97 protein-coding genes, 1 tRNA gene and 2 pseudogenes (1 of these 100 running past the window's edge) are annotated in these 114,689 nt (G+C 72.3%); 49 read left to right on the top strand and 51 right to left on the bottom strand.

Annotated features, from left to right (window positions below; genetic code table 11):
* The 3 genes and pseudogenes from IH80_RS0113515 to IH80_RS0113525 form a co-directional block, all read right to left on the bottom strand.
* Window positions 1-1,890: pseudogene (locus IH80_RS0113515) on the bottom strand (hypothetical protein); the annotation flags it as partial.
* Between the two features lie 125 nt (window positions 1,891-2,015).
* Complete coding sequence (locus tag IH80_RS0113520; RefSeq protein ID WP_030960406.1) at window positions 2,016-2,753, bottom strand: 3'-5' exonuclease; 738 nt, start codon at window positions 2,751-2,753, stop codon at window positions 2,016-2,018.
* A gap of 90 nt (window positions 2,754-2,843) precedes the next feature.
* On the bottom strand, window positions 2,844-4,121 hold the full coding sequence (locus IH80_RS0113525; protein ID WP_030960408.1) for an SAV2148 family HEPN domain-containing protein: 1,278 nt from the start codon (window positions 4,119-4,121) through the stop codon (window positions 2,844-2,846).
* Between the two features lie 286 nt (window positions 4,122-4,407).
* Here IH80_RS0113525 and glgX point away from each other — a divergent pair, with 286 nt between their 5' ends.
* Window positions 4,408-6,522 carry a glycogen debranching protein GlgX gene (glgX, locus tag IH80_RS0113530; RefSeq protein WP_030960410.1) on the top strand — a complete coding sequence of 705 codons (2,115 nt, stop codon included), beginning with the start codon at window positions 4,408-4,410 and terminating at the stop codon, window positions 6,520-6,522.
* Here the strand turns inward: glgX and IH80_RS0113535 are convergent.
* Window positions 6,507-7,901, bottom strand: a complete 1,395-nt coding sequence (locus IH80_RS0113535) for an MFS transporter (protein WP_078906499.1) — start codon at window positions 7,899-7,901, stop codon at window positions 6,507-6,509. The genes glgX and IH80_RS0113535 overlap by 16 nt on opposite strands.
* Window positions 7,902-7,983: 82 nt before the next feature.
* Here IH80_RS0113535 and treY point away from each other — a divergent pair, with 82 nt between their 5' ends.
* From treY to IH80_RS0113550, 3 genes and pseudogenes are all read left to right on the top strand, one after another.
* Window positions 7,984-10,356: a malto-oligosyltrehalose synthase gene (gene treY / locus IH80_RS0113540; RefSeq protein ID WP_051809254.1), complete on the top strand. Its 2,373-nt coding sequence runs from the start codon at window positions 7,984-7,986 to the stop codon at window positions 10,354-10,356.
* Window positions 10,357-10,494: 138 nt separating this feature from the next.
* Window positions 10,495-10,764 (top strand): annotated as a pseudogene (locus IH80_RS0113545) (dihydrolipoyl dehydrogenase); the annotation flags it as partial.
* A gap of 136 nt (window positions 10,765-10,900) precedes the next feature.
* On the top strand, window positions 10,901-12,394 hold the full coding sequence (locus IH80_RS0113550) for a M14 family zinc carboxypeptidase (protein WP_078906500.1): 1,494 nt from the start codon (window positions 10,901-10,903) through the stop codon (window positions 12,392-12,394).
* Here the strand turns inward: IH80_RS0113550 and IH80_RS0113555 are convergent.
* Both IH80_RS0113555 and IH80_RS0113560 read right to left on the bottom strand, forming a co-directional pair.
* Window positions 12,349-12,834 carry a GNAT family N-acetyltransferase gene (locus tag IH80_RS0113555; protein WP_030960415.1) on the bottom strand — a complete coding sequence of 162 codons (486 nt, stop codon included), beginning with the start codon at window positions 12,832-12,834 and terminating at the stop codon, window positions 12,349-12,351. The genes IH80_RS0113550 and IH80_RS0113555 overlap by 46 nt on opposite strands.
* A gap of 96 nt (window positions 12,835-12,930) precedes the next feature.
* Entirely contained in the window at window positions 12,931-13,494 is a 564-nt protein-coding gene (locus IH80_RS0113560) for a DUF1707 and FHA domain-containing protein (protein WP_030960416.1), read from the bottom strand.
* Between the two features lie 111 nt (window positions 13,495-13,605).
* Between IH80_RS0113560 and treZ the strand changes: the two genes are divergently transcribed.
* On the top strand, window positions 13,606-15,354 hold the full coding sequence (gene treZ / locus IH80_RS0113565; RefSeq protein WP_030960417.1) for a malto-oligosyltrehalose trehalohydrolase: 1,749 nt from the start codon (window positions 13,606-13,608) through the stop codon (window positions 15,352-15,354).
* A 10-nt stretch (window positions 15,355-15,364) separates the two neighbouring features.
* Here the strand turns inward: treZ and IH80_RS0113570 are convergent, their stop codons facing one another.
* Window positions 15,365-16,504, bottom strand: coding sequence for a M24 family metallopeptidase (locus IH80_RS0113570; protein ID WP_030960418.1), 1,140 nt, complete (start codon window positions 16,502-16,504; stop codon window positions 15,365-15,367).
* Window positions 16,390-17,346 carry a LysR family transcriptional regulator gene (locus tag IH80_RS0113575; protein ID WP_078906507.1) on the bottom strand — a complete coding sequence of 319 codons (957 nt, stop codon included), beginning with the start codon at window positions 17,344-17,346 and terminating at the stop codon, window positions 16,390-16,392. The genes IH80_RS0113570 and IH80_RS0113575 overlap by 115 nt, the downstream gene beginning before the upstream one ends.
* Before the next feature lie 77 nt (window positions 17,347-17,423).
* On the opposite strand from IH80_RS0113575, the gene IH80_RS0113580 reads away from it, so the two are divergent.
* A complete protein-coding gene (locus tag IH80_RS0113580; RefSeq protein WP_107056812.1) occupies window positions 17,424-18,263 on the top strand; it encodes a glutamine amidotransferase-related protein in 840 nt (279 codons plus the stop codon).
* 74 nt (window positions 18,264-18,337) lie between these two features.
* Window positions 18,338-18,410 (top strand) — tRNA-His (locus IH80_RS0113585).
* A 59-nt stretch (window positions 18,411-18,469) separates the two neighbouring features.
* On the opposite strand, the gene IH80_RS0113590 is transcribed toward IH80_RS0113585, so the two are convergent.
* Entirely contained in the window at window positions 18,470-19,225 is a 756-nt protein-coding gene (locus tag IH80_RS0113590) for an alpha/beta fold hydrolase (protein WP_030960422.1), read from the bottom strand.
* A gap of 73 nt (window positions 19,226-19,298) precedes the next feature.
* Between IH80_RS0113590 and IH80_RS0113595 the strand changes: the two genes are divergently transcribed.
* Window positions 19,299-20,012: a hypothetical protein gene (locus IH80_RS0113595; protein ID WP_158943429.1), complete on the top strand. Its 714-nt coding sequence runs from the start codon at window positions 19,299-19,301 to the stop codon at window positions 20,010-20,012.
* Here IH80_RS0113595 and IH80_RS0113600 read toward each other — a convergent pair.
* The gene (locus IH80_RS0113600; RefSeq protein WP_030960426.1) at window positions 19,999-22,059 is read right to left on the bottom strand and encodes a phosphocholine-specific phospholipase C; all 2,061 of its coding nucleotides are present in this window, start codon (window positions 22,057-22,059) and stop codon (window positions 19,999-20,001) included. The genes IH80_RS0113595 and IH80_RS0113600 overlap by 14 nt on opposite strands.
* Window positions 22,060-22,383: 324 nt before the next feature.
* On the opposite strand from IH80_RS0113600, the gene IH80_RS0113605 reads away from it, so the two are divergent.
* From IH80_RS0113605 to IH80_RS0113625, 5 genes are all read left to right on the top strand, one after another.
* Window positions 22,384-23,406, top strand: coding sequence for a 3-oxoacyl-ACP synthase III family protein (locus IH80_RS0113605; RefSeq protein WP_030960427.1), 1,023 nt, complete (start codon window positions 22,384-22,386; stop codon window positions 23,404-23,406).
* Window positions 23,407-23,411: 5 nt separating this feature from the next.
* The gene (locus IH80_RS0113610) at window positions 23,412-24,146 is read left to right on the top strand and encodes a glycosyltransferase (protein ID WP_030960428.1); all 735 of its coding nucleotides are present in this window, start codon (window positions 23,412-23,414) and stop codon (window positions 24,144-24,146) included.
* Complete coding sequence (locus IH80_RS0113615) at window positions 24,146-25,621, top strand: AMP-binding protein (protein ID WP_037879846.1); 1,476 nt, start codon at window positions 24,146-24,148, stop codon at window positions 25,619-25,621. The genes IH80_RS0113610 and IH80_RS0113615 overlap by 1 nt, the downstream gene beginning before the upstream one ends.
* A 92-nt stretch (window positions 25,622-25,713) precedes the next feature.
* The gene (locus tag IH80_RS46865) at window positions 25,714-26,865 is read left to right on the top strand and encodes a cytochrome P450 (protein WP_030960432.1); all 1,152 of its coding nucleotides are present in this window, start codon (window positions 25,714-25,716) and stop codon (window positions 26,863-26,865) included.
* Window positions 26,862-27,776 (top strand): NAD-dependent epimerase/dehydratase family protein, encoded by a 915-nt coding sequence (locus IH80_RS0113625; protein ID WP_037879893.1) that lies wholly within the window; start codon window positions 26,862-26,864, stop codon window positions 27,774-27,776. Before IH80_RS46865 ends, IH80_RS0113625 begins: the two co-directional genes overlap by 4 nt.
* Here the strand turns inward: IH80_RS0113625 and IH80_RS0113630 are convergent.
* Genes IH80_RS0113630 through IH80_RS0113645 form a run of 4 tightly spaced genes read right to left on the bottom strand, consistent with a single transcriptional unit; the run spans window position 27,766 to window position 31,568 of the window.
* Window positions 27,766-28,377: a GTP-binding protein gene (locus IH80_RS0113630; RefSeq protein ID WP_030960434.1), complete on the bottom strand. Its 612-nt coding sequence runs from the start codon at window positions 28,375-28,377 to the stop codon at window positions 27,766-27,768. The two genes, IH80_RS0113625 and IH80_RS0113630, sit on opposite strands and share 11 nt — an antisense overlap.
* Window positions 28,364-28,738 carry a DUF742 domain-containing protein gene (locus IH80_RS0113635; protein ID WP_030960436.1) on the bottom strand — a complete coding sequence of 125 codons (375 nt, stop codon included), beginning with the start codon at window positions 28,736-28,738 and terminating at the stop codon, window positions 28,364-28,366. Before IH80_RS0113635 ends, IH80_RS0113630 begins: the two co-directional genes overlap by 14 nt.
* Window positions 28,738-29,157 (bottom strand): roadblock/LC7 domain-containing protein, encoded by a 420-nt coding sequence (locus IH80_RS0113640; RefSeq protein ID WP_030960438.1) that lies wholly within the window; start codon window positions 29,155-29,157, stop codon window positions 28,738-28,740. Before IH80_RS0113640 ends, IH80_RS0113635 begins: the two co-directional genes overlap by 1 nt.
* Window positions 29,154-31,568, bottom strand: a complete 2,415-nt coding sequence (locus tag IH80_RS0113645) for a sensor histidine kinase (protein ID WP_030960439.1) — start codon at window positions 31,566-31,568, stop codon at window positions 29,154-29,156. Before IH80_RS0113645 ends, IH80_RS0113640 begins: the two co-directional genes overlap by 4 nt.
* A 334-nt stretch (window positions 31,569-31,902) precedes the next feature.
* Here IH80_RS0113645 and IH80_RS0113650 point away from each other — a divergent pair, with 334 nt between their 5' ends.
* Complete coding sequence (locus tag IH80_RS0113650; RefSeq protein ID WP_030960440.1) at window positions 31,903-32,226, top strand: hypothetical protein; 324 nt, start codon at window positions 31,903-31,905, stop codon at window positions 32,224-32,226.
* A gap of 124 nt (window positions 32,227-32,350) precedes the next feature.
* Here the strand turns inward: IH80_RS0113650 and msrB are convergent, their stop codons facing one another.
* The 4 genes from msrB to IH80_RS0113670 form a co-directional block, all read right to left on the bottom strand.
* Window positions 32,351-32,764: a peptide-methionine (R)-S-oxide reductase MsrB gene (msrB, locus tag IH80_RS0113655; RefSeq protein WP_030960443.1), complete on the bottom strand. Its 414-nt coding sequence runs from the start codon at window positions 32,762-32,764 to the stop codon at window positions 32,351-32,353.
* A 17-nt stretch (window positions 32,765-32,781) separates the two neighbouring features.
* Window positions 32,782-34,179: a UDP-N-acetylmuramate--L-alanine ligase gene (murC, locus tag IH80_RS0113660; RefSeq protein WP_030960445.1), complete on the bottom strand. Its 1,398-nt coding sequence runs from the start codon at window positions 34,177-34,179 to the stop codon at window positions 32,782-32,784.
* A 76-nt stretch (window positions 34,180-34,255) separates the two neighbouring features.
* Window positions 34,256-34,723, bottom strand: a complete 468-nt coding sequence (locus tag IH80_RS0113665; protein WP_037879852.1) for a hypothetical protein — start codon at window positions 34,721-34,723, stop codon at window positions 34,256-34,258.
* Window positions 34,724-34,859: 136 nt separating this feature from the next.
* Window positions 34,860-35,642, bottom strand: a complete 783-nt coding sequence (locus IH80_RS0113670; protein WP_030960447.1) for a pyrimidine reductase family protein — start codon at window positions 35,640-35,642, stop codon at window positions 34,860-34,862.
* Window positions 35,643-35,726: 84 nt separating this feature from the next.
* On the opposite strand from IH80_RS0113670, the gene zapE reads away from it, so the two are divergent.
* The gene (zapE, locus tag IH80_RS0113675; RefSeq protein WP_386398772.1) at window positions 35,727-36,782 is read left to right on the top strand and encodes a cell division protein ZapE; all 1,056 of its coding nucleotides are present in this window, start codon (window positions 35,727-35,729) and stop codon (window positions 36,780-36,782) included.
* Window positions 36,783-36,847: 65 nt separating this feature from the next.
* Window positions 36,848-37,273: an OsmC family protein gene (locus tag IH80_RS0113680; RefSeq protein ID WP_030960450.1), complete on the top strand. Its 426-nt coding sequence runs from the start codon at window positions 36,848-36,850 to the stop codon at window positions 37,271-37,273.
* Between the two features lie 51 nt (window positions 37,274-37,324).
* Here IH80_RS0113680 and IH80_RS0113685 read toward each other — a convergent pair whose 3' ends face one another.
* The gene (locus IH80_RS0113685; RefSeq protein WP_234432224.1) at window positions 37,325-38,419 is read right to left on the bottom strand and encodes an amidohydrolase family protein; all 1,095 of its coding nucleotides are present in this window, start codon (window positions 38,417-38,419) and stop codon (window positions 37,325-37,327) included.
* A gap of 28 nt (window positions 38,420-38,447) precedes the next feature.
* On the bottom strand, window positions 38,448-39,761 hold the full coding sequence (locus IH80_RS0113690) for a cytochrome P450 family protein (protein ID WP_051809256.1): 1,314 nt from the start codon (window positions 39,759-39,761) through the stop codon (window positions 38,448-38,450).
* A 351-nt stretch (window positions 39,762-40,112) separates the two neighbouring features.
* On the opposite strand from IH80_RS0113690, the gene IH80_RS0113695 reads away from it, so the two are divergent.
* The 3 genes from IH80_RS0113695 to IH80_RS0113705 all read left to right on the top strand — a co-directional run bounded on the left by IH80_RS0113695 (window position 40,113) and on the right by IH80_RS0113705 (window position 43,072).
* On the top strand, window positions 40,113-40,670 hold the full coding sequence (locus IH80_RS0113695) for a hypothetical protein (protein ID WP_030960454.1): 558 nt from the start codon (window positions 40,113-40,115) through the stop codon (window positions 40,668-40,670).
* A 28-nt stretch (window positions 40,671-40,698) separates the two neighbouring features.
* Complete coding sequence (locus IH80_RS0113700) at window positions 40,699-42,057, top strand: alkaline phosphatase PhoX (protein WP_030960456.1); 1,359 nt, start codon at window positions 40,699-40,701, stop codon at window positions 42,055-42,057.
* Between the two features lie 88 nt (window positions 42,058-42,145).
* Window positions 42,146-43,072 (top strand): polysaccharide deacetylase family protein, encoded by a 927-nt coding sequence (locus tag IH80_RS0113705; protein ID WP_030960458.1) that lies wholly within the window; start codon window positions 42,146-42,148, stop codon window positions 43,070-43,072.
* 39 nt (window positions 43,073-43,111) lie between these two features.
* Here the strand turns inward: IH80_RS0113705 and IH80_RS0113710 are convergent, their stop codons facing one another.
* The gene (locus IH80_RS0113710; RefSeq protein ID WP_030960459.1) at window positions 43,112-43,786 is read right to left on the bottom strand and encodes an AIM24 family protein; all 675 of its coding nucleotides are present in this window, start codon (window positions 43,784-43,786) and stop codon (window positions 43,112-43,114) included.
* A 71-nt stretch (window positions 43,787-43,857) separates the two neighbouring features.
* Here IH80_RS0113710 and IH80_RS0113715 point away from each other — a divergent pair, with 71 nt between their 5' ends.
* The 4 genes from IH80_RS0113715 to IH80_RS0113730 all read left to right on the top strand — a co-directional run bounded on the left by IH80_RS0113715 (window position 43,858) and on the right by IH80_RS0113730 (window position 48,973).
* Window positions 43,858-44,610, top strand: coding sequence for an aminoacyl-tRNA hydrolase (locus IH80_RS0113715; protein WP_030960461.1), 753 nt, complete (start codon window positions 43,858-43,860; stop codon window positions 44,608-44,610).
* A gap of 142 nt (window positions 44,611-44,752) precedes the next feature.
* Window positions 44,753-46,150: a DUF692 domain-containing protein gene (locus tag IH80_RS0113720; RefSeq protein WP_030960462.1), complete on the top strand. Its 1,398-nt coding sequence runs from the start codon at window positions 44,753-44,755 to the stop codon at window positions 46,148-46,150.
* Entirely contained in the window at window positions 46,147-47,178 is a 1,032-nt protein-coding gene (locus IH80_RS0113725) for a TIGR04222 domain-containing membrane protein (RefSeq protein WP_037879898.1), read from the top strand. Before IH80_RS0113720 ends, IH80_RS0113725 begins: the two co-directional genes overlap by 4 nt.
* 103 nt (window positions 47,179-47,281) lie before the next feature.
* The gene (locus tag IH80_RS0113730; RefSeq protein WP_030960464.1) at window positions 47,282-48,973 is read left to right on the top strand and encodes an alpha/beta hydrolase; all 1,692 of its coding nucleotides are present in this window, start codon (window positions 47,282-47,284) and stop codon (window positions 48,971-48,973) included.
* A gap of 113 nt (window positions 48,974-49,086) precedes the next feature.
* On the opposite strand, the gene hemQ is transcribed toward IH80_RS0113730, so the two are convergent.
* Together hemQ and hemG are read right to left on the bottom strand one after the other, a co-directional pair.
* Window positions 49,087-49,800, bottom strand: coding sequence for a hydrogen peroxide-dependent heme synthase (hemQ, locus tag IH80_RS0113735; protein WP_030032685.1), 714 nt, complete (start codon window positions 49,798-49,800; stop codon window positions 49,087-49,089).
* A gap of 4 nt (window positions 49,801-49,804) precedes the next feature.
* Window positions 49,805-51,289 carry a protoporphyrinogen oxidase gene (hemG, locus tag IH80_RS0113740; RefSeq protein WP_051809258.1) on the bottom strand — a complete coding sequence of 495 codons (1,485 nt, stop codon included), beginning with the start codon at window positions 51,287-51,289 and terminating at the stop codon, window positions 49,805-49,807.
* Between the two features lie 154 nt (window positions 51,290-51,443).
* On the opposite strand from hemG, the gene IH80_RS0113745 reads away from it, so the two are divergent.
* Together IH80_RS0113745 and IH80_RS0113750 are read left to right on the top strand one after the other, a co-directional pair.
* Window positions 51,444-52,424 carry a DUF4349 domain-containing protein gene (locus IH80_RS0113745; RefSeq protein WP_037879858.1) on the top strand — a complete coding sequence of 327 codons (981 nt, stop codon included), beginning with the start codon at window positions 51,444-51,446 and terminating at the stop codon, window positions 52,422-52,424.
* 59 nt (window positions 52,425-52,483) lie between these two features.
* Complete coding sequence (locus IH80_RS0113750; RefSeq protein WP_030960470.1) at window positions 52,484-53,866, top strand: FAD-dependent oxidoreductase; 1,383 nt, start codon at window positions 52,484-52,486, stop codon at window positions 53,864-53,866.
* A gap of 64 nt (window positions 53,867-53,930) precedes the next feature.
* On the opposite strand, the gene hemE is transcribed toward IH80_RS0113750, so the two are convergent.
* Window positions 53,931-54,995: a uroporphyrinogen decarboxylase gene (hemE, locus tag IH80_RS0113755; protein ID WP_030960471.1), complete on the bottom strand. Its 1,065-nt coding sequence runs from the start codon at window positions 54,993-54,995 to the stop codon at window positions 53,931-53,933.
* A gap of 91 nt (window positions 54,996-55,086) precedes the next feature.
* Between hemE and IH80_RS0113760 the strand changes: the two genes are divergently transcribed.
* The 6 genes from IH80_RS0113760 (at window position 55,087) to IH80_RS0113785 (ending at window position 62,911) form a co-directional block, all read left to right on the top strand.
* Complete coding sequence (locus tag IH80_RS0113760) at window positions 55,087-55,743, top strand: DUF3000 domain-containing protein (protein ID WP_030651584.1); 657 nt, start codon at window positions 55,087-55,089, stop codon at window positions 55,741-55,743.
* 264 nt (window positions 55,744-56,007) lie between these two features.
* Window positions 56,008-56,670, top strand: a complete 663-nt coding sequence (locus IH80_RS0113765) for a helix-turn-helix transcriptional regulator (protein ID WP_007267191.1) — start codon at window positions 56,008-56,010, stop codon at window positions 56,668-56,670.
* Between the two features lie 169 nt (window positions 56,671-56,839).
* On the top strand, window positions 56,840-58,123 hold the full coding sequence (locus IH80_RS0113770) for an HRDC domain-containing protein (RefSeq protein ID WP_030960472.1): 1,284 nt from the start codon (window positions 56,840-56,842) through the stop codon (window positions 58,121-58,123).
* Window positions 58,124-58,427: 304 nt separating this feature from the next.
* Complete coding sequence (locus IH80_RS0113775; protein ID WP_030960473.1) at window positions 58,428-59,654, top strand: thiolase family protein; 1,227 nt, start codon at window positions 58,428-58,430, stop codon at window positions 59,652-59,654.
* Window positions 59,651-61,780, top strand: a complete 2,130-nt coding sequence (locus tag IH80_RS0113780) for a 3-hydroxyacyl-CoA dehydrogenase NAD-binding domain-containing protein (RefSeq protein WP_030960476.1) — start codon at window positions 59,651-59,653, stop codon at window positions 61,778-61,780. The genes IH80_RS0113775 and IH80_RS0113780 overlap by 4 nt, the downstream gene beginning before the upstream one ends.
* Window positions 61,781-61,870: 90 nt before the next feature.
* Window positions 61,871-62,911, top strand: coding sequence for an LCP family protein (locus IH80_RS0113785; protein ID WP_030960477.1), 1,041 nt, complete (start codon window positions 61,871-61,873; stop codon window positions 62,909-62,911).
* A 78-nt stretch (window positions 62,912-62,989) separates the two neighbouring features.
* Here the strand turns inward: IH80_RS0113785 and IH80_RS0113790 are convergent, their stop codons facing one another.
* From IH80_RS0113790 to IH80_RS0113815, 6 genes are all read right to left on the bottom strand, one after another.
* On the bottom strand, window positions 62,990-64,477 hold the full coding sequence (locus IH80_RS0113790; protein WP_030960479.1) for an amino acid permease: 1,488 nt from the start codon (window positions 64,475-64,477) through the stop codon (window positions 62,990-62,992).
* 130 nt (window positions 64,478-64,607) lie between these two features.
* On the bottom strand, window positions 64,608-66,524 hold the full coding sequence (gene dxs, locus IH80_RS0113795) for a 1-deoxy-D-xylulose-5-phosphate synthase (RefSeq protein WP_030960480.1): 1,917 nt from the start codon (window positions 66,522-66,524) through the stop codon (window positions 64,608-64,610).
* Window positions 66,525-66,787: 263 nt separating this feature from the next.
* Window positions 66,788-68,077: a sugar ABC transporter permease gene (locus tag IH80_RS0113800; protein ID WP_030960481.1), complete on the bottom strand. Its 1,290-nt coding sequence runs from the start codon at window positions 68,075-68,077 to the stop codon at window positions 66,788-66,790.
* A gap of 26 nt (window positions 68,078-68,103) precedes the next feature.
* Window positions 68,104-68,892, bottom strand: a complete 789-nt coding sequence (locus IH80_RS0113805) for an ATP-binding cassette domain-containing protein (protein ID WP_030036503.1) — start codon at window positions 68,890-68,892, stop codon at window positions 68,104-68,106.
* Window positions 68,893-69,052: 160 nt separating this feature from the next.
* Window positions 69,053-70,165 carry a sugar ABC transporter substrate-binding protein gene (locus IH80_RS0113810; protein ID WP_030960483.1) on the bottom strand — a complete coding sequence of 371 codons (1,113 nt, stop codon included), beginning with the start codon at window positions 70,163-70,165 and terminating at the stop codon, window positions 69,053-69,055.
* Window positions 70,166-70,282: 117 nt separating this feature from the next.
* On the bottom strand, window positions 70,283-71,497 hold the full coding sequence (locus IH80_RS0113815; protein ID WP_030960486.1) for an ROK family transcriptional regulator: 1,215 nt from the start codon (window positions 71,495-71,497) through the stop codon (window positions 70,283-70,285).
* A 592-nt stretch (window positions 71,498-72,089) separates the two neighbouring features.
* On the opposite strand from IH80_RS0113815, the gene mgtA reads away from it, so the two are divergent.
* Together mgtA and IH80_RS46870 are read left to right on the top strand one after the other, a co-directional pair.
* Window positions 72,090-74,828 (top strand): magnesium-translocating P-type ATPase, encoded by a 2,739-nt coding sequence (gene mgtA, locus IH80_RS0113820; RefSeq protein ID WP_030960487.1) that lies wholly within the window; start codon window positions 72,090-72,092, stop codon window positions 74,826-74,828.
* A 107-nt stretch (window positions 74,829-74,935) separates the two neighbouring features.
* The gene (locus IH80_RS46870) at window positions 74,936-75,820 is read left to right on the top strand and encodes a hypothetical protein (protein ID WP_158943431.1); all 885 of its coding nucleotides are present in this window, start codon (window positions 74,936-74,938) and stop codon (window positions 75,818-75,820) included.
* Window positions 75,821-75,831: 11 nt separating this feature from the next.
* Here IH80_RS46870 and IH80_RS0113830 read toward each other — a convergent pair whose 3' ends face one another.
* The 4 genes from IH80_RS0113830 to acnA all read right to left on the bottom strand — a co-directional run bounded on the left by IH80_RS0113830 (window position 75,832) and on the right by acnA (window position 82,224).
* Window positions 75,832-76,758 (bottom strand): carbohydrate ABC transporter permease, encoded by a 927-nt coding sequence (locus tag IH80_RS0113830; protein WP_030960490.1) that lies wholly within the window; start codon window positions 76,756-76,758, stop codon window positions 75,832-75,834.
* Window positions 76,759-76,771: 13 nt separating this feature from the next.
* Window positions 76,772-77,716 (bottom strand): carbohydrate ABC transporter permease, encoded by a 945-nt coding sequence (locus IH80_RS0113835; protein WP_030960492.1) that lies wholly within the window; start codon window positions 77,714-77,716, stop codon window positions 76,772-76,774.
* A gap of 42 nt (window positions 77,717-77,758) precedes the next feature.
* The gene (gene ngcE / locus IH80_RS0113840) at window positions 77,759-79,183 is read right to left on the bottom strand and encodes an N-acetylglucosamine/diacetylchitobiose ABC transporter substrate-binding protein (protein WP_037879862.1); all 1,425 of its coding nucleotides are present in this window, start codon (window positions 79,181-79,183) and stop codon (window positions 77,759-77,761) included.
* Between the two features lie 323 nt (window positions 79,184-79,506).
* Window positions 79,507-82,224, bottom strand: coding sequence for an aconitate hydratase AcnA (gene acnA / locus IH80_RS0113845; protein WP_030960495.1), 2,718 nt, complete (start codon window positions 82,222-82,224; stop codon window positions 79,507-79,509).
* A 297-nt stretch (window positions 82,225-82,521) separates the two neighbouring features.
* On the opposite strand from acnA, the gene IH80_RS0113850 reads away from it, so the two are divergent.
* The 5 genes from IH80_RS0113850 (at window position 82,522) to IH80_RS0113870 (ending at window position 87,734) form a co-directional block, all read left to right on the top strand.
* A complete protein-coding gene (locus IH80_RS0113850) occupies window positions 82,522-83,274 on the top strand; it encodes a TnsA-like heteromeric transposase endonuclease subunit (protein ID WP_030960496.1) in 753 nt (250 codons plus the stop codon).
* Between the two features lie 313 nt (window positions 83,275-83,587).
* A complete protein-coding gene (locus IH80_RS0113855; protein WP_234432225.1) occupies window positions 83,588-85,159 on the top strand; it encodes a transposase family protein in 1,572 nt (523 codons plus the stop codon).
* Window positions 85,156-86,208, top strand: coding sequence for an ATP-binding protein (locus IH80_RS0113860; protein WP_199819254.1), 1,053 nt, complete (start codon window positions 85,156-85,158; stop codon window positions 86,206-86,208). Before IH80_RS0113855 ends, IH80_RS0113860 begins: the two co-directional genes overlap by 4 nt.
* Window positions 86,209-86,213: 5 nt before the next feature.
* Window positions 86,214-86,867 carry a TniQ family protein gene (locus IH80_RS44705; protein ID WP_158943433.1) on the top strand — a complete coding sequence of 218 codons (654 nt, stop codon included), beginning with the start codon at window positions 86,214-86,216 and terminating at the stop codon, window positions 86,865-86,867.
* 57 nt (window positions 86,868-86,924) lie between these two features.
* Entirely contained in the window at window positions 86,925-87,734 is an 810-nt protein-coding gene (locus IH80_RS0113870) for a hypothetical protein (RefSeq protein ID WP_030960502.1), read from the top strand.
* A 609-nt stretch (window positions 87,735-88,343) separates the two neighbouring features.
* Here IH80_RS0113870 and IH80_RS0113875 read toward each other — a convergent pair.
* Window positions 88,344-88,889 (bottom strand): alpha/beta fold hydrolase, encoded by a 546-nt coding sequence (locus tag IH80_RS0113875; RefSeq protein WP_030960503.1) that lies wholly within the window; start codon window positions 88,887-88,889, stop codon window positions 88,344-88,346.
* Between the two features lie 127 nt (window positions 88,890-89,016).
* Here IH80_RS0113875 and IH80_RS0113880 point away from each other — a divergent pair, with 127 nt between their 5' ends.
* The 10 genes from IH80_RS0113880 to IH80_RS0113925 all read left to right on the top strand — a co-directional run bounded on the left by IH80_RS0113880 (window position 89,017) and on the right by IH80_RS0113925 (window position 97,107).
* The gene (locus IH80_RS0113880; protein ID WP_037879866.1) at window positions 89,017-89,505 is read left to right on the top strand and encodes a MarR family winged helix-turn-helix transcriptional regulator; all 489 of its coding nucleotides are present in this window, start codon (window positions 89,017-89,019) and stop codon (window positions 89,503-89,505) included.
* Window positions 89,506-89,607: 102 nt separating this feature from the next.
* Window positions 89,608-91,137 (top strand): helix-turn-helix domain-containing protein, encoded by a 1,530-nt coding sequence (locus tag IH80_RS0113885; RefSeq protein WP_030960505.1) that lies wholly within the window; start codon window positions 89,608-89,610, stop codon window positions 91,135-91,137.
* 249 nt (window positions 91,138-91,386) lie between these two features.
* On the top strand, window positions 91,387-92,016 hold the full coding sequence (locus tag IH80_RS0113890) for a hypothetical protein (RefSeq protein WP_030960507.1): 630 nt from the start codon (window positions 91,387-91,389) through the stop codon (window positions 92,014-92,016).
* A gap of 59 nt (window positions 92,017-92,075) precedes the next feature.
* Window positions 92,076-92,240 (top strand): hypothetical protein, encoded by a 165-nt coding sequence (locus tag IH80_RS44710; protein WP_158943435.1) that lies wholly within the window; start codon window positions 92,076-92,078, stop codon window positions 92,238-92,240.
* Between the two features lie 519 nt (window positions 92,241-92,759).
* The gene (locus IH80_RS45965) at window positions 92,760-92,948 is read left to right on the top strand and encodes a phosphatase PAP2 family protein (RefSeq protein ID WP_234432226.1); all 189 of its coding nucleotides are present in this window, start codon (window positions 92,760-92,762) and stop codon (window positions 92,946-92,948) included.
* Window positions 92,949-93,039: 91 nt separating this feature from the next.
* On the top strand, window positions 93,040-93,909 hold the full coding sequence (locus IH80_RS0113905; protein WP_030960509.1) for an AraC family transcriptional regulator: 870 nt from the start codon (window positions 93,040-93,042) through the stop codon (window positions 93,907-93,909).
* Window positions 93,910-93,973: 64 nt separating this feature from the next.
* Window positions 93,974-94,495 carry a GNAT family N-acetyltransferase gene (locus IH80_RS0113910; RefSeq protein WP_037879869.1) on the top strand — a complete coding sequence of 174 codons (522 nt, stop codon included), beginning with the start codon at window positions 93,974-93,976 and terminating at the stop codon, window positions 94,493-94,495.
* Between the two features lie 4 nt (window positions 94,496-94,499).
* Window positions 94,500-94,913 carry an Imm7 family immunity protein gene (locus tag IH80_RS0113915; RefSeq protein WP_030960511.1) on the top strand — a complete coding sequence of 138 codons (414 nt, stop codon included), beginning with the start codon at window positions 94,500-94,502 and terminating at the stop codon, window positions 94,911-94,913.
* A 177-nt stretch (window positions 94,914-95,090) separates the two neighbouring features.
* On the top strand, window positions 95,091-96,500 hold the full coding sequence (locus IH80_RS0113920) for a cytochrome P450 (RefSeq protein WP_030960513.1): 1,410 nt from the start codon (window positions 95,091-95,093) through the stop codon (window positions 96,498-96,500).
* 94 nt (window positions 96,501-96,594) lie between these two features.
* Window positions 96,595-97,107 (top strand): FBP domain-containing protein, encoded by a 513-nt coding sequence (locus IH80_RS0113925; protein ID WP_030960515.1) that lies wholly within the window; start codon window positions 96,595-96,597, stop codon window positions 97,105-97,107.
* A gap of 106 nt (window positions 97,108-97,213) precedes the next feature.
* Here IH80_RS0113925 and IH80_RS0113930 read toward each other — a convergent pair whose 3' ends face one another.
* Complete coding sequence (locus IH80_RS0113930) at window positions 97,214-98,773, bottom strand: MFS transporter (protein WP_030960517.1); 1,560 nt, start codon at window positions 98,771-98,773, stop codon at window positions 97,214-97,216.
* 83 nt (window positions 98,774-98,856) lie between these two features.
* On the opposite strand from IH80_RS0113930, the gene IH80_RS0113935 reads away from it, so the two are divergent.
* Window positions 98,857-100,920, top strand: coding sequence for a S9 family peptidase (locus IH80_RS0113935; RefSeq protein ID WP_030960519.1), 2,064 nt, complete (start codon window positions 98,857-98,859; stop codon window positions 100,918-100,920).
* Window positions 100,921-100,968: 48 nt separating this feature from the next.
* Here IH80_RS0113935 and IH80_RS0113940 read toward each other — a convergent pair whose 3' ends face one another.
* From IH80_RS0113940 to IH80_RS0114010, 15 genes are all read right to left on the bottom strand, one after another.
* Window positions 100,969-101,250, bottom strand: coding sequence for a hypothetical protein (locus IH80_RS0113940; protein ID WP_030960520.1), 282 nt, complete (start codon window positions 101,248-101,250; stop codon window positions 100,969-100,971).
* A gap of 31 nt (window positions 101,251-101,281) precedes the next feature.
* A complete protein-coding gene (locus tag IH80_RS0113945) occupies window positions 101,282-102,664 on the bottom strand; it encodes a hypothetical protein (RefSeq protein WP_030960521.1) in 1,383 nt (460 codons plus the stop codon).
* A 7-nt stretch (window positions 102,665-102,671) separates the two neighbouring features.
* Entirely contained in the window at window positions 102,672-103,013 is a 342-nt protein-coding gene (locus tag IH80_RS0113950; protein WP_030960522.1) for a hypothetical protein, read from the bottom strand.
* Between the two features lie 120 nt (window positions 103,014-103,133).
* Window positions 103,134-104,150, bottom strand: coding sequence for an ABC transporter ATP-binding protein (locus IH80_RS0113955; RefSeq protein WP_051809262.1), 1,017 nt, complete (start codon window positions 104,148-104,150; stop codon window positions 103,134-103,136).
* Window positions 104,147-105,154, bottom strand: coding sequence for an ABC transporter ATP-binding protein (locus IH80_RS0113960; RefSeq protein ID WP_037879873.1), 1,008 nt, complete (start codon window positions 105,152-105,154; stop codon window positions 104,147-104,149). The genes IH80_RS0113955 and IH80_RS0113960 overlap by 4 nt, the downstream gene beginning before the upstream one ends.
* A complete protein-coding gene (locus IH80_RS0113965) occupies window positions 105,154-106,140 on the bottom strand; it encodes an ABC transporter permease (protein WP_030960527.1) in 987 nt (328 codons plus the stop codon). Before IH80_RS0113965 ends, IH80_RS0113960 begins: the two co-directional genes overlap by 1 nt.
* Window positions 106,137-107,108, bottom strand: coding sequence for an ABC transporter permease (locus IH80_RS0113970; RefSeq protein WP_030960528.1), 972 nt, complete (start codon window positions 107,106-107,108; stop codon window positions 106,137-106,139). The genes IH80_RS0113965 and IH80_RS0113970 overlap by 4 nt, the downstream gene beginning before the upstream one ends.
* Window positions 107,109-107,130: 22 nt before the next feature.
* Complete coding sequence (locus IH80_RS0113975) at window positions 107,131-108,873, bottom strand: ABC transporter substrate-binding protein (protein ID WP_030960529.1); 1,743 nt, start codon at window positions 108,871-108,873, stop codon at window positions 107,131-107,133.
* Window positions 108,874-109,040: 167 nt separating this feature from the next.
* Complete coding sequence (locus IH80_RS42225) at window positions 109,041-109,475, bottom strand: DUF2752 domain-containing protein (RefSeq protein ID WP_199819255.1); 435 nt, start codon at window positions 109,473-109,475, stop codon at window positions 109,041-109,043.
* The gene (locus tag IH80_RS0113985) at window positions 109,472-109,747 is read right to left on the bottom strand and encodes a CD225/dispanin family protein (RefSeq protein WP_030960533.1); all 276 of its coding nucleotides are present in this window, start codon (window positions 109,745-109,747) and stop codon (window positions 109,472-109,474) included. The genes IH80_RS42225 and IH80_RS0113985 overlap by 4 nt, the downstream gene beginning before the upstream one ends.
* 218 nt (window positions 109,748-109,965) lie before the next feature.
* Entirely contained in the window at window positions 109,966-110,394 is a 429-nt protein-coding gene (locus tag IH80_RS0113990) for a hypothetical protein (RefSeq protein WP_030960534.1), read from the bottom strand.
* Window positions 110,395-110,407: 13 nt separating this feature from the next.
* Complete coding sequence (locus IH80_RS0113995) at window positions 110,408-112,528, bottom strand: CHAT domain-containing protein (protein ID WP_030960536.1); 2,121 nt, start codon at window positions 112,526-112,528, stop codon at window positions 110,408-110,410.
* 81 nt (window positions 112,529-112,609) lie between these two features.
* Window positions 112,610-113,320, bottom strand: coding sequence for a GntR family transcriptional regulator (locus IH80_RS0114000; RefSeq protein WP_037879876.1), 711 nt, complete (start codon window positions 113,318-113,320; stop codon window positions 112,610-112,612).
* A 70-nt stretch (window positions 113,321-113,390) separates the two neighbouring features.
* Complete coding sequence (locus IH80_RS0114005; RefSeq protein WP_030960539.1) at window positions 113,391-114,299, bottom strand: ornithine cyclodeaminase family protein; 909 nt, start codon at window positions 114,297-114,299, stop codon at window positions 113,391-113,393.
* 29 nt (window positions 114,300-114,328) lie between these two features.
* On the bottom strand, window positions 114,329-114,689 hold the 3' portion of the coding sequence (locus tag IH80_RS0114010) for a proline racemase family protein (protein ID WP_030960540.1). 659 nt of this gene lie beyond the right edge of the window; 361 of the gene's 1,020 nt are visible here — the last part of the coding sequence; its start codon lies beyond the right edge, outside the window — the gene reads right to left on this strand; the stop codon is at window positions 114,329-114,331.

Below are 114,689 nucleotides of genomic sequence, written 5' to 3' on the forward strand. Positions count from 1 at the left end.
AGCCGTGACACCCGACGCCGGAATGCCCGCCGTACCCGCGACCTGCAAGGTCACGGTCCCGCCCTGGCCCACCTTCGCCTTCGGCACACCCAGCCCGACGCGCGTGTCCATCAGCCGCGTCGGCGTGACCGGCTTGTACGTGCCCAGGCCCGAGACCGGAGGCGGCGTCACCGTCAGCGTGCCCGCCGCGTACTGGGAGCCCAGCGCGCTCACGCGGATGTTCCAGTGGCCGGCGGGAGCCGTGCGCAGGTCCACGGTCGCCTTCAGGGTGCGGGCGTCGTCGGAGACCGAGACGGTGGTGGCCGTCAGCGGCGCCGGGCCGCCGGTCAGCTGGACGGTGGTGCTCATGCCCAGAGCCGTGCCCTGCACGGTGAGGGTCGCGACCGTACCGCTCTGCACGGTGGTCGGCGTGACCGTCCCGACGGTCACCTCGTCCGAGCCGCACGGCGCGCTGGTGCAGACGAGTTCGGCGCGGTAGGCCGTACGGTCGGTACGGTCCGGCAGCGCGAGGACGAACAGGCTCTGGTCGGAACCCTGGCACTCGTACGAGGACGAGGTGTTCATGCAGAGGTCGGTCCCGGTCTTGCTGTACAGCGAGGGCCGCGGGGTGTGGGTCCCGCCGTCCGTGGCGGCGATGTCGGCCCTGAACCGGTCGCCCGAGACGCTCGGCAGGACGGCGCACACGCCGGTCCGCTCCTCGGAGAGCGTGCCGGTCAGCGGACCGTACCCGTACGCGACCGACCCGACGCGCGGGCAGTCGGCGGCGGGCCCGGCGGCCGTGGCGATCCGCCAGGCGTCGAGGCGGTAGGAAGCGGGCAGGGACCAGTTCTCGGGAGCCTGCGTGACGACCTGGTAGCCGGTGGACCCGGTGGGCGTGCACGCCCAGGTCCGCGGATGGCAGGCGATGCCGCCGGCGTTGTTCATGATCAGCATGTTGGTGCTGTCGTGGGCGTCCCGGACGTCGATGTGCAGCCGGTCCGTGGCGGCAGCCGTGGTGATCCGGTGGCAGCGCAGGGTGCCGCTCTGGCCGGACGACCCGGTCGTGGCCGCGGCTCCGACCGTCGTGGCCGCGGAGGTGGCGCAGCCGCGGGCCGCGGCGGTGACGTCTCGGCGGTCCAGGGTGTGGCCGCGCGGGACGTCCTGGCCTTCGAGGAGCACGGTGTAGGCCTTGCCCGCGGTGAAGGAGCAGCTGGTGAGGCCGTCGGTCCGGAGCTGCTGGCCCGGGGTGGGGTGGCTGTGGCAGGAAGGCCCGTTGCCCTCGGTGTCAATCACGGTGATCGCGTAGTCCGGGAACAGGTCCGCGTCGTCCGGAAGGCTGTAGCGGACACGGAGGAGCTCGGAGGTGGAGTGCGCGTCGGCCGGAATCGTCAGGCAGTGCGAGAAGACGCCGTTGCCGGTCTCCAACCGCACCGTCCCCGAATCGTCGGCGAACGTACCCGCGGGCAGGGTCTGGCAGTCCTTCTGGAGTACGTCCGTACGCACGAGGTGGACGCCGTACGGACCGCTCGCCCCGCTGTCGTCGGCGCGCACCAGCGCGCGGAACGGTGCCGTTCCGGTCAGTGCGCACGCGCCCCGCGCCAGGTCACCGGCGCTGCACTGCGCGGTGCCGTTGCGATCGACCACCTCGGCCTGGACGGTCAGGCCCGCGCCGCCGCGCGAGGTGAGGGCGGCGATCCGGGCGCCCTGCGGGCTCGGCAGCTCCAGGCAGTGCGTCTGCCCGGGCGCGGTGAACGTGCCCGCGTACCGCCCCTCGGTGACGCTGACGCAGTCCTCGGCGACCGGTGCGGCCTGAGCGGTGCCCACCGGCAGGAGCAGCGCCGCGAGGACGCCGAGCAGACAGGTCAATACGGTGGAGATCAGGCGTCTTCCGGACGCCGATGCGGCTGTCATGGGCCCCCCAGGGTGATGTGCGACGAGAGATCGTCGCACATCCGTACGGGGTCGGCGTGGCTGACGTTCGCGCACCGCGTCACCGCGTCACCTGGCCCGCCACTGCCCCGTCGGGCCGGGTCCGGTCAGGCCGGGACCAGGTCGCGCAGGGGCCAGGCGGTGTCGATCACCGCGTCCGGGGTGCCCTGGCGGCGCAGGTAGGACTGGAAGTCCCGGGCCCACCGGGCGTGCCAGGTGCCCTGTTGGGCGTGCAGGTCGGCCGGGGTGAGCGAGGCCACCTGCGGGTGCCGCTCGGCTATCGCGCGGGCCACATGGACCGCGGCCAGCGCGTCCGCGCCCGCGTCGTGCGCCGCCTCCAGCGTGACCCCGTACACCCCGCAGACGGCCTCCAGGGTCCGCTTGCCGCGCCGGAATCGGTCCACGGCCCGGTCGATGGTCAGCGGGTCGACCACCGGGCCGGTCCGCGCCCCGCCCAGCCGGTCGGCCAGCGAGGGCAGCCCGTGCCGGGCCAGTTCGGCGCTCAGCAGTGTGAGGTCGAAGGCCGCGTTGTACGCGACGACCACCGCCCCCGTACGCCAGTGCGCGACCAGCGCCTGCGCGACCTCGTCGGCGACCTCCCGCACCGGGCGGCCCTCCGCGACGGCCCGCTCCGTGCTGATCCCGTGGATGGCCGAGGCCCCCTCCGGAATCGGTATCCCCGGATCCGCGAGCCAGCCGCGCCGCTCGTGCACCACCCCGCCGCGCACGTCGACCACGGCCGCCGTCACGATCCTCGACTCGCCCGGCTCCGTGCCGGTCGTCTCCAGGTCGAACCCGATCAGCACCCGGCCGTGCCAGCCCCCCGTACCGCGCTGGTCCTCCACCCCGTGTCCTTCCCCCGTACACCTTCGGTCAACGGGTTTCAGCCTGCCACGGGCCACTGACAAGCCCGGCGACGCCCCCTTGCGGGAGGCTCACGACACCGGGCGGGAGTCCTCCCACATCGACTCGAACTCCTCACGGTAGGTCTGGAACAGTCCGTGGTCCGCGTCCTTGGGCACCCCGCGCCCGCCGCCCCGCAGCACCAGCACCGGCGACTCCATCCCCCGCGCCCGCCGCAGGTACGACTGGACCACCGCGATCCCCGAGGACTGCCCCTCCACCAGGTAGGCGGTGAAGCGGGGCGTCTCGTCGAAGACGTGGATCTCGAAGCGCGAGGGGTCCCGCAGCCCCGCCCGGACCCGTCGCACGTGCAGGATGTTCATCTCCACCGAGCGGCTCAGCTCGCCCTTGCGCAGCCCCAGCTCCCGCTCGCGCCGTTTGACCGCGCTGCTCGCCGGGTTGAGGAACAGCAGCCGCACCCGGCAGCCCGCCTCCGTCAGCCGGACGAGTCTTCGCCCGGAGAAGTTCTGCACGAGCAGGTTGAGACCTATCCCGATGGCGTCGAGCCGCCGCGCGCCCCCGAAGAGGTCCTCCGCCGGCAGGTTGCGCTGGAGCCGCACCCGGTCCGGGTGGACCGAGACGACGTCCGCGTACCGGTCGCCCACCAGGTCCTCGACGGCGTCGATCGGCAGCCGGTCCGCGGCGGGGCTGCCCGATCCGCCGCCCAGCACCTCCAGCAGCCGCGCCGAGGCCCGCTCCGCCTGCTCCAGCACGGGCCGCGACAGCGCCCGGTTGCGGGAGACGACGTTGCGGGTGACCTCCAGCTCGTCCAGGGCCAGCTCGATCTCGCGCCGGTCGTCGAAGTACGGCTCGAAGCACGGCCAGTGCTGGACCATCAGCTCCCGCAGCTGCGGCAGGGTCAGGAAGCTCAGCACGTTGTCGTCGGCGGAGTCGAGCAGGTAGCCCTTGCGCCGGCTGACCTCGCGCACGGCCACCGCCCGCTGCACCCACTCCTGCCCGGCGGGCCCGGCGGCCGCGACGACCCAGTCGTCCCCGCCGTGCACCGGCTCGTAGATCGGCCGCAGCACCGCGCCGACGACCGACCGCAGCCGCTGTTCGATCAGGTTGAGCCAGATGTACGCCCGGCCGGCCCGCTGCGCCCGCGTACGGACCTCGCTCCAGGCCTCCGCGCCCCAGTCCAGCTCGGCGCCGGCCCCCGCGCTCCCGGCCTCCGCCGGCCCGCCCGCCAGGGAGACCGTCCCTGCCGGGATCCCCGTCGGCGCCCCGCCGGGGACACCTCCTGGGGCGTCCGCCGGGCCACCCTCGTGACTGCTGTCACCAGGGGGCAGCTCCAGACCTCCCGAGCTCACCCGTGCACCGCCTTCTGCGTCTGGACGCCCGTCTCCAGTGATCACGGAAGGGTATCCCGCGCGTGCGGCCCGGTGCAGCCCGATGAGGCTTACCAAGACCGTCCATTGACCCATTATCGGATGCACGGACAGTCCGCTGACCCGCCTATCAGCTCTGCGGGTCACCCGGTAGGACCACTCCCAAGTCCGCGCGTGAGGACCCTCTTTCGGGGAAGATCTGGCAGTGACGCGGTCCATGCCGGATCATCCGGGACGTCTTTCGACACCGAGGGAAGAGTCGTTGTCTATGCAGGTCTGGCCGGGACAGGCGTATCCCCTCGGCGCCACGTACGACGGCGCCGGAACGAACTTCGCGGTCTACTCCGAGGCCGCCCGGCGCATCGAGCTGTGCCTCCTCCACGACGACGGGTCGGAGACCGCCGTCGAACTGCGGGAGACGGACGCCTTCGTCCGCCACGCGTACCTGCCGGGGATCATGCCGGGCCAGCGCTACGGCTTCCGCGTGCACGGCCCGTACGAGCCCGAGCGCGGCCGGCGCTGCAACGCGGCGAAGCTGCTGCTGGACCCGTACGCGCGGGCGATCAGCGGCCGGGTGAACTGGAACGAGGCGGTGTACGGCTACCACTTCGGCCGGCCCGACTCCCGCAACGACCTGGACTCCGCCCCGCACACCATGAGCTCGGTGGTGGTGAACCCGTACTTCGACTGGGCCAACGACCGGCCGCCGCGCCACGAGTACCACCACACCGTGCTGTACGAGGCCCACGTCAAGGGCCTGACCATGCGCCACCCCGACCTGCCCGAGGAACTGCGCGGCACCTACGGGGCGCTCGCGCACCCGGCGGTCATCGGCCACCTCGCCAAGCTCGGGGTCACGGCACTGGAGCTGATGCCGGTGCACCAGTTCGTCAACGACCACCGTCTGGTCAATGACGGACTGAGCAACTACTGGGGCTACAACACGATCGGCTTCTTCGCCCCGCACAACGGCTACGCCTCGGGCGACCGCGGCCAGCAGGTGCTGGAGTTCAAGTCCGCCGTGCGGGCCCTGCACGAGGCCGGGATCGAGGTGATCCTCGACGTGGTCTACAACCACACCGCCGAAGGCAACCACCTGGGCCCGACGCTGTCCTTCCGGGGGCTCGACAACGCCTCGTACTACCGGCTGTCGGACGATCCGCGGCACTACATGGACACCACGGGCACCGGGAACTCGCTGCTGATGCGGTCCCCGCACGTACTCCAGCTGATCATGGACTCGCTGCGCTACTGGGTCACCGAGATGCACGTGGACGGCTTCCGCTTCGATCTCGCGGCGACGCTGGCCCGCCAGTTCCACGAGGTGGACCGGCTGTCGTCGTTCTTCGACCTCGTCCAGCAGGACCCGGTGGTCAGCCAGGTGAAGCTGATCGCCGAGCCGTGGGACCTCGGCGAGGGCGGCTACCAGGTCGGCAACTTCCCGCCGCTGTGGACGGAGTGGAACGGCAAGTACCGCGACACCGTACGGGACCTGTGGCGCGGGCAGCCGCGCACGCTCGCGGAGTTCGCGGGGCGGCTGACCGGGTCCTCGGACCTGTACCAGGACGACGGGCGGCGCCCGCTGGCCTCCATCAACTTCACCACCTGCCACGACGGGTTCACCCTGAACGACCTCGTCTCGTACGACGAGAAGCACAACGAGGCCAACCGCGAGGGCAACCGGGACGGCGAGAGCCACAACCGGTCGTGGAACTGCGGGGTGGAGGGCCCGACGGACGATCCGGAGATCATGGCGCTGCGCGAGCGCCAGATGCGCAACTTCACGGCGACCCTGCTGCTGTCGCAGGGCGTGCCGATGCTCAGCCACGGCGACGAGTTCGGCCGCACCCAGGGCGGCAACAACAACGCCTACTGCCAGGACAACGAACTGTCCTGGGTGGCCTGGCCGGAGCCCGGCAAACCGGCCCCCTCGCTGCTGGAGTTCACCCGCCGGATGGTGTGGCTGCGCCGTGACCACCCGGTGTTCAGGCGGCGCCGGTTCTTCCACGGCCGGCCGGTGGAGGGCACGCACGACGAGCTCTCCGACATCGCCTGGTTCACCCCGCACGGGGAGGAGATGCGGGCACGGGACTGGCAGGCGCAGCACGCCCGGGCGCTGACCGTGTTCCTCAACGGGGAGGCGATCTCCGAGCCGGGCAGCCGCGGGGAGCGGATCACCGACGACTCGTTCCTGCTGATGTTCAACGCCGGTGCGGATCCCCAGGAGTTCACCGTGCCGCCCGGGCACGGCGCGCAGTGGCGGCTGGTGGTGGACACCGCCCGGGCGGACGTACTGCCACCCGGCACCGGGCCGCAGTACGCGGCCGGCGACCGGGTGGCACTGACGGGACGGTGTCTGGTGGTGCTTCAGCGGCCCGCGTAGGCGGGGTCCGGGTCCGGCCGTCCGCCCGGTTCGCCGTCCTGTCCGGGCTGCGGGGCGGGCCCGGCGCCCGGCTCGTCCCCCCGGCCCGCCCCGGCGCCCGCCACGTCACGGCCCGGCTCTGCGCCCGGGTCTGCGCGCGTCTCGGCGGGCGGAGCAGCGGGCGTACGGGCGGCGGACGTACGGGCGGCGGGCACGGGGGTGGCGAGGGCGAGGGCGAGGCAGAGCGCGGCCGCCCCCACGGCCACCGCGAAGGCCGCGCTCGGGCCGTACTTCTCGGCGAGGCGCCCCGCGACCACGAGCGAGGCGGCCTGCCCGGCCACCAGGCTGCTGGCGGCGAAGGCCATGGCGGTGGCGAGCCTGTCCGGTTCCACGGCCCGCTCGGTCAGGGCGAACGCGGTGATCAGGTGCGGTGCGTAGGCGGCCCCGAGGACGGTGACGACCGCGTACAGCGGCCACAGGCCGTCGGTGACGAGCAGCGGCGCGGAGAGCACGAGGGCGGCGCCGGTGGCCACCCGCCAGCGCAGCCGCAGGCCGAAGCGGGCGGGCAGCGCGCCGAGCGCGAGGCCGACGGCGGCGCTGACGACGCCCATCGCGGAGTAGACGACGGCTGCCTGGTCCGGGACGCCGAGGCGGATGGTGAGCGCGGTGATGCCGGCCTGGCAGGCGCCGAACATCACGCCCTGGAGCGCGAGGGAGCCCCGTACGGCGTGGACCACGGCGGGCGGCCGGACCCGGCGTCCGGCGCGCCGTTCGCGCGCCGGTGATCCGGCGGTGGCCGAGGCGGTCGGGTGCAGGGCGAAGGCACCGCCGAAGACGGCGACGAGGCCGGCCGCCCCGGCCAGCGCGAAGGCCGGGTGTGCGATCAGCGCGGCGAGCCCGACCAGGGCGGGCCCGAAGACGAAGGAGACCTCGTCCAGGGTGCCCTCGAGCGCGTGGACGGCGCCCACGACGCCCTCGTCGGCCCCGGCGCGGCGGGCCAGGGCGACGGAGCGGGTCCGGGCGAGCGGTCCGACCAGCGGCACGGAGGCCCCGGTGAGGGCGCCGATCGCGGCGAGCGGGAGGGTCGCGAGGTGGGTGAGGGCACCGGCGACGAGGGCGGCGGTGGCGACGGCGTTGACGGCGGCGGCGACCAGCACGACGGGCCGCTGCCCGTACCGGTCGGCGAGCCGGCCGAGGACGGGTCCGCAGAGGACCTGGCCGAGGGAGAGGGTGCCGCCGACGATGCCCGCTGTGGCCAGGGAGCCGCTGGTCTGCGCGACCAGCAGGAAGCTTCCGAACTGGGACATCGCGACCGGCAGGCGGGCGAGGAAGGAGACGAGCGGGAGGAGGGGCCCGGTCAGGGCGATGACTCTTCGATACGTGGTGACGGTTCCGAGCACTTGATCGACACTAACCCGGCGCAGTCACTCGGATGCATTGGGTCATGGCACGGAATCCGGCAGGTTGGGTACGTACGTTCTCATGAGCCAGCCGCGCCCGACCCCCGCATCGGAATCCGATCTTCCGACACCCGTCACTCCGGCGTCGACCTATCGCCTCCAACTGCGCCCGGAATTCCCCTTCGCGGCGGCCGAGGCGGCCGTGCCGTACCTCGCCTCGCTCGGCGTGTCGCACCTGCACCTCTCCCCCGTCCTGGAGGCGGCGCCCGGATCGGCCCACGGGTACGACGTCACCGACCACTCGCGCGTACGGGCCGAGCTCGGCGGCGAGCCCGGACTGCGGGCCCTGGCCGCGACGGCCCGGGCGCACGGCCTCGGACTGGTCCTCGACATCGTGCCCAACCACATGGCGGTGCCGACGCCGCTGCGGCTCAACCGGCCCCTGTGGGAGGTGCTGCGGGACGGGCCCGGTTCGCCGTACGCGCGCTGGTTCGACATCGACTGGGAGGCCGGCGGCGGACAGGTGGTGCTCCCGCTGCTCCCGGGGCCCGTGGACTCCTGCGATCTGCGGGTCGAGGGCGAGGTGCTGCGCCACGGGGAGCAGGAGTTCCCGCTGCGGGAGGGGACCGAGGACCTGGCCCTGCCGGAGCTGCTGGCCGCCCAGTGGTACCGGCCGGCCTGGTGGCGGGAGACCGCCACCACGCTCAACTACCGGCGCTTCTTCACCATTTCGGAGCTGATCGGGGTCCGGGTGGAGGAGCCGGAGGTGTTCACCGCCACCCACGCGAAGGTGCTGGAGCTGGTCCGCGACGGCGTCGCGCAGGGGCTCCGGATCGACCACGTGGACGGCCTGGCCGACCCGGAGGAGTACCTGGGCCGGCTCCGGGCCGCGACGGGCGACGGCTGCTGGGTGGTCGTGGAGAAGATCCTGGCCCGCCACGAGCGGCTGCCGGCCGGATGGCCGGTGGCGGGGACCACCGGGTACGACGCGCTGCACCGGGTCGACGGGGTGTTCACCGATCCTGCGGGCGCCGCGGAACTGGCGGCCCGGTACGGGGAGTCGACCGGGCTGCCGCAGTGGGCGGAGACGGCCCGGGCCTGTGCGCGGGAGGTGCTGACCGGCGATCTGGCGGCCGAGCTGGGGGCGCTGGAGCGCCGCGCCGGCGGGGAACTTGCTGCGGCGGTCCGCGAGTTGCTCATCGCCTTCCCGGTCTACCGGCCCTATCCCGGCGAGCCGGAGCTGCCGCCGCAGGCGCTGGAACGGGCGGCCGAGCTGGCCGGTCCGGCCGCGGTGGCCGGCGTACGGGAGCTGCTGCTGCGGGATCCGGCGTTCGCCGCCCGGTTCGCCCAGACCTCGGCGGCCCTGCGCGCCAAGTCCCTGGAGGACCGGGCCTTCTACCGGTACGCGCCGCTGCTGTCGGCCACCGAGGTGGGCGGGGAGCCGGGGCGTCCCGCGGTGTCGCCCGAGGAGTTCCACGCGTACTGCGCCGCCCTGGCCCGGGACTGGCCCGGCACCGGCACGGTGCTGTCCACGCACGACACCAAGCGCAGCGCGGACGTCCGGGCCCGCATCTCGGCGCTGTCGCAGGCCCCGGAACTGATGGACTCCCCCGCGGACCCCTCCGCCGGAACCGCCGCCGACGGCTCCCGGGCCCCCGAAGCCTCCGACGGGCCCGACGGCTCCGACTGCTCCGACGGCCCGGGCGGCGGGAAGGCCGCCCGCGACCCCCACCTGGCCTGGGTGGCCCGGCAGACCGCGCTGGGGCTCGGCCGGGCCCCCGAGGCGGTGCCGCGTCTGGCCGCCGCCCTGCTCAAGGGGGCCCGCGAGGCGGCCCTGCACACCAGCTGGACCGACCGGAACGAGGAGTACGAGACGGACGTACCCGGCTACGCCCCCGCCCCGCTCGACCTGCCGGCGGACCTCGCGGAGGCGGCCCGCGCCAACCTGCTCGGCATGGCGCTGCTGCACCTCGCGATGCCGGGGGTCCCGGAGGTCTACCAGGGCGCGGAGACCGAGTACCGGGCCCTGGTGGACCCGGACAACCGGCGCCCGGCGCACTTCCCCCGCGCGGCGCTGGCCCGGCTGGACGGGGGTGCTGTCCCGAACGACCCGGCCGAGGAGAAGCTGGCCCTCACGGCGGCGCTGCTGCGGCTGCGCCGCGACCGGCCGGAGCTCTTCCGCGGCTACGCCCCGCTCGCGGCCCGGGGCCCGGCGGCCGGGCATCTGGTGGCCTTCACCCGGGCCCCGGGCCTGCTGGTGGCGGCCACCCGGTTGTCCCACCGGCTGGCGGCGTCGGGCGGCTGGCGCGGCACCCGGCTGGACCTGCCGCCCGGCACGTGGACCCCGGCCCTCCCCTCCCCCTCCGACCCGACATCCCCTGTGCGGCACAGCAGTTCGGTCGACGTGTCCACGCTGCTGAACGGCCGCCCGGTGGGGGTGTGGCTACGCCGCTGAACCCCTGCACCGGGCCCGCCGGCCGCTCCCGTCCCGTCCGGCCGTGGTCCGCGCCGCCGGGTTCCGGAGCGGAGGAGCTCCGCGAAGGCCGCCGCCGCGCCGGTCAGCGGGACCCCGGGAGAAGGCCGCCAGGCGCCGGACTCGCTGCCGCCGACGGCCGTGGCGAAGGGCCTGGTGCACGGGCGGGGCGGCACGGTGAAAGTGGTCGCCGAGCGGGGCGGGCGTGTGCTGGGGGTGCACCTGGTGGGGCCTCAGGTGTCGGAGATGATCGCGGAGAGCCGGCTGATCGTGGGCTGGGACGCGGAGCCGTCCGACGTGGCCCGTCACGTGCACGCCCACCCGACCCTCTCGGAGGCGGTCGGCGAGGCCTTCCTGGGCCTGGCGGGCAGGGGCCTGCACCAGCGGTAGCGCGGGGCGTGCCGGGGGCGGTGCGGCACAGCCTTGGCCAGGGGTTTCGCCGGATCTCGGGGGAACTGCGGGGCCCGTACAGCAGTAGGCGGCGGGCCCGGCGGGCATGGCATCCCTTGTGACTCTCCTCCGTGACATGTGCTACCCCACACCGCAGGAACTCGGGCTGGCCGCCCGCGCTCTGGCGGACGAACACCCCGGCGAGGTCCGGCTCCGCCAGGCCGGCACCTCGCGGGCCGGGCAGCCGATCTGGGTGCTGTCCGTAGCGGCGACCGCAGCGGCCGGCGCGGACCACCCGGACGGCACGCACGGCCCGGCCCCGGCAGACCACGCCGCCGGCCCGGGCGGCGCGGACCGGGCGGAACGCGCGGACGGCGACGCAGGCAGCCCGGACCCGGCGCACCGCCCGGACGGCGCGGACGGCCCGGACCGGTCGGACCGCCCCGGCGGTGGGGGCGGCCCGGACCGGTCGGACCGCCCCGGCGGTGGGGGCGCCCGCAACGTCCTCGTCGTCGCCGGAGCCCACGCCAACGAGCCCGTCGGCGGGGCCACGGCCCTCTCGCTCGCCCGCCGGCTCCTGCGCGACCCGGCGCCGCGCGCGGGCTGCGGCTGGCACTTCCTGCTCTGCGCCGACCCGGACGGCGCGGACCTGCACCGCACGCCCCGCCCGTACTCGCTGCTGGACTACCACCGGTACTTCTTCCGGCCGCCCGGGCCCGAACAGCCCGAGTGGGCGCCGTCGTTACTGCCCGCGGACCGGCTGCCGCCGGAGACCCTGGCGCTCCTCGCGCTCATCGACGAGTTGCGGCCCGTCCTCCAGGTCTCCCTGCACGCCACCGACCTCGGCGGCTCCTGGGTGCAGCTCACGCGGGACATACCGGGCCTCGCCGAGCCGTTCGCGAAATCGGCCGCCGATCTGCGCATCCCGGTGGAGAACGGGGCCTCGGACGCCGCCGGCTGGCCCTCCCCCGGGCCCGGGATCTTCGTGATCCCGGAGCCGGGGAGCGAGGCGGCCGGAGCGTTCCACCCGGAGGACACCCGGCTGAGCACCTGGTACCACGCCCACCGGTACGACGGCACCACCGCGATCGTCGAAGTCCCCATGTGGGCCTCCGACCTGGTGGACGACCCGGCCCCGCACCCGGACCCGCGCGGCGCCCTGCGGATGCTCGCCGGGCGGCTCACCGCGGACGCCGCGCTCGTCGCCGAGGCCCGTGACCGCGCCCGGAGCCGGGACCGGCCGGGGCCGGACGCGCACGAGGACCCGGCCGCGGCCCCCCTGCTGCGCGCAGTGGACTGGACGCTCGCGCTGATCCCCCGGATCGCCGTCGAGTGGACCGGCCCCGGCGCCCCCGCGGAGGCCACGGCGGCGTACATCGCCAGCATCGACGCCTTCGGGCGCAGGCTGTCGCTGCGCGCGGCGGCGATGCTGCTGCGGGTCCTGCGCGCCGAGGGGCATCCGGCGGCGCCCGGGCTGGACCGGCTGGTCACCGGCTGGTGCGAGGAGTTCGCGGCCCGGTTCGGGGCCCGCTGGATCCCGGTGGCCACCCAGGTGGAGCACCAGTCCCGTACGGTCCTGGCCGCCTACGCGCGGCTCGTGGCGGCCGGCCGCCCCACGGGCAGGGTGTAGCGGAACTTGGGGTTCGAGGCGGCGCCGAGCCGGTCGTAGAAGCGGATCGCCCCCTCGTTCCAGTCGGGGGTCTGCCACTGGACCTGCTCCAGGCCCAGCTCGCGGGCCAGCCGCGTCACGCCGTCCACCAGGACGGCGCCCAGTCCCTGGCCGCGGGCCTCCGCGGTCAGGTAGAGGCAGTCCATGTGCAGGTAGTCGCGCGCGTCCCAGAAGGCGAACTCGGCGGAGCAGGCGGCGTACCCGGCGACGGCCCCGTCGGCGTTCTCGGCGAGCAGCACCCACAGCCGGGCGTCCTCGGCGAAGAGCCGCGGGCCGAGCCGCCCGGCGAGGTCCACGGGGCGGGGGGCCGACTTCTCGTAGGCGACGTGCTCGTGGATGAGCTCGACCAGCCGGGGCAGGTCCCCGACCCGGGCACGGCGGATGACAGGCGTGTGTTCCATACCGCCATCCTGCGCGGTCCCTCCCGCCGACGGAGCGCCGGGGGACCGGCGGGTGGGGCCGGTGAGGCGTGACCGGCGGACGGCCGGACGCCCGGCTCAGCCCGCCGAGAGGCGGAAGGTCATGTTGCCGAAGCTGACCTGGTCGCCGTCGCGGACGACCGCGGAGCCCGTCACGCGGCGGCCGTTGACGCTGGTGCCGTTGGTGGAGCCGAGGTCCTTGAGCACCCACACCCCGTCGCGCAGGCTCAGTTCCGCGTGGATCCGGGAGACGGTCTCGTGGCTGAGGCGCAGCCCGTTGCCCGGATCGCGGCCGATCCGCAGGGCCGCGGCGCTCGGGTGGGGCAGCAGCAGCTTGGGCAGCCGCTCGGCCGTCCAGGCGCGCCGTACCCCGGCGGACACCGCCGACACCCGGCCGACCCAGCCGAACAGCTTCCGGGTCCACGGGCTTTCGGCGGCCTCCCGGGACTGGAGGTCCGCGGTGAGGACCGCGAGGTCCTCGGAACGGCGGGCCACCAGGGCGAGTTCCATGCGGCGCAGGAAGGTGTCGTGGGACAGCTTGCCGAGGGCCGCACCCTCCCTGAGCTGGCCCAGCGCACGGTCTCGCTCGGCGTCCGACAGCCGCGGCGCGGGGAAGGCAGGAAGTTCGAAACTCGACGTCACAGGGTGATTGTCGGCCCGTCGGGGGCGGAGTGTCCAGAACTCCCCCGCCCCGCCCGGAATGATGGGCAGGATGAGCATGCTGGACACCGCCGACAGACGAGGGGGCCGCCCGTGCAGTTCGAGGTGTGGGCACCGCTGACGGGCCGGGTCGCCCTGCGACTCGACGACGAGACGTACGCCATGGCGCGCGATCCGGACCGGGACGGCTGGTGGACCGTGCAGGCCCCGGCCGGGGACGGCAGCCGGTACGGCTTCCTCCTGGACGGGGACACCGTCCCGCGCCCCGACCCGCGCGGCCGGCGGCTCCCGGACGGCCCCGACGGGATGTCCGCCGTCGTGGACCTCGACGCCCTCGCCCCGCGGTCCGCCCCCTCGCCCCGCGTCCCGCTCCAGGACGCGGTCCTGTACGAGCTCCACGTCGGCACCTTCACGCCCGAGGGCACCTTCGACGCGGCGGCGGCCCGCCTCGGCCACCTCGCCGCCCTCGGGGTCACGCACGTGGAGCTGATGCCGGTGTGCTCCTTCGCCGGCCGGCACGGCTGGGGGTACGACGGAGTCGCGCCCTGGGCCGTGCACGAGCCGTACGGCGGCCCGGCCGGCCTGGCCCGCTTCACGGCGGCCGCGCACGCGGCCGGGCTGGGCGTGGTCCTCGACGTCGTGCACAACCACCTCGGCCCCTCCGGCAACCACCTGCCCGCCTTCGGCCCGTACTTCACCGACACCCACCACACCCCGTGGGGCGCCGCGGTGAACCTGGACGCGCCGGGCTCCGACGAGGTGCGCGCGTACCTCGTCGGCAGCGCGCTCGCCTGGCTGCGCGACTACGGCATCGACGGGCTGCGGCTCGACGCCGTCCACGCCCTGGCCGACGGGCGGGCGCTGACCTTCCTGGAGGAACTGTCCGCGGCCGTCGACGCACTCGCCGCCGAGACCGGCCGACCGCTGTTCCTGATCGCCGAGTCCGACCGGTGCGACCCGCGCACCACCACTCCGCGCGCCGCCGGGGGCCTGGGTCTGCAGGCCCAGTGGAACGACGACTTCCACCATGCCCTGCACTGCGCGCTGACCGGCGAATCCCAGGCGTACTACGCCGACTTCGCCGAGGCCCCGCTGGCCGCCCTGGCCAAGACCCTGACCCGGGTCTTCTTCCACGACGGGACCTGGTCGTCCTTCCGGGGCCGCACGCACGGCCGCCCGGTGGACCACCGCCGGACCCCCGCCCACCGGTTCGTCGGCTACTCCCAGACCCACGACCAGATCGGCAACCGGGCGCTCGGCGACCGCCTCTCGGCCTCCCTCTCCCCCGGGCTGCTGGCCTGCGCTGCGGCGGTGGCGCTGACCGGGCCCTTCGTCCCGATGCTGTTCATGGGCGAGGAGTGGGGCGCGCGCACCCCGTGGCAGTACTTCACCGACCATCCCGATCCGGAGCTCGGCGAGGCGGTGCGGTCCGGCCGGCGCCGGGAGTTCGCGGCGCACGGCTGGAAGGCCGAGGAGATCCCCGACCCGCAGGACCCGGCCACCCGGGACCGTTCCTGCCTGGACTGGTCGGAGCCCGAACAGCCGTTGCACGCGCGCCTGCTGGACTGGTACCGCACCCTGGTCGCGCTCCGCCGCACCCACCCGGACCTGCGCGACCCGGACCTGGCGGCGGTCCGGGTCGCCCACGACGAGGAGCGGCGCTGGCTCACCTTCCGGCGGGGCGACGTACGGGTGGCCGTGAACCTCTCCGCCGAGCCGGTGACGATCGCCCTGGGCCGCAACGGGGTGCGGGTGCTGGCGTCCTGGGAGCCGCTCGAACACCCCGGGCCGGACGGGCGGATCCACCTGCCGGGCGAGTCGGCGGTGGTCCTCGGCCCCTGACGGCGCCGGCCTACTCGACGACGGCGAGTTCGCGCGGGGCGTTGTTGAGGCGGCGCCCGCCGTCCTCGGTGACGGTCACGATGTCCTCGATGCGGACGCCGAAGCGGCCCGGGAGGTACACGCCGGGCTCCACGGAGAAGCACATGCCGGGCAGCAGGGGCTGCTCCTCGCCCTCGACCATGTACGGGGGCTCGTGGGTGGTGACGCCGATGCCGTGGCCGGTGCGGTGGATGAAGCGGTCGCCGTAGCCGAACTCGGTGATCACGGCCCGGGCCGCCCGGTCCACCTCCTGGCAGGCGACGCCGGGCCGGACCGCCGCCACGCCCGCCTGCTGTGCCTCGCGGACGATGTCGTGGACCCGCTGCTCCTCGGCGGTGGGCTCGCCGACGTGCACCGTGCGGGAGATGTCGGCGCCGTAGCCGAAGCGCAGGCCGCCGAAGTCGAGGACGACCATGTCGCCGTGGCGGATGACGCGGTCTCCCGCCTCGTGGTGCGGGTTCGCGCCGTTGGGGCCGGAGCCGACGACGGTGAAGTCGACCTGGGAGTGGCCGTGCGCGCGCAGCAGGGCGGCCAGGTCGGCGGCGACGTCGGTCTCGCGGCGGCCGGCGAAGGGGACGTGGACGATCTGCGCGTAGGCGGCGTCCGCGGCGGCTCCCGCCGCGGCGAGGCGCTCCAGCTCCCGGGGGTCCTTCACGGCGCGGAGCATCGGCAGGCAGTCGGTGAGCGCCGCGAAGGAGGTGTTGGGCAACTCCCTCTGGAGGCCCAGGAGATGCAGGGACCAGGTGTTGTCGCTGACCCCGAAACGGCCGCGGATGTCCAGCAGCGGCGCGGTCACCGCGTACGGGTCCTTGCCGTCGGCCCAGTCCCGCAGGGTCAGCGCGCCCGCCCCGGGGGCGGAGGCCGCGTCGGGGGCCTCCAGGGCGGGCACGATCAGCACCGGGTCCTGGCCGGCGGCCAGCACCAGGAGGGTCAGCCGCTCGGTCTCGGCGGTGGGGCGGTATCCGGTGAGGTGGGTGAGGTCGGGGCCGGGGGCGATCAGCAGTCCGGCGAGTCCCGCGTCGGCGGCGCTCCGCGCGGCCGAGGCCATGCGGGCGGCGTAGTCGGCCGCGGTGAAGGGGGCGGGGCCTGCGGCGTCGATGTCATCCGCCATACGGGGGATCCTGCCGTGAGCCGTGCCGCGAGGGCGGCGGCCGCGCCGGTCGGAGTGCCGGGCGAGAGCAGTTCCGTACGGTGCACCAGGCGCGGGCCGGACAGCGGTACGGCGACGCCCGCGCCGGCGGCCTCGGCGACGCGGCGCGGGAGGAGCGCGAGGCCGTGCCCGGCGGCGGCCAGGGCGCAGAGGGCGAGCAGGTCGGTGCCCTCGTAGCGGACGGAGGCACGGGCGGCGGTGAGCGGCAGGCCGACGCCGGGGGCGTCGATCCAGCGGGCGTCGGCGAGGTCGTCCAGTCGGACGGCGGCCCGGCCGGCGAAGGGGTGTCCGCCGGGCAGCAGCACGGCCAGCTCCTCCTCTCCGACTCCCGTCACCGTGAGCGGCGCCACGTCGGGCAGCCGCAGCGGGTCGCTCGGTGCGGCCGGGCCGTCGACCAGCCCGAGGTCGCAGCCGCCGGTGGCCACGGCGGCGGGCACCTCGGCCGGGGGCAGCACGCGCAGGGTGACGCCGCTGGCGGGCAGGGCCGCGAGCAGCCGCGGGCCCACAGCGAGCGGGGACACGGCGAGGGTGACGCGGCCGGGCGGGGCGGCGGCCAGCCGCAGTACGTCGGCCCGCGCGGCGTCGAGCCGCAGCAGGAGCGGTCCGGCGTGCTCCAGGAGCCGCGCCCCGGCCGGGGTCGGTGCGACGGGGCGGCGGGTGAGGAGCTCCGCCCGCAGGTCCCCTTCCAGCGCGGCGATGTGCTGGGAGACGGCGGACTGGGTGTAGCCCAGCTCGCGGGCGGCGCCGGAGAAGGAGGAGAGCCGGGCCACGGTGACGAAGGTGCGGAGCAGGTGCGGATCCATGGTCATCAGGATCACTTATCGAAGGTGCACGAACAATCGTTGGCGCTGAAGCCGACGGCGGCCACAGGATGATCCACATGACCACCGCACACACGGCTCACACGGCTCACAGGGCAGACACGGCGCTCACCACCGACGCCTCGGGGGTGGCGCGGATCGCCCTCGTCGGCGACCGCTCCCCGCACGTGACGTCCCACACCCGGATCCCGCTCCTCCTCGACGCCCTCGCCGCCCGCGACGGGCTCGTCCTCGACGCCTACTGGATCCCCACCGGCGACGCCGCGGCCGAGGCCGCCGCCGGGAACCTGGCCCGCTTCGACGCCGTGTGGGTGCTGCCGGGCAGCCCGTACGCCAGCGAGGCGGGGGCGCTGGCCGCGATCAGGGTGGCCCGTGAGGAGGGCATCCCCTTCCTCGGGACGTGCGGCGGCTTCCAGCACACGCTGCTGGAGTACGCCAGGTCGGTGTGCGGGCTGGCCGACGTCGCGCACGCCGAGAACGACCCCGGGGCGCGGGACCTGCTGATCGCTCCGCTCGCCTGCTCGCTCGTCGGTCACGAGGGCCTCGTGCGGGCCGAGCCCGGGTCGCTCGCCGAGGCCGCGCTCGGCGCGGAGCGGTCGATGGAGCGCTACCACTGCAACTACGGCCCGGCTCCCCGGCACCTGCCGGCCCTCATCGCGCACGGACTGCGCCTGTCGGGGCACGACGAGAACGGGCAGGCGCGCATCGCGGAGCTGCCCGGGCACCCGTTCTTCCTGGCCACGCTCTTCCAGCCGGAGCTCCGGGGGGACACGGCGCGGCCCCATCCGATCATCAGGGCCCTCGCCGCGGCGGCCACCCGGCACGCCGCCGACCGCCGCCGGGGCGGGGTCGGGGCCAGGCTCGCCGCCACCCTGGCCGCGAGCCGGTCGGCCGGATAACGCGTCGCGGGACCACCCCGCAGATCGGCTATGCTGTGCTTGCACATCGAACGGGCGGTCCGCCGCCCTTCGTGGTGGGTGTAGCTCAGTTGGTAGAGCACCTGGTTGTGGTCCAGGTGGCCGCGGGTTCAAGTCCCGTCACTCACCCTGATCCCCTGGGGTACGAGGTCTCCTCGTGCCCCAGGGGTTTTTTCGTTGCCGCGTCGCTAGTCGCGGAGGAAGGCCTCCACCTCCGTGGCGAAGGCCACCGGGGTCTCGTGCGGCGGGTAGTGCCCCGAGCCGGCGATGGTCACGATCCGGCAGTTCGGGTACCAGGCCTGCCACGTGGCCCTCATCACGTCGGCGGTGAGCGCCAGGTCGTACTCACCGACCAGCACGAGCACCGGGACGGTGTTCCCCTTCACCGCGGAGGACAGGTCGAGGGACTGCCAGCTCGCGAGGTAGGCGGCGAAGGCCTCCGGCCGGGAGACCTCCAGGGAGTGGTCGACCATCCGGTCGAGCCAGTGGCGGCTCGCCCGGTTGCCGGTGACGAGGTCGAGGATGAGGCGCCGGTTCCCGGGACTCCCGGCGGCACCGAAGAAGAGCGCGTGGGTGGCGTCGTCCATCTCGTAGGGTGAGGCCGGCACGGGAGCCAGCCCGATCAGCTTCTCGATCCGCTCGGGGGCGCGGACGAGGACCTGCTGGGCGGCCTTGCCGCCCATGGAGTGGCCGAGCAGGGAGAAGGTGTCCCAGCCGAGCTCGTCGGCGAGTTCGAGGACGTCGTCGGCGATCTCCGCGATGGTGTGGCGGCCGGGGACGTCCCGGCGTTCGCCGTAGCCGCGGTAGTCGAGGAAGGCGTAGGAGAACCCTTCGGGGTCCAGGTGGTCCAGCACGGAGCCCCAGTTGGCGGAGGTGCCGAACCAGTCGTGCAGCACGATGACGCGGACGGGTCCGGTGCCGATCCGGCGGTGGGCGATGGCCATGCGTTCTCCCTCGGTGACGGGGGTGGTGACAACCGACGCCGTACGTCATGCCCATCGCGCCTACCATCACACCGTGAGACCTGCATCGCGCACGGACCGGCTGGTCATGGGGGACTTCTCGCGGCCGGACGGGGCCCGGCACCCCCATCACCCGCGAAGCTACGAGATCACCGACCCCGCCGAGGCCGCCGAGGTCCGGGCCGTCAGGGAGCTCGGCCGCAGGCTCGCCGCCGAAGCCGGCGACGGGCCGTTCGGCTGTTCCTGCGGGGACGACGACGGGACCCGGCACCCCACCCCCGAGTCGCGGCGGCTGCTGGACCCCTTGTCCCCCGGGGGGATCCCGGCCCGTCACCGGGCCCGCTGGGCGGCCGCGGCACCCGGCGCGCTGCGGGAGTACGCCGAGGCCCTGGCCGCCGGCGCCGAGGAGCCCGCGCCGCCGGCCGGGGTGCCGCTGAGCGTGGTCTTCGGCTGGCTGGGCGCCGTACGGGAGGAGCCGCGCGACGCGGCGTGGCTGCTCGCCGAACGGGCCCCGGTGCGGCTGCTGGCGGGGGCCGCGACCGCGGAACTGGCCTGGGCGGTGCGGGAGTCGGACCGTGCCGGGCTGGAGGGCGCGGTGCGGTTCTTCGCGGGTGAGGAGTTCACCACCCGCCACCCGAAACGGCGCCGGGTCCCCGACACCGCCCGGGACCTGCTGCTCCGGCACGCCCGCAGCCACCGTCCCGCGGACGTGGCGGCCTTGGAACGGCGGCTGCTGCGCGCTCCGGAGGACCGGATCAGACGGTCCTGATCGCCGGGTCGGAGACGCCCGGGGCGCCGGTCTCCACGTGCCCGGCGAAGCGGCGCAGGAAGGTGGCGTCGAGGTCGGAGACGACCTTGACGTCGTACCAGCGGCCGGTCGCGCCGAGGTCCACGGTGTGGGTGGCCGTGCCGCCCGCCGCGACGCGGAAGGTCTGGGCGGCGCCGCCGTAGGCGTTGGTCACCGTGAGGTTGACCGCTGCCGTGCCGGAGTTGGTCATCGTCAGGGCCAGGTTGCCGGTGGCGGTGACGTGGCGGGCCGTGACCTCGGGGCCCGCCTTCTTCGCCGGGCCCTTCCAGGTGCGCAGGAAGCCGTTGGGGCCCCATACCGTCAGGTCGATCCGGTTGCCGGTGGAGCTGCTGGTGGACCAGGTGTCGGAGAGGGTCTTGCCCGCCTCGACGGTGTAGGGCCAGGGGCCGTCCGTGCGGTTGCCCGACGTGCTGTGGAAGTGCGCGCCCAGGGTCGGTCCGGAGGCGAAGGTGAGGGTGAACCTGCCGGTGGAGACGGTGCGGGCGCCGTCCACGTACGGGACGTAGCCGAGCGCGCGGGTCGGCTTGGACCCGGCCTCCTGCGGGGGCAGGGCTGCCGTGGCGGGCGGCGTCGGGTGGTAGGACGGGTGGCGGTCCTTGTCCGGCGGGACGTACCCGGCCGTGGACGGCAGCGCGGCGGGGGCGGCGTCGGCCCGGGTGAAGTCGAAGGCCGAGGTCAGGTCGCCGCAGACGGTGCGGCGCCACGGGGAGATGTTCGGCTCGTGCACCCCGAAGCGCTTCTCCATGAAGCGGATCACCGAAGTGTGGTCGAAGGTCTCGGAGCAGACGTAGCCGCCCTTGCTCCACGGGGAGACCACGATCATCGGGACGCGCGGGCCGAGCCCGTACGGTCCGGCCGCGTAACCGCCGCCGCCCGCGTACAGGTCACCCTTGACGTCGGCCGTGGACAGGCCCCAGGCGGAGGACGCCGGCGGGTACGGCGGGACCACGTGGTCGAAGAAGCCGTCGTTCTCGTCGTAGGTGATGAACAGGGCGGTCTTCGCCCACACCGCCGGGTTCGCCGTCAGCGCGTCCAGGACCTGCGAGATGTACCAGGCGCCGAAGTTCGTCGGCCAGTTGGAGTGCTCGCTGAACGCCTCGGGGGCGGCGATCCAGGAGACCTGGGGCAGCGTGCCGCCCACCACGTCGGCGCGCAGCCGGTCGAAGTAGCCGTCGCCCGCCTTGACGTCCGTGCCCGTGCGGGCCTTCTCGTACAGGGGGCTGCCGGGCCGGGCATTGCGGTAGGCGTTGAAGTACAGCAGGGAGTTGTCGCCGTAGTTGCCGCGGAAGGCGTCGTTGATCCAGCCCCAGGAGCCGGCGGCGTTCAGGCCGTCGCCGATGTCCTGGTAGACCTTCCAGGAGATCCCGGCCGCCTCCAGGCGCTCGGGATAGGTCTTCCATCCGTAGCCGAGTTCCTGGTTGCCCAGGACCGGGCCGCCGCCCACGCCGTCGTTGCCGGTGTAGCCCGTCCACATGTAGTAGCGGTTCGGGTCCGTGGCGCCGATGAAGGAGCAGTGGTAGGCGTCGCACACCGTGAAGGCGTCGGCGAGGGCGTAGTGGAACGGGATGTCGTTCCGCGTCATGTACGACATGGTGGTGGCCGTCTTGGCCGGGATCCACTTGTCGTACTTGCCGTTGTTGTAGGCCTGGTGGCCGCCGGCCCAGTCGTGGTCGAGCCCCTCCAGGAACTGCATCCCGAGGTCCGCGATCTGCGGGTGGAAGGGCAGGATGTCCTTCGTCCCGTTCGACTGGTGGAAGACCGACTTGCCGTTGTCCTGGAGGACCGGCCGTGGGTCTCCGAAGCCCCGGACCCCCTTCATCGCGCCGAAGTAGTGGTCGAAGGACCGGTTCTCCTGCATGAGGACGACGATGTGCTCGATGTCCTGGATCGTTCCGGTGGCGCCCTGGGCGGAGATGGCCGCGGCCCGCGCGATGCTGTCGTTCAGCATGGCGACGGCGGCCGTGCCACCGGCTATCTGGAGGAACCTGCGACGGTTGAGTTCTGCCATGGGGTGACGACCTCTGGGGGTGAGGGGGAGTCGAGGGGCGCCCCAAGGACAGCGGTCCCGGGGGACCGGACGGGGGTGTCCTCGTGACGCCGCGCCGTACACCTGGAGAACGCAAGGCGTTCCGGTGCGGCCCGCGCGCCCGGCGGCCCGCCGCTGCCGCACCGTCGGGAGGGTACGGCGGACCACCCGCCCCACAACAGAAGACGGGAACGGGCCACTTGGCCGGAACGCGGCGTTCCTACTCATCCGGGCCGCGCACCGGACCCCGCCGAACTGAGCATCCGTACTCAGGCCCGGGCGCGCCCGCCTTGCCATCGTGTGGACATGTTCATCGAGCCGTGTGACCCGCCGCGCAGCGCCGGGCCGACCGCCGTCGGCAGCTTCCTGCCCGACGAGGCACTGTCCTCGGAGGCCCTCCAGGCGGAGGTGGCGCGCCGCAGTGGCCTGACGCTGCCGCCGAGGCTGCTGACGCAGGCCACCGGGATCGTCTCCCGCCGTGTCGCGGGCGACGGGGTGTACGCCTCCACGCTCGCCGTGGGCGCCGCCCGCCGGGCACTGGAATCCGCCTCCCTCTCCCCGCTCGACATCGACCTGCTGCTCTTCGCCTCCGCCTCCCGCGACATGGTCGAGCCCGCGACCGCGCACATCGTGCAGGCGGAGCTGGGCTCGCGTGCCCACGCCCTGGACGTCACCAACGCCTGCAACAGCTTCGTCAACGGCATCGACCTCGCCCGGTCCATGATCCTCGCGGGCCGGGCCCGGCGGGCCCTGGTGGTCACCGGGGAGACCCCGAGCCGGGCGGTGCGCAAGGACCCGTCCGGCCTCGCGGAGCTGCGCGACGGATTCGCCGGCTACACCTTCGGCGACGCGGGCGCGGCCGTCGTGGTGGAAGCCGTGGACCGGGGCGGCATCCTGCACGTGGACACCGAGACCCACTCGGAGCACTGGGAGGTCGGCGGCATACCCGGCGGCGGTTCGCGGCACCCGCGCGGGGACGCGTACACCTACTTCCGCGGCGACGGGCACGAACTGCGGGGCGTCTTCGAGAAGGTGGGCACCGCCGTCATCGACCGGACGCTGCACCGCACGGGGATGGGCTGGGACGGCTTCGCCAAGGTGCTCGTCCACCAGGTCACGGTCCCCTATCTGGAGCGGTTCGCCGAACTGACCGGGGTGCCCGCCGACAAGCTGGTGGTGACCGTGCCCGAGCTCGGCAACATCGCGAGCGCGAGCATCGGCGTACAGCTGGACCGCGTGTTCCCCGGACTGGCGCCGGGCGAACGGGTGCTGTTCGTCGGCCTCGGCGGCGGCATCAGCATCATGACGATGGTCTGGGAGAAGTCGTGAGCCGCATGTGGGTCGTGGTACCCGCGCACGAGGAGGAGGCCCGGCTCGCGGACACCCTGCGGGCGCTCGCCGCGCAGCGCGACCGGGACTTCACCCTGCTCGTCGTCGACAACGCCTCGGCGGACGGCACCGGAGCCGTCGCCCGGGAGTTCGCGGCGTCCGCGCCCTTCCCGGTGGAAGTGATCGAGGAACCCGAGAAGGGGGTCGGCTCCGCCGTGGACACCGGCTTCCGGTACGCGATCGGCCGGGGCGCGGCCCTCCTCGCCCGCACCGACGCCGACTGCCTGCCCCGGCCCGGCTGGACCGGCGCCGCGCGGACCGCTCTCACCCGCCGCCCCGGGCTCGTGTGCGGGCGGATCACGGCCCGCCGCGACGAGCACGGCCCGCTGGGCCGGGCCGGGTTCGGCGTGCTGGTGGCGCTCGCCGCGCTCTTCGGCCGGCTGCGGCCGCGGCACGCCCGCCGCCACGGCTACCGGGCGCCGTACCGCATGCACGCCGGGAACAACATGGCGATCACCGCCGAGCTGTACCTGGCCGTCGGCGGGATGCCGCGGCGCCCCTCGCCGACCGACCGCCTCTTCCTCAACGCCGTACGCCGCCACACCGACCGGATCGTCCACTGCCGGGAGATGGTCGTGGAGAACTCGACACGGCGCCTGCGGGCCTACGGGCTCGCCGGCACCGCCCGCTGGTACCTGGACCAGGGCAGCGGGAAGCACGGAACGGACGACCCCCGCTGATGCTGGACCGACTCGACCACGCACTGCGCAGCCGCCCCGAACGGCCCGCCGTACTCACCGCGACCCGGACCGGGGCGCCCCGGGTGCGCGCCACCCGCGGCGAACTCGCCGAACTGGCCGACGCGTTCGCCGCCGCTCTGCACGCACGCGGGCTGCGCGCCGGGGACACCGTCGGCGTCGCGGTGCGCCCGGGCCCGCGGGCCCTCGCCGTCCTGCTCACGCTGTGGCGGCTCGGGCTGCGCGGGGCCCTCCTGGACCCGGGCGCCGGGCCCGACGTCCTGCGCGCCCGCCTCGCGCTGGCGCGGCCCGCGCTGGTGCTGGCCGACGCGGCCGCGCAGGCGGTGGCGGGCTGGGCCCGGCCGCTGGCCCGCAGGGCCGGGCTCGCACTGCCCGACCTGGCCGGGCTCGGCCCGGTGGCCACGGTCGGGCCCCGGCTGCCGGGATGCGCGCCCGCGCTGGACCTGGGGGCGCCCCGGGCCGGTGTGCCGCGGGCCGCCGTGGACGGCGATGCCGACGCGGTGATCGTCTTCACCTCCGGGACCACCTCCCGGCCGCGGGCCGTGGTGCACACGCGGGCGAGCCTGTCGGCCGGCATGGCCACGGTCTCCTCCCTCTTCGACGCCCCCGGGGACGCGCCGGTGCTCGGCGGCACCTTCTTCGTCCTCGTCCCCGCACTGACGCGGGGCGCCCCCGTGGCCCTGCCCGCCGCCAACACGCGCATCCTGACGCGGCAGTTGGCACGGCTGCGGCCCTGCGACACCTATCTGACCCCGCCGCGGCTGCGGGACGCCCTGGGGGCGGGCGCCCGCTTCCACGGGCGGGTGTGGACGGGCTCGGCGCCGGCCGGCGCCGGACTGCTGGAACGGGTACGGGACGCGGGCGCGGCCGAGGCCTGGGGCGTGTACGCGCTCACCGAGCTGTTCCCCGCCGCAGCGGTCGAGTCCCGCGAGAAGTCCGCCTTCGACGGGCCCGGGGACCTGGTCGGGGCCCCGCTGCCGGGCGTACGGGCCGAGCGGGACGGGGCGGGACAGCTGCTGCTGGCCGGGCCGGCGGCCCGCCACCGCTACCTCGGGGAGGAGCCCGACCCGTGGGTGCGCACGGGCGACCGGGCGCGGCTGGACGACACGGGCCGCATCGTCCTGGAGGGCCGGTGCAAGGACATGGTGCTGCGCCGGGCCGAGAACATCTACCCCGGCCTGTACGAGCCCGCCCTGCACGTGCCGGGGGTGGAGCTGGCCGTGCTCGTCGGGATCCCGGCGGACGACGGCGACGAACGCCTCGTCGCCGTCGTACAGCCGCAGCGCGGCGCGGACGAACCGGCCCTGCGCGCGGCCCTGTCGGAGCCGGTCTCCCGGATGGGCACGGCCCGCCCGGACGAGGTGCTCCTCGCGCGGATCCCGCTGTCGGGGCGTTCACGCAAACCGGACCGCGCGGCGACGGCCGCCCTGGCGGCGCGACGCCTGGGCCCGGCATGACGCCCGGACCCGGAGACGCCCGGGCCCGGCCGAGCACCCGCCCGCAGCGCCACCTCTCCCCCGTCCACCCACCCCACGGAGGTACCGCCCTGATGAGTCCCGTGTCCCACACCCGGGCCCGCCGTCGCGACCGGCGGGTCTACCTGGGCGGACACCCCGTGCTGTTCGCGCTGCTCGCCGCGACGCGCGGACGGCCCGTCCGCCGGATCGGCGGCACCCTGCTGGTCCACGGGGCCGAGGCCTACCGGGAGGCGCTGACCCGGCTGCCGCTCGACCGGACGGCCGAGGGAACGACGGGCGCGGCCGCGCGCTCCGCGCTGGCGGGCGACGGGGGCGTGCTCTTCGACCAGGAGGGCGGCGAGCACCGGTCGGCCCGGCGGGACCTGGCAGCCGGGCTCGGCGCCACCGGCGTGGAAGACCTGCGGGCGCGGTGGCAGCCCCTGCTCGTCCGCCGACTCGCGCCGCTCGCCGGAGGCGGGGAGGTGGACCTCGTCGAGCTGGCCCGGGAGCTCTCCGGGACGGTGGTGTGCGCGCTGCTGGGCTCCGGCGCCGACCCGTGCCAGGTCGCGCGGGCAGCCGCCGAGGCCGCGGCCGCCTCCGTACGCAGCCACCTGCCCGGCCCGCGCCGCCCGGGCGCCGAGGCCGGTGCGGCTCGGGCCGCCGGCCGGCTCGGCGCCCTGCTGGGCGGTGTCCGCGACGCGGCGCCAGCGGTGGGAGGGGGCTCGCGCGGACACGACCCCGGTCCCGCCGAGGGCGCGCTGGCAGCGATGGTGGCGGTGGCCGCGGTGAACACCACCGTGGCCGCGCTGCCGCGGGCCGTGGCCTGGTGCGCCGACGCCGGACTGTGGGACCAGGCGGCCGACGAGGTGCTGGGCCCGGTACTGGCGGCCGAGTTGCTGCGGGTCACGGCGGCCTCGCCGCTGCTGCCGCGGGTGGCGGCAGCGGACGGCACGGTCGGCGGCTGCCCGGTGCGGGCCGGCGACCGGCTGCTGCTGGTCGCCCGGCACGCGGCGGGCGCGCACCGCCGCGACCCGGACGCCCGCCGGCCCGCGGAAGCGGCGCTGTCCCGGCTGGTGTTCGGAGCGGGGGCGCACGCGTGCCCCGGGGCCCGGCTGGCGTCCGTCCAGCTGGCCGACGTACTGGCGGCGCTGGCCCCGTACCGGCCGGTGGTGACCCGGGCCCGGGTGGACCGGGGCGCGGCGCTGCCGGGCTGGCGGACGCTGTGCGTGCGGGCGGCGTCATGATCGCGGTCACGGGCGCGAGCGGCTTCTGCGGCGGGCACGTGGCGCGCGCCGCGGCGGCGGCCGGTGCGCGGGTGGTGGGTCTGGGACGCAGGCCCGGCCCGGTGGGCGAGCACCGGTTCTGGGACGCGGCCGCGGGCGACCCGGACCTCACCGGAGTGGACGTGGTGGTGCACTGCGCGGCGGCGGTCGGCGACCCCTCCCCCGGTTCCGCGGCGGAGGCACTGATGCACGGGGTCAACGTCGTCGGCACCGAGCGGCTGATGCGGGCCGCCGCGGGCCGGCCGGTGGTGTGGGTGAGCAGTGCCAGCGTCTACGACCCGCGGCTCGACCGCTCGCTGGTCGGCGAGGACCATCCGCGCGCCGGGCAGCTGAACGCCTACGGCCGCACGAAGGCGGCGGGCGAGGCCCTGGCGCTGGCCGCCGGGGCGGTGGTGCTGCGCCCGCGGGCCGTGTACGGGCCGGGCGACACCACGCTGCTGCCCCGGCTGCTGTCCCGGGTCCGCGCGGGCACCCTGCTGCTGCCGGGCCCGGACGTCCGGCTGAGCCTGACGGCCGTGGAGAACCTCGCGGAGGCCTGCCTCGCGGCCGCGGCCTGGCCTCCGGGGGCGTACAACATCGCAGACGGCGAGCCGTACGAACGTGACGCCGCGGTCCGCGCGGTGCTGGACGCGCACGCCGTCCGGGCCCGCATCCGGCACCTGCCCCTGCGGCTGGCCCGCACGGCGGCCCGGGTCGCGGAGGCGCTTGCGACCGCCGAGCCGGCGCTCAGCCGCTACGCGGTGGACCAGCTGGCCCACCCCGTGGTCCTGGACCTGACCCGCGCCCGGTCCCGGGGCTGGACCCCCCACCGCACCCTGGCGGACCACCTGGCGGACGTCGTGCCGGGTGGGGTCGGGGTGGTCAGCCGGTGACGGCCGTGGGGGGCTGCTCCGCACGGTCGATGAGTACGTCGAGGAGCGCGAGCAGGGAGGCGCGGACGTCGGTGCGGGAGCGGGCGTCGAGCATGAGGACGGGCGTGTTCGGGTCGCGCAGGTGCAGGGCCGCGGCGATCTCCTCGGCGGTGTAGGGCTGTTCTCCGTGGAAGCAGTTCGCGCCGACGACGAAGGGCAGGCCGCGGCTCTCGAAGAAGTCGACGGCCGGGAAGCTGCGGTCGAGGCGTCGCGTGTCGACCAGCACGATCGCCCCGAGGGCGCCGCCCAGCAGGTCGTCCCACATGAACCAGAAGCGTTCCTGGCCCGGTGTGCCGAACAGGTAGAGGACGACTCCGGCGTCGGTGAGGGTGATCCGGCCGAAGTCCATCGCCACGGTGGTGAGGGTCTTGGACTCGATGCCTTCGAGGTCGTCGACGCCGACGCCCGCGGCCGTCAGCCGCTCCTCCGTCCGCAAGGGCTCGATCTCGGAGATCGTCTCCACCAGGGTGGTCTTGCCCACCCCGAATCCACCGGCGATGAGTATCTTGACCGGGTCCGGGTCCCCGGAGGCGGGCGGGGCGGGCGTGTCATATCCGGGCAAGGTTGTCCCTGATTCTCATGAGCAGGTTGACGTCGGTGGTGTCGGAGGCCGCCAGGGGCGGCCGGTGGGTGATCAGCCCGCGTTCGGCGAGTTCGCCGAGGAGCAGCGTCATCGGGGTGAGGCGGATGTTCATCCGCGCCGCTATCTCCGCGACCGCCCGCCCGCCCGGCGGCGCGCACATGACGAGGATCTCCTGCCACTCGGTGGGCAGTCCCCCGTGCGCGTCGCCGGCGACCGCCGCCGTGACGGTGGTGTCCATGGTCAGGACGGTGTGCGCAGCGGCCGTACGGCCGTCGGTGAGGGCGTACAGCCGCGTACGGCGGCGGCTTGCGGGCTGCGGCTGCGGCTCGTCCTGCGGCATTACTGGTTCGGTACCTGGCCGCGCTCGGGGGTGCCCAGCCATTCGCCGAGCGCCTGCGCGGTACGGACGGCCTCGCCGCCGAGCTCGCCGAGGCGCGCCTTGCGGGAGGTCACCACGATGAGGGTGCTGCCCTCGCCGCAGCCGACGATGCAGAGGTACCTGTCGTCCATTTCGACGAGCTGGCGGATGACGCGGCCGCCGTCGATCTCGCGGGATATCGCCTTCATCGTGGAGGCGATACCGGAGGCGGCGGCCGCCATGCGCTCGGCCTGGGGCTGGTCCAGCAGGTAGGCGCTGAGCCGGATGCCGTCGTTGGACAGCAGCACGGCTCCCTGGATGCCGGCGATTCTGCTCAGGTTGTTGTCGAGGACGCTGTAGATCGCGTCGTTGGATGCGGCGGTGTTCGATGAGGTGGTCATGGCTGATCCCGTCGGAGCTCTTCTTCCACTGTCTGGGTCCCCTGTTCGTAGTCCGCCCAGGCGTCGGCGACCTCTTCGGGTGTCGCGGTGTCCTGGGGAACCCGTGTTTCCGGCACGCGGGGCGCGCGCAGTTGGTCGGCTATGTGGGTCTGCGGGACCCGCTCGGGGAGGGCCGGCCGCGTGGGGGCGGCCGGCGGGGCCGGCCGTGCCGCGGATGCGACGGCGGGTACGGAGGCGGGCGCCGGCCGGGGCGCCTTCGTACGACGGCTGGGCAGTCCGGCGCTGGTGTGCGCGACCGGCTCGGGCCCGGGATCCGGCTCGGGCGCGGAGTCCGGCTCCTGCTCGGGCTCGGGATCTCGCTCGGGCTCCTCGGCGGCGGCCGGCTCGGGGCCCGACGGAGCGGGCACGGCCGCAGCGGCGGTGGGCTCGGCGGCCGGGGCCGGGAGCGCGGGTTCGCGGCGGGCGGGCTGGCTCGGGGCCTCCCCCTCGGTCGGCAGCAGCAGTTCGGCCGGCAGGACCACCACCGCGCAGGTGCCTCCGTACACGGAGCGGCGCAGGGTGACCGTGGCGCCGAGCTGGTCGGCGAGGTGGCCCACGACGAAGAGCCCGAGCCGGTGCGCGTTCTCTGCGAGCACCGAGTACGGCGGGGCCTGGTGCAGGCGCCCGTTCATCTCCTCGTACCGCTCGGGGCTCACCCGCGGCCCGCGGTCCTCGATCTCGACGGTCAGCCCGTCCGCGACCAGTTCGGCGCGGATGACCACCTTGGACTTCGGCGGGGAGAACCGGGTGGCGTTGTCGAGCAGCTCGGCCAGCAGGTGGCTGATCTGGCTGATGACGCTCGGCTCCACGCTGGTCTCGTCGAGGGCCTGCCGCTCGATGCGCCGGAAGTCCTCGACCTCGGCGGCGGCTTCGCGCAGCAGGTCGGCGACGCGCATGGGCTCGGTGTGCGGGTCGGGGACCTCGCCGCCCGCGAGGATGAGGAGGTTCTCGATCTGCCGCCGCATGCCGACCGTCAGCTGGTCGGACCGCATCAACTGGGCGAGCAGCGCCTCGTCGTGGCCGAAGGTGTCCTGGAGGTCCTCGGTGAGGCTCAGCTGGCGGCTGACGAGGTTCCCGGTGCGCGAGGCGATGCCCGAGGCGAACAGGCCGAAGCCGTGGCGCTCGGCGGCCAGCCGCCGGTGTCCGTCGACCGACACGGCGACGGCCCGGGCGAACGCGTCGCTGACGCGCCCGACCTCGTCCCGGTCGCCGGTGACGGACGGCAGCGTCCCGGGGTCCACGGTCTGTCCGCGCTCGAGCCGCGCGACGACGTCGGGGAGGGTCTCCTCGGCCACCGTGACCGTGCGTTCGTGCAGTTCGCGCAGGCGCCGCAGGACGGACCGGGTGGTGAACACGACCACGACCACGACGGCCAGCAGCCCGCCGCCGCTCCCGGCTATCAGCCAGGCGACCTCGGCCTGCAGCTCCGCGGCCTTGGCCTCGCCGCGGGCGAGCACCGAGCGGGCCAGGTCGATGTTGAGGGTGGTCATCTGCACGGAGAAGTTGGCGTGCGCGGACTTCCAGTCGCCGACCTCGGCGGGCACCTTGATGCCGGCGACGGTGTCCTTGTGCCCGGAGAGGACCGCGTTCTCGATGCGCGTCTTCGCCTGCCAGTCCTCGGAGCCGACGACCCGTTCGTAGAACCGCTCGTCCCGCTCCGTCAGGTGCGGGACGATCAGCGCCTCGTGGAGGTAGCGCTGGGCGCCCAGGGAACTGACGAACTGGTCGTAGCCGACGAAGCTCAGTTCCCCGGACGGTCCGGCGAGGGCCAGGACGGTGTCCTCGCGGGCCACCATCTCGGTGGCCTGGAGCATCGACACGACGGGGCGGCTCGCCTGGGCGAGTTCGGCGTCCTCCGCGTGGCTGAACTCCTGCTGGTAGACCTGGATGACCTTGCCGATCACATCGGAGTAGTAGGCGAGGGTGCTGTCGGCGGCGCCGCTGCGGGTGTCCGCGCGCTGGCGGTAGGCGGGCAGTCTGTCGAGCTGCCGGGTCACCTCGGTGAAGGACCTCGACGGATCGTCCGCGAGGCGGCGGAACTCGGCCGCGGCCGTGTCCGTGGCGGCGCGCCGTACGCGCAGTTCGGTCTCGGCCCCGTCGGTGCCCGCCCACTGGGCCGCGGTCGCCGTCCGCTCCTCCTGCATGTCGACCAGGAGCGTGTAGAGCGGTGCGCCGACCCGCTCGGCGGCCTCCACGTCGGCCCGCAGCCGCGCCGACTGCTCCAGCAACCGGTCGGCGGTCAACGTGACTTGGGTGCCCATCGCCACCGTGGGAACCACGGCCAGCCAGATCAGGAGGGTGCGCAGGCGCACGTTGCGCCAGCGACGCGTCGTCGACTGCCCTCTTACGCCTTCGGGTTCTATGGGAGACATCGGTCCTCGGGAGCGGGGGCGGCTGGGGACGTCAGGGGTGGCCGAACGGCCGGACCGGGCACGGAACTGCGGAGGGGACGGCCACAACGGGTGGGGCCGTGACGGGATGTGAGGGGCCGATCATAACCAGACAGACGGAAGAAACGGATAGGTGTCTTCACAGGCCGAACGTGCTATCTCCGTGGGATCGCCCCAGGCCAGAGACCGGATCGGAACCGAACCGCGACGTCCCCGACACCATCGCCGTCCGGTTCCGGCCGGCCGCGCCCCGGGTCGCACCGGGCAGCGGGCGGGGTGACGATGGAAGGACGATCCCTCCCGGTGAGGAAGTCCCATGAACCGGTGCACACGGCTCCTCGTCCTCGGCCCCCTCGTGGCCGCCTCGTTCGTCACCGCCCCCGCCGCGCTCGCGGCCCTCCCGCACACCCCGCCGGCCGTCGTCCCCGCCGCGACGTGCTCGACCTCCGGGGTCCTCGAGAACGGGAAGGTGCACCTGTCCGGCGGCGGCTTCACCCCGGGCCCGGCCTACGTGTACGGGTCGGCCGGCTTCGGCGGGACGGTCGAGATCGCCCAGAACGGCGGTTTCCAGGTCATGAACGTGCCGCCCGGCCAGTACAGCGTCCGGCAGGGCGGCGAACTGACCCAGTGCAGCGGCTGAGCGCGCCGCCCGTCCGGGTCCGGACACGGCCGGGCCCTCCCGGCCCGCGGGGGGCCGGGAGGGCCTGTCGGCGTGCTGGGACGCCCCGGGGCGTCCCGGCGTGTCCTCCGGGGTGTCCTGGGGGTCAGCCCGCTTCCGGGGCCGGGGTCAGGCGCAGCGAGATGCTGTTGATGCAGTACCGCTGGTCCGTGGGCGTCGGGTAGCCCTCGCCCTCGAAGACGTGGCCCAGGTGGGAGCCGCACTTCGCGCAGCGGACCTCGGTGCGGACCATGCCGTGCGAGGTGTCGGCGAGCAGCTCGACGGCGTCGGTGTCCTTCGGGTCGAAGAAGGACGGCCAGCCGCAGTGCGAGTCGAACTTCTCCGAGGAGCGGAACAGCTCGGCCCCGCAGCCGCGACAGGAGTAGACGCCCTCCGTCTTGGTGTCGGTGTACTCACCGCGGAAGGCCGGCTCGGTGCCGGCGAGGCGCAGCACCTGGTATTCGGACGGGGTCAGCTCCGCCTGCCACTGCTCGTCCGTCTTCTCGACCTCGTACGACATGACTCTCCCGCTCCCTCTCAGCTCGACAGGCGGGCGAGGATGGCCGGACCGAGGTCCGTGACATCGCCCGCGCCCATGGTGAGAACGAGATCGCCGGGCTTGGCCATTCCCGCGATGACGTCGGCGACGGCCGCCTTGTCGTGCTCGGCGGTGACGTCCGCGCCCTCGGCCCGGGCGGCCGCGATGATGATCTCGCTGGTGACGCCGGGGACCGGGTCCTCGCGAGCGGGGTAGATGTCCAGGACGACGGAGGCGTCGGCGAGGGCGAGGGCCTGGCCCATCTCCTTGCCCAGCTCCTGGGTGCGGGAGAAGAGGTGCGGCTGGAAGACGACCAGGATGCGGGAGTCGCCGGCGGCTCCGCGGATGGCCTCCAGGTCGGCGTTCATCTCGGTGGGGTGGTGCGCGTAGGAGTCGATGACCTGCACGCCGGCGGCCTCGCCCTTGAGCTGGAGGCGGCGCTTGACGCCGGTGTACTTGCCGAGCGCGGAGGCCAGGTTGTGCGCGGGGATGCCGAGGGCCACGCCCGCGGCGAGCGCGGCGACGGCGTTGTGCGCGTAGTGGCGGCCGGGGACGGAGACGGTGAAGGTGAGCATCCGGCCGTCCAGGACCACGGTGACCTCGCTGGTCAGACCGCGCGGGGTGATCTTGGTGATCCGGATGTCGGCGTCCTCCTCCTCGCCGTACGTGACGACGGTGAGGTCCTCGCGGTCCGCGACGCGGCGGGCGATCTCGGCGGCGCCCTCCTGGCCGTGGGCGACGACCAGGGTGCCGCCGGGCACGATCTTGCCGACGAAGGTCTCGAAGGACTCGTGGATCTCGTCGATCGAGGCGTAGTTCGCGTGGTGGTCGAGTTCCGCGTTGAGGATGATCGCGACCTGCGGGGTGTACTTGTGGAAGGAACGGTCGCTCTCGTCGGCCTCGGCCACGAAGACGTCGCCCTCGCCGTGGTGGGCGTTGGAGCCCGGGGCGTCGAGGTCGCCGCCGATGGCGTAGGAGGGGTCCAGGCCCAGGGCCGAGAGGGAGACCGCCAGCATCGAGGTGGTGGTGGTCTTGCCGTGGGTGCCGGCGACGGCGATCGGACGCAGTCCGTCCATCAGGGCGGCGAGGGCGTCGGAGCGGTGCACGACGGGGATACCGAGCTCGGCGGCGCGGGCCAGCTCGGGGTTGTCTGCGCGGATGGCGCTGGAGACGACCACGCAGGTGGAGTCGGCGGCGAGGTGGTCGGCCGCGTGTCCGCCGTGGACCGTGACGCCGTGGGCGCGCAGCGCCTCGGCGGTCTCGGAGTCGCCGCGGGCGTCGCTGCCGGCGACCTTCCCCCCGCGCTGGGCCAGGATCTTCGCGATGCCGGACATGCCGGCGCCGCCGATGCCGATGAAGTGGGGCCGTTCCATGGCGGTCGGCAGGCCGGGCTTCATTCAGGTCGCTCCAGGATCGAGTGCGGTGCTTGTGTGCGTCGGGCACTGGGGCCCAGTCGTGCGCTGGGGCCCAAGCCTATTCGTTGTGGGCGAAGAGCTTGAGCACGGGAACGCCGACCTTGTGGCGCGCCCGTGAGGCCCAGTCCCGGTGGAAGAACTCCTCCACGAAGTGCGGCGAGGTCAGGACGATCACCTCGTCGGCGCCGGTCTCGTCCACGACGGACTGCAGTTTGTCGAGCGGGTGCTTCTCGACGATCTGCCCGACGGCCTTGGCACCCTTCTCGCGCAGGGCGTTCAGGGAGTGCGCGAGGGCGTGCGCGGCGGGGCCGAGCGCGTCCTCGCCCTCGGGTTCGTCGCCCTCACGGATGGCCTCCGGGAGCTCGCCGAGCGCCACGTCGTCGATGGCGCGCAGCAGCCGGTCCTGGTCGCCCCGGGGCTGCATGAGGACGACGAAGGAGACCGGGTCGTCTCCGTGGAGGCTGGTGACGAAGTCCACGTCCACCGTGGTCAGCGGCTGCTCGATCATCAATACGCTCGTGAACACGGACGCCCTCTCCTTCATGGGCCCGAGGCCGGTCGGCCGGCCCCTGCGGAAACCATCCTGCCCCGCTGTCGCACGGGGCCTGCGCAGGTATATGTGCCCAGCGGAAGCAAAGCGGAACGGGAAATTCCGCCCCTTGTCAGATCCGACGGTAGCTCGTGAACAGGAACCCGGCCTCCTCCAGTACGCAGGCGGGCGCGAGCCGGTGTGGAACCGTGACGGAAGGCCCTCCGGCGATGCGCTGGGCGCCCCCCGCCGTGAGCGTCGGGGAGATCGTCAGGCACAGCTCGTCCAGCACGTCGGCGGCCACGAACTGGCCCAGCAGCCGGGGCCCGCCCTCGGTGAGCTGGCGGCGCAGCCCCCGCCCGGCGAGCTCCCGTACGGCCCGGGCCGCGTCGACGGAGACGCCGTCGCCGGCCACCACCACCTCGGCCCCGGCCGCCTCGGCCTCGGCCACGCGGCCGGAGGGCGCGGCGGCGCCGGTGACCACCAGGGTCGGCACCAGCGGGGAGGTGAACAGGGGCAGCGAGAAGTCCAGGTCCATGCTGGCGGTGATCACGGCGAGGGCGGGGGCCGGGCCCTGTCCGGCGGCCGCCCGGCGGGCCGCGAAGGCCTCCCGGGCGCGGGCCGGACGGTAGCCCTCCTGGCGAACCGTTTCCGCGCCGACGACCACCACGTCGGCCAGCGCCCGCAGGGTACCGAAGATCCGCATGTCGGTCTCGCCCGAGATGGGCTGGGAGCGGCCCTCGTGCTGGGCGGCGCCGTCCAGGGTGGAGACCATGTTGGCCCGCAGCCAGCGGCCGTCCGCCGCCAGGGCGGGGTACGCGTAGGCGTCCGCGAGCTCGTCGAGCGACCACTCCCGGTCCGCCCCGTCCTGGCTCCGGGCTGGTGTCTGATCGGTCACAGGGAACAGGCGTCGCATCGGTGCAGTGTGCCACGCCCCGTAGAGTTAAGGGCTGTGTCGACATCACTCTCCACCTCCGGTTCCCCCTCCGGTCGGCCCCCGATAGCCGACGCCGGGCCGCAGGCCCTGTGCGCCCGGGAGCCGCGGGTTCCCGCCGAACGGCTGGTGGCCGAGATGGTGCCGCCGCCGCGGTTCGACTCCGTCCGCTTCGACACCTACAACCCCGACCCGGCCCAGCCGAGCCAGTCCGAGGCGGTCACCGTGCTGAGCGGCTTCGCCGCCGGCCTGGGCGGGGCGCACGCGAGCGGCGCCGGGAAGAAGCGCTGGTTCTCGAAGAAGCCCGCGGCCCCGGCCGCGCCGCGCGGGGTCTACCTCGACGGCGGCTACGGCGTCGGCAAGACCCACCTGCTCGCCTCCCTGTGGCACGCCACCCCGGCCGAGCCCGCGCTCAAGGCCTTCGGCACCTTCGTGGAGCTCACGAACCTGGTGGGCGCGCTCGGCTTCCAGCAGACCGTGCAGACCCTCGGCGGGCACCGGCTGCTGTGCATCGACGAGTTCGAGCTGGACGACCCGGGCGACACCGTGCTGGTGTCCTCGCTGCTCAGCCGCCTGGTGGAGCAGGGCGTGGCGCTGGCCGCCACCTCCAACACGCTGCCCGGCAAGCTCGGCGAGGGCCGCTTCGCCGCCGCGGACTTCCTGCGGGAGATCCAGGGCCTGTCGGCGCACTTCCGGCCGCTGCGGATCGACGGCCAGGACTACCGCCACCGCGGCCTGCCGGAGGCCCCGGCGCCGTTCTCCGACGAGCAGGTCGCCAAGGCCGCCTACGCCACCGAGGGCGCGAGCCTGGACGACTTCCCCGGGCTGCTGGAACACCTGGCCCGGGTCCACCCGAGCCGCTACGGCGCGCTGACCGACGGGATCACGGCGGTCTGCCTGACCGACGTCGGCCCGGTGCCGGACCAGTCCACCGCGCTGCGGCTGGTCGTCCTGGCCGACCGGCTGTACGACCGCGAGGTCCCGGTCCTGGCCTCCGGTGTCCCCTTCGACAGGCTGTTCAGTGAGGAGATGCTGAACGGCGGTTATCGGAAGAAGTACTTCCGCGCCATATCGCGGCTCACCGCGCTGGCGCGCGACGCGAAACCCCTGGTGTCCCAGTAGGTTTGGGAACGCCGGGCCCCCTCTCGGGAGCCCGGCCGTTTCCCCACCTCTGCGAAGGGATCACCATGGCCACCACGCGTCACGCGCACACCGTCTGGGAAGGCGACCTGCTGAAGGGCAAGGGTGTCGTCAGCCTCGACTCCTCGGGCATCGGCTCGTACGACGTCTCCTGGCCCGCCCGCTCCGAGGCCGCGAACGGCAAGACCAGCCCCGAGGAGCTGATCGCCGCCGCCCACTCCAGCTGCTTCTCGATGGCGCTGTCCCACGGCCTCGCGGGCGCGGGCACCCCGCCCACCCGCCTGGAGACCAAGGCCGACGTCACCTTCCAGCCCGGCGAGGGCATCACCGGCATCCACCTCACCGTCGAGGGTGAGGTCCCCGGCCTGGACGACGACGCCTTCGTCGCCGCCGCCGAGGACGCGAAGAAGAACTGCCCGGTGAGCCAGGCCCTGACGGGCACGACGATCACCCTGAGCGCCAAGCTCGCCTGATCACCGCCGACGGGGGTACGGGCCGCACGGCGCGGCCCGCACCCCCGCGGCTCAGGCGGTCGCGAGCTGCGGGATCAGGCGCAGGGCGTTGCCGTGGTAGATCCCCCGCAGTTGCTCCGGGGTGAAGGCCGGGTCCGCGTCGAGAGCGGGCAGTGCCAGGTCCATGACCGTGTCGGCGGGGGCGGCGGGCCAGTCCGTGCCGAAGAGGACGTGGTCGGCCGGCACGTGCTCCAGCAGGGTCGCGGCGGGCGCCATGGGGCCTGCGGTGTCGTAGTAGAAGCGGCCCAGGTGGTCGCGGACGGCGGCGGGCTCCACGCTCGGCTCGCAGAACCGCCCCAGGGCCTGCAGGCGGGTGGCGATGTACGGCAGGAAGCCGCCGGCGTGCGGCAGGACCACGGAGATGTCCGGGAAGCGGTCCAGGGTCCGCCTGCTGATCATGTTCACGGCGGCCCGGGTGGTGTCCAGCAGGAAGTCGCACATGAAGTTCGGGATGCCGGGGACCGTCGACGCGCCCGGCGCGCAACCCGGGAGGTTGTGCGGGTGGGTGTCGACCACCGCGCAGCGTTCGTTCAGCTCGTGGAAGAGCCGGTCGTAACTGGGGTCCCCGAGGTAGACGCCCCCGTAGTTCGCGGTCACGTTGACGCCGACGGCGCCGAGCTGTCCGAGCCCGCGGCGCACGGCCCAGGACGACGCCTCCTCGTCGTCCAGGAAGAGCGGCACGTAGTAGGAGAACCTGCCCGGGTGCGCGGAGGCCACCTCGATCATCGACCGCAGCGTGATGTTGATCGCCTCGCGCAGCTGCGCCGACGACCGGTAGCGGGCCGGCAGCATCGGCTTGAGGACCGCGGTGGTGATGCCCGCGCCGTCCATGAAGCGGATCGCCGCCTCGGTGTCGAGGCGGGTCCACGGGGGCAGTTGCCCGGGCGTGACGAGCCCGTGGTGCACGGCCCACTCGCGCCACTCCGGGGCGCAGAAGTGATGGTGCATGTCGATCTTCGAGTGGACCGGGCCCGCCGTACCCGCGACCGGCGCGGAGGGGCCCCGGGCGATCCGGATGACCTCGCTGGTGCCCACCGCGGCGATGCGCAATTCGTCCGCCGGGGTCCCCAGGAGGCGCAGCGCGGGGGTGCTCACGGAATCCGTCATGTCAATCCACCGCCCATCGGGTCTGGGGTCACTTTCCGGAGGCCACGGCGGCCAGGGTCGGCTCACCCGGGTCCCCGTCCGGGCCCGAGGGCTCCAGGACCAGCCGGAGGTGCTCCAGCCCCCGGAAGGCCGCCACCGGTCCCTTGAGCCACGCCCCGCGGGTCTCCTCCAGGTCCACCGGCCGCATGTCCGGGAACTCCCGCAGGAGGCAGCCGAGCGCGATCTCGAGTTCGAGCCGCGCCAGGGGCGCGCCCAGGCAGTAGTGGGTGCCGTGGCCGAAGCCCAGGTGCGTGCCCTGGAGGCCCTCGCGCGTCACGTCCAGTTCGTCGGGCGCGTCGAACCGCTCCGGGTCCCGGTTGGCCGCGGAGATCGCGATCTGCACCAGGGAGCCCTTGGGGATCACCGTGTCCCGGATCCGGGCCTCCTGGGCCGCGTACCGGAAGGTCGACGTCTCCACCGAGCCCTCGAAGCGGAGCATCTCCTCGACCGCCCCCGGGATGAGCCGGGGGTCCTCGCGGAGCCTGGCCGCCTGCTCGGGGTGGAGCAGCAGGTTGAGGACGGAGTTCCCGATCTGGTAGGCGGTGGTCTTGTGGCCGGCGAAGAACAGGACCCACAGCGACGCGACCAGTTCGGGGTCGTCCAGCCGTTCCTCCGCCCGGACCAGGTCGCTGAGGAAGGTGTCCGACGGGTGGTCCCGGGTGTCCTGGATGAGCCGCTCCAGCCGGTGCTGGAGCCGTTCCCCGGCCGCCTGCAGCTCCGCCCTGCGGCTGGGGTCGAACCGGGAGCGGGTGACGACCGCGAACTGCTCCAGGATCTCCGGGCGGTCCTCCTGCGGGATGCCCATCAGCTCGCACAGGACCGCGACGGGCAGCGGGAACGCGAACGAGGCCATCAGGTCGACCGTGCCGGCCCTGCGGCACTCGTCGAGGAGCGTCTCCGCGATCTCGGTGATCCTCGGACGCATCTGCTCCACCCGCCGGGGGGTGAAGGCGCTCCGCAGGATGCGGCGCAGCCGCGTGTGCCGCGGCGGGTCCGAGAAGAGCACGTTGTCGTCGAGTGCGTCGAAGAAGCTGCCGTACACCGCGTGGTAGGTGTCGATGGCGCCGCGCATGTCCTTGCTGAACCGGGGGTCCGACAGGGCGTCGCGGGCGTCGTCGTGGCGGGTGATCAGATAGGTGTCGATCCCGTGGGGAGGGGTCAGCCGGCACACCGGGTCCTGCTCGCGCAGGGCCGCGTACAGGGGGTGGGGGCACTGCCGGTACTCCGGCGCGCCCCGGGAGACGGCCGAGACGATGTCCCGCAGTCCTCCGTCGCCGTTCGGTGCCGCATCCCGCTGCGCCATGTTCCGCACCCTCCGTCGCACCGGCCGCCGTGGCCGTGGCCGTGGCCGTCGCAACGGCCGTCTGCGGACTCACCGGTTCCCCGTGCCGGTGCGCCGCGAAACGGCGCCGCTCCCGTTCGGGTGAGCCGCCGTAGGCCGGTGGCCTGGCCGCCGGCCTGCGGACGTCCGGCCGGCGGTCGGCCGGGGACGGCGGCTCGGCCGCCCGCCCGGCCGCCCGGTGAGCGCCCGTCGGCCGTCGGCCGATCGGCGGTCGTCCGTCCGTGCCGTGTACGGGACGGACGCGGGGCGGGTACGGGGGCCGGTGGGAAGGGCTGCTGTGCCACCAGCCAGTCCGTCACGAGGAGTCCGCGCATGGCCCGACGTCTCACCCCCGCCCTCATCGCAGCCGCCTCGCTCGCCCTGGCGGCCGTCGCCGCACCGACGGCCTCCGCCGACCACGGCCCGGCCACCGGTCGGGCCCTGGCCGACCGGGCGACCGCGTACGGCGCGACCGCCAGGTACCAGGTGCACGCCCACGCGGTGGCGGACGGCTACGTGCCGGACAAGTACTGCGTCTTTGACAGGGCGGGCCGGACCGGCGCGCTGGGCTACCCGCACTTCAACCACAAGTACGACAACTCCGTCGACCCGACGAAGCCCGCCGCGCTGTACTACGAGGACGACGGGCGCGGCGGCAAGCGCCTCGTCGGGGTGCAGTGGCTGGTCTACGACCGCGACCAGAAGCTGACCACGGACGACGACCGCCCCACCATGTTCGGCACCGCGTTCAAGGGCCCCAAGCCTGGCAACTTCCCCGGCCAGCCGGTCCACTACGCCCTGCACCTGTGGCTGTGGAAGAAGAACCCCCGCGGCCTGCACGAGACCTTCAACCCGGCGGTGGCCTGCCTCCCCGGCACCACCCGCCCCTGACGTTCCGACGTTCCCACCGGAGCCGCCGATGTCCGTCTCCCGACGCAGCCTGCTCGCCGCGGGCGCGATCGCCTTCAGCGGAGCACTGGGCTCGCTGTTCGCCGGCGGCTCCCCCGCCTCCGCCCGGGCCGCCCGGGCGGGTGGCGGGTACGGGCCTCTGCTCCCGGACCCGCGCGGGCTGCTCGACCTGCCCGCCGGGTTCGGCTACCGGGTGCTCTCGCGCGCCGGCGACCCGCTGCGCTCCGGTGAGGGGGCCGTCCCCGCCAACTGCGACGGGATGGCCGCCTTCGACGCCGGGGGCGGCCGGGTGCGGCTGGTGCGCAACCACGAGAACCGCGCCACCGCCGCCCTGCGCGTCCCCGCCGTACCGGGGCTGACCTACGACCCCGGGGCACTCGGCGGCTGCACGGCCCTGGACCTCGCCGGGGACGGGCGGGTCACCGGCGAGCGCGTCGCCCTCGCCGGCACCGCCGTCAACTGCGCGGGCGGCCGCACCCCCTGGAACACCTGGCTGAGCTGCGAGGAGACCGAGGACCGGGCCGGCACCTCCGGCTACGGCCGCGACCACGGCTACGTCTTCGAGGTGGACCCCGCCCGGCCGCGGCGCACGGGCGCCGTCCCGCTCACCGCGATGGGCCGCTTCGCGCACGAGGCCGTCGCCGTGGACCCGCACCGCGGTGTCGTCTACGAGACCGAGGACGCCTTCGTCCGGCCGTTCGGGCTGTTCTACCGGTTCCTGCCGGACCGGCCGCTCGGCGGCACCGGTTCGCTGCGGGCCGGGGGCACCCTGGAGGCCCTGCGGGTGCCGGGCCTGGCGGACCTGGCGGTGGTGGACGAGCCCGGGGCGGAGTTCCCGGTGCAATGGGTGCCCGTACCGGACCCCTCGGCCGCCGGCACCCCGATCCGGCACCAGGACTTCGGGCGGGGCGGCATCACCCACGCGCAGAAGCTGGAGGGCTGCTACTGGGGCGGCCGGGGCGTCCACTTCGTGTCCAGCTACGCCCGCACGGGCGAGGGCGCGCCCGCCGACCACCACGGACAGGTGTGGTTCTACGATCCGCGCCGCGCCCGGCTCCGGCTCGACGTGCTCTTCGGCCCGGCCGCCGACGTCCGGCTGCCCGGGGACTCCCCCGACAACATCTGCCTGGCCCCGGACGGCGGTCTGATGGTGTGCGAGGACGGCGGCGGGGCGCAGTACGTGTTCGGGGTGACGGCGGGCGGCGAGGTCTACCCGGTGGCCCGCAACGCCCAGGACGTCGGCGCCCCGGGGGCCCCGGAGTGGGGGGAGTTCGCCGGGATCACCTTCTCCCCCGACGGACGGACGATGTACGTCAACGCCTACGCCCCGGGCACGACCTTCGCCGTGACGGGCCCCTGGCGGCGCTGACCGGGGGTCTCGCGGCAGATGTGGAGTGCCGCGGACACCCACTTGTCACATAGTCATATATTTTGCGTGCGTGACCATTTCTGTGCGCATGCGCAAGGTGACGGCCGCGGCCGCACTCAGTGCCGCCCTCACCGCTTCCCTCGCGGGCTGCGGCGGCGGCTCCGGCACCACGGACGCCGGCCGCGAAGCCCGCATGGGCACGCCGCCGGCGTCCGCCCCGGCGGCGTCCGCGCCCGCGGCGTCCGCGCCCGGCTCGGCGGCCGCCTCCCCGGGCGGCCCCGCCCCGGGCGCCCCGCCGGCCGGTGCTCCCGGCAAGGTCCCGACCCTGGCACCCGGCCCCGACGGCCTGACCCCCGTCTTCGAGCGGGCGAAGCAGCACACGGACAAGACCGTGGCACTGACCTTCGACGCCGACATGACCTCCGACCAGGGGCCGCGCGCCGCGGGCGGGGAGCGCTTCGACAACCCGCAGCTGATCTCGACGCTGCGCACCCTCAAGGTGCCCTCGACGATCTTCATGACGGGCCGCTGGGCCGAGGAGTACCCGGACCAGGCCAAGGCCATCGGGACCGACCCGAACTTCGAGGTCGCGAACCACTCGTACAGCCACCACGCCTTCACGTCCCCCTGCTACGGACTGCCCGCGCTGGACGGCGCCGCCGCCCGGGCCGACGTGGACCGGGCCTTCGCCGCCTTCCGGCAGGCCGGGGCCGTCAACACCGTCCCGTACTTCCGCTTCCCCGGCGGCTGCTACGACGACCCGGCGCTGCGGGCCCTGTCCACGGCCAAGGTCACGGCGGTCCAGTGGGACGTGGTCAGCGGGGACGCCTTCGCGAAGGACCCCGACGCGGTGGCGGAACAGGTCCTCGCCGGGGTGAAACCCGGTTCGGTGGTGGTGATGCACTGCACGCGCAGCGCCGCCCCCGTCACCGAGGAGGCCATCCAGAAGATCGTCCCGGAACTGCGCAAGCGCGGCTACCGCTTCGTGAAGGTCTCCGAACTGATCGGGACGTGACGGTCGGTCGTGCCCCCTCACCCCCGCCGGTGGTGAGGTTCAGTGCGCGGCCGCCGTCTCGGTGACCTCGCTCGGGCGGACGATGACGAAGCCCTCGCCGCGCAGCATCAGCTGGACGGCCTCGCCGGAGCCGCCGCGGATCATCGAGCCGACGGACTGGGAGCGGTGCAGACCCGTCTCCAGCTGGGCGCTCCAGCCGACCACCGCGTCCGTGTCGACGTAGACGGGGGCCTGGGCGGTGACCGGGATGATGATCGGGTGTCCGTCGCAGACGACGGCGAGCTTGCCGGTGCCGGTGAAGACGCTGTTGAAGAGGCCGCCGCCGGTCATGCCGGCGCCCTTCACCATCTTGATCTCGTAGGACAGCGTCGGGTCGAAGCACAGCACGTTGCGGCCGTTGACGGTGAGGGCGTCACCGTGCTCGATGTCGATGATGAAGCAGTTGCCCGCCTGGTGGGCGAACCAGGCCTCGCCCCGGCCCCGTACGGACATCAGCGCCAGGCCCTCGCCGGTGACGGCGCGCTTGAGCATGCTGCCTATGCCCTGTCCCTTGCGCTCGAACTGCAGGTCGCCGCGGAAGGCGACCATCGACCCCTGACGGGCCAGCATCTCCCCGTTGACGTTGTACTTCACGGACTTGGCGTTCTGCAGGCTCATGCCGGGGGTCTCGGCGGCCCGCGCCAGGTTCTCGGACGCGAAAAGATCACTCTTCATGGCCCCGATCCTCGCCCGGGCCCGCCACCCGGGACATCCTCCTCAAGGCGGAACCTGGCATCCTTGGCGGGATGAGCAGCCAGCACACGAACGACACCTCCGGCGTACCCGCGGTCGGGGCCGACAGTGCCTTCCGTCGGGAGCACGCACTGCGGGACGAGGCCCCGCAGTTCGTCCTGCCGCTGGTGGTGCGCATCGAGAAGGCGGAACCGCCCGCCCGCACCGATGCCCTGGAGACCGCGGCCCGGGCCGTGCTGGTGCTGCTCACCGACGAGCGGGCACGCGGCGAGGGCGCGTGGGCGCAGGCCGTCCGGGACTGGCAGGACGCGCGGATCCGCAAGGTGGTCCGGCGGGCGCGCGGCGCGGAGTGGCGCAAGGCGGAGGCCCTGGCGGGCATCACCGTGCACGGTGACGCCGCCCAGGTCCGGGTGTTCCCGCCGGTGCCCCTCGACGGCTGGCCCAAGGAGCTGGCCAAGCTCCAGGTATCGGGTACCGACCTCGACGACCCGGAGCCGGTCCCCGCGGCCGACGGCTGCGCCCTGCCGGTGCTGTGGCTCAACCCGGACCTCGGCATGTCCGCCGGCAAGGCGATGGCCCAGGCCGGGCACGCGGCGCAGCTGGCGTGGTGGGAGCTGACGCGTGCGGAGCGGGCCGCCTGGCAGGAGTCGGGCTTCCGCCTGGCCGTACGGACGGCCGCGCGCGAGCGGTGGGCGGAGCTGAGCGGGAGCGGGCTGCCGGTGGTCCGCGACGCCGGGTTCACCGAGATCGCGCCCGGCAGCGCGACCGTCGTCGCCGACCATCCGGCGCTGCGGGCCCGGCTCTGACTTCCTCCCGGCGGCCGGGGCGGGCCCGCGCCGGCCGCCGGGAACCTCAAATGTTGCTCTGAACGTCCCCTCGTGCGGATTGGCGCGACTGCGTCGGGGCCATGACATCCGCACACGGTAGGACGAGAGGGGGCGGGGGGACATGAAGCCCATGGCACACCTGGGGGTGGGCATCGGCTGGCGGCCGGAGATCGCGGACGCGGTCGAGCGGCTGGACGGCCTGGACTGGGTCGAGGTGGTGGCCGAGAACGTCTGCCCGGGCCACCTGCCCGAGGCGCTCGGGCGGCTGCGGGAGCGCGGCACGCGCATCGTGCCGCACGGGGTCTCGCTCGGCCTCGGCGGCGCCGACCGTCCGGATCCGGAGAAGCTGGCGGCGCTCGGGGAGCGGGCGGTGGCGCTGGGGGCACCGCTCGTCACCGAGCACATCGCCTTCGTACGGACGTCCTCGCCGCTGCTGGAGGCCGGGCACCTGCTGCCCGTGCCGCGCACCCGCGACGCGCTGGACGTGCTGTGCGAGAACGTGCGGATCGCGCAGGACGCGCTGCCGGTGCCGTTGGCGCTGGAGAACATCGCCGCGCTGTTCTCGTGGCCCGGCGAGGAGATGACGGAAGGGCAGTTCCTCACGGAACTGGTCGAGCGGACCGGGGTCCGGCTGCTCATCGACGTGGCCAACCTGCACACCAACCGCGTCAACCGGGGCGAGGACCCGGCCGCCGTCCTGGACGCGATCCCCCTGGAGGCGCTGGCGTACGTGCACGTGGCGGGCGGCGTCGAACGCGGCGGCGTCTGGCACGACACCCATGCGCACCCCGTGCCGCCGGTGGTGCTCGACCTGCTGGCCGAACTGCGTTCCCGGGTGGCACCGGCGGGTGTCCTGCTGGAGCGGGACGACGACTTCCCGCCCGAGGCGGAACTCGCGGGCGAACTGACCGCGATCCGCGAGGTGCTGACGGCCACGCCCCGCGCCCTGCCGGCAGCGGCCGGCCGGCCCGCTGTGCGCGCGGCGGCGACGACCGATCCGGTGAGCGAGCCCGAGGCCGGGGCGAAGGCCGTGGACGAGGCCGGGGCGGAAGCCGTGCACGAGGCCGGGGCGAAGGCCATGGACGAGGCCGGGGCGGAAGCCGTTCACCAGGCGGCTCGGACGCGGGTGGGCCTCGGGCAGGCCGCATTGTTGTCCGCGCTGGTGGCCGGGACGCCGGTGCCCGAGGGCTTCGACCGCGCGCGCATCCGGGTGCAGGTGCGGGCCCTGGCCGCCAAGCGGGCCGACGTCGTCGCGAAGGTGGCTCCGGAGCTGCCCGGGATCCTCGGCGGCCGTGCGCCGTACCGGGAGGCCTTCCTCGCCTACGCGAAGGGCCGCCCGATGACCGCCGGATACCGCAGGGACGCGCTGGACTTCGCCGAGCACCTGCTGATCCAGGACCTGCCGGCCGACCCGGCCGCACGACGCCGGCTCACCGCCTGGTGGCGGGAGCGGGCGGGGGCCAGGCCACCGCGACGCATCGTGCGCTGGGCCCGGGCGCTCGCGGGGAGGGCGGCATGAACGTCCTCGCCGTCGCGATCTGGATCGCCGTCGTCGTCTCCTCCGTCCTGCTCGTGCGCGGGCTGCGCCGGGCCCGGCCCGTCCCGGCGGCCCCGGCGGCCGGCCTCCACGACCTGTCCGAGGCCGCGTTCGTGGTGGGCGGGCCCGCCACCGTCGTGGACACCGCGCTCGTCACGATGCTCGGGGACGGCCGCCTGGTCGTCGGCGGTCCCGGCATCGTCCAGGTACGCCCCGGGGCGCGGGCCGGCGACCCCGCCGAACGCGCCGTGCTCCAGGCCCACGCCGGAGCTCCCTCGGGCTGGCTCTACCAGGTCCGGTACGCCGCCATGTGCGACCCGGCCGTCCAGGAGATCGGGGATGCCCTGGCCGCCCGCGGCCTGATCGCCCCGCCCGGCACCGGCCGGACCTGGCGCCGCTGGGGGCTGGTCCAGGCCGTCGTGTGCGGGGTGTGGCTGGTGGCTTCGATCCCGTTGACCGTCGTGGAGTTCGCCCTCGATTCCGACCCCGGCGTGCCGTTCGTCGTGACGGTGGCGCCCGCCCTGTTCGCGGGCCTCGTCCTCGGCCTGTTCTGCAGGGCCCGGGCCGGGAACCGGGTCACCCCGGCGGGGCTCCGCGCCCTGCTCGCCCTGCGGTCGGCGTACGTGAACGACCACGGCCCGCACGTGCAGACCGCGCTGTTCGGGCTGCGCGGCCTGCGCGACCCGTTCCTGCGCCAGCAGTTGGTGCCCGCCGCGCGCGGCACCCGGCTGGCGGCGGCCCAGTCGGGGGCGCGCCCCCACCGCACGCACTCGTCGTCCTCCGGCTCCTCGGCCGAGCTGCTGCCGGTGCTGTGGTGCGCGACGAGCGACGGGGGCGGCGGTTCGGGCTGCGGCTCCGGTTCCGGCTGCGGGTCCTCCGGCAGCAGTTGCGGGGGCGGCAGCGGTTCGAGCTGCGGCAGCTCCTCCGGTTCCGGCTGTTCCGGTTCGAGCGGCTCCAGCTGTTCCAGTTCGAGCAGTTCCAGCTGCTCCAGCAGTTCCAGCAGTTCCTGATACGGCCTATCGGGGTCACGGCCGCCGACACCGGCCGGTGATCCTTTACAAGTGCGGCGCCCCGGCCTCTCATCGGTTCATCGGATGAGAGGCAGGGGCCACCATGCGCACGAGAACCGCACGCCACGGAGCCGCCGTGGCCGCGCTCCTCCTCACGTTGGGCACGCCCGACGTCGCGGCCGCACCCGCCCCGCCGCCCCCGGATGCCAGTACCCCCGGTACCGCCAGTACCCCTGGTACCGCCGACGCCGAGAGCGCAGGTGCCGCGCTCGTCGCCCGCCGTGCCGCCCTCGCGGCCGCCTCCCGGGGCGGCGGCGCCGCCGGCCTCGACTTCCGTGCCTGTCCCGCCGTCGAGGACCTGCCGTCCCATGTCCGATGCGCCACCCTGCGCGTACCGCTCGACTACGCCCGTCCCGACGGCCCGCAGATCTCCCTCACCGTCAGCCGGGCCGCCGCCACCGGAGCCCACGGCGCCGCCCGCCAGGGCGCGCTCGTCCAGAATCCCGGCGGCCCCGGGGCGTCCGGGATGTACTTCCCGCTCGTCGCCGATCTCCCCGGCTGGGAGCGGATCGCCGCCGCCTACGACTTCGTCGGTTACGCCCCGCGCGGTGTCGGGCGCTCGGCCCCGCTGTCCTGCCAGGACCCGGCGGCCCGCGCGAAGGCTCCCGTCCAGGAGCCCGTCCACCCCTCCCCCGCGTACAAGATGCAGCGCCTCGCGCAGGCCCGGGCGTACGCCCGCGGCTGCGCGCGCCGGGCCGGCCCTGCCCTGCCGTACTACACCACCGCGAACAACGCCCGTGACCTGCACGTGCTGCGTGCCGCGCTCGGTGAGGAGAAGCTGACCTTCATGGGCGCCTCGTACGGCACCTACCTCGGTGCCGTCTACGCCACCCTGTACCCGCGCCACGTCCGCCGGATGGTCCTCGACTCGGCGGTCGATCCCGATCCGCGCCGCGTCTGGTACCGCAACAACCTCGACCAGGCACGGGGGTTCGAGGGACGCTGGCGCGACTTCCGCGCCTGGGTGGCCCGCCACCACGCCGTGTACGGGCTCGGCACCACCCCGGAGGCCGTGCAGGCCGGCTACGAGCGGGTCCGGGACGCGGTGGCCGGCACCCCCGCGGGCGGGACCGTCGGGACCGGCGAGTTGCGGGCCGCCTACCTGCAGGCCGCGTACTACGACGACGTCTGGCCGGACCGGGCGGCGGCCCTGGCCGCCTTCCTGCGCGGTGATCCCTCGGTGCTGGCCGCCCAGGCGGCGCCCGACCCGGCGGCGGCGGCCGAGGCCGAGAACGCGACGGCCGTCTACACGGCGGTCCTCTGCAACGACGCCCCCTGGCCCGCGGACTGGGAGACCTGGGACCGCGACCACACCGAACTGGCCCGCACCGCCCCCTTCGAGACCTGGGCCAACGCCTTCCTCAACCTGCCGTGCGCCTCCTGGCCGGTCCGGGCGGGCCGGACGCCGGTGGCGGTCGGGGCCCAGCCGGAGCGGCTGCCGAGGACGCTGGTGGTCGCGGCTGAGCGCGACGGCGCGACCCCGTACGCGGGTGCGCCGGAACTCCAGCGGCGACTCGGCGCCGGGGCTTCGCTGGTGACGGAGACGGGGGCCGGCTCCCACGGCGTGGCCGGTGGACGCAACGGCTGCGTGGACCGGCACGTGGAGCGCTATCTGCTGACGGGCACCACCCCGGGGTGGCGCGTCCGTTGTGCGCCGCATCCGGAGCCCGCACCGGTGTCGCTGGACGACCGGGCGGCGGGTGCCCGCAGGGCACTGCTGCCGCCTGTCGTCTGAACTTCCGGGCGGGATCTCCGGCTGCGTCGTTTCGGGGGCTGTGCCTCCCGATCCACCGGAGGCACTCACCTGACGGTGTGGTCGTCCTCCGGTCCTTCCCCCCAGGGGAGGTATCAGGCGAGCCCGGCCACCAGGTCGGCGACGGACTTGCGGCGCCCGGTGTAGAAGGGCACCTCTTCACGGACGTGCATGCGGGCCTCGGAGGCACGCAGGTGACGCATGAGGTCGACGATGCGGTACAGCTCGTCGGCCTCGAAGGCCAGCAGCCACTCGTAGTCGCCCAGGGAGAAGGAGGCGACGGTGTTGGCGCGCACGTCCGGGTAGCCGCGGGCCATCTTGCCGTGGTCGGCGAGCATGCGGCGACGGTCCTCGTCGGGCAGCAGGTACCAGTCGTAGCTGCGGACGAAGGGGTACACGCTGACGTAGTCGCGGGCGACCTCGTCGGCCAGGAAGGCCGGGATGTGCGACTTGTTGAACTCGGCCGGGCGGTGCAGGGCCATGTTCGACCACACCGGCTCCATCGCGCGGCCCAGCTTGGTACGGCGGAACAGGTTGTACGCGGTCTGCAGCTCGTCCGCGGTCTCCGCGTGCCACCAGATCATGATGTCGGCGTCGGCGCGCAGGCCGGAGACGTCATAGGTGCCGCGGACGGTGATGTCCTTGGCGGCCAGCTGGTCGAACAGCTCCTGGACCTCGTCGGCGAAACCGGCGCGGTCCTCCGGCAGGACGTCCTTCAGCTTGAAGACGGACCACAGGGTGTAGCGGATGACCTCGTTGAGGTCCTTCGCCTTCTTCCCCGCGTTGGGAATCTTCTCTGGTGCAGTCATGTGCCTATTGTCCCGTGCGCTGATCAGTGGTCGGAGCCAGGGGTGCCGTACGCGCACCGAGCGCGGCGATCACCGCGTCCGCGGCGCGGCCGGCGCTCGCGATGCAGGCCGGAATGCCCACTCCGTCGTAGAGCGCACCGCACACGGCGAGGCCGGGGAGGGCCTCGACGGCGCGGCGGATCCGGGCGACCCGGCCGAGGTGGCCGACGGGGTACTGGGGCAGTCCGCCGTCCCAGCGGGTGACGGTGGAGGCGACGGGACGGGCCGTCAGGCCCACGGCCTCGCCGAGGTCGGCGAGGGACACCTCGACGAGGTCGCCGTCCTCGCGCTCCAGGTCGCGCTCGTCGGCGTAGCGGCCCACGGAGGTGCGCAGGAGGAACAGGTCCGGGTCGGTGCCGGCCCAGGCCCACTTGTTGCTGGAGAAGGTGGACGCCTTGATGGTCCGGCCGTCGACGGGCGGGACGAGGAAGCCGCTGGCGTCGCCGCCGGAGACGGCCGCGGGCAGGTCGCCGCGCCGGAAGGCCATGGTGACCAGCGCCATCGAGGCGTACTCGACCTGGTCCAGCTCGGCCGAGGCCGCCGGTGCGAGGGTGTCCAGCAGCCGGGCGGCCGGCCCGGCCGGGACGGCCAGGACGACGCCGTCGGCCTCGACGCTCTCCGCGGCGGCCACGACCCGCCAGCCTTCAGCCGTACGAAGGACCTCGCGCACGGGGGCGCCGGTGACGATCCGCGCGCCGGCCGCGCGGCAGGCCTCGGCCACGGCGAGCGGGAGGCGTCCGATGCCGCCGTCGATGCCGGCGAACACCGGGCCGGCCTGCTGGGGCAGGCTCTGGGCCCTGCGCTGCAGTTCGCGCACGCCGTCGCCCAAGAGGGCGTGGGTGCGGGCGACCTCGAACAGCTGGGGCACCGCGGCCCGCATCGAGATGCGGTAGGCGTCGCCCGCGTAGACCCCGCCGAGCAGCGGTTCCACCAGCCGGTCGACGACCTCGCGGCCGAGGCGGGCGGCCACGTACTCCCCGACGGCGACGTCCTCGCCGATCTCGGCGGGCGGCAGCGTCCGCTCGGCCTCGATGCGGGCCAGGCCCTCGGCGGAGAGGATCCCGGAGGCGGCGAGCGGCCCGAGGTCTCCGGGGACGCCCATGACGTGGCCGCGCGGCATCGGCCGCAGCGCGCCCCGGGTCCACAGGTGGGCGGTGGCGGTGGCGGGCGGCTGCACGGCGTCGGCCAGGCCCACGGCCTCGGCGAGGGCCACGGCCTCGGGGCGGCGGGCGAGCATGGACTCGGCGCCGAGGTCGACGGGGGCTCCGGCGAGTTCGCCGGAGTACAGCTTGCCGCCGAGCCTCGGACCGGCCTCCAGCAGCGTGACGCGGGCGCCCTCGGCGAGCAGCCGGTGGGCCGCCGCGAGGCCCGCGATGCCGCCGCCGATGACGACGACGTGGCCCGGGGAGCCGGCGGGCCGGGTGGGGCTCCCCGGCCGATCCGTACGCATGTCCGCTTCCTGCATGGACACATCGTCTCAGATCGATCACCGAGGCCGGACCGTGACCGCATCGGAACCGGCCCGGAACCGCGCGTGCGAAACCCGCGACGGGACCTTGTACGTCGAAACGGCAACACCAGCCGATCACCGGGGGTTCACAGCCATGCGCAGCATCAGCAGACACCGTTCCGCGGCGGCCCTGGCCGCCCTCTCCCTCACCGGGGTGCTCGCGCTCACCGGCTGCGGGGCGGGCGAGCAGGTTTCCGCGAGCGACAAGGCGGCGGCCGCGCCGCCCGCGGCCGACGGGAAGGCCGGGGAGGGTGCGGCGGGGGCCGCGGCTGCCCCGGCCCCGGCGGGGTCGTCCGGCGCGAAGGACGGGGCGCCGGTCGCGGTCCGGCCGAACGTCATCCGTACGGCGACGCTCGGCATCGAGACGACGGACGTCCAGAAGACCCTGGCGGCGGCGCGCACCGCGGCCGACGGCGCGGGCGGCTACGTCGGCAACGAGTCGACCAAGCGCGGCGAGAACGGCCGGATGACCTCGACGGTGACCCTGCGGGTGCCCGGCGAGCGCTACGACTCCGTGTTGGCCGCCATGGAGGGCAGCGGGAGGCTGTTGCACCGCAAGGTCGACGCGCAGGACGTCACCGAGAAGGTCGCCGACATAGGCAGCCGGGTCTCCTCGCAGCAGGCCAGCGTGGCGCGGGTGCGGGAGATGATGGGCAAGGCCTCGGCGCTGAGCGAGGTGGTGATGCTGGAGGGCGAGCTGAGCCGGCGCCAGTCCGACCTGGAGTCGCTGCTGGCGCAGCAGACGGCGCTGAAGGACCGGACGTCGATGGGCACGATCACGCTGGAGGTCTCCGAGCCGGCCCCGGCGGAGGAGAAGGAGCAGGAGCAGGAGCCCACCTTCCTCGGTGCGCTGAGCGGCGGCTGGGACGTCTTCACGAAGATCCTCCGCTACCTGATGGTGGCTGTGGGCGCGCTGCTGCCGTTCCTGCTGGCGGCCTCGGTGGTGGCGCTGCTGGTCCGTGCGTACCGGCGGTGGCGGCCGGCGCGGCCGAAGACGGACCCGGCACCGAAGCGGGCGGGGGTCCCCGCGCAGCGGGCGGCGGCTCCGGACACCGAGGCCGACGTGCAGGACTGAACGCGCGTTCGCCCGTAGCGTGTTCACCATTCGACGTAGGTGAAGGGGCGGTACGGGCGATGGCGACGGAACGACTGGTGGTGGTCGGGGGCGACGCGGCGGGGATGTCCGCCGCGTCGCAGGCCCGCAGGCTGAGGGGGGCGCGGGAGCTGGAGATCGTCGCCTTCGAGCGCGGCCGTTTCACCTCCTACTCGGCGTGCGGCATCCCGTACTGGGTCGGCGGGCTGGTCGCCGGGCGCGACGAGCTGATCGCCCGCACTCCCGAGGAGCACCGCGCGCGGGACATCGACCTGCGCACCCGCACGGAGGTGGTGGAGCTCGACCTGCCCGGGTCCCGGGTCCGCGCCCGCGATCTGGACGGCGGGTCGGAAGCCTGGACGCACTACGACAAGCTCGTCCTGGCCACGGGCGCCCGGCCGGTGCGTCCGCGCCTGCCCGGCATCGGCGCGCACGGGGTGCACGGCATCCAGACCCTGGACGACGGCCAGCGACTGATGGACGCGCTGGAGCGCACGCGGGGCCGGCGGGCGGTCGTGGTCGGCGCGGGCTACATCGGCGTGGAGATGGCCGAGGCCCTGGTCCTGCGGGGCTACGAGGTGACCGTCCTGCACCGTGGCGAGCAGCCGATGTCCACGCTGGATCCCGACATGGGCGGTCTGGTGCACGGCGCGATGAACCGGATGGGGATCGTCACCGTCTCGCGCGCCGAGGTGACGAAGATCCTCACCGACGAGGAGGGCCGGGCCCGCGCGGTGGCCACGGCGAGCGGCGAGGAGTACCCGGCGGACGTGGTCGTGCTCGGAATCGGCGTGGAACCGCGCACCGCACTGGCCCGCGCCGCCGGCCTTCCGCTCGGCCCCTCGGGCGGGATCCTGACGGACCTGTCGATGCGGGTCCGGGGCCACGACGACGTATGGGCCGGCGGCGACTGCGTGGAGGTCCTCGACCTGGTCGCGGGCCGGACCCGGCACATCCCGCTGGGCACCCACGCCAACAAGCACGGGCAGGTCATCGGCTCGGGCGTGGGCGGCGGCTACGCGACCTTCCCCGGGGTGGTCGGCACGGCCGTCAGCAAGGTCTGCGACCTGGAGATCGCCCGTACGGGGCTGCGCGAGCGCGACGCGCTGGAGGCGGGCCTGCGCTTCGTGACGGCCACCATCACCTCCACCAACACGGCGGGCTACTACCCGGGCGCGGTGGAGATGACGGTGAAGATGCTGGCGGAGCGCCGTACGGGCCGGCTCCTCGGTGTGCAGATCGTCGGCGGTGCCGGTTCCGCGAAGCGGGTGGACATCGCGGCGGTGGCCCTCACGGCGGGCATGACGGTGGACCAGATCGTCTCGCTCGACCTGGGCTACGCCCCGCCGTTCTCCCCGGTCTGGGACCCGGTCCTGGTGGCGGCCCGCAAAGCGGTCTCCGCGGTCCGCGCGGCAGGCGTCTGAGCGCTGCTGCGCGCCGTGCGGTGCACGGCGCGCAGCAGCGCTCGCGGTCGGTGTGCCCCGGGTGTCAGCGGGCCGTCTTGGTGTGGACGTAGTCCACCAGGCGGGTCAGCGCCTCGGGGTCGGTCGTCGGGAGGACGCCGTGGCCCAGGTTGAAGACGTGGCCCTCCAGGCCGGCGGCCGCCGCGAGGACCTCGTCCGTCCTGGCCTCCACCGCCTCCGTGGTGGAGAAGAGCACGGCCGGGTCCAGGTTGCCCTGGAGGGCCTTGCCGGGGCCGACACGGCGGGCCGCCTCGTCGAGCGCGACGCGGTAGTCGACGCCCACGACGTCGGCGCCGGCCTCGCCCATCAGGCCGAGGAGCTCGCCCGTGCCCACGCCGAAGTGGATGCGCGGGACCCCGTAGGAGGCGACGGACTGCAGGACCTTCGCCGAGGCCGGCATGACGGAGCGGCGGTAGTCCGCCGGGGCGAGCGCGCCGACCCAGGAGTCGAAGAGCTGCACCGCGGAGGCGCCGGCCTCGATCTGGACCTTCAGGAAGGCGGAGGTGATCTCCGCGAGGCGGTCGAGCAGGTCGGCCCAGAGCTGCGGGTCCCCGTACATGAGGGCCTTGGTGTGCTCGTGGTTCTTCGACGGGCCGCCCTCGACGAGGTAGCTCGCGAGGGTGAAAGGTGCGCCCGCGAAACCGATCAACGGCGTGGAGCCGAGTTCACCCGTGAGCATGCCGATCGCCTCGGTGACGTACGAGACGTCCTCAGGGGTGAGGTCGCGCAGCTGTGCGAGGTCCTCGCGGCGGCGGATCGGCTGGGCGACGACGGGGCCCACGCCCGGCTTGATGTCCAGGTCGACGCCGATGGCCTTGAGCGGGACCACGATGTCGGAGAAGAAGATCGCCGCGTCGACGTTGTGGCGCCGCACCGGCTGCATGGTGATCTCGGTGACCAGGTCGGGCCGCATGCAGGACTCCAGCATCGCGGTGCCCTCGCGGACCTTGCGGTACTCGGGGAGGGAGCGCCCGGCCTGCCGCATGAACCACACCGGCGTGTGCGGCACCGGCTCCCGCCGGCACGCCTTCAGGAAGGCGGAATCGTACGTCTGGCTCGGCTGGCCCTTGGGGCTGTCGTTGGCGCTCACGACCCAAATCTTCGCACGTATGAAGAAGTGCCCGGCCCGGCGCGGGTGTCCCTGCGCCGTACGGCCGCACATACCGCCTAGTCTTCCCCGCATGGCTGCGGCTCAGGGACGATTTTCAGATGGCGCCGACGGTACGGACAGTGCGAAGGAGAGCTCCGTCCCACTCCCGTTCCGCCGGGCGGTCGAAGGCTTGAAGAAGGCCCGGCTGCGTCCGGGGGTCGAGATCGATCCGACGAAGCCGCCCCAGCGGCTGGCCCCGTACGCCTACGCGCTGGAGGCCGCGGTGGTGGACGGGGAGGACGACCTGGCCGACGGCCGGCTCATCCTGCTCCACGATCCGGCCGGGCACGACGCCTGGCACGGGACCTTCCGGCTGGTGACGCTCGTACGGGCGGAGCTGGAGCCCGAGATGGCCGCCGACCCGCTGCTGCCCGAGGTGTGCTGGTCCTGGCTGACGGGGGCCCTGGAGGCACGCGGGCTGGCCTACGGCGAGGCGAGCGGGACGGTGACCATGGCGAGCTCGCACTACTTCGGCGGGCTCGCGGAGCGGCGACCCGCGACGCAGATCGAGATCAGGGCCTCGTGGACGCCGCGCGAGGGCGTGGGCGGGGTCCCGGACACCCCCGCGCACCTGTCGGCGTGGTGCGAACTGATCTGCCAGATCGCGGGGCTGCCGCCGGTGGGTCCGACCGACACGGCGACGGGCGTGGTCTCCCTGCCACAGCGCCGCGGTCCGCACCACCCGTAGGCACGGGGCCGTACGGCCGCCCCGGGAGGGGGACCTCCCGGCCGCGGCCGGGGGCGGAGTGTCACAACGCGGCCTCCGTTGTGGGCTTCTGATCACCCGATGATCGATCGTGCGTCCGAATTGCCCGAATTGTTACTCACCAAATCGTGATCATTCCCTAAAGCCGGGCGGGTGACGTGCCGAAGGAGTCAGTGACCATCCGCACGGTTCGCACCGGCTTCCTTCCCCGAGCCGGCCGTCCCGCCACTCCCCCAGGAGGCCTAGGTGTCCGTTCTTCTCGAGCAGCCCGCAAGCCTGGTCGCCTACCGCCCGAACAAGCCGACGGCCATGGTCGTCGTGGCCGACCCGCGCGTGCGTTCCACCGTGACCCGCCATCTGTGGGCCCTCGGAGTCCGTGACGTGATCGAGGCGTCGTCCATCGCGGAGGCCCGCCCCCGCGTCGGCAGCCCGCGCGACATCTGCGTGGCCGACGTACACCTGCCCGACGGTTCCGGTCTCACCCTGCTCTCCGAGACCCGTGCCGCAGGCTGGCCGAACGGCCTGGCCCTGTCCGCCGCCGACGACATCGGCGCCGTCCGCAACGCCCTCGCGGGCGGGGTGAAGGGCTACGTCGTCACCGGTACGCGCACCAACATCGGGCTCCCCACCCGGCCCGGCGCCGCCCCCATCGGTGCCGCCGCCGCCCGCATGCACCGCCGCCCCCCGGGTGCCCCGAGCCACCCGGGCGGCTACCGCGAGCTCTCCGGCCGCGAGGTCGAGGTCCTGCGCCTCGTCGCGGAGGGCCAGTCCAACAAGGCCATCGGCGTCTCGATGGGCCTGTCCGCCCTGACCGTCAAGTCCCACCTGGCCCGTATCGCCCGCAAGCTGGGCACCGGTGACCGCGCGGGAATGGTCGCCGTGGCGCTGCGCACCGGGATCATCCACTGAGCGCGGGCCGGAGCGCCCGGATAGGCGTCCGGCATGCCCGGACAGGGGCCGGGACGGAGCCCCGGGCAAACGTCCGGGGCACCCCCGGAAAACACCCCGCGTATTGATCGCGCCCGTCGACGGAACGTTCCGGCGACGGGTGCGTCGTATACACGGATACCCTTGACCGGTGACCGACGCCCAAGAGACCGCAGCAGACCTGCGCACCACCACCGGGGGCGGCCCCCCGGACGACGTCGTTGTTCCGCCCGGTGGGCTGCCGATCCCCCTGCTGGAGCCCCGTGAGGGGATCCCTCCGGTGGTCGCCGACGCGGACGCCCTCGCCGAAGTGGTCGCGGCCTTCGCCGCGGGCACCGGCCCCGTGGCCGTCGACGCCGAACGCGCCTCCGGATACCGCTACGGCCAGCGCGCCTACCTCGTGCAGCTGCGCCGCGAGGGTGCCGGGTCCGCACTGATCGACCCGGTGGGCTGCCCCGACCTGTCCGCACTGGGCGAGGCCCTCTCCGGCACCGAGTGGATCCTGCACGCCGCCACCCAGGACCTGCCGTGCCTGCGCGAAATAGGCATGGTCCCCACCTCGCTGTTCGACACCGAGCTCGCGGGCCGGCTCGCCGGCTTCCCCCGCGTCGGCCTCGGCGCGATGGTCGAGAGCGTTCTCGGCTACGCCCTGGAGAAGGGCCACTCCGCCGTCGACTGGTCCACCCGCCCGCTGCCCGAGCCGTGGCTGCGCTACGCCGCTCTGGACGTGGAGCTGCTGGTGGACCTGCGCGACGCGCTGGAGAAGGAGCTGGACCGGCAGGGCAAGCTGGAGTGGGCCCGGCAGGAGTTCGACGCGATCGCCGCCGCGCCGCCGGCCCCGCCGCGCAAGGACCCGTGGCGCCGTACGTCCGGCATGCACAAGGTGCGCCGCCGCCGGCAGATGGCCGTCGTACGGGAGCTGTGGGAGTCCCGGGACCGGATCGCACAGCGGCGTGACGTGTCGCCGGGCAAGGTGCTGGGCGACGCCGCGATCGTCGAGGCCGCCCTGGCCCTGCCCACGAACGTGCACACCCTCTCGGCCCTGCCCGGCTACGGGCAGCGGATGGGCCGTCGCCAGCTCGACCAGTGGATGGCCGCCGTGGACCGCGCCAAGGCGCTGCCCGAGAGCGAGCTGCCGCAGCCGGGGGCGACCCCGTCCGGCCCGCCCCCGCCGCGTTCCTGGGCCGACAAGGACCCGGCCGCCGCGGCCCGGCTGGCCGCCGCCCGCACCGCCGTCTCGGCACTGGCGGAGCAGCTGAACCTGCCCCAGGAGAACCTGATCGCCCCGGACACCGTCCGCCGCCTGTGCTGGGAGCCCCCGCAGCGGCTGGACGCGGACGCGGTGGCCGGGACCCTGGCGCTCCACGGCGCCCGGCCCTGGCAGATCGAGCAGGTGACCCCGGTCCTGGTCACGGCCCTGTCGGCCACGGTCTGACCGAGGGCTCCGCACGCCGTTGGACGGGGTGCTCACTCCATGGGAGTGAGCACCCCGTCGTCGTCCTGCAGCAGCTGCCGGTGGTCGCGCCCGGCACCTTGCCGAACCGGAACCGGCGCTCGGACATGGTGTGCACGGCGCGGACGACGCACACGGGCGGAGTGTGACCTTCGCCGCTCCTCGGGGAGGGGGTGTGCACATTGGTTACCCGCAAGTAGCATGGTCGGGTGAGCGGGCGCTCAGCAACGTATGCCGAGTGCGCCCCCGCGCAGCAGTGCCATCCCGCACATGGAGGAGAGCCAACGTGCCTCGTACCGTCAGGGACGTCGTCTTCGTCGACGGCGTCCGCACCCCGTTCGGCAAGGCGGGCCCGAAGGGCATCTACCACGAGACCCGCGCCGACGACCTCGTCGTGAAGGCGATCCGGGAGCTGCTGCGCCGCAACCCGGACCTGGACCCCAAGAAGATCGACGAGGTCGCCATCGCCGCGACCACGCAGATCGGCGACCAGGGCCTGACGCTGGGCCGCACGGCCGGCATCCTCGCGGGCCTCCCGCAGTCCGTCCCGGGCTACTCCATCGACCGCATGTGCGCCGGCGCGCTGACCGCCGTGACCGCCGTCGCGGGCGGTGTGGCCTTCGGTGCGTACGACGTCGCCCTCGCCGGCGGTGTCGAGCACATGGGCCGTCACCCCATGGGTGAGGGCGTCGACCCGAACCCGCGCTTCGTCTCCGAGAAGCTGGTCGACGAGTCCGCCCTGTTCATGGGCATGACCGCCGAGAACCTGCACGACCGGTACCCGACGATCACCAAGCTCCGCGCCGACGAGTACGCCGTGCGCTCGCAGGAGAAGGCCGCCAAGGCGTACGCCGACGGCAAGATCCAGCAGGACCTGGTCCCGATCTCGGTGCGCAACACCAACGAGGCCGCGGGCGAGACGGGCTGGGGCCTGGTCACCACCGACGAGCCGATGCGCCCGGGCACCACGCTGGAGAACCTGGCGAACCTGAAGACCCCGTTCCGTACGCACGGCCGGGTCACCGCGGGCAACGCCGCCGGTCTCAACGACGGTGCCACCGCCGCGATCATCGCGTCCGAGGACTTCGCCCGCGAGAACAACCTCCCGGTCAAGATGCGCCTCGTCTCGTACTCCTTCGCGGGTGTCGAGCCGGAGGTCATGGGCTACGGCCCCATCCCGGCCACCGAGAAGGCCCTGGCCCAGGCCGGCCTGACGATCGACGACATCGGTCTCTTCGAGATCAACGAGGCCTTCGCGGTCCAGGTGCTCGCGTTCCTGGAGCACTACGGCATCGCCGACGACGACGCCCGTGTGAACCAGTACGGCGGCGCCATCGCCTTCGGCCACCCGCTGGCCTCCTCCGGCGTGCGTCTGATGACGCAGCTGGCCCGCCAGTTCGAGGAGCAGCCGCACGTCCGCTACGGCCTGACCACCATGTGCGTCGGCTTCGGCATGGGCGCGACGGTCATCTGGGAGAACCCGAACTTCAACGCCGAGGGAGACTCCAAGTGAGCACCACCGCTGAGCTCCTGAAGGGCGCGGCCGAGCTGTTCCCGGACGAGGTCGTCACGTCCGCGCACGTCCGTCACCTGGACCTGCCGTTCGGCGCCGGGCGCTTCGCGCTCATCACGCTGGACAACGGCTTCGACCACACCAAGCCGACCACCTTCGGCCCGCAGTCCCTCGCCAACCTGAACGCGGCGATCGACCAGGTCGAGCAGGAGGCCACCGCCGGCACCATCGTCGGCGCGGGCATCACCGGCAAGCCGTTCATCTTCGCGGTCGGCGCCGACCTCAAGGGTGTCGAGCTGCTGAAGAAGCACGACGAGGCGCTCGCCATCGGCAAGGGCGGCCACGACGTCTTCAAGCGTCTCTCGGCGCTGGCCGTCCCCACCTTCGCGTACTACAACGGCGCGGCGATGGGCGGCGGCGTCGAGGTCGGCCTGCACTGCAGCTACCGCACCGTCTCGAAGGCCATCCCGGCCTTCTCGCTGCCCGAGGTCTTCCTCGGCCTGGTTCCCGGCTGGGGCGGCTGCGCCATCCTGCCGAACCTGATCGGCGCCGAGCGCGCGGTCTCGGTCATCATCGAGAACTCGCTGAACCAGAACCGCCAGCTCAAGGGCAAGCAGGTCTTCGAGCTCGGCATCGCCGACGCGATCTTCGAGGGCGCGGACTTCCTGGAGCAGTCGCTCCTGTGGACCGCGAACGTCCTGAACGGCACCACCGAGGTCGTCCGCGCGGAGATCGACCGCGGCGAGGCCTGGGACGCGGCCGTCGCCAAGGGCCGCTTCATCGCGGACTCCAAGGTGCACGGCGCCGCTCCGGCCGCCTACCGCGCGCTGGACATCATCGCCGCGGCCAAGGACGGCGACCTGCAGGCGGGCTTCGACGCCGAGGACACGGCCCTGGCCGACCTCATCATGGGCGGCGAACTGCGCTCCGGCATCTACGCCTTCAACCTGGTCCAGAAGCGCGCCAAGCGCCCGGCCGGCGCCCCGGACAAGTCCCTGGCCCGTCCGGTCACCAAGGTCGGCGTCGTCGGCGCGGGCCTGATGGCCTCGCAGCTGGCGCTGCTGTTCCTGCGCCGCCTGGAGGTGCCGGTGGTCCTCACCGACATCGACCAGGAGCGCGTGGACAAGGGCGTGGGTTACGTCCACGCCGAGATCCAGAAGCTGCTCGGCAAGGGCCGCATCAACCAGGACAAGGCCAACCGCCTGACCGCCCTGGTGAGCGGTGTCCTGGACAAGGCCGAGGGCTTCGCGGACGCGGACTTCATCATCGAGGCCGTGTTCGAGGAGATGTCCGTCAAGCAGAAGGTGTTCGCGGAGGTCGAGGCGGTCGCCCCGGCGCACGCGATCCTCGCCACCAACACCTCCTCGCTGTCGGTGTCGGAGATGGCCTCCAAGCTCCAGCACCCGGAGCGCGTGGTCGGCTTCCACTTCTTCAACCCGGTCGCGATCCTCCCGCTGCTGGAGATCGTCCGCGGTGAGCAGACCGACGACGCCTCGCTGGCCACGGCCTTCGGCGTCGCCAAGAAGCTGAAGAAGACCGCGGTCCTCACCAAGGACGCCCCGGCGTTCGTCGTGAACCGCATCCTGACCCGCTTCATGGGCGAGATCCAGAACGTCATCGACGAGGGCACCCCGGTCGCCACGGCGGAGAAGGCCATCGAGCCGCTCGGCCTGCCGATGTCCCCGCTGGTGCTGCTGGAGCTCGTGGGCCCGGCGATCGGCCTGCACGTCTCCGAGACCCTGAACCGCTCCTTCCCGGAGCGCTTCACCGTCTCCCCGAACCTCAAGCGCGTGGTCGAGGCGGGCAAGCGCGGCTTCTACGTCTACGACTCCGGTAAGCCGGAGCTGGACCCCGAGGTCGCCGCGCTCCTGGTCCAGGGCGACTCCGTCCTGACCGAGGAGCAGGTCCGCGACCGCGTCCTGGACGCGGTGGCGCAGGAGATCGGTCTGATGCTGGAGGAGGGTGTCGTGGCCGAGGCCCAGGACATCGACCTCTGCCTCATCACCGGTGCCGGCTGGCCCTTCCACCTGGGCGGCATCACGCCGTACCTGGACCGTGAGGGCGTCTCGGAGCGCGTGAACGGCAAGAAGTTCCTCGCCCCCGGCATCGCGAGCGTCCCCGCCTAGTCCGGGTCGCAGCTGCTGTTCGACGGCCGGGCCCGCCTCCCACGTGGGGCGGGCTCCGGCCGTTCGAATACCTGTCTAAGATTCACCCCCATGACGGAAACGCACGCGCGGCCCAGGCGCCGCCGACGCCGCATTCTGCGGATCACCCTGCTGCTGGTCGCCGTGCTGATCCTGGGCGCGGCCGGAGCCGGCTGGTGGGCGTACAGCCACCTCAACGGCAACATCGACAGCGTCGACCTGGACCAGGCGATCGGTGACAACCGGCCCGCCAAGGTGGTCGCGAACGCGCAGAACATCCTGGTGCTCGGCTCCGACTCGCGGGCCGGGGCCAACGGCGACCTCGACCACGGATCGGTCAGCGGCGCCCGCTCGGACACCGCGATGCTGGTGCACATACCCGAGGGCCGGGCGAAGGCCACCGCGGTGAGCATCCCCCGCGACACCCTGATCACCCGGCCCGAGTGCAAGGGCCGCGACGGCAGGACGGTGCCGTCCGCGAAGCGGGTCATGTTCAACTCCGTCTACTCGCTGGCCGGTCCGGCCTGCGTGGTCAACACGGTCGAGCAGATGTCCGGTGTCCGCGTGGACCACTTCGTCGAGGTGGACTTCGCGGGCTTCAAGGGCCTGGTGGACGCGCTGGGCGGGGTCACCGTCACCCTGGACAAGCCGATGAGCGGCGCCAAGGGCGGCCTGAAGCTCGACGCGGGCACGCACCGGCTGAACGGCACCGACTCGCTCAAGTTCGTCCGGACCCGGTACGGCTACGGCGACGGCAGCGACCTCGGGCGCATCGGCCTGCAGCAGCAGTTCATGCTGGCGATGCTGGCGGAGATCAAGAAGCAGGACGCCCTCGGCAACCCGGCCCGGCTCTACAAGCTCGCCGACGCCGGCACCAAGTCGCTGACCACCGACTCCGATCTGGCCTCGCTCACCGCGCTGTCCGACTTCGCGCAGAGCATGAAGGGCGTGAACCCGGAGACGATGGAGACCATCATGCTGCCGGTCGCCTACGACAAGGTGGACCCGAACCGCGTGGTCGTGGCCGAGCCACAGGCCACCCAGCTCTGGGACGCCCTGCGCAAGGACGAGAAGGTCCCCGCCTCCGCGAAGGACTCCCCCGCCACGGGCTGACCGGGCCCCGCGCATACGGAGCCGGCCGTACGGGTCACCCCGTACGGCCGGCTCCGGCGTTCGCGCGGCCAGGACTTCTCAGTACGTGGCGTCCGCGCCGACCTGACCGAGACGGCTGTTGCGGCGTCCGTAGGCGAAGTAGACGATGACGCCGATGGCCATCCAGATGCCGAAGCGCAGCCAGGTCTCGGCCGGCAGGTTGAGCATCAGCCAGAACGAGGCGGCGATCGACAGGATCGGGACGAACGGCACCCATGGGGTGCGGAAGGCCCGGTGCAGGTCGGGGCGCGTCTTGCGCAGCACGATGACACCGAGCGCGACCACCACGAAGGCGAACAGGGTGCCGATGTTGACCAGTTCCGCGAGGCTCTCCAGGCTGGTGAAGCCCGCGACGATCGCGATGATCCCGCCGAGCAGGACGGTCGCCCGGTAGGGGGTGCGGTACTTCGGGTGGGTCACGGAGAAGACCCGGGGCAGGAGTCCGTCGCGGCTCATGGCGAAGAACACGCGGGTCTGGCCGAGCAGCAGGATCATGCAGACGGTGATCAGGCCGACGGACGCGCCGAGACTGATGGCGCCCGAGAAGAACGGCTGGTTCACCGATTTGAAGGCCTCGGCGAGCGGCGCTGTCGCCGACATCTCCGAGTACTTCTGCATGCCCGTGACCACGAGGGTCACCGCGACGTAGAGCACGGTGCAGATGAGCAGCGAGCCCAGGATGCCGCGCGGCATGTCCCGCTGGGGGTTCTTGGTCTCCTCGGCCGCCGTCGCCACGACGTCGAAGCCGATGAAGGCGAAGAAGATGAGCGAGGCCGCCGTGAAGATGCCCATCACACCGAAGTTGGTGGGCTCGTAGCCGAACAGCAGCTGGACCAGGGGCGAGTGCCAGCCGCTGACGCCCTCGGCCTGTGGCTGGGCCGGCGGGATGAACGGCGAGTAGTTGTCGGCCTTGATGAAGAACAGGCCCGCGATGATGACCAGCAGCACGACGGTCACCTTGATGGCGACGACGACCGCGGTGATGCGCGCGGAGAGCTTCGTCCCGACGACCAGGATCCACGTCAGCACCAGGACCAGCAGGAAGGCCAGCAGGTCGAAGTGGCCGCCGGCATCGGGGCCGGACAGGGAGGTCGGCAGGGTCCAGCCGAGGTTGGTGTCCATGAGGTGGCGCACGTAGCCGGACCAGCCGACCGCGACCACCGCGGTGCCGAGCGCGAACTCGAGCACCAGGTCCCAGCCGATGATCCAGGCGGGCAGCTCGCCGATGGAGGCGTAGCTGAAGGTGTACGCCGATCCGGCCACCGGCACGGTGGACGCGAACTCGGCGTAGCAGAGCGCCGCGAGGGCGCAGACGATGCCCGCGGCCACGAAGGCGAGGGCGGTGGCGGGTCCGGCGTTGTTCCGGGCCGCGATGCCCGTGAGGACGAAGATGCCGGTGCCGATGATGACACCCACACCGAACACCGTCAGATCCCAGGCGGAGAGCGACTTCCGGAGCGCGTGTTCCGGCTCCTCCGTGTCGCGGATGGACTGCTCCACCGTCTTGGTGCGGAAGGGGCTGTTCATATCCCTACTCACCGACGCACCTCCGAACAGGTGTCGACGCACGCGAACGGGCCGGGAGGCCCACTCCTCAAGAGTGATCTCCCGGCCCGTGACGTGCAACCGCGCGGCGATCTAGTGCCCGCCGTCCGTGCTAGTCGACGGTGGCCGCCGGCTCGCTGTCGTAGCGGCCGTCCAGCTTGGCGACCAGGCCGGTGACCTGCCGGGCGATGTCCGGCGCGGTCAGGCCGATCTCGGCCATGATCTCCTTGCGGAGGGCGTGGTCGAGGAAGCGCTGCGGGATGCCGAAGTCGCGCAGCGGTACGTCGACCCCCGCGTCCCGCAGGGCCTGCGAGACGGCGGAGCCCACGCCGCCGGCACGGCCGTTGTCCTCGACGGTGACGACCACGCGGTGCCGTTCCGCGAGCGGGGCCAGGGCTTCGTCCACGGGCTTGACCCAGCGCGGGTCGACGACGGTCGTGGAGATGCCCTGCTTGTCGAGCAGGTCGGCGATCTCCAGGCACATGGGGGCGAGCGCACCGACCGAGACGAGCAGTACGTCCGGACGGGTGACCTCGGCGCCCGGGGCGCGCAGGACGTCCATGCCGCCGATCCGGCCGACGGCCGGGACGGCCGGGCCGACGACGCCCTTGGAGAAACGGACCACGGTCGGGGCGTCCTTGACCTCGACGGCCTCGCGCAGCTGCGCGCGCAGCTGCTCGGCGTCGCGCGGCGCGGCGAGGCGCAGGCCCGGGACGACCTGGAGGATGGACATGTCCCACATGCCGTTGTGGGAGGCGCCGTCGTCGCCCGTGACACCGGCGCGGTCCAGGACGAAGGTGACGCCGCACTTGTGCAGGGCCACGTCCATCAGGACCTGGTCGAAGGCGCGGTTGAGGAAGGTCGCGTACACCGCGAAGACGGGGTGGACGCCGCCGGTGGCCAGGCCCGCCGCGGAGGTGGCGCCGTGCTGCTCGGCGATGCCGACGTCGTAGATGCGGTCCGGGAAGGCTTCGGCGAACTTGTTGAGGCCGACCGGGTGGAGCATGGCGGCGGTGATGCCGACGATGTCCTCGCGCTCGTGGCCGATCTTGACCATCTCGTCGGCGAAGACGGAGGTCCAGCTGGCTGCGGCGGTCTTGACCGGCAGGCCGGTGTCGGGGTGGATCACGCCGACCGCGTGGAAGCGGTCCGCCTCGTGCTCCAGGGCCGGGGTGTAGCCGCGGCCCTTCTGGGTGAGGCAGTGCACGATGACCGGGCCGCTGAAGCGCTTGGCGCGCTGCAGGGCGGACTCCAGGGCCTCGATGTCGTGGCCGTCGATGGGCCCGATGTACTTCAGGCCGAGGTCCTCGAACATGCCCTGCGGGGCGATGAAGTCCTTGAGGCCCTTCTTGGCGCCGTGCAGGGTCTCGAAGAGCGGCTTGCCGACGACCGGGGTGCGCTCGAGGAGCTCCTTGCCGCGGGCGAGGAAGCGCTCGTAGCCGTCGGTGGTGCGCAGGGTGGCCAGGTGGTTGGCGAGGCCGCCGATGGTGGGGCCGTAGGAGCGCTCGTTGTCGTTGACGACGATGACGAGCGGGCGGTCCTTGGCGGCGGCGATGTTGTTCAGCGCCTCCCAGGCCATGCCGCCGGTCAGCGCGCCGTCGCCGATGACGGCGGCGACGTGGTGGTCCTCGCGGCCCAGCACCTCGTTGGCCTTGGCCAGGCCGTCGGCCCAGCCCAGCACGGTGGAGGCGTGCGAGTTCTCGATGACGTCGTGGTCGGACTCGGCCCGCGAAGGGTAGCCGGACAGGCCGCCCTTGGAGCGCAGGTTGCCGAAGTCCTGGCGGCCCGTGAGCAGCTTGTGGACGTAGGCCTGGTGGCCGGTGTCGAAGAGGACCTTGTCCTTGGGCGATTCGAAGACCCGGTGCAGGGCGATCGTCAGTTCGACCACGCCGAGGTTGGGGCCGAGGTGCCCGCCGGTCTTGGAGACGGCGTCGACGAGGAAGGACCTGATCTCGGCCGCGAGCTGGTCGAGCTCCTCCTGGCTGAGCCGGTCCAGATCGCGCGGTCCCTTGATGCGGGGCAGCAGCACCCGTGCCTCCTTGCAGTTGCTTGCTGGTCTGTCGAGTCTAATGTTCCGTCTCCGCGCGCGGTCATCGGGCCGTCCCGGAGCAGTCACACCTTTGTCATACATGTACGCCCGACCGGGCGGCCACACTTCGCATACGGGCGTATACCCGCACACGAGTACCCCGCCCGTGCACGCACCGATGCCCGGCGCCACGAGAAGTGGCGCCGGGCACTGTGACCGGTGTTACCGCCGGAGGCAGCTCCGGCGGGCCGTCGGACGCGCGGTCAGGCGCGTCCGGCCGACTTCTGGGTCTTGCGGGTGACCGAGTCGATCACCACGGTGGCCAGCAGCACCGCGCCGGTGATCATGTACTGGATCGGCGTCGCGATGCCTTCCAGGGCCAGACCGTACTGGATCGAGACGATGACCATGACGCCGAGGAGGGCGTTCCAGGTCCGGCCCCGGCCGCCGAAGAGGCTGGTGCCGCCGATGACGGCCGCCGCGATGACGTTCATCAGCAGGTCGCCGGCACCGGCGCTCTGGTTGGCCGCCGCGATCTTGGAGGCCCAGAAGAGGCCGCCGATGGCGGCGAAGGTGCTGGAGATCGCGAAGACCGTGATCCGGATCCGGGTGACGTTGATGCCCGCACGGCGGGAGGCCTCGACACTGCCACCCAGTGCGAAAACGTTTCGCCCGAAGGTCGTGCGGCGCAGCAGGAAGTCCGTGACGACCAGGGCCAGCAGGAAGAGCACCACCGCGAGCGGCAGGCCCTTGTACTGGTTGAACAGCACGGCCGGGCCGAAGGTGCACAGGGCGAGCAGGCCGGTGCGCAGCAGGATCTCGGTGAGCGGCCGGGAGGGCATCCCGGCGGCCTCGCGACGCCGGGCGTCGAGGAAGGCCGCGAGGAAGTAGCCGGCCACCGCGAGCGCGGCCAGCCCGTAGGCGACGGCCACCTGCGAGAAGAAGTACGTGGTCAGCTGGCCGACCACGCCGTCGGAGTCGATGTTGATCGTGCCGTTGCTGCCGAGGATCTGCAGCATCGCGCCGAGCCAGAAGAGCAGGCCCGACAGGGTGACGGCGAAGGCCGGGGCACCGACCCTGGCGAAGAAGAAGCCGTGGATGCACCCGATCAGGGCGCCTCCGGCGACGGCCGCGAGGATGGCCAGCCATTCGTTCATGCCGTGGGTGACGGCGAGGACGGCGACGATCGCGCCCGAGACACCGCTGACCGAGCCGACGGAGAGGTCGATCTCGCCGAGCAGCAGCACGAAGATGATGCCGATGGCGATCATGCCCGTGCCGGTCATCGTGATCGCGATGTTGGTGAGGTTCTCCGGGGAGAGGAAGTTCGAGTTCAGCCCCTGGAAGATGGACCAGATGACGATCAGGCCGATGACGACCGGGAGGGAGCCCAGATCGCCGGCCTTCATCTTGCGCTTGAACTCGCCCACGTAACCGGCGAGGCCCTCCTCCCGGACGAGCAGGCGGGGGTCCACGGCCGGGATCGCGTCGTGTGCGGCCGCCGGGTTGACCGGGTCGATGTGCTCCTGCTGGTCGACGGTGCCCTTGCCCAGGGGACCGGTGGCAGGGTTCGGGGTGCTCACTTGCCGGCCTCCGAGGTGCGGGCCGCCCGGCGGGTCACGGCATTGTCCGTGGCACCGGTGATGGCGGAGATGATCTCTTCCTGCGAGGTGTCGGCGACGTTGAAGACACCGTTGTTGCGGCCCAGCCGCAGGACCGCCACCTTGTCGGCGACGGCCTTCACATCGGCCATGTTGTGGCTGATGAGGATGACGGCGTGGCCGCGCTCGCGCAGCCGCTCCACCAGGTCGAGCACCTGAGCGGTCTGCTCGACGCCGAGGGCGGCGGTGGGCTCGTCGAGGATGACGAGCTGGGGCTCGCCCAGCATGGAACGGGCGATCGCCACGGTCTGGCGCTGACCGCCCGACAGCGAGGCGATGGGGATCCGGACACTGGGGATCCGGATGGACAGCGTGGTCAGGAGCTCGCGGGCGCGCCGCTCCATCTCCACCTCGTCGAGGACGCCGAACTTCTTGAGCTCCCGGCCGAGGAACAGGTTGCCGACGACATCGATGTTGTCGCACAGCGCGAGGTCCTGGTAGACCGTCGCGATGCCCAGGTTCTGGGCGTCGTGGGGCTTGCCGATGGAAACCGGGCGCCCCTCCCACTCGATGACTCCGTCATCGATGGGGTGCACGCCGGCGATCGTCTTGACCAGCGTGGACTTGCCGGCACCGTTGTCGCCCACCAGGGCGACCACTTCACCGGAGTGGATCTCGAGTTCTACGTCGGTCAGGGCCTGAACGGCGCCGAACCGCTTCGAGACCCCTCGCAACGCCAGCACGGGCGCAGCGGACACATGAACCATCTCCTTCGCCGCCTGACCGGCGGGGATGTCGTGCAGAAGAGCAGGAGCGGGGCGAATGGGGGAACGTTTCTGCCCGGCGCCCCGCCGGGTGGCGGGGAGAGGAGGGGCGGGGCGCCGGTCAGGTACGTGGGGCCGCCTCGTGGGGAGGCGGCGGGGGCCGCTACTTCAGGCCGATGGCGGCGCAGGCGGCCGCGTACTTGTCGGTGCAGATCTCGTCGACCGTGTAGACGCCGTCCTTGACGACGGTGTCCTTGATGTTGCCCTTGGTCAGCGAGATGACCGGGATCAGCACGGAGGGGACGCCCTTGGTGGTGGGGCTGTCGACCGTGGAGGTGGTGCCTTCGGGCTTCCCGCCCTTGGCGAGGGCGACGGCCATCTTCGCGGCGGCCTCGGCCTCGGGGGCGTACGGCTTGTAGACGCTCATGAACTGCTCGCCCGCGACGATGCGCTGCACGCCGGCGAGTTCGGCGTCCTGGCCGGTGACCGGGGGCAGCGGGGAGACGCCGGCGGCCTTGAGGGCGGTGATGATGCCGCCCGCCATGCCGTCGTTGGCGGAGTAGACGCCGATGACCTTGTCCTTGCCGAGCGCGGAGAGCGCTGCCGCCATGTTGGTGTTGGCGTTCTCCGGCTTCCACTCGACGGTGTCGTACTCCTTGCCGACGTTCACCTTGCCGTCGAGCTCGGAGTGCGCACCGGACTTGAAGAGCTTGGCGTTCGGGTCGGTGACCGAACCGTTCATCATGACGATCTGGCCGTCCTTGGCCTTGTCGCCCAGCGCCTCGAGCAGGGCCTTGCCCTGGACCTTGCCGACCTCTTCGTTGTCGAAGGAGGTGTAGGCGTCGATCGGGCCCTCGGCCAGGCGGTCGTAGGAGACGACCGGGATGCCGGCGTCCTTGGCCTTCTTGACCGAGCCGGCGATGGCCTTGGAGTCCACAGCGTCGATGATCAGGACGTCCACCTTGTTGGTGATCATCGTGTCGACCTGGGAGTTCTGCGTGGTCGCGTCCTGCTTGGCGTTGGCGTAGACGACCTCGCCCTTGCCGCCGGTGAGCTCGGCGACCTTCTTCTCGATGAGCGGCTTGTCGAACTTCTCGTAACGCGCGGTCTGGTTCTCCGGCAGGAGCAGACCGACCTTGATCGCGTCGCCCTTGGCCGCGCCGGACGACTCCTTCGTCTTGTCGCCGGCCTCCTTGGCGCTGCCACAAGCGGCAAGGGAAACGGCCATGGCGCCGGCGGCAACGGCTACGGCGGCTCTGCGCATACGCGTGTTCATTACTTGAACCTCCCTGACGAGGCCGCTACGCCGCGGCCGAGGTGGATGTGAGTCAACCCCGGCCGCGTTTTGCCGTCAAGGAGTGAATTCTTAACGAGATGACAACGGTGCCATTCGTTATCTACCTGAAGGCAAGACGGCTGGAGCTCGCACTCCACTTCCATGATCTGACAAAAGCGACGAATCGCCCATCTCACTCAGCACGAGCGCCAGTGCGCCCAGCACCTCGGCCCGTCCGCCCAGGGACCCCGTCAGCACCGACAACTGCCGAGCCGCGCTGGGGATCGCGTACCTCCCCACTGATTCACGGATGGGGGCCAGGACGAGTTCACCGGCCTCCGCCAGCGAGCCGCCGAGCACCACACGACTGGGGTTCAGCAGGTTGCACAGGCTGGCCACTCCGCTGCCGATGTGGCGGCCGACGTCGGTGATCACCCGGCGGCAGCCGGGGTCCCCGTCGCGGGCCAGTTCGACCACCCGCTCCATCGTCAACTCAGGCCCGTGCGTGCCCTGGAGCAGCGGCAGGACGTACCGGGCGGCGGCGAAGGTCTCCAGGCAGCCGCGGTTTCCGCAACGGCAGACCGGGCCCGATTCGTCCAGCGTGATGTGCCCGATCTCGCCCGCCGTGCCGCCCGGGCCGCGGTAGATCTGGCCGTTGATCACCAGGCCGGCGCCGACACCACTGGCCACCTTGATGTAGGCCAGGTCCTTCACTCCCCGGCCGCTCCCCCAAACGAGTTCACCGAGGGCGCCGAGGTTCGCGTCGTTGTCCACGTAGACGGGCACGCCGAGGCGCTGGGAGAGCTCCTGGCGCGGATTGATCCCCGCCCAGCCCGGCAGGATCGCGGTCGAGCCCAGGGTCCCGGACTCCACGTCGATCGGGCCGGGGACGCCGAGGCCGACGCCGATGACCTTGTCCAGGCCGACTCCTATGCCCTCGATCAGGCGTCCGACCAGGGCTTCCGCCCGGTCGAAGCCGTCCGCCCAGGAGGCGTCGACGTCCAGCGGTTCGGTCTCCTCGGCGAGGACCTGGTGGGCGAGGTTGCCGACGGCCACCCGCAGGTGGGTGTGGCCGAAGTCGACGCCGATCACGATGCCCGCGTCACCGCTGAGCGACACGCTCCGTGCCCGTCGGCCCCCGGCCGAGGTGTCGGTGACCTCGACGGTCCCGCCGTCCTTCAGCTCCCGGACGATGTTGGAGACCGTGGCCGCCGACAGTCCGGTGGTACGGGCGATCTCCGCCTGGGTCAGCGACCCCGCGAGCCGCACCGCCCGTACGACCCGTTCGAGATTCGCGCGGTGCAGTGACGACTGCGATCCGGGAGTCTGCACGACTCATCCACTCCTGCCCATAAGCGACGGCCAGCCGTCGCCCCCCGGCCGGGACACATCGCGTCTTCGCGCTCCGAGACCCCGGCGTCTCTCCAACTTGTGAACCTTAAGTCGAGCCTTTGCGCATCCGCACGTCAAGAGGCTGACACGACACGAAACGGACCTACCCGCCGAAAGAGGGAAAGAGCGGCCCAGTGGATCGTGTTACGGTCGCTGAGGCGCCGGTCCTCTGCGGCCTTTCCGGCCGGACCGGGCGCCTGCCATGCCAGCGCGACGCGAGGAGGTGTTCGGGATGAGTCCCGATCGAAGTCTTCGCAGCGCTCTCTCCGGCTGATCCGCGACCGGCTGACCGGCTGACCGGCCGGCCTCTCCATGAGTGCGCACGGCAGCGGCGTGCCGCCCGTCCCGTGCGCGGCTGCGTTCCTCTCGCGTTCCTCTTCTTCCGCATGACGGGCGGCTGCGTCCGGCGTGCGTCATCCCTGTCCGTCGACGTCTGCGACGGCCCGCGCGGCCGCCGCACGCCGACTCCTGATCACTCCGCGTGACCGCGTGGCTCCGTGCTGCCCGGAAACCGCGGAGGGAGGTATGTGCCATGACCATGCTCACCCCCCGTACCCCGGCCACGCTCGCGCCGCCGGGCCGCCCGCGCCGCGAGCGCAAGGCCGCCGAGCTGGAGTCCCGTACCCGGCTCGTCGGCGAGCACCTCGCCGGGATCAGCGCCGCCCCGGGCGTCCGGGTGCTGCAGTCCGGGGACGCGTCCCCGGCCGGTCTCACCCGCGCCGAGGCGACCCTGCGCCTGGAGCGCCACGGTCCGAACGTCGTCGCCCAGGAGCGCGCCCCGCGCTGGTACGTCCAGCTCGCGAAGGCCTTCCGGAACCCCTTCATCGCCGTCCTGGTCCTCCTGGCCGCCGTCATGTACTGGCAGGACCCCGCCGACCCCGGCGTGGTCATCCTCTCCGTGATGGTGGGGATCAGCGGGCTGCTGCGCTTCTGGCAGGAGTACCGCTCCGGTCGCGCCGCCGAGGCCCTCAAGCAGCTGGTCACCACCACCTGCGCGGTCCAGCGCCGGGCCGGAAGCGGCTGCGTCCCCACCACCCTCGAAGTGCCCATGGACCAGGTGGTCCCCGGCGACGTGGTCAAGCTGGCGGCCGGCGACCTGATCCCGGCCGACCTACGACTGCTCACCGCGAAGGACCTGATGATCAGCCAGGCCGCGCTCTCCGGCGAGTCGCTGCCGGTGGCCAAGGCCGACACCCGCGTGCGGGACCTCGGCCAGCAGGTCACCACCGACCCGGTCGAGGCCGACAACCTGGCCCTGATGGGCACGTCGGTCACCTCCGGGACCGCGACCGGGGTGGTCGTCGCCACCGGCTCCGACACCTGGTTCGGCTCGATGGCCGGCTCCCTGGTCGGCGAGCGCCCGCAGACCACCTTCGACACCGGCGTGCGCAAGGTCAGCTTCCTGCTGATCCGCTTCATGCTGGTGATGGTCCCCGTCGTCTTCATGATCAACGGCCTGACCAAGGGCGACTGGGAGGAGGCCTTCCTCTTCGGCATCGCCGTGGCCGTGGGCCTGACCCCCGAGATGCTCCCGATGGTGGTCTCCGCCAACCTCGCCCGCGGCGCGGTCGCCATGGCCAAGCGCAAGGTGGTCGTCAAGCGGCTCCACGCGATCCAGAACCTGGGCGCGATGGACGTGCTCTGCACGGACAAGACCGGCACCCTCACCGAGGACCGGATCGTCCTGGACCGGTCCCTGGACGTGCACGGCAACGAGGACGGCGAGGTCCTGGAGTACGGCTACCTCAACGCCCACTTCCAGACCGGCCTGCGGAACCTGATGGACCGGGCGGTCATCGACCGCGCGGGCGAGGCCGAGGAGGTTGTCGTCGACACGCGGTTCTCCCTGGTCGACGAGATCCCCTTCGACTTCGCCCGGCGCCGGATGTCCGTGGTCCTGGCCCGCAACCCGCTCGTGGGCGACGCCGGGCACGCCGAACACGCCGAACACGCCGAACACGTCATGATCACCAAGGGTGCGGTGGAGGAGGTCCTGGCCCTCTGCACGCACATGACCGACCGCGGCGAGAGGGTGGAGCTGACCGAGCAGCTGCGGTGGCACGTCACCCGGATCGCCGAGGACAACAACCGGCGGGGCCTGCGGGTGCTCGCCGTCGCCACCCGCACGATCACCGACCCCCGCGCCACCTACGGCGTCACCGACGAGGACCGGCTGACCCTGGTCGGCTTCCTCGCCTTCCTCGACCCGCCGAAGGCCGACGCCGCCCGCGCCCTGGAGGCGCTCGCCGACAAGGGCATCGCGGTGAAGGTCGTCACCGGCGACAACGAGCTCGTCGCCGCCCGGGTCTGCACGGACGTCGGCATCGACGTGGGCACCGTGGTCCTCGGCCCCGCGACCGACGCCCTCGACGACGCCGAACTGCGCGCGCTGGCCGCCCGTACGACGGTCTTCGCCAAGGTCAACCCGGTCCAGAAGGCCAGGATCGTCCGGGCCCTGCAGGCCGGCGGGCACACCGTCGGGTTCCTCGGCGACGGCATCAACGACGCGGCCGCGCTGCGCGACGCGGACGTCGGCATCTCCGTGGACACCGCCGTCGACATCGCCAGGGAGTCCGCGGACATCATCCTTCTGGAGAAGGACCTCACCGTCCTGGAGCAGGGCGTCCTCCAGGGCCGGACCACCTTCGGCAACACGATCAAGTACATCAAGATGACGGCGTCGTCGAACTTCGGCAACGTCTTCTCGGTGCTGGTCGCGAGCGCGTTCATCCCCTTCCAGCCGATGCTCGCGATCATGCTGCTGGTCCAGAACCTGGTCTACGACATCGCCCAGCTGGCGACCCCGTGGGACCGGATGGACGAGGAGTACCTGCGCCGGCCCCGCAACTGGGACGCCAAGGGCATCGGCCGCTTCATGGTCACCATCGGCCCGATCAGCTCTATCTTCGACATCGCGATGTTCCTGATCATGTGGCACGTCTTCGCCGCGAACAGCGAGGCGAGCCAGTCCCTCTTCCAGTCGGGCTGGTTCATCGAGGGCCTGCTCTCGCAGACCCTCGTCGTCCACATGATCCGCACCCGGAAGATCCCCTTCATCCAGTCCCGCGCCTCCTGGCCGGTGATGGCCATGACCGTCCTCGCGGTGCTGACCGGGCTCTGGCTGCCCTTCTCGCCGCTTGCCTCCTCGCTGGGCTTCGTCGCCCTGCCGGCGGGCTACTTCCCGTGGCTCATCGGCGTGCTGCTCGCGTACTGCACGCTCACCCAGCTCGTGAAGACCTGGTACATCCGCCGCTTCGGTACGTGGCTGTAGCCGGAGGGAGAATGAATTGAACACGTTCAGCCCGGCTGGCACTATGGATCCCTGACATCGCCGGCCGGGCGGCGTGTCGGTCCGCCCGGCCGACAAGGGGGGTGAGCATGCGTCAGCAATGTTCGTACGGCCGTGTGCTGGTGGTTTCGACTCTGGTGGGATGCCTGGAGGTCGCACTGACGGTGGTGGTGGTCCTGGTGTACGTGCGGACGCAGCCACCGCCCGACACGCCCCCCGACTGGGCCGCCATCGGGGGGAGCCTGATCGCCCTCACGCCGCTCGTCGGCTTCGTCTCGTTCCTGCTGTCGCTGGTCTTCGTCCTGCCGGCGGTCGCACTGGCGGACCTCGTCGTCCGCGGGCTCGACGCCCGCGCGGCCTGGTGGGCGGCGGTGGCGGCCCCGCCGGCCGTGGCGGCCCTGCTGGCGGCGCCCGTCCTGATCTTCGCGACGTACAACGACGCGCAGACGGGGGACACGCTGGTCTTCTGGGCCTCGGCCACGGCCTCGCTCTCCCTGGGTGCGGTGATGGCGCTGCCCCGGGGCGAGGGGCTGTTGCGGCGGGTGGCGCTGTGGGGCGCGGCGGTGGTGGCGGGGACGGGCCTGTTCGGCGCGCTCGGCCTCGCCGTCGGTCTGCTGCCCGCGTACGAGCCGCCGAGGTTCGGGCCCGGGACCATGACCGGCACCTGGATCGACCACACGGGGGGAAGCCTGGTCTTCACCCCGGACGGCCGGGTCACCGCCGCCGGCGTCGGCGTGCACCGGCCCGGCGACCACCCGGACGACCCCTCACGGCGGTGCTCGGGCTCCGGCACCTGGTCGTACGAGCCGGGGCGGGACGTGTGGTCGCAGGAGGTCCGCACGGAGATCCCCGAGTGCCCCTGGCGGGCCTGGGGCGTCGACGGCACCGGGCAGGAGCCCCGGATCAGCCAGGGCGTCGGCGACCCGGGCTCCGGTCGGCTGTACAGGCTGCGGAAGGCCTCGGACCGCTCCTGACTCCGGGGCCGCTACTTCAGCGTCGCCGAGGTCAGACCCGCCTGGATCTGGCGCTGGAAGGACAGGTAGACCACCAGCATCGGGATCATCGCGATGGTCACCCCCGCGAAGAGCACGGGCAGGTCGGTCTCGTAGCCCTGCTGTTGCTGCAGCTGGATCAGGCCCTGGGTGAGCAGATAGCGCTCGGGGTCCGATCCGGTCTGGGGCTGCATCAGCACGGAGGGCAGGATGTACTGGTTCCACTGGCCCAGGACGTTGAAGATCCCGACGCTGATCAGGCCGGGCTTGGCCATGGGCACCATCACCTGGAAGAAGATCCGGGTGTCGGAGGCGCCGTCGATCACCGCCGCCTCGTGCACCGCCGTCGGCAGCGTCCGGAAGAACGAGTGCATGAAGAAGACGGTGAACGGCATCGAGTACGCCACGTACACGAGGATCAGGCCCTGGTACGTGTTCAGCATGTCGAACCGCTTGACCATGAAGAACAGCGGGACGAGCGCGAGGAACACGGGGAACATCGCGCCGCTGACGAAGAAGTAGTAGATGAACCGGTTGCCCGGGAAGGGGTAGCGGGCCAGGACGTACGCCGCCATCGAGCCGAACAGCATCGTCAGCGGGACGGAGAACACCATCACGATGAGGGTGTTGGCGAAGTAGTCGCCGATGCCCTTGTCCCACGCCCGCCCGAACGCGTCGAAGTTCCAGTTGGCGGGCCAGCTGAGGGCCGAGCCGCCGATCTGCGCGTCGGTCTTGAAGGAGCCGAGCGCCAGCCAGATCAGCGGCAGCACGATCATCACGGCCCAGACGACCAGGAAGCCGTGGGAGAAGACGTTGAGGACCATGCCCTCGGAGCGTCCGGCGCTCCGCTGCCCGCCGGGTCCGGCTCCGCCGGAGCGCTCCGCCGCGGATTCGCCCGGAGCCTTGATCACTGTGGTCATGACGGTCTCCCGCTCAGAACTCGATGCGCTCGCGGCGGGTGGCGCGCAGCGTGATGACGGAAAGGATCATGGTGAGGACGAGCATGACCACGCCCATGGCGCAGGCGTAACCGCTCTTGCCGAAGTAGAGGAAGTTCCGCATCAGGACCGTGGCCATGACCTCGCTGTGGTGGTCGGGGCCGCCGCCGAACTGGCCGGAGGTCATCGTCGACACCAGGACGAACATGTCCATTGCGGCGATGCCCAGATAGACCGCGGACGTCTGTACGGAGTCCCAGAGCAGGGGCAGGGTGACCCGGAAGAAGGTCTGCGCGCGGCCCGCCCCGTCGAGCAGGGCCGCCTCGTAGATGTCCTTGGGGATGGACTGCATGGCCGCGGAGAAGAGGACGAGGTAGAAGCCCACGCCGTGCCAGACCACCACGAGGAGCAGGCACCACAGGACGAGCCGCGGCTCGTTCAGCCATTCGATCGGATGCAGCGGGTCGACGATGCCGAGGCGGATGAGGAGACCGTTGAGCAGGCCGCCCTCGTCGGTGCGGTACACGGCGCCGAAGAGGACCGCGAGGATGGCGAGGGAGAGGACCTGGGGGAAGAAGTAGACGACCTTGTAGAGGCGTGAGCCCGCCACGCCCTGCACGCCGCCGGCCCCGCCCCGCCCGCCCGCGTTCACCATGAAGGCGAAGAAGAGGGCGAGCAGGATGGTGACCACCGGGACGAACACCAGGAGCAGCAGGTTGTTCCAGAGGGCTCCGCGGAAGACCTCGTCCGTCATCAGGGCGGAGTAGTTGTCCATGCCGACGAAGTCGAACGTGGGCGACTGACCCGACCAGTTGGTGAAGGAGTAGCCGAACGTCTGTACGTACGGCCAGATGACGAAGGTCAGGTACAGCGCGAGGGGTGCGAGGAGGAAGCCGGCGATGAAACCGGCCCGTCCCCGGCCCTGGACTACTTGGCTCATGGTGTCCGTCCCTGGTGTGCCGGTGACCGGTGGGGCGTGCTGTCAGCTGCGACGGTTGTTCTTGGCGTTCGGATCCTGCGCCGCCTTGTTCACCGCCGCCTGGGCCCGCTTGATCCACTCCTTCGGCTGAATCCGCTTGGCCATCAGCTCGTTGGACGCGTCCTGGATCGCCGTGTCCATCTCGCTGTACCAGTCGGGGTAAAGGTAATTGAAGGTGTTCGTTCCCGCCGCCTTGAGGGCGGTCACCGCCGACTGGGTGCCGGGGCGCAGTTTCACGCCCGGGTCCACGCCGTCCTTGACCACGGTGAGCGAGTTGGCCTGCTGGGCGAAGATGGTCGACCATTCGCGGGACAGCATCGAACGGATGAACTCCAGACCGCCGGGCTTGTTGGCGGCCTTCTCGGGGACGATGAAGGGCTCGCCGGCGCCGGCCCGGATGGCCTCGAAGGGCAGCTTGCTGTCGGCGAGCACCGGGACCGGCAGGAACTGCATGTCGAAGTCGTCGGGCGTCTGCTTGAGCTGCTCGTTCTCCAGCCAGGAGCCGGACGGGATGAAGGCCGCCTTGTACTGGTTCCAGGCGGTCTGGGACTCGGTGTGGGTCAGGCCGTTCGTGCCGGGCAGGAGCAGGTCCTTCTCGACCACCTCGTAGACCGCCTCGACGGCGGCGAGGGCGGCCGCGCTGCCCTCGAAGGCGTTCGGCTCCAGGTTGTCGATGGCCTTCATGGCCTCCAGACCGCCCTTCTTGGCGATCAGGTCCATGATGACGACGTTGATGTAGTACGGGTACTTGCCCTGGTGGGCGAGGCCGCCGAGGCCGGCCTCCTTGGCCTTGGCGCAGACCGCGAGGAACTCGTCCCAGGTCCTGGGGGGCGTCCAGCCCTTCTCCTTGAAGAGCTTCCCGGAGTACCAGAAGCCGTAGACGGTGTAGACGTAGTTCAGCGACACGAACTTGCCGCCCTGCGTGCCCTGTTCGATGGTGCCCGCGATGAGCGTGTCACGGACCTTCTTGCTCGGGTCGTCGAGCGAGGGGGCGTCGAGCACGGGGGTGAGGTCGGCGAGCTGGTTGCTCTTGAAGAGCACGTCCAGCTTGATCCTCTGGGCGCCGGAGTTGTCGACGACGTCCGGCGGGTTGCCGCCGTTGAACCGGGTCTGGAGCTTGCCGGTGATCTCCTGGGTGCCGAGGTGGGAGCTGGTCGTGCCCCACTTCTTGTCGAAAGCGGCCTCCCAGGCCTTCGCGTAGTCGTCGCCGAAGCCGCCCTTGAAGACGACGACGTCCATCGTGCCCCCCTTCGCGACGCCGAAGGGGTTCTCCTTGGAGACGGCCGCCTTGTCGGGACCCTTCGTCGTGTCCCCACCGCCGGAGGCGCAGGCGGACAGGAAGCTCATCGTCGGCACGCTGATCGGTCCGAGCGCTGCGGAACGCTTGATCAGATCACGGCGGCCGAGGCCCTCACCAGTGGATCCCATGCTCATGTCCTCGCCTTCGTCAGAAGTGTGAAGGAGGCCGGAAATCGCGGCAGTTACCGTGCATGCGGGCATCACCGCAGGTCCCCCCGGCATCCCCCGGCCCGGGGCCGCTCGTCACACAGTGGCCCGGACGGGCACAGGTATAGTCCACTTCCGCTCGACTGAGCAAGATCGTGCACAAGGATCGTTCCCGGCTTTTCCGAGTTGAGACCTGTCCGTCATCCGGGACCGCCGCCGCGCAAAGCGACAAGGGCCGCACCCCCTCGTCGGGGGTACGGCCCTATGGTGCCGACAGACGGCGGATCGCTCCGCCTGGCGCGCCCTTAGCCGCGGATGAGGTTCCGCAGGACGTACTGCATGATGCCGCCGTTGCGGTAGTAGTCGGCCTCACCCGGCGTGTCGATGCGCACGACCGCGTCGAACTCCACACCGGTGTCCGTGGTGACCTTGACGGTGCGCGGGGTGGTGCCGTTGTTCAGCTCCTCCACACCGGTGAAGGAGAAGCTCTCCTCGCCGGTGAGGCCCAGCGAGGCCGCGGTCGCGCCCTCGGGGAACTGCAGGGGCAGGACGCCCATGCCGATCAGGTTGGAGCGGTGGATGCGCTCGTAGGACTCGGCGATGACGGCCTTGACGCCGAGCAGCGCGGTGCCCTTGGCCGCCCAGTCGCGGGACGAGCCGGAGCCGTACTCCTTGCCGGCCAGGATGACCAGCGGGATGCCGGCGGCCTGGTAGTTCTGCGAGGCGTCGTAGATGAAGGAGACCGGGCCGCCCTCGACGGTGAAGTCGCGGGTGAAGCCGCCCTCGGTGCCCGGCGCGATCTGGTTGCGCAGGCGGATGTTGGCGAAGGTACCGCGGATCATGACCTCGTGGTTGCCGCGGCGGGAACCGTACGAGTTGAAGTCGCGGCGCTCGACGCCGTGCTCGGTGAGGTACTTGCCGGCCGGGGTGTCGGCCTTGATCGCACCGGCCGGGGAGATGTGGTCGGTGGTGACCGAGTCGCCCAGCTTCGCCAGCACGCGGGCGCCGGCGATGTCGGAGACCGGGGTGGTCTCCATCGTCATGCCCTCGAAGTAGGGGGGCTTGCGGACGTAGGTGGACTGCGGGTCCCACTCGAAGGTGTTGCCGGTCGGGATCGACAGCGCCTGCCACTGGGCGTCGCCCGCGAAGACGTCGCTGTAGGACTTGCTGAACATGTCCTCGCCGATGGCGTTCGCCACGACGTCGTTCACCTCGGCCTCGGAGGGCCAGATGTCCTTGAGGTAGACCGGGTTGCCCTCGGTGTCGATGCCGATGGCCTCGGTGGTGATGTCCACCTTCATGGAGCCCGCGATGGCGTACGCGACGACCAGCGGCGGGGAGGCCAGGTAGTTCATCTTGACGTCGGGGTTGATCCGGCCCTCGAAGTTGCGGTTGCCGGAGAGCACCGAGGTGACCGCGAGGTCGTGCTCGTTGATCGCCTTCGAGATCTCCTCGTCCAGCGGACCGGAGTTGCCGATGCAGGTGGTGCAGCCGTACCCGACGAGGTTGAAGCCCATCTTGTCGAGGTACGGGGTCAGGCCGGCCTTGTCGAAGTAGTCGGTGACGACCTTCGAGCCCGGGGCCAGGGTGGTCTTGACCCACGGCTTGCGGGTCAGGCCCTTCTCGACCGCCTTCTTCGCCACGAGCGCCGCGGCGACCATGACGTAGGGGTTCGAGGTGTTGGTGCAGGAGGTGATCGCGGCGACGGTGACGGCGCCGTGGTCGATCTCGAAGGAGGAGCCGTCGGCCAGGGTGACCAGGGTGGGCTTCGAGGGGCTGCCGTTCGGGTGGTTCGCCGGGGCGTCGGAGGCCGGGAAGGACTCCTTGCCCGCCTCGTCCACGTCGTCGACGTAGTTGCGCACGTCCTGGGCGAACTGCTGGGCGGCGTTCGCGAGGACGATGCGGTCCTGCGGGCGCTTCGGGCCGGCGATGGAGGGGACGACCGTGGAGAGGTCGAGCTCCAGCTTCTCGGAGAAGTCCGGCTCGGCGGCCGGGTCCAGCCACAGGCCCTGCTCCTTGGCGTACGCCTCGACGAGCGCGACCTGCTGCTCGGAGCGGCCGGTGAGACGCAGGTACTTCAGGGTCTCGCCGTCGATCGGGAAGATCGCGGCGGTGGAGCCGAACTCCGGCGACATGTTGCCGATGGTGGCGCGGTTGGCCAGCGAGGTGGCGGCGACGCCCTCGCCGTAGAACTCGACGAACTTGCCGACGACGCCGTGCTTGCGCAGCATCTCGGTGATGGTGAGCACCAGGTCGGTGGCGGTGGTGCCGGTGGGCAGCTCGCCGGTCAGCTTGAAGCCGACGACGCGCGGGATCAGCATGGAGACCGGCTGGCCGAGCATCGCGGCCTCGGCCTCGATGCCGCCGACGCCCCAGCCCAGCACGCCGAGGCCGTTGACCATGGTGGTGTGCGAGTCGGTGCCGACGAGGGTGTCGGGGTAGGCCTGGCCGTTTCGGACCATGACCGTGCGGGCCAGGTGCTCGATGTTGACCTGGTGGACGATGCCGGTGCCCGGGGGGACGACCTTGAAGTCGTCGAAGGCGGTCTGGCCCCAGCGCAGGAACTGGTAGCGCTCCTTGTTGCGGCCGTACTCCAGCTCGACGTTCTGCGCGAAGGCGTCCTTCGTGCCGAACTTGTCGGCGATGACCGAGTGGTCGATGACCATCTCGGCGGGCGAGAGCGGGTTGATCTTCGCCGGGTCGCCGCCGAGAGCCTTCACGGCCTCACGCATGGTGGCGAGGTCCACGACGCAGGGGACGCCGGTGAAGTCCTGCATGATCACGCGGGCCGGCGTGAACTGGATCTCCTGGCTGGGCTGGGCCTGGGAGTCCCAGCCGCCGAGCGCCCGGATGTGGTCGGCGGTGATGTTCGCGCCGTCCTCGGTGCGGAGCAGGTTCTCCAGCAGCACCTTCAGGCTGTAGGGCAGGCGGGCGGAGCCCTCGACCTTGTCCAGCCGGAAGATCTCGTACGACTCGTCGCCCACCTGCAGCGTGCTGCGGGCGTCGAAGCTGTTCGCCGACACGACAGTCTCCTTCATGCATGAATTTCGCGCGTTTACCGCATCCTGCCGCCACGCCCCTTGGCCAATCCGCTAAGGTCAGGCTAAGTTAGGTAACCCTTACCAGCGGGGGCGGCTGCGGTACGCCTTCGGCAGATATCTCGATGTCGAGATAACTCTAGTACATGTCCGGCTGCGACGACGAGGCACGCACCCCCTGACCGCTGGTCATCCAATCGAGGCGTTTGACAGCGAACCCAGTCGTTTCGGCTTCCTTGCCATTGAACCTAGTCGTACGAGGTGACGTGCTGGGGGTGCTGGGTGGCCGTACCGGTCGGGGTGAATAGTGCGGATCCGTACGTCGAGCTGTCGTACATGGATGCCGTGCGCGAGCGTCGGCGGCGTCCGCTGCTGGACTGCGCGACGGCCCGGTTCGAGGATGTGGCTGCGGCGCGGCCGTTCCGGTGGTCGCGTGGTGCGCGTCACTTCTCGGGCTGGTACTGGGCTGCGACGACCGGCCAGCACGTCGGGTTCGAGTCATGGCTGGAGCGGGACCGGCTCCTGCTGATGGACTTCGATCCTGAGGTCGTGGGGATCGCTTCGCAGCCGTGCTGGCTGCACTGGCGCGACGGCGAGCGTGAGCGTCGGCACGCTCCGGACTACTTCGTACGCCGCGCGGACGGTTCGGCGGTGGTCGTCGACGTCCGCGCCGATGAGCGGATCGAGCCGAAGGACGCGGAGGCGTTCGAGGTCACCCGCCTGGCCTGCCGCCAGGCGGGATGGGCCTTCGAGCGGGTCGGGGTGCCCGAGGCGGTGCTCCTGGCGAATGTGCGGTGGCTGTCGCGCTACCGGCATCCGCGGTGCCTGCATGGACCGGTCGCGGACCGGCTCCGGGCAACCCTCTCGGGTCCGGTCCCACTGATGGTCGGGGCTGATGCTGCCGGCGACCGGCTTGAGACGCTGCCCACCTTGTTCCATCTCCTCGGGCTCCAGGAAGTGGCCGCCGAGGGACTGTCGGTCGAGTTGCTGGGGCCGTCCACCATCGTGCGCCTGGCGGATGGAGGTGGACGGTGACGGGGAATGGGCGACGGGTGCCTCCGACGGGCAGGATCGCGGAATTCCCGGAGATCGCCGCTGATCAGGCCCGCTGGTGGGAGAGGCACATTCTGGAGGTCCTGGACGGCTTGCCGCCGGATGCGCCTGTGGGGACGGCGCCACGGCCGGAGTTCGATCCGGCTCGGAACTCGCTGGCTCAGCGGGAGCGGGCCAAGGCTGCCGAGCTGACGGTGGCCGGGCACGCGATGACGGCCAACGGCGTCAAGCAGCGGCGCCAGCGCTACCAGCGCGACGGGCTGGTGGGACTGGCCGATGGCCGGTCGGCCAAAAGATGCCATCGTTCGGCCGGGTCGACCCGGCGGTGGTCGAGGCGATGCGAGAGGCGATCGAGGAAACCGCCGAGGCGTCGTCGAAGACGATCGGCTTCGTGGTCTGGCGGGCGACACAGATCCTGAATGCACGCGACGACGCAGAAGGTGTCGAGGTGCCGTCCGAGCGCACGCTCTACCGGCTGTTCGACAGGCTGGCGGCCGGCACCCACGCCACAGGCTCGGCGACCACGCGCCGTTCGGTGAACGCGCGTCCGGCTGGTCCGTTCGGGGAGGTGCCCGCCTGCGCGCCAGGGGAATGGATGCAGATCGACTCCACTCCGCTGGATGTCCTGGTGCGGCTGGACGACGGGATTGCCGAGAAGGTCGAGTTGACAGCCATGATCGACCTGGCGACCAGGTCACTGGCCGCTGTGGTGCTGCGACCGACGACGAAGGCGGCCGACGCTTCTGCTCTCCTGGCCCGGAGCATCACCCCAGAGGCGATGCGTCCTGGCTGGTCGGAGGCCCTTCGGATGTCGAGGTCGGCGATGCCACACCGGCGTCTGCTGGCTTTGGACGAGCGGCTGGAGCACGCGGCTGCGAAGCCGGTGATCGTGCCGGACACGATCGTCTGCGACCACGGGAAGGTCTTCATCTCGAACAACTTCCGTGCCTCTTGTCGCTACCTGGGCATCAGTCTTCAGCCGACTCACAAGGCATCACCCTTCGAGAAGGGCGCGATCGAGAAGACGCTGGGGTCGGTGGCGACGCTGTTCGCGCAGTTCGTCGCGGGATACACCGGCCGGTCGGTGGACCGTCGGGGCCGGGGGCTGGAGAACGGGCCGCTGTGGTCCCTTCCCGAGCTGCAGAGTTTGTTGGAGGAGTGGACCGTCGCCATCTGGCAGAACCGTCCGCACGATGCATTGCGGGACCCGGACTCCCCGAAGCGGGCGTTCTCGCCAAACGAGAAGTACGCGACGCTGCTGGAGTCGTGCGGCTACGTTCCGGCTCCGCTCAGCGGCGAGGACTACATCGAGTTGCTGCCCGAACGGTGGCAGGCGATCAACGCCTACGGCATCCGGATCAACCACCGCACCTATGACGCTCGCGAGTTGACTCCCTTGCGCCGTCAGCACTCCGGGGTGGCGGCGAAAAAGGGGTTATGGGAGATCCACTACGACCCCTACGACGTCTCCCGCATCTGGGTACGCGACCGCCGCAGCGAGCCAGCCCGATGGATCACGGTGTTCTGGAAGCACCTGCACCGCGTCGGCGTCCCGTTCGGCGAGATGGCCTGGGACCACGCCCGCGAACAGGTCCCCGGCGGCACCGAGGAACAGATCGCCGATGTCGCTGATGCTCTTCTACGGCGAGCCCACGGCGGTCCCGCAGAGGAGAGCGCCCGATCGGCGAGGGCTTCCCGGCGAGACCGCCGCGTCGCTGCCAGAACCCGGGCCACCACGACCGACCGCTCGATTCCTGACCCGCCGGTCACCGAGTTGCCGCCGGAGGGCGATGCGGACTCCGGCCTTGCCAAGGTCATCCCACTGGGCTTGTTCGACCCGCTCGCCAATCCTTGGAGGCGCTCGTGACCACCACAGAATCAGCGGCCCGGCACACCGCGTTGCTGGAGGTCGACGCCGAGGCCAACCGGCAGCTCACCACGTTGAACGGATGGCGGAGGTTCATCGACAACTCCCCCGAGCCCCCAGCCCTCTTGCGTCCCAGCCAACTGGAACAGCTCTCTCCCACCGCCCGGGACCTATACGACGACGATCGGCTCGGCCATCACGCACGCATGCTTACGGTCGCCACCTCGTTCGTCGAGAAGACAGTGATCTGCGGCCGCAGGCTGGTCCTGCTCAATCGGCACGCGATCAGCGCTCGCCGCGGCCTGATGGTCTCCGGGCTTCCCGGCACGGGCAAGACCAGCGCCATCACCCAGCTGGGACGATCCCACGAACTCCTCGACCGGGCCCGGCACCCGAACATCGCCGACCGCATCCCGGTTCTCTACATCACCGTCCCACCCGCGGCGACCGCCCGCATGGTCGCCGCTGAGTTCGCCCGCTTCCTCGGCCTTCCCGTCCGAGGCCGCTCGAACATGACGGACATCATCGAGGCAGTGGTCGGCGTCTGCACCGACACTCGCACCGGCCTCGTGCTCGTCGACGAGATCCACAATGTCTCGCAGGCCACACGGGCCGGAGGAGAAGTGTCCGACACCCTGAAGTACTTCTCGGAGCGCATCCCCGCAACGTTCGTTTACGCCGGCATCGGCTTGGAGACCAGCGAACTCCTGGCCGGCACGCGGGGCGCCCAGATCGCGGGCCGGTTCACCCTCGTTCCTACCCGCCCGTTTCCTTACGGAGACGAATGGAAGAGGCTGGTCGCGACCTTGGAAGAGACCTTGCTCCTGCACGAACACCTGCCGGGAAGCCTGGTCAAGCTGGACCGATACCTCCACAACCGGGCCGACGGCATGATCGGAGCGTTGTCTCACGCGATCCGCGGCGCCGCGATCGACGCAATCCTCAACGGCACCGAGCGCGTGACGAAGGAAGCGATCGATGCGATCCCCCTGGACCACGCCGCGGAGACCGCGACAACGTCCCCGGCCAAGAAGACGGCCCGAAGGTGAGCCTCATGCCGACAGACCGACCTGCCCTGCTTCCGATCCGGGTTGCGCCGCGGCTCGGAGAGACAACCGACTCCTACATTCGACGCCTGGCTCGCGCCAACCACCTCAAGCCCAGCTACCTGCACCGTTTCCTCTGCGGCCCACCGTTCTGGTTCGGCAAACCCAGTCTTTCCCGCCTCGCAGCAGTCTCCGGCCGCCCCAGACGCTCGCTCGAACGTGCTCTGGCCGATGTCTCATCGCCACGACGACGCAACAAGCCGAACGTCCGCTACCCCAGCACTGTCCCCTTGGCCGACCGCCCGGACCTGGCCCTCCGCATCCGCGAGACTGCCCAGTCCGGGACCGCGACCATCCGCGACCTGTCCAGGCGCCACCAGCTGCCGTCCCAGACCATCCGCACCATCCTGGAAATGCCGGCGCCGAGCACCTACAGGTCCCGGAAAGGTCCCAAGACGGGGCAGCCGGCCAGACGGCCCGCCCCCGCGATCAATGACTCAACACGAACCCTGATGGACTCCATGCTCGCCCAACTCCTCGATCTCCGAGAGATCTGGAACCGGCTGATGGACGACCACGACGTCTCCGTGTCCTACTCCTCGATCAACGTCTACTTCCGGTCCCGTCCGCGTGTGGAACGTCACGCAATTCCCCATCAATAACGTCAGCTTCCCCGCGCACGCTGAAGCGTCCCTCAGCACCCTCCGTATCTTGGTTCCATGACGGACGAGGAAGAACCAAGGCTCTACGTGAACCGCTGGGGCGACACATCAGATCCAGCCCCGGAGCGGCGGGGGCCCCGCCAGGACGCGTGCTCGTGCTTCGACCAGTCCAGGCCGCAACCGCGAGCCCGCGTCGGGTTCCACACCGAACGACAGGACACCTCCGCCCCGGGCTGGCAGCACCTGCTGGAGCTGGTCGATGAGGCCATCGCCGACGGGCGCGAAGAGTTCCGTCCCCTCACCGAGCTGAGCCCAGAAGAGAGGCGGCAGGTCATCACCCTGCCGCCGAGCATCGCCAGGCTGACGGCGGTCAAACACCTGGTGCTCTACGGCAGCAACTTGGTCCGCATCCCGCCCGAGATCGGATCCATGACCAGCCTGGAGGAGTTCACCCCCTACACCTCCTACCGGCTGCACTGGTTCCCCTACGAGATCACGCGATGCCGGAAGCTGACCCGCAGCACAGTGAGCACGCGCGCGTTGTTCGGCAACGAGAAGCTGCGGCCGCCCTTCCCCAGGCTTCAGCCTGCCCAGGGCTCCGTCGCGGACCTCGATCTGGCGAACCTGGATCCCCGGCGTTGGGGCGTCACCGCCATCCATCGCTGCAGTGTCTGCAACCATCAGATCGCACAGGGCGGACTCCATCAGGTGTGGATTTCGCTACGCGTTGCCACCGACGTGCTTCCTTTGCTGGTCAGCGCCTGCTCGTCGGCGTGTGTCGCCGACCTGCCCGACGGCGCGAAGGGCTACATCCCCACACCACACACAGGCGGCCGAGTCGATCAGCCGGCGTCCGACTGGGACTGACCAGCCGACGTAACCGCCAACGCCGCGACCGATCCCACGTGATCGTTTGCCAACCAACTTAGTCGTGGCAGGTCAGCGCGACCCCGGCGACTAACTTCAGCGTCAAAGGACACCCGCGCCCGGAGGGGCGGCGGGCCAGGAGGGTGCTTTCGCGCGCCCCGAACCCGCTCGCGTGAGGGGTGGCCGGTGCGGCGGGGCGCGCGGCGGCCCGGCATTCAACGCGTTCATGTCTTCTGTCAGGATGCCTCCGGCCCACCGGGGGGAGGGCCGGACGAAAGGACGCCGTCCCGCACGAGCCCACTGCTGGTTGGCGCGGCGCTCGGCGGGGCGTCCGCAAGGTCGTCCGGCGGGGCGGCGCCGGAGGGGAGCACCGCCCCACCCGGATCCCGGACCGGCGGGTCACCGCGCTCGTACGCGAGAACGGGCGCGGCGCGGCCGCCGGGGATCCGGCGGTCCCCGTGACCCGCGGGGGACCCGTGGCCGCCGGAGTTCCGGGTCGGGGCCCCGGCCTCCCCGCGGACGGGCCGGAGCCGGCGCGGCTCGGCGGACGTCGAGGCGGCCCGAGCTGCAGCCGAGGCCCGGCCGGCGCCCGGCCGGCGGCTGCGCGCCTCACCCGGCGAGGGCGTGGCGGGCGGCCCAGGCGTTGACGGCGGCGGCGATCTCCTCGGGCCGGTCCTCCGGGCAGAGGTGGGCCGCGGCCCCGCAGTACTCGCTCTCCAGTGCCGAGATGTTCCGCTCGCACCAGGCGGCCGCCTCCGCACCGACCATCAGGGCCGGCGAGCCGTCGAAGGTGAGCAGGAGTTTGGGCACCCACCCCTTCGGGCGCACGATCGTCTCCATGAAAGCGATGCCGCGCACCCGCCCGGGGTGGCGGGCGGCTCGGTCGAAGGCGAGCGCGCCGCCCCAGTCCTGACCTACCAGCACCACCTCGTCGAGCCCGGCCGCGTCGAACCACGCGTCCAGGTAGCGGGCGTGGTCGGCGAAGGCGTACTCCCCGCCCGGCTTTCCGGATCGGCCCATGCCGATGAGGTCGGGGGCCGGGACCCGGACCGGGCCTTCGATCCGGGGCAGCACGTGCCGCCAGAGAGGGGAGGAGGTGGGATTGCCGTGCAGGAAGACGAAGGCAGTGCCCTCGCCCCGGTCCTCGTAGTACATCGTCGAGCCGAGTACGTCGATCGTGGCCCTGGGAGACCTTTTCCGCAATCATTGGTGCGGCTAACGTTAGTGGCGCCAACGAAGCTAGACCGTTAGTGACACCAACGCAAGCGCGTAACATCACCGCATGACCACGGGAGAGAACGGGGGCGCGACCGTCCCCGCACGACTGCGCGAACTGCCCAGCCGGCTCATGGGGCAGGCGTCCACCCACGCACAGCGCCTGGTGACCGAGGCCCTGGGTCGGGCAGATGCCCATAAATGGCACTATGCGGCCCTGGTCGCCCTCGAAGAGTCCGGGCCGGCGAGCCAGGCCGCACTGAGCGACCGCACCGGCATCCACCGCAGCGACCTGGTCGCCGTCATCAACGAACTCGCCGGGCGCGAACTGGTCGAGCGCGCCCCGGATACCGAGGACCGCCGGCGCAACGTCATCACCCTCACCCCGCTCGGCCGGCGGCGGCTGCGCAGGCTGGAGCAGCTCCTCGACGCGGCCCAGAGCGAACTCCTGGCCCCCCTGTCGGCGGGGGAGCGCGAGCAGCTCACCCGCCTGCTGGGGCGGATCGTCGAGCACCACGGACACGGCGGCCCGGCCATGGGAACTGACGGACAGTAACCCTCGGGGCGGCACCGCCCCGCACGCCCGACACGCCGGTCGACACACCCATCTGCCACACCCGGCGCAGGAGTCATCTCATATCTGAGATACGGTGCCCCCATGGCAGACGACTACCTCGTACGCATCGGCAAGCTCATCCGTGACGCCCGGCAACACCGGGGCTGGACACAGAGTCAGCTCGCGGAAGCCCTCGGCACCAGCCAGAGTGCAGTGAACCGGATCGAGCGCGGCAACCAGAACATCAGTCTTGAGATGATCGCCCGCATCGGTGAAGCCCTCGACAGCGAGATCGTCTCCCTGGGCTACGCCGGCCCGATGCACCTGCGCGTAGTCGGCGGCCGGCGCCTGTCCGGCGCCATCGACGTCAAGACGAGCAAGAACGCGTGCGTCGCCCTGCTCTGCGCCTCGCTGCTCAACAAGGGCCGCACCGTGCTGCGCCGGGTGGCCCGCATCGAGGAGGTCTACCGCCTCCTGGAGGTCCTGAACTCCATCGGCGTCCGCAGCCGCTGGATCAACGACGGCGTGGACCTGGAGCTGATCCCGCCGGCCCGCCTCGACATGGAGGCCATGGACGCGGACGCGGCCCGCCGGACCCGGAGCATCATCATGTTCCTGGGCCCCCTGCTGCACCGGATGGAGACCTTCCGCCTGCCCTACGCCGGTGGCTGCGACCTCGGCACCCGCACCATCGAGCCGCACATGATCGCCCTGCGCCGCTTCGGCCTGGACATCACCGCGACCGAGGGCATCTACCACGCGAAGGTCGCGACCGGGGTCTCCCCCGACCGCCCGATCGTGCTGACCGAGCGCGGGGACACCGTCACCGAGAACGCGCTGCTGGCGGCCGCCCGGCACGACGGCGTGACCGTCATCCGCAACGCCTCCTCCAACTACATGGTCCAGGACCTGTGCTTCTTCCTGGAGGCGCTGGGCGTCAAGGTCGAGGGCGTCGGTACCACCACGCTCACCGTCCACGGCATCCCGAACATCGACGTGGACGTCGACTACTCCCCCTCCGAGGACCCGGTCGAGGCGATGAGCCTGCTCGCCGCCGCGGTCGTCACGGAGTCGGAGCTGACGATCCGCCGGGTGCCGATCGAGTTCATGGAGATCGAGCTCGCGGTCCTGGAGGAGATGGGCCTGGACCACGACCGCTCGGCGGAGTACACGGCGGACAACGGCCGCACCCGGCTCGTGGACCTGACGGTCCGCCCCTCGAAGCTCGAGGCGCCGATCGACAAGATCCACCCGATGCCCTTCCCGGGGCTGAACATCGACAACGTCCCCTTCTTCGCGGCCATCGCCGCCGTCGCCCAGGGCCAGACCCTCATCCACGACTGGGTGTACGACAACCGCGCCATCTACCTGACGGACCTGAACCGCCTGGGCGGTCGCCTCCAGCTGCTGGACCCCCACCGCGTCCTGGTCGAGGGCCCCACCCGCTGGCGCGCGGCGGAGATGATGTGCCCGCCGGCCCTGCGCCCGGCGGTGGTCGTGCTCCTCGCGATGATGGCCGCCGAGGGCACCTCGGTGCTGCGCAACGTCTACGTGATCAACCGCGGCTACGAGGAACTGGCCGAGCGCCTCAACTCGGTGGGCGCCCAGATCGAGATCTTCCGCGACATTTAAGTACGCCGCAGGTCAGGACGCTTTCCCGTCCTCCTGGGCCGTCTGTGGGCCGTCGCCGGTGTCTCCGCCCCGCGGAGACACCGGCGACGGCCCTTCGCGCTCGCACCCGGCGTTTGGGCACGAAGTGCACAGAAACGCCGGATTCCAGCCAACCGACATTGCTCGCCTATGGTTCCGAAGTCGATCATCAGACGGCGCGAGCAGCGAGGGGGCGCGGACGTGCGCGGTGGGAAGGGTGCAGCAGGGGCCGTGGGACTGGCACTGCTGCTGGCGGGGTGCGGCGGTGACGCATCGGGTCCGAAGCCGGGGACGGAGGCGCAGCCGAAGGCAGAGCTGCTCGGCAAGGACACCGGGATCCGGTACGACAAGCCCCGGGTGCCGACGGTCCAGAACATGACGTGTGACCGCAAACGCGGCTCGACGCGGTACGGGCTCAGTGCCCACAAGGACGAGTCCCTGCCCGCGCACAAGGGAGAGCAGGACTCCGAGGACTACGTCTGCCACGGGCCGGACCGGATCAGTCTTGCCGTCGGAGGGCGGACGGTGACGGCGCCGCACATCGCGGCCGAGTACGACCTCTACGGGGCCGTTCCCGACCCGCTCAAGACCGTCAAGACCGTCTACAGCACGTCCTTGGCGGAGGACGACGAACGCACCCTGGTCGGCGAGGCGAAGACGGTCACCACCACGACGGCCGCCATCACCTGCCAGAAGAACGTCTGGCAGACCTTTCCCATGACCACCTGCCTGTGGGCGAACCACGGCGCGGTCGGCGCGGTCGACTTCTTCCCGCCCGCGGGCCGCCACCCCGAGATCGCCGAAGCAGTCACCCGCACCAAGGAACTCATCGCGACCGGCCTGGTCGAATCCCCGCGCTGACCCGGGCCGGACCGTACCGCCCGTCACGAGCCCCGGAGCCGACCGATAGGGTCACCGGCATGGGGGACTTCGCGAGCAGGGGCCGCACGGTGCTGTGCAAATGGTGCAACCAGCCGATTCCGCAGGAACGGCGCTGGTTCCCGCGCCAGTACTGCAACCGCCGCCACAAGTGGCGGCACCGGATCACGGAAACGGTCGGCAGCATCCTCGACAGCGTCTCCTAGCCAGATCCTCAGCACCGGATCGTCCGGGGTCGGGGCGACTGACCGCAGGGTTGAAACCGCTTCTCCCTACTCGACCGGCCGGAGGAACGGCGTGACGACCACGATCGCCCCTTCCGGTGTGTCCCGGGCGGCCCGGACGGTCCGGACGGCCCGACTGGTTACCGACGGGCTCGATCCCAAGAACTGGATCATCGCCGACAGCCTCCTCGTCGGCTGGCACACCGACCGTCTCGCCGGGGTCGGGTGGGGCCTCCTCGGCTGCCTGTTCGGCGCGGGCATTCCGCTGGCCTTCATCAAGTACGGCATCCGCCACGGCCGTTGGGCCGACCGGCACGTCGGCCCGCGGCCGCAGCGGATCCTCGTGATGTCCTTCGCCGGCGCCTCGGTCGCCACCGGCACCCTGCTGCTGTGGGCCCTGGGCGCTCCCCGGACGATGACCGCGCTGGTCGCGGCGATGCTGGTCACCCTGGCGGCCCTGCTCGCCGTGACCCCCGCGTGGAAGATCAGCGTCCACGCGGCGTGTCCGCCGGGAGCGTGGCCATGCTCGCCATGGTCCACGGGCCCTGGGTGCTCCTGGCCTGTCCCGTGGTCGCCGTCGTCGGCTGGTCCCGCGTGGTGCTGCGCGACCACACCCTCGCCCAGGTCCTGGCGGGCACCACGACGGGCGCAGCCGTGGCGGCCGCCACCTTCGCTTCGCTGGCCCGCTGAGGGGTGTCCGGCCGACCTGATCGGATCGGTTCGCGGCGGTCGGGTGCGGCGGGGCCGGCCGCTGCGAGGGTTGCGGTCGAAAGGAGGCCCCGTGATCTCTGCGCTCAACCGGCTGGTCGATCTCGTCGAGGAGCACCTCGCCGAGGAGCCCGACGTCCAGGGACTGGCAGCGTCGCTCGGCACCACCGAGTACCACCTGCGCCGGATGTTCTCGTCCTTGGCCGGCATGCCGCTGTCCGAGTACGTGCGGCGGCGGCGCATGACCGTTGCCGCCGCCGACGTGGTCCGTGGTGGGGCGGATCTGCTGAGCATCGCGGTCCGGCACGGATACGGCTCGAGCGAGGCGTTCGGACGCGCCTTCCGGGCGGTCCACGGCGCCGGGCCCGGTGACGTACGCCGCAGCGGCGGCCCCTTGCGTACACAACCGCAGCTCAGGTTCCGCCTGACCGTCGAAGGGAGCATCCCCATGGACACCCGCCTCGTCAGCCGACCCGCGTTCCGGCTCGTCGGACACGCCGCCCGGGTCCCGCTCGTCCACCAGGGCGTCAACCCGCACATCCAGGAGCACATCACCTCACTGCCGCCGGAGGAACACCCGCGGCTGAAGGCCCTGAGCGACACCGAACCGGGCGGCCTGCTGCAGGTCTCCGACGACCTCGATCCCGACGCCGGGGAGGGCAGCGAACTGACCTACCTGCACGGAGTCGCCCTCGGCGGGGACACGCCGGCCCCGGACGGCCTCGACACCATCGAGGTACCGGCCGGGATGTGGGCGGTCTTCCGTACCAGCGGACCGCATCCGCAGGCCCTGCAGACGACCTGGGCGGCGACCGCGACCGACTGGTTCCCCTCCAACCCGTGGCGCCTGAGGCCCGGCCCCTCGATCGTCGCCACCCTCGACCGCGCGGCGGACTTCAGCACCGCGACCTGCGAGCTGTGGCTGCCCGTCGAACCGGCGTAGCCCACCTCGACCCCCGGGCGGTAACCGGTGGTTCGGCGCGGCGCTCGTGGCTTACCTTGGCGCGATGGTGCGTGTGCGCGTGCGTGAGATGGACGAGGCCGACATCGAGGCCGTCTCGGCGATCCGGGTCCGGGGCTGGCAGGCGGCGTACGCCGGCATCGTTCCCCAGTCCTACCTGGACGCGATGACGGTCGAGGAGGACACCGACCGGCGGAGGCAGTGGTTCAACCGCCCCGGGCGCGAGTCCAGGGACCTCGTGGCGGTCGGCGACCGCGGCCCGGTGGGGTGGGTCTGCTTCGGGCCGCCCCGGGGCGGGATCCCCGGCGCCGGGCGGGTGGGTGAGGTCTACGCCCTGTACGTGGCGCCGGACCGCATCGGCACGGGCATCGGCCGCGGGCTTCTCGACGCGGCCCACGCCGCGATGAAGGGCCAGGGCGTGGAGACGTCGGCCCTGTGGGTCCTCCGGGACAACCTGCGGGCCCGGCGCTTCTACGAGCGGGCCGGCTACGGGGCCGACGGCGGGACGCAGGACGACGTCTACGACGATGTCACCCTCGCCGAACTCCGCTACCGGCGGGTGCTCTGACGACGTGTTCGAGTACCACGGCTGGATCAACGTCCAGGAGAGCGCCGACGCCGACGACGAAGACGGGGGAAGCGGCCTCGGCAACGACCGCCTCCGGCGGATCGCCGGGGCCGTCACCGCCCGGATCGGGGAGATCGCCGGTCCCGGTCTGCTCGACCTGCGGTGGATGAACGGAGAGCTGTTCCTCCACCTCGGCGGCTTCCACAACCACCGCGACCCGGAGGTCCTGGCGTTCTTCCGCGAAGTCGGCCGCCTGGCGCCCGGTTCGTACGGGGTGATGCACGTGCGCGACGACGAGGACCCCGGCCGCGAGAACGAGGTCCGTGTCCTGCACATGGTCCGCGGGCGGGTCACCGAGGACACGGAGAGGGCCCTGTCGCCCTGCATTCCGGTACTGGAGGACCCCTGCCTCGAATAGGAGATCCCCGCCTCGGACGGGACGGTCCGCCGTCGTCAGCACGGCCGCGCCCGCCCTTCGCCGTGCGGAGCGGCTCCGCCCCGGCGGTTCGGTCCGGTGGGGCGGAGGTCTCGCCAGGGGGTGGGGGCGGGCGGCAGAATCGGGCTCCGTGGCAGGAACGAGGGGACGGGCATCGGCATGGCAATCGGCAGGAACGCAGGCGTCGTCGACACGGACGAGGAGGTTCCCCTGTTTCCCGGGGCGCCGCTCCTGGGGTCACTCCAGGACCTGAAGTCGGACTCGCTCGGCACCTATCTGCGGGCGCAGCAGCAGCGCGGTGACGTCGTACGGGTCTCGGCCGGGCCACCCGGGATGCGGGCCGAGCTGTACTGCGTGTTCTCCCCCGAGGGCGCACAGCAGGTGCTCGCCTCCGAGGCGGCCAACTTCCGCAAGGACAACTCCTTCTACCAGGAGGTCCGGGACTCGCTCGGCAACGGCCTGCTGACCAGTCAGGACGAGGACTACCTGCGCCAGCGCCGGCTCGTCCAGCCGCTGTTCACACGGCGCCGGGTGGACGGGTACGCGGGGGCGGTCACCGCCGAGACCGCGTCCGTCATCGCCGCCTGGGAGGAGGCCCTGGACGGCGTCGTCGACGTCTCCGACGAGATGACCCACCTCGCCCTGCGCGCCGTCACCCGGATCCTGTTCGGCACCGACGTGGAGGCCGCCGCCGACGTCGTGACGCGTTGCTTCCCGGTCATCACGGAGTACGTGCTGCGCCGCGGGTACTCCCCCGCCAACATCCCGCGGCACTGGCCCACTCCGGGCAACCGGCGGGCCGCCGCCGCGATGGACGAGCTGTACGGAGTCTGCGACCGGATCATAGGACAGCGCCGGCGGCAGGCCGGTGCGAGCGGCCCCGCTGCCGACGGCACCGGCGATGACCTGCTGACGCTGCTGGCCGCCGCCCGGAGCGCGGACGACGGGGAGTTCGACGCCGACGAGCTCCGCGACCAGGTGCTGATCTTCCTGCTCGCCGGGCACGAGACGACCGCCACCTCCCTCTGTTTCGCCCTGCACCTGCTGGCCCGCCACCCCGAGCAGCAGGACCGCGCCCGTGAGGAGATCACCGCCGTCCTGGGCGACCGCCCGCCGCAGGCCAGCGACCTGGACCGGCTCCCGTACCTCTCGCGGGTGGTCAAGGAGGCCATGCGGCTGTACCCGGCCGCGCCGGTCATCGGCCGCAAGGCCGTCGCCGCCACCCGGATCGGGGGGCGCACGATCCCTGCGGGTGCCGACGTGATCGTGGCCCCCTGGGTGACGCACCGCCACCCCGAGCACTGGCCGGACCCGGACCGCTTCGACCCGGACCGCTTCACCCCGGAGGCGGAGGCCGGGCGGCCGCGCTACGCGTGGTTCCCCTTCGGCGGCGGCCCGCGCGCCTGCATCGGGCAGCACTTCTCGATGCTGGAGTCGGTGATCGCGCTGGCGATGATCCTGCGGACCTACGGGTTCGAGGCGCTGGACGCGGAGATCCCGGTCAGGGCGGGGATCACGCTGCGGACGGAGGGCCCGGCGCGCTGCCGGGTCCGTCGCCTGGACCGGTAGCGACCGCCCGGCAGCCCGCCTCCGGCCGGGGCCCGGCAGCCCGCGCCCGATATTGGGGTGCGGGCCGGCCGGGTGCGCCATAGGGTCGACGCCCGTGGAACCACTCAGTGAGAAACAGATCCGGGCATCCTTCGTGAACTGCACCAAGGGCGAGGCGGCACGCATGCGCCTGCCGCTCGACTTCGCCGATTCGCCCTGGGAGGACCTGGACTTCCTGGGCTGGGTGGACCCGGGTGCCCCGCTGCGGGCCCATCTCGTGGTGCCCCGCGAGGAGGGACCGCTGGGGATCTCCCTGCGCGTACCGTCCGTGGGCCGCACCAGCGCGGTGAAGTCCAGCCTGTGCCAGATCTGCCTGACGGGCCACGCCTCCTCCGGAGTCACCCTGCTCGCCGCGCCGCTGGCGGGCGCCCGCGGCCGCGAGGGGAACACGGTCGGCACGTACATCTGCGCGGACCTGGCCTGCTCCCTCTACGTACGCGGCAAGCGGCAGCCCAAGCTGCGCGCCGGCCGGCAGGAGGAGTCGCTGACCCTGGACGAGCGCCTCGCCCGCATGGAGGGAAACCTGAACGGCTTCGTGTCCCGCGTCACCGGGGTCCCGGTGGCCTGAGCCCGCGGCCCGGCACCGTTGCCCCGGCACTCGCTCCCCGGCTCCCGCTCCCGGGCACTCGCTCCCCGGCACCCGTGCCCACCCGCGCCCACCGGTGGTCGGCGGCTCAGATGCGGTCGGCCGTCGGTTTGTGGTTGCCCTGGAGGCGTTCGAGGTCGGAGGGGCGGACCTGGATGACGAAGAGCGCGATCGCCGCCCCGACCAGGGTGAACAGGGCCGCCACGACGAAGGCGGTGCTGATGCCCGAGGTCAGCACCTGGTCGCCCCACGGCTTGGGGAGTTGTCCGGTGCGTTCGAAGAAGGCCCTCTGCACGGGACCCGCCGTGGCGAGGAAGTCGGGCACCTGCTCCTCGGCCTCGTTGCGGCTGGCCGTGCCGTAGACGGTCACCAGGATCGACAGGCCGAGCGAGCCGCCCACCTGCTGCATCGTGTTGAGCAGTCCGGACGCCGCTCCCGACTCGCGGTCGGGGACGTTGGACAGGGCCATCAGCGTCAGCGAGACGAACTGCAGGCCCATGCCGAGGGCGAAGAACAGCATCGGGCCCAGGATGCTGCCGAGGTACGTGGAATGGACGTCGATCTGGGTCAGCCAGGCCAGCCCGACCGCCGAGGACAGCGCGCCGCAGACCATGAACGGTTTGGGCCCGAACTTCGGCAGCAGTTTCGCGGTCAGGCCCGCGCCCACCGCGATCACCGCGCTGACCGGCAGGAAGGCGAGTCCGGCCTGGATCGGGCTGAAGCCGAGCACGATCTGCACGAAGAGGGTCAGGAAGAAGAACATGCCGAAGATCGCGCAGGCGAGCATCAGCATGATCCCGTACGTGCCGGCCCGGTTGCGGTCGGCGAACATGTGCAGCGGGGTGATGGGCTGCGGCGATCGCCGCTCGTTGAGGATGAACAGCGTCAACAGGACCACGGCGGCGCCGAAGGAGCCGAGCGTCACCGGGTCGCGCCAGCCCTCCTGGGAGGCCCGGATGAAGCCGTAGACGAGCGCGACCATGCCCAGGGTGGACAGCAGTGCGCCCGCGAGGTCGAAGTGGCCGGGGTGGCGTTCGGACTCGCGCAGGACCTTCCAGGCCAGCACGGCGATCACCAGCGCGATGGGGACGTTGACGAAGAGGACCCAGCGCCAGTCGAGCCACTCGACGAGGATGCCGCCCGCGAGGAGCCCGATCGCGCCGCCGGCCGCCGAGACCCCGGCGAACACGCCGAACGCCCGGTTGCGGGCGGGGCCTTCGCGGAAGGTGGTGGTGATCAGCGCGAGGGAGGTCGGCGAGGCGATGGCGCCGCCGACGCCCTGGAGGGCCCGTGCCGTCATCAACTGGCCCTCGTTCTGAGCGAGTCCGCCGAGGAGCGAGGCCAGGCCGAAGAGCAGGACACCGAAGATGAAAACGCGTTTGCGGCCGAGGATGTCGCCGGTGCGGCCGCCGAGGAGCAACAGGCCACCGAAGGCGAGGGTGTAGGCGTTGACGACCCAGGAGAGGCTCTCGGTGGAGAAGTCCAGCGCGGTCTGGATGTGCGGTAGCGCGATGTTCACGATCGTGATGTCGAGAACCACCATGAGTTGGCAGGACGCGATGACGAACAGGGCGAGTCCGTTGCCGCTTCCTCGGACCGTGCCGTCGTTGCCGTCGGTCCGTCTGCTCGGCGTAGCGTTCGGGTCCACCCTCCCGACGCTAAGCCCGCACCCCTGGGGTCACCACTCGAACGGCCTAGTGGCGGTGACATTGCACATGTCACACTACGATCATGGATGACTTCCTCAGGCTCTCCGCGAGCACGGCCCGATTCACCCACGGCGCCCCGCGAGCACTGTCTTTCGGGGACGACGGCCGGCTGCTCTGGTTCCTCCGGTCCACCGGACCCGCCGACGCCTTCGACAGCCTCTGGGTGCTCGATACCACCACCGGCGCAGAGATCCGGCTTGCCGATCCCCGCGAGCTGTGCCCCGAACCCGGCCCCCTCCCCACCGCCGAGCGCCGACTGCGCGAGCGGACCCGGCTCGTGGCCTCCGGGATCGGCTCGTACGCCCTCTCCGGGGACGGGCGGCGCGCCGCCTTCGCGCTGTACGGACGGCTCTACGAGGTCGCCGCCGACGGTGCCGGAACCCTCCGGGAGATCCCCGCCGCCGGTCCCGCGCTCGACCCGCGGCCCAACGCCGACGGCTCGCGCACCGCCTACGTCGCCGACGACGTCCTGTACGTCGCCCCGGGCGGCCGGGTCAGCCCCGACGACGGGGCCCGCTGGGGCCTGGCCGAATTCGCCGCCGCCGAGGAGCTCGGACGCTCCCGGGGACACTGGTGGTCCCCCGACGGCGTCACGCTGCTCGCCGCCCGCGTCGACGAATCCGCCCTCCAGCGCCGGTGGTTCGCCGACCCCGCCCACCCCGAGCTGCCGGCCGAGGACTTCGCCTACCCGGAGGCCGGCGGACCCAACGCCGACGTCCAGCTGTGGGTGCTCGGCCCGGACGGTACCCGGACACGGATCGGCTGGGACGCCGAGGCCTTTCCGTACGTTTCCGACGCGGGCTGGGAGTCGGCCGGGGAGATCCTGCTCACCGTCCAGGACCGGCTGCAGCAGACCGTGCTGCTGCTCTCCGCCGACCCGGCCACCGGCCGCACCACGGAGCTGTCCCGCACCACGCACCCGCAGTGGGTGGACCCCCTGGTCCCGGGCACCCCGGCCCGCCTGCCCGACGGGCGGATGCTGACCGCGGCCGACACCCCCGACGGCGCCGCCCGCGGCCTCGCCGTGGACGGGGTCCCGCTCACCGGCGACGGCGTCCAGGTCCGCCGGGTGGCCGGGGTCCACGAGGGCCGCCTGCTGATCGAGGCCGGGCTGCGCGACCCGGCCGAGCAGCAGGTGCTGCTGCTGGACACCGCCACCGGGGAGACGACCCCGCTCGCGGACGGGCCGGGCGTCCACGGCGTGACCGCCTCGGCCGGCTTCCTGCTGCTGACCTCCGCCGACGCCGACGGCGTCCGGCGCACCGTACGCACCCCCGACGGGCGGCGGTTGAGCCCCGCCGACCTGTCCCAGCCGCTGCCCTACCGGGTCTCCCCGGTCCTGGAGCGGGTCACCGAGCATGCGATCCCCACCGCGCTCGTGCTGCCCCGCGGGCACGTCCCAGGGCGGAAGCTGCCCGTCCTGATGGACAGCTACGGCGGCCCCGGCGCCCAGGACATCACCGCCGACCCCCGCCGCTGGCAGCACCGCCAGTGGTGGGCCGACCAGGGCTTCGCGGTGGTGACCGTCGACAACCGCGGCACCGCGTACGTCTCCCCCGCCCACACCCACGCCATGTACCGCGGCTTCTCCGACGTCACCCTCGACGACCAGGTCGCGGCGCTGCACGCGCTGGCCGCCCGGCACGGCGACCTCGACCTCGGCCGGGTCGGCGTCCGCGGCTGGTCGTACGGCGGCTACCTGTCGGCGATGGCGGTGCTGCGCCGCCCCGACGTCTTCCACGCCGCGGCCGCCGGGGCCGCGCCCACCGATTTCCGGCACTACGACACCGCGTACACCGAGCGGTACCTGGGCCTGCCGCAGGAACACCCGGAGGTCTACGAGCGGGACTCGCTCCTGCCCGACGCCCCCACGCTGTCCCGGCCGCTGCTGCTGGTCACCGGCCTGGCCGACGACAACGTCCACCCCTCGCACACCCTGCGGCTGTCGCAGGCCCTGACGGACGCGGGCCGCCCCCACCAGTTGCTGGCCCTGCCCGGCGTCACCCACATGACGCCGGGCGGCACCCGCGAGAAGATCATGGCGCTGGAACTGGACTTCTTCCTCCGCGAACTCGGCCAGGGCTAGGGGGTGTCCCGCCCGCTCCCGCTGACCGCCCCGCCGCCGGCGGGGCGGTCAGGGCCGCGGGGCGAACACCATCCGCACCAGGGCGATGACCACCAGCACCGCCACCGGCGCGTACCACCAACGCCGCAGCCGGCCCGTGTTGACACCGGCCGCCGTCCCCGCGAGGGCCATCAGCTCCACCATCAGCCCGAGCCCCGCCATCAGCCGTACGGTGCCCGTCACCGTACGGTCCCAGGACCCTTCGGACTCGGTGAGCACCGCGTTGAGCACGAAGAACCCCGCCACCGCGTGCAACCCCACCAGCACGGTCGCCCACGCTGCCGTGACCACGTGAGCGAGCGTGGCTCCCGCTGTCCGCCGCTCAGTCATTCAGGGCCCGCCTCGCGTTGTCGATGTTCGCGCCGAAGCCACGACCGTAGTCCTGCGCCTGGTCCGTACGCCAGCCCGGTCCGCCGTTGTACCGGGCGGCCAGTTCCTGGTACTGGGCAGGGGTCATCTCCTCGGCGGGCACGTCCGCGAACGAACTCTCCGCCTTGAGCTGGGCCAGGTACTCGGCAGCGATGTAGATGTTCGTCGACGGGTTCTGCGTCGCCCTCTGGATCTCGTCCCGCTGGTCCCGCGTGAGATGTTCCGGGTCGTAGCCGAGCACCTCTGCGGAGCGGCGGAGCTGGATGGCGATCGGCCCCATGGACGTCTGGTCCGCCTCGCCCGACAGGCCGACCTTGTCTGCCACCCACTGGAACTCCGGCCAGACCTCGTACTGGTTGCGCCGGTAGTTCACCGCGATGTTGTCGGCCCACTTCGGGTCGCCCTGAACCTCCTTCCAGGCGATTCCCGCGACCATGTCGGCCGGCAGGCCCGTGTACGCGGCCGCGTCCCGGATGTGCGCGCGGTTGGCGCGGATCCACTCGCGCCGGTCCTCGTCCGAGTCCGACGGCAGCCACTCGTTCTGGTCCATGGCGGGCGGGAGTCCGGCCAGCCGGGACCGGATCTCCCGCAGCTTGGGGGAGACCGTCTCGCCGCCGACGTTCGCGGCGATGCCGTCGACGCGGGGGCCGCCGCCGGGCAGCACGGCGTTGGGGTCGTGCGCCGCCTCGCCCACCTCCTGCCGCAGGGCGGGCATGCCGGCGAGGAGCACCGACGGGTGGGGCAGGTCGCCGCGGAAGTCGGGCAGTTCCTTCCGGGCCTTGCCGAGTGCGGTCACGCACGTGGTGCGTGCTTCGTGTTCGATGCGGTCGGCGTCACCGAAGGCGTTCTTCGCACTGTTGTAGTGCTGTTCCGCTTCCTCGCGGATCTCGTCGACGTCGACGGTGATCTCCGCCAGCCAGTCGAGGACTCCGGTGCGCTTGCGGAGGTCCTCCCACTGCCGCATCGGCTCGGCCCGCTGCGCGGTCTCGGTCACCGGGCTCGCCACCCGCGCCATGACCCGGGAGAGGGCGCGCTCGCTCGACAGGCCGCTCTCGAAGCGTGCCTTCGCCCGGCCGACGGCCTCGGCGTAGTCGACGAGCGCCGCGTGGACGGTGCGGAAGGCGCCCGACAGGGCGGTGGCCAGCTTCTCCGCCTCGCCCAGCCGTTTGACGTAGAGCTCCTCGGCCTCGCTCACCCACTGGGTGCGCGTCGCCTTCAGGAAGGCGGGGTCGGCCGAGTCCAGGAGCAGGTGGAGCCTGCGGTACTCCTGGGCGGTGCGTTCGATCAGGGGAGGGCTGCACAGTTCGAGGAACTCGACCTCGGTGCGGTACGTCATGGGACGGTCACCTGTCCTCGGCCGGTATGAACCGGCCGTTGTCGAGCACCGAGCGGAAGGCCCCCTCCGTGGCGTGGTCGGTCTGCGCGTAGTCGCCGCCCGCCACCTTGAGCTTGGTGGCCAGCGCCGCCAGCAGCGAAACGGTGTCCAGGTACTGGTCGTTGCCGAACCGCGCGAAGGAGTCCAGGGCCGTGGACACCTCCTGGTGCGTACGGGGCACCCGGGCCATGACGGTCAGCTCGCCGTCCGGCCGCCCCGCGTACAGCAGGCCCGCCAGTTCCACGAGGAGATGGGAACTTCCGTTGATGGACGCGGCGTTCGCCGCGAATCCACCGCTGCTCGATGTCATGTCCGCCCCTAGATCAATTCTGGTGCGTGATGCTACGGGAGACCAGGGGGAACACCGGGTAACGCAAGGACCCGGGGCCGATCGTGTCGGCCCCGGGTCCCCTTCTTCCCGTGATCCCCGTCAGTCACCCGGGAAGTGACAGGCCACCTGGCGCGAGGCGGCGAGCCGCAGCAGCGGCCGCTCCGTTCGGCAGACCTCCTGCGCCTTGGGGCAGCGCGGATGGAAGGTGCAGCCCGGAGGTGGAGCGGCCGGGCTCGGCGGGTCGCCGAGCAGCACGATCCGCTCCCGCCGCCGCTCCGCCGCCGGGTCGGGCAGCGGTACGGCGGACAACAGCGCCCGGGTGTACGGGTGCTGGGGGTTCGCGTAGAGGGACGCCTTGTCCCCGATCTCGACGATCCGGCCGAGGTACATCACGGCGACCCGGTCGCTGACCCGTTTGACCACCGACAGGTCGTGCGCGATGAACACGTAGGCGAGGCCGAGTTCGGCGCGCAGCCGCTCCATCAGGTTGACGATCTGCGCCTGGACGGAGACGTCGAGCGCGGACACCGGCTCGTCGGCGACGATCAGCCGGGGGCTGGTGGCCAGTGCGCGGGCGATTCCGATGCGCTGGGCCTGGCCGCCGGAGAACTCGTGCGGGTAGCGGTCGATGTGTTCCGGGATCAGCCCGACGAGTTCCATGAGCTCGGAGGCCCGGCGCCGGGCGTCCCCCGCGCTGCGGCCCTGCACCAGCATCGGTTCGGAGATGATCCGGGCCACCGTCTGGCGGGGGTTCAGCGAGGAGTGCGGGTCCTGGAAGACCATCTGGATGCTCCCCCGCAGCGGGCGCAGGGCCCCTTGGGAGAGCCGGCTGATGTCCCGGCCGTCGAGGACGACCCGGCCCGAGGTGGGCTGCAGCAGCCGTACGAGCATCCGTCCGGTGGTGGACTTGCCGCAGCCCGACTCACCGACCAGGCCGAGGGTCCGCCCGGCCGCCAGGTCGAAGGAGACCCCGTCGACGGCGCGCACGGGCGCCCCCCGGCGCCCGGTCGCCGATCGCCGGCCGGGGAAGGTCATGGTCAGGTCCCGTACGGACAGCAGCGGTGCGGCGGTGCCGGGTGCGGTCCCGGTGGTGGCCGCGGTGGTGGTCTCGGTCATCGGGCCGCCTCCTGGGCGGTGGGGGCCCCGGCGAAGTGGCAGGCCACCGTGCGGCCGGCGGCGTCCCCGTACGCCGCGAGGCCGGGCCGTACGTCGGTGCAGGGGTCGGCGGCCAGCGGGCAGCGCGGTGCGAAGGCGCAGCCGGGGGCGGGTGCGAGGAGGGACGGAGGGGAGCCGGGGATGAAGGGGAGCGGTTCGTCGTCGCCGGTGTCGAGGCGGGGCAGCGAGTCGAGCAGACCCCGGGTGTAGGGGTGGGCGGGGTCGGCGAAGAGCTCGTCGACCGGGGCCTGTTCGGCGGCCCGGCCGCCGTACATGACCAGGACCTCGTGGGCCACGCGGGCGACCACGCCCAGGTCGTGGGTGATCATCACGACCCCGAGTCCGCGCTCCTGCTGGAGCCTCGCGATCAGTTCAAGGATCTGTGCCTGCACGGTGACGTCCAGGGCGGTGGTCGGCTCGTCGGCGATCAGCAGGTCGGGCTCGCACGCCAGGGCCATGGCGATCATCGCGCGCTGGCGCATGCCGCCGGAGAACTGGTGCGGGTACTCCCCCGCCCTGCGGGCCGGTTCGGGGATGCCGACCTCGCCGAGCATGTCGACGGCGCGCCTGCGGGCGGCGGCGCGGCCGGCCTTGAAGTGCACGCGGAAGTGCTCGGCGATCTGCTCGCCGACGGTGTAGTAGGGGTGCAGGCTGGAGAGCGGGTCCTGGAAGATCATGGCCATCCGGCGGCCGCGGACCTTTCCGAGCTCGCGCTCGCTCAGGCCGATGAGCGGCCGTCCGGCGAGCGCGACGGAGCCGGTGACCTCGACCGGGCCGCGGTGCAGGCCCATGACGGCGAGCGAGGTGACGGACTTGCCGGAGCCGGATTCGCCGACGATGCCGAGGGTGCGGCCGGCCTCGACGGTGAAGCCGACGGAGTCGACGGCCCGGACGGTCCCCCGGGGGGTGGTGAAGGTGACGCGCAGGTCGCGCACGTCGAGGAGCGGGGCGGCGGTGGTCGTCATCAGTACCTCACTCTCGGGTCGATGACGGCGTACAGGAGGTCGACGACGAGGTTGGCGACGACGATGAAGAAGGCCGCGAGGAGGGTGACGCCGAGGACCACGGGCTGGTCGGAGTTGACCAGGGCGCCGTAGAAGAGCCGGCCGATGCCGGGCAGTCCGAAGATCGACTCGGTGATGACGGCGCCGGCGAGGAGGCCGCCGAGGTCGATGCCGAAGATGGTCAGGATCGGCGTCATCCCGGAGCGCAGGCCGTGTTTGACGACGACCGTCCGCTCGGGCATGCCCTTGGCGCGGGCGGTACGGATGTAGGGCTCGGCCATCGCCTCGATCATCGATCCCCGGCTCTGGCGGGCGTACATGGCGGCGTAGAGCAGGGCGAGCGCGGTCCAGGGCAGGAGCAGGTTCGAGGCCCAGCCGACCGGGCTGTCGGTGAAGGCCTGGTAGGTGGGGTAGGGCAGCAGTCCGGCGATGCGGATGACGCCGTAGATGAGCATCACCGAGGTGAAGTACACGGGCAGCGAGGCGGCGGCGACGGCGCCGACCATCAGGGCCTTGTCGGTGGCGGTGTCCTTGCGCAGGGCGGCGGTCACCCCGGCGCCGAGGCCGAGGACCAGCCACAGCACGGCGGCGCCGAGGGCCAGGGAGGCGGAGACCGGGAGCCGGTCCATGAGCAGGTCCCACACGGGCAGGGAGCTCTCGTACGAGTAGCCCAGGCAGGGGAAGTCGCAGGAGACGGCGTACTGGCCGGTGCCGAGGGTGCGGCCGGTGAAGATGCCGGTCAGGAAGTCGGCGAACTGCTTCCACAGGGGCTGGTCGAGGCCCAGGTGTGCGCGTACGTCCGCGATGCGTTCGGTGCTGCAGGTCTTGCCGCAGGCGGCGGCGGCCGGGTCGGCGGGCAGGACGTAGAAGATGAGGAAGGTGACGGCCGCGATGGCGAGGAGCACGCCGGCGAGGGCGAGCAGCCGGCGGGCGAGGTAGGCGATCACGTGCGGCCGCCCCTCGGGTCGAGGATGTCGCGCAGCGCGTCGCCCAGCAGGGTGAAGGCGAGCACGGCGAGGAAGAGGAAGACGCTGGGGATGACGAAGTACATGGGGTCGGTCTCGTAGTAGGCGACGGACTCGGCGATCATCTGGCCCCAGGAGGGGGTGGGCGGGCGGACGCCGACGCCGAGGTAGCTGAGGGCGGCCTCGGTGCTGATCATTCCCGGGATGAGCAGGGTGGTGTAGGCGATGACCGGGCCCGCGACGCCCGGGAGGATCTCGCGGGTCAGGATCCGCCAGGGGCCGGCGCCGCCCACGCGGGCGGCGTCGACGTACTCGCGGTGCTTCAGGGAGAGGGTCTGGCCGCGGACCACGCGGGCGATGCCGGGCCAGCCGAAGATCCCGATGACGGCGGTCATCAGGACGATCCGGTTGACGTCCTTGGCCACGGACAACAGCGCGATCATGAAGATGAGCGAGGGGAAGGACATGGTCAGGTCCATGAGCCGGGACAGGACCGCGTCGGTGCGGCCGCCGTAGTAGCCGGCGGCGATCCCGGCGGCGGTGCCGGCGAGGACCACGATGGCGGTGGCCGCGAAGGCGATCAGGAGGGAGACCTGCGCGCCGTGGACGACGCGGGCGTACAGGTCGCGGCCGGTGACGGGCTCGACGCCGAGCCAGTGCTCGGGGCTGATCCCGCCGAGTACGCCGAGCGGCTGGCCCCCGAGGTACGGGTCCACGGCGCTCTTGTCGAACTCGTGCGGGGACCAGCCGCCGAGCGCGCCCAGCCAGGGGGCGCCGACGGCCATCAGGACGAAGAGCAGGACGATGCAGAGGCTGACGCGGACGGCGGGGCGGCGGCGGAGTTCGCGCCGGGCGAGCTGCCAGGGGCTGCTGCCGGGGGCCGCCGCGGTCCGGTCCGCGGCGGCGTCGGGGGCGCCTTCCGGGGCGGCGTCGGGGGCGGTGGTGGTCATGGTGTCGAGGGCTCCGGGTTCCTCAGCCCTGGCTCTTCGAGGGGTCCTTGAGGCCGACCGTCGCGTAGTCGATGGTGCCGGTCCACACGGGGTGACCGAACGCGCCCGCGATGTTGGTGCCGACGAGGAGCGGCTTGCGCTCCAGCAGGAGCGGGACGTTCGGGGACTTGGCCATCAGGGCCGCGTCGAGGTCGATCCAGGCCTGGTTGGCCTGCTTGGCGTCGGCCATGGCGTTGATCTCGTCGATCCGCTTCATGACCTCCTCGTCGCGGAACTGGCTGTAGTTGCCCTGGTTGCCCTTCTCCTTGATGGTGCGTCCGTCGAAGACGAAGGGGATCCAGGTGGAGCCGGAGGGGTAGTCGGGGCACCAGCCGCTGAGGGTCATGTCGGGGGTGGTGGACAGGTCGCCGATCACGTCGTAGTAGGCGCCCGGGTCGACGGTGTCGATGACGACCTCGATGCCCGCGCGGGACAGGCCCTGCTGGATGGCCTCGGCCTTGCCCTTGTCGCCGGTGGAGACGGAGAGGGACACCTTCAGGGTCTCCTTGCCGGCGGCCTTGAGGAGTTCCTTGGCCTTGGCCGGGTCGCCCGCCGGGGGGATCTTCAGGGTGTCGGCCTGCTTGCCGCCGGAGAGGGCCGGGGGCAGGTAGGCGGTGGCGACCTCGTTGAGGGCCGGTCCGCCGCCCGCGGTGACGACGGCCTCCTTGTCGACGGCGTACTGCATGGCCTGGCGGACCTTGGGGTCGTTGAAGGGGGCGCGTGAGTTGTTCAGGTGGAGCATTTCCGTGCAGCCCTGGGACTCGGCGAGCAGCCGGGCCTTGACCTCGGGCTTGGGCAGCACCTTGGGGGCGCTCTCGGGGCGCATGTCGGCGTACTGGACGGTGGAGGCGTCGGCGCCCTCGCCGGCGATGATCCGGTCGTCGATCTGGCCGCCCTTGAGGCCCATCACGACCACGAACTTGTCCGGGTAGGCCTTGCGGACGGTGTCGGTGCCCGGGTCCCAGTGCTCGTTGCGGACGAGGACCAGCTTCTTGTCGCGGTCGTACGACTCGATCTTGTACGGGCCGGAGGAGAACGGGCGGGCGTCGTACTGGGTGCCCTTCTCCTGGGACTGGGGCACCGGGGCGAAGGTGGGCAGGGTCGCGGTGGCGGAGAACTCGGCGACGGGGCGCTTGAGTTCGAAGACGATCGTGCGGTCGTCCGGAGTCTTCACGGAGTCGAGGTGCTGCCCCTGGAGCGGCCCCTTGTAGCCCTCGGTGCCGGCCAGGTACTGGGCGGCGTAGTCGGGGCCGCCGGTGAGGTCGGGGGCGAAGGAGCGCTCGACGTTGTACTTGACGTCCTGGGCCCTGACCGGGGTGCCGTCCTCGTACTTGACGCCCTCCTTGAGGGTGAAGGTCCAGGTGCGGCCGCCGTTGGAGGGGGTCCCGAGGTCGGTGGCGAGGTCGGGGACCAGCTCGCTGCCGGCCTTGCCGGGCTCGGCCTTGAAGGTGACGAGCGTGCGGTAGAGCAGGCGGGTGCCGAAGTCCATGGTCGGCATCGTCCAGTTGCGGGCGGGGTCGAGGTGCGCGAAGTCCTGGTTGGACAGGACGGTGAGGGTGCCGCCCTTGACCGGGGTACCGCCGAGGATCTTGCCGTCGTTGGCGGCGGCCGGGTTCGCGGCACCGGCACCGGCCGAGCCCTTGGTGGTCCCGGAGCAGCCCGAGGCACCGAGTGCGAGTGCGGCCACCAGGGCGGTGGCGAGGGCGAGTTGGGTGCGCTTGGTCATGGGTCACTCCAGGGAGGGGCACGCTCTACGGCCTGCGACTCTGCGATGTGACCGGTAACATAGTAATGTGAAATTGCACTGACAAGAGGTTGCGCTGCCCGTTACCCAGCCGTGTCCAAATGCCTTGCTCTGGTGGGGCGTTCGCCCGCCGACCCGGTCGGCGCGCGTCAGGCGCCCAGCACTCCACCGAGAACGGGAAGGTTGCGCACCACCGTCCACAGGGCGACCCCGGCGAGGATCACCCGGGGGCCCCTCCAGGCAGGGCGAACTCGCCGGGTGGTCCTGCCGGTGACGACCCGTAGCCACGCGAGGCCGATGGCCGGCAGGGCGAGGACGAGGAGGAGGTTGTAATCCGCGGCGGCGACCACATCGGCGCGGGTGAGCTGATGAAGAGCCCGCAGGCTGCCGCAGCCCGGACAGTCCAGGCCCGTGAGTGCGTGGAACGGACACCGGGGGAACCGGCCCGGTCGTGTGGGATCCGCGAGTCGTACGGCGACGGCGACCCACGCGAAGAGTGCTGCGGCCAGCCAGGCGTCGCGGACGGGTTGAGGCCTCGAAGCCCACAGGACCGGGTGGAAGGCCCGGGCGTTCGGCCTGTTCACGGCGCGGGCATGGACGTGGTGTTCGGGTCGGCGGCCATGCCGATGGCGATGAAGAACAACCACGCAATGCATCCGGCGACGAGGCTCACGATCATCCAGAGTCTCGCCTTCCGTGACGATTCGGCGGATCCCACGACATCCCCCGCCTTCCACTTCTCCGAAACCTGCGAGGCGAAGACGATGGCGGCGATCCCCGTCGGCAGGAAGCAGAAGAGCGTGACGAGGATGGCACCGGCCAGATACGTCTCGGGCATCCGCGCCGGCGCGGTCATGCCCCACTGATCCCGCTCCCACCCCGGCTGCGAGGTCGGGGGCCGGGCGGGAGGGGTTTCGGGCTGCGGGGGCTGAGCGGACGCCGTCCGGGGCGGCGGCTTGGTGGGCGGCGGCAGGAGCGGCTCCTGCCAGGGCGTCTCCGGGCCCCAGTTCTCACCTTCGGAAGACGGAGGTTGCTGACGGTCGGACATGGCTGTGCACCTCTCCGGACCCGCCCTCAGGCAGGGGTCCACATTGCTCGTCGGGAATCCCAGACCCACCGGTCACCGCACGCCTCCAGGCCGACGGCCTGCTCGTACGCCTGGTCCGGCAGATCTGCGGTGAAGGTCACGCGGCCGCCGGCCCCCGACTCGACGACCACACCCCCGGGCGCCTGCGCGCCGTCCCCTCCACTCAGCAGTCCGTCCACGAAAGCCTTCAGCGCCTTGTGCGCCTCTTCGGCGAGGCGTCCGAACAGAGCGCTGAGGAACGGCTCCAGAACCGCGGACGTCACCAGGACCAGCACGGCATCGGCCGCCCCCCTCCGTGTCGGCCTCAGCAAGCACGCGGCACTCACCCCGGCATCGCGCAACACGTCGCGCTGCTCGAGTGCAGGGGTGGAAGGGAGTGCGGCGGGCCAGTAGATCTCGACCTCGGAGTGCGTCATGACATCTCTCCCTCTACGACCGGTGAGGCAGCGACCAGCGTTCGATACGACCCGCGCGGGTGCAGGTCATCAGGCCCCTGCCGTTCTCGAGGAATGCCAGCCCTACGACCTGGTGCACCAACTCCGCGACCAGCGAAAGCTGTCCGGTCCTCAGGTCCCACAGGGACACCGACCCGTCGCCGTCGCACACCGCGAGGGCCGAAGCCCCCGCGGAGAACACGAGGTGGGAGGCCTGCCGACGGTGTTCCGTCTGTCGCAGGAGACGGCCGTCCCAGGACCACAGCCGCACCCTCCCGTCCCCGCAGCCGGTGGCGAGACCGTTGGCGGTGAGCGCGAGGCAGCTCACGGGCACCGGATGCCGCCAGGCCGCCACCTGGTGTCCCCGCACGTCCAGTTGCCGCACCAGGCCGTCCCCGGTCGCGACGACGACGTGCCGGTCGCCCGGCGCGAAGGCAAGGGGACCGAGGCGACTGCGCCCGCCCATCCGCTGCCAGGTCCTCGACTCCTTGCCCGGACGGGCAGGCAGGTCCCGTACCCGGGCCCCCCACGTGTTGTACACGTAGACGCGGTCCTTGACCGTCACGGCGAGCCAGTGGCCGTCGGCGCTGAACGTGAGGGCGTCGCCCTCTTCGCCCACGTTCATCACACGGGCCGGCGCTTCGGTCTGGAGGTCCCAGACGACGACGGTGCCGTCATGGTGCCGACTGGCCACGTTCCGTTTCCAGGGGCCCCACGCCACCCGCACCGGGTTCTCGCGCTGTACAGGCGGGCACTGCCTGTACAGCGCCCCGTCGGCTGCGTTCAGCACTCGCACCGCTCCGTCGCCGCAGGCAGCTGCGAGGAGATCGCCGGGGCCGAGCACCAGGTCGCTGCACGGACCGATCTCGGCGAGCAGCGCCCTCTGGGAAAGCCTGGGCGACGGCGTGCGCGGCGGTGGTGGTGCGGGCGGAGGGTGCGGCGCCTCCGATCCCGGCACCTGTGGACGATCCGGTCCCTGCGGGGTCGGCGGTGTCACCTGTGTCGGCGGGCCCTGAGCCGCCTTCGGCAGCGAGAAGAGCCGGGTCTCGTCCGATGCGAGGAAGAGCACGGGCGTGGCCCACTCCAGGCTCTCCTGTTCCACCTTCACGTACTCCCGGGCGAGGGTCACCGCCCGGTCGACGGGCACCCCCTGGGCTATCCGCTCGTAGAACGACGAGGCGAAGACGAGAGCGGCCTTGTCGGTGATCTCGTACTGCATGGCGACCACGGCCGGCACACCGGCTCGTACGAGGTTGGCGGCGGTGCCCGCGAACACGTCCTCGGATCCACCGACCGCGGACTCACAGGAATTCAGCACGATGAGACGCAGGTTCGGGCTGTCCGCGATCAGCCGCTCGAAGTCGCTGGCATAGATCTTCTTGGACAACCCGTCGGAGCCCGAAAGCTGAATGTATCCGGCGTTCCTCTCCTCGTCGAACCCTCCATGACTCACACAGTGCAGGACGTGCCAGGAGCCGAATCTCAACTCCTTCGCCAGGTCCTGCCACCGGTCCCCCACAAGCCAGTGCACGTCCACGCTCTCCGAGCTGCACTCCTGCAGAAGGGCGCGCGAGATCTGCTCCCCCTCCCGCTTCCCTTCCAGTGCGGGCAGGTCGTGGGGCTGGGCGGAAATTCCCAGCACCCTCAACGGCAGAGTCAGCGGCAGCGGGGGCACCGGATCCATGAGCCGCAAATACCGAACGACCGGCACGCGAAGCGCGAGGTAGTCATCACGGGTGGGATCGACGAGGAATTCCCAGGGGATATGCGAGAGATTCGGCCCGTTCGTTCGCAGCAGGACACGCAAGGGGTTCTCCTGCGCCCGAGCGCGACTCCGCCAACGGTCGAAGAGAAGGAATATATCCTCCCGGAAGACTGCCTCGGTGAGACGTTCTCCGAATTCTCTCACCGGCCTTTCCGAGACCGATGCACCTCGCACCACAGGACTGTACGAACGGGCCAGTGACTCCTGTACGGACGCGAGCGCCGACTGGAGTTCGCTCTCGGAATACGGCGCCGGGACACGGATCAGCGCCTCGCCGTACTCGGAAGCACACGACACAATCCAGTTGGTGTCGGCTTCAATAATTTCGAGCTGGAATGGGAGATTTTTCATCCAACCCACCTCCACCCCTGGATATATTGCACACCCGATATTTCGCGGCGTCCACCCAGGGGTACGAGGGGGGAGGAATAACTAGAGGCCCGACCCGAGGACTCCTGCGGTGCGGCCGACCGGTTCGTCGCGGCCCTGGGCCCAGAGGGAGCGGACGTGGCCGAGGTGGCGCTGCATGCAGGCCTCCGCGGCCTTGGCGTCGCCGCTGATCATCAGGTCCAGCAGCTCCAGGTGCTCCTCGGCGGAGGAGACCAGCTTGCCCGCCTCGTCCAGGCCGGTCAGACCGTACAGGCGGGAGCGCTTGCGGAGGTCCCCGACCGTCTCCACGAGCCGTTCGTTGCCCGCGAGACCCAGCAGCGTGAGGTGGAAGCGGCGGTCGGCCTCCAGGTAGCCGATGAGGTTGTGCTCCCGGGCACTGGTGACGATCTCCAGCGCGATGGGGCGCAGTTCCTCCAGCTGCTCGGCCGTGGCCGTCTTGGTGATCCGGCCGATGGTCGGCACCTCGATCATGGTGCGCAGCTCGGTGTACTGGTCCAGGTCGCGCTCGCTGACCTCGGTGATCCGGAAGCCCTTGTTGCGCACCGGCTCGACCAGGCCCTCCCGCGCGAGGTCGAGCATGGCCTCGCGCACCGGGGTGGCCGACACGCCCAGTTCGGCCGCGAGGCCGGGCGCGGAGTAGACGCTGCCGGGGCGCAGCTCACCCGCTATCAGGGCGGCCCGGAGGGCGTGCCCGACCTGGTCGCGGAGTCGTTCCTGGGCCTTGATGAGGCTGTGCTGCTTCAGGTCACCCATGGTGTTTCCTCCGAGACCCCTACGCCTGCCGATGAGCAGAGGACCAGCGTACAATGTCACGTTGCGCTGCTCACACTGCGGCGGCCTCGTACAGCGCGACCGCCACGGCAAGATCTTCCCAGGCCATGCCCACACTCTTGAAGAGCTGTGGACAACCCCGTTCGCCTCCCCCCGGCGCTCGTCCGGCGACCAGGTCCGCGAGCGTGCCCGTGATGTGGCCCGGCCCGATGGCCCCCTCCGCCTCCGCGACGAGCAGATCACCGGCCTCCCGCAGCGCCGCCGCCCGCGACTCCACGTACACCGCCGCGCGTCGCACGAGGGCGGTGTCGGTCTCGCGGACGGTCGGCTCGTGCGATCCGACGGCCACGACCAGCGCGCCGGGCCGCACCAGCCGCCCGTCGAAGAGCGGCTCGCGGGCCGTGGTGCAGCAGACGACCAGATCGGCGTCGGCCACGTCCTGCGGGGTTCCGGTCCGGGCGGGCAGCCGCAGGGTGCGGGCGTGCGCGACGAGGCGCTCGGCCCCCTCCCGGTTGCGGGCGACCACCACGACCCCGGCCAACTCCCGCTCGGCGCGGACCGCTTCCAGGTGCCCGTACGCCTGCGGACCGGACCCGAAGAGCACCAGCCGCAACGGCCGGCCGGCCGGCGCCAGGTGGCGCAGCGCGAGTGCGGAGACGGCCGGGGTGCGCAGGGAGGTCAGGGCAGCACCGTCGAGCAGGGCCAGCGGACGCAGGGTGGGCCCGTCCAGCAGGAGGTAGGAGCCGGTGATGCGGGGCAGTCCGCGGGCCGGGTTACCGGGCGCGACCCCGGCGATCTTCACCCCGGCGTACGCCCCCGACGCGGCCGGCATCAGCAGCAGTTCGCCGTCGCCGGGCACGCCGATCGCGGAGCGCGGGGGGCAGCCCTCGGGGTCGAGGCCGCCGCGCAGGGCGGCGGCCAGGGCGTCGGCGGCGGCGGCCGGGCCGAGAGCCGCGGCCATGGCCGCGGCGCCGAGCTGGGGTATCCCCGTCACAGCAGGAACCCGGTGCCGAGGGCGTCGTACGGGTCCACGGCGAAGGCGTGTTCACCGGTGCGGTAGGCGGTGCCGGTGACCTCGGTGACCCCGCCCTCCAGCATCCGGCCGGTGAACACGGTGCCGGTGACGGACTCGTGCAGCAGGTCCTCGCCCGGGCCGAGCCGTCCGTCCTCGGCGAGCAGCGCGAGCCGCGCCGAGGTGCCGGAGCCGCAGGGCGAGCGGTCGATCTGTCCGTCGGCGAAGACGGTGACGTTGCGCTGGTGCGGCCCGAACGGGGTGTCGGGCAGCTCCTCGTGGAGGATCACCCCGTAGACCCCGGACAGGAGCGGGCCGTCGGGGTGCCAGGTGCCGGGA

Source organism: Streptomyces sp. NRRL S-378, from assembly GCF_000720645.1.
Classification (GTDB): Bacteria; Actinomycetota; Actinomycetes; order Streptomycetales; family Streptomycetaceae; genus Streptomyces.

Bases quoted from the DNA above. Each gene is read 5' to 3' on its own strand.
- glgX (WP_030960410.1), top strand. From the start codon at position 4,408: ATGCAGGTCTGGCCGGGACAGGCGTATCCCCTCGGCGCCACGTACGAC.
- treY (WP_051809254.1), top strand. From the start codon at position 7,984: ATGAGCCAGCCGCGCCCGACCCCCGCATCGGAATCCGATCTTCCGACA.
- IH80_RS0113550 (WP_078906500.1), top strand. From the start codon at position 10,901: ATGTGCTACCCCACACCGCAGGAACTCGGGCTGGCCGCCCGCGCTCTG.
- IH80_RS0113555 (WP_030960415.1), bottom strand. From the start codon at position 12,834: ATGGAACACACGCCTGTCATCCGCCGTGCCCGGGTCGGGGACCTGCCC.
- IH80_RS0113570 (WP_030960418.1), bottom strand. From the start codon at position 16,504: ATGGCGGATGACATCGACGCCGCAGGCCCCGCCCCCTTCACCGCGGCC.
- IH80_RS0113575 (WP_078906507.1), bottom strand. From the start codon at position 17,346: ATGGATCCGCACCTGCTCCGCACCTTCGTCACCGTGGCCCGGCTCTCC.
- IH80_RS0113580 (WP_107056812.1), top strand. From the start codon at position 17,424: ATGACCACCGCACACACGGCTCACACGGCTCACAGGGCAGACACGGCG.
- IH80_RS0113590 (WP_030960422.1), bottom strand. From the start codon at position 19,225: ATGGCCATCGCCCACCGCCGGATCGGCACCGGACCCGTCCGCGTCATC.
- IH80_RS0113600 (WP_030960426.1), bottom strand. From the start codon at position 22,059: ATGGCAGAACTCAACCGTCGCAGGTTCCTCCAGATAGCCGGTGGCACG.
- IH80_RS0113605 (WP_030960427.1), top strand. From the start codon at position 22,384: ATGTTCATCGAGCCGTGTGACCCGCCGCGCAGCGCCGGGCCGACCGCC.
- IH80_RS0113610 (WP_030960428.1), top strand. From the start codon at position 23,412: ATGTGGGTCGTGGTACCCGCGCACGAGGAGGAGGCCCGGCTCGCGGAC.
- IH80_RS0113615 (WP_037879846.1), top strand. From the start codon at position 24,146: ATGCTGGACCGACTCGACCACGCACTGCGCAGCCGCCCCGAACGGCCC.
- IH80_RS46865 (WP_030960432.1), top strand. From the start codon at position 25,714: ATGAGTCCCGTGTCCCACACCCGGGCCCGCCGTCGCGACCGGCGGGTC.
- IH80_RS0113625 (WP_037879893.1), top strand. From the start codon at position 26,862: ATGATCGCGGTCACGGGCGCGAGCGGCTTCTGCGGCGGGCACGTGGCG.
- IH80_RS0113635 (WP_030960436.1), bottom strand. From the start codon at position 28,738: ATGCCGCAGGACGAGCCGCAGCCGCAGCCCGCAAGCCGCCGCCGTACG.
- IH80_RS0113640 (WP_030960438.1), bottom strand. From the start codon at position 29,157: ATGACCACCTCATCGAACACCGCCGCATCCAACGACGCGATCTACAGC.
- IH80_RS0113645 (WP_030960439.1), bottom strand. From the start codon at position 31,568: ATGTCTCCCATAGAACCCGAAGGCGTAAGAGGGCAGTCGACGACGCGT.
- IH80_RS0113650 (WP_030960440.1), top strand. From the start codon at position 31,903: ATGAACCGGTGCACACGGCTCCTCGTCCTCGGCCCCCTCGTGGCCGCC.
- msrB (WP_030960443.1), bottom strand. From the start codon at position 32,764: ATGTCGTACGAGGTCGAGAAGACGGACGAGCAGTGGCAGGCGGAGCTG.
- murC (WP_030960445.1), bottom strand. From the start codon at position 34,179: ATGAAGCCCGGCCTGCCGACCGCCATGGAACGGCCCCACTTCATCGGC.
- IH80_RS0113670 (WP_030960447.1), bottom strand. From the start codon at position 35,642: ATGCGACGCCTGTTCCCTGTGACCGATCAGACACCAGCCCGGAGCCAG.
- IH80_RS0113680 (WP_030960450.1), top strand. From the start codon at position 36,848: ATGGCCACCACGCGTCACGCGCACACCGTCTGGGAAGGCGACCTGCTG.
- IH80_RS0113685 (WP_234432224.1), bottom strand. From the start codon at position 38,419: ATGACGGATTCCGTGAGCACCCCCGCGCTGCGCCTCCTGGGGACCCCG.
- IH80_RS0113690 (WP_051809256.1), bottom strand. From the start codon at position 39,761: ATGGCGCAGCGGGATGCGGCACCGAACGGCGACGGAGGACTGCGGGAC.
- IH80_RS0113695 (WP_030960454.1), top strand. From the start codon at position 40,113: ATGGCCCGACGTCTCACCCCCGCCCTCATCGCAGCCGCCTCGCTCGCC.
- IH80_RS0113700 (WP_030960456.1), top strand. From the start codon at position 40,699: ATGTCCGTCTCCCGACGCAGCCTGCTCGCCGCGGGCGCGATCGCCTTC.
- IH80_RS0113705 (WP_030960458.1), top strand. From the start codon at position 42,146: ATGCGCAAGGTGACGGCCGCGGCCGCACTCAGTGCCGCCCTCACCGCT.
- IH80_RS0113710 (WP_030960459.1), bottom strand. From the start codon at position 43,786: ATGAAGAGTGATCTTTTCGCGTCCGAGAACCTGGCGCGGGCCGCCGAG.
- IH80_RS0113715 (WP_030960461.1), top strand. From the start codon at position 43,858: ATGAGCAGCCAGCACACGAACGACACCTCCGGCGTACCCGCGGTCGGG.
- IH80_RS0113720 (WP_030960462.1), top strand. From the start codon at position 44,753: ATGAAGCCCATGGCACACCTGGGGGTGGGCATCGGCTGGCGGCCGGAG.
- IH80_RS0113725 (WP_037879898.1), top strand. From the start codon at position 46,147: ATGAACGTCCTCGCCGTCGCGATCTGGATCGCCGTCGTCGTCTCCTCC.
- IH80_RS0113730 (WP_030960464.1), top strand. From the start codon at position 47,282: ATGCGCACGAGAACCGCACGCCACGGAGCCGCCGTGGCCGCGCTCCTC.
- hemQ (WP_030032685.1), bottom strand. From the start codon at position 49,800: ATGACTGCACCAGAGAAGATTCCCAACGCGGGGAAGAAGGCGAAGGAC.
- hemG (WP_051809258.1), bottom strand. From the start codon at position 51,289: ATGCGTACGGATCGGCCGGGGAGCCCCACCCGGCCCGCCGGCTCCCCG.
- IH80_RS0113745 (WP_037879858.1), top strand. From the start codon at position 51,444: ATGCGCAGCATCAGCAGACACCGTTCCGCGGCGGCCCTGGCCGCCCTC.
- IH80_RS0113750 (WP_030960470.1), top strand. From the start codon at position 52,484: ATGGCGACGGAACGACTGGTGGTGGTCGGGGGCGACGCGGCGGGGATG.
- IH80_RS0113760 (WP_030651584.1), top strand. From the start codon at position 55,087: ATGGCTGCGGCTCAGGGACGATTTTCAGATGGCGCCGACGGTACGGAC.
- IH80_RS0113785 (WP_030960477.1), top strand. From the start codon at position 61,871: ATGACGGAAACGCACGCGCGGCCCAGGCGCCGCCGACGCCGCATTCTG.
- IH80_RS0113790 (WP_030960479.1), bottom strand. From the start codon at position 64,477: ATGAACAGCCCCTTCCGCACCAAGACGGTGGAGCAGTCCATCCGCGAC.
- IH80_RS0113805 (WP_030036503.1), bottom strand. From the start codon at position 68,892: ATGGTTCATGTGTCCGCTGCGCCCGTGCTGGCGTTGCGAGGGGTCTCG.
- IH80_RS0113810 (WP_030960483.1), bottom strand. From the start codon at position 70,165: ATGAACACGCGTATGCGCAGAGCCGCCGTAGCCGTTGCCGCCGGCGCC.
- mgtA (WP_030960487.1), top strand. From the start codon at position 72,090: ATGACCATGCTCACCCCCCGTACCCCGGCCACGCTCGCGCCGCCGGGC.
- IH80_RS46870 (WP_158943431.1), top strand. From the start codon at position 74,936: ATGCGTCAGCAATGTTCGTACGGCCGTGTGCTGGTGGTTTCGACTCTG.
- IH80_RS0113830 (WP_030960490.1), bottom strand. From the start codon at position 76,758: ATGACCACAGTGATCAAGGCTCCGGGCGAATCCGCGGCGGAGCGCTCC.
- IH80_RS0113835 (WP_030960492.1), bottom strand. From the start codon at position 77,716: ATGAGCCAAGTAGTCCAGGGCCGGGGACGGGCCGGTTTCATCGCCGGC.
- ngcE (WP_037879862.1), bottom strand. From the start codon at position 79,183: ATGGGATCCACTGGTGAGGGCCTCGGCCGCCGTGATCTGATCAAGCGT.
- IH80_RS0113855 (WP_234432225.1), top strand. From the start codon at position 83,588: ATGCCATCGTTCGGCCGGGTCGACCCGGCGGTGGTCGAGGCGATGCGA.
- IH80_RS44705 (WP_158943433.1), top strand. From the start codon at position 86,214: ATGCCGACAGACCGACCTGCCCTGCTTCCGATCCGGGTTGCGCCGCGG.
- IH80_RS0113870 (WP_030960502.1), top strand. From the start codon at position 86,925: ATGACGGACGAGGAAGAACCAAGGCTCTACGTGAACCGCTGGGGCGAC.
- IH80_RS0113875 (WP_030960503.1), bottom strand. From the start codon at position 88,889: ATGTACTACGAGGACCGGGGCGAGGGCACTGCCTTCGTCTTCCTGCAC.
- IH80_RS0113880 (WP_037879866.1), top strand. From the start codon at position 89,017: ATGACCACGGGAGAGAACGGGGGCGCGACCGTCCCCGCACGACTGCGC.
- IH80_RS0113885 (WP_030960505.1), top strand. From the start codon at position 89,608: ATGGCAGACGACTACCTCGTACGCATCGGCAAGCTCATCCGTGACGCC.
- IH80_RS44710 (WP_158943435.1), top strand. From the start codon at position 92,076: ATGGGGGACTTCGCGAGCAGGGGCCGCACGGTGCTGTGCAAATGGTGC.
- IH80_RS0113910 (WP_037879869.1), top strand. From the start codon at position 93,974: ATGGTGCGTGTGCGCGTGCGTGAGATGGACGAGGCCGACATCGAGGCC.
- IH80_RS0113920 (WP_030960513.1), top strand. From the start codon at position 95,091: ATGGCAATCGGCAGGAACGCAGGCGTCGTCGACACGGACGAGGAGGTT.
- IH80_RS0113935 (WP_030960519.1), top strand. From the start codon at position 98,857: ATGGATGACTTCCTCAGGCTCTCCGCGAGCACGGCCCGATTCACCCAC.
- IH80_RS0113945 (WP_030960521.1), bottom strand. From the start codon at position 102,664: ATGACGTACCGCACCGAGGTCGAGTTCCTCGAACTGTGCAGCCCTCCC.
- IH80_RS0113950 (WP_030960522.1), bottom strand. From the start codon at position 103,013: ATGACATCGAGCAGCGGTGGATTCGCGGCGAACGCCGCGTCCATCAAC.
- IH80_RS0113955 (WP_051809262.1), bottom strand. From the start codon at position 104,150: ATGACCGAGACCACCACCGCGGCCACCACCGGGACCGCACCCGGCACC.
- IH80_RS0113960 (WP_037879873.1), bottom strand. From the start codon at position 105,154: ATGACGACCACCGCCGCCCCGCTCCTCGACGTGCGCGACCTGCGCGTC.
- IH80_RS0113970 (WP_030960528.1), bottom strand. From the start codon at position 107,108: ATGACCACCACCGCCCCCGACGCCGCCCCGGAAGGCGCCCCCGACGCC.
- IH80_RS0113975 (WP_030960529.1), bottom strand. From the start codon at position 108,873: ATGACCAAGCGCACCCAACTCGCCCTCGCCACCGCCCTGGTGGCCGCA.
- IH80_RS0113985 (WP_030960533.1), bottom strand. From the start codon at position 109,747: ATGACCGCGCCGGCGCGGATGCCCGAGACGTATCTGGCCGGTGCCATC.
- IH80_RS0113990 (WP_030960534.1), bottom strand. From the start codon at position 110,394: ATGACGCACTCCGAGGTCGAGATCTACTGGCCCGCCGCACTCCCTTCC.
- IH80_RS0113995 (WP_030960536.1), bottom strand. From the start codon at position 112,528: ATGAAAAATCTCCCATTCCAGCTCGAAATTATTGAAGCCGACACCAAC.
- IH80_RS0114000 (WP_037879876.1), bottom strand. From the start codon at position 113,320: ATGGGTGACCTGAAGCAGCACAGCCTCATCAAGGCCCAGGAACGACTC.
- IH80_RS0114005 (WP_030960539.1), bottom strand. From the start codon at position 114,299: ATGGCCGCGGCTCTCGGCCCGGCCGCCGCCGCCGACGCCCTGGCCGCC.